Annotated in this window: 90 protein-coding genes (1 of these 90 cut by a window edge); 55 read left to right on the top strand and 35 right to left on the bottom strand. The window is 45.7% G+C overall.

Features of this window, described 5'->3' with window-relative positions; all coding sequences use genetic code 11:
- Window positions 1-62, bottom strand: partial view of an NAD-dependent protein deacetylase gene (locus ACP7FG_RS07340; RefSeq protein ID WP_439225981.1) — the beginning only. Its footprint begins 754 nt before the window's first position; only the first 62 of its 816 coding nucleotides appear in the window; the start codon lies at window positions 60-62; the stop codon falls past the left edge of the window.
- 152 nt (window positions 63-214) lie between these two features.
- On the opposite strand from ACP7FG_RS07340, the gene ACP7FG_RS07345 reads away from it, so the two are divergent.
- The gene (locus tag ACP7FG_RS07345) at window positions 215-841 is read left to right on the top strand and encodes an OmpA family protein (RefSeq protein ID WP_054487254.1); all 627 of its coding nucleotides are present in this window, start codon (window positions 215-217) and stop codon (window positions 839-841) included.
- A 16-nt stretch (window positions 842-857) separates the two neighbouring features.
- Here ACP7FG_RS07345 and ACP7FG_RS07350 read toward each other — a convergent pair whose 3' ends face one another.
- The 7 genes from ACP7FG_RS07350 to ACP7FG_RS07380 form a co-directional block, all read right to left on the bottom strand.
- Window positions 858-1,445 (bottom strand): DUF938 domain-containing protein, encoded by a 588-nt coding sequence (locus ACP7FG_RS07350; protein ID WP_439225982.1) that lies wholly within the window; start codon window positions 1,443-1,445, stop codon window positions 858-860.
- A 59-nt stretch (window positions 1,446-1,504) separates the two neighbouring features.
- A complete protein-coding gene (locus ACP7FG_RS07355) occupies window positions 1,505-3,013 on the bottom strand; it encodes a PH domain-containing protein (RefSeq protein ID WP_439225983.1) in 1,509 nt (502 codons plus the stop codon).
- A complete protein-coding gene (locus ACP7FG_RS07360; protein WP_439225984.1) occupies window positions 3,006-3,548 on the bottom strand; it encodes a PH domain-containing protein in 543 nt (180 codons plus the stop codon). Before ACP7FG_RS07360 ends, ACP7FG_RS07355 begins: the two co-directional genes overlap by 8 nt.
- Window positions 3,549-3,677: 129 nt before the next feature.
- Window positions 3,678-4,085, bottom strand: coding sequence for a BON domain-containing protein (locus ACP7FG_RS07365; protein WP_439225985.1), 408 nt, complete (start codon window positions 4,083-4,085; stop codon window positions 3,678-3,680).
- Between the two features lie 72 nt (window positions 4,086-4,157).
- Window positions 4,158-4,451 carry a hypothetical protein gene (locus ACP7FG_RS07370; RefSeq protein ID WP_439225986.1) on the bottom strand — a complete coding sequence of 98 codons (294 nt, stop codon included), beginning with the start codon at window positions 4,449-4,451 and terminating at the stop codon, window positions 4,158-4,160.
- A gap of 10 nt (window positions 4,452-4,461) precedes the next feature.
- Window positions 4,462-4,833 carry a phage holin family protein gene (locus ACP7FG_RS07375; RefSeq protein ID WP_199494717.1) on the bottom strand — a complete coding sequence of 124 codons (372 nt, stop codon included), beginning with the start codon at window positions 4,831-4,833 and terminating at the stop codon, window positions 4,462-4,464.
- Window positions 4,820-5,077: a DUF883 family protein gene (locus ACP7FG_RS07380; protein WP_439225987.1), complete on the bottom strand. Its 258-nt coding sequence runs from the start codon at window positions 5,075-5,077 to the stop codon at window positions 4,820-4,822. Before ACP7FG_RS07380 ends, ACP7FG_RS07375 begins: the two co-directional genes overlap by 14 nt.
- 233 nt (window positions 5,078-5,310) lie before the next feature.
- On the opposite strand from ACP7FG_RS07380, the gene ACP7FG_RS07385 reads away from it, so the two are divergent.
- Window positions 5,311-5,454, top strand: coding sequence for a DUF3149 domain-containing protein (locus tag ACP7FG_RS07385; protein ID WP_439225988.1), 144 nt, complete (start codon window positions 5,311-5,313; stop codon window positions 5,452-5,454).
- 15 nt (window positions 5,455-5,469) lie between these two features.
- Window positions 5,470-5,784, top strand: a complete 315-nt coding sequence (locus ACP7FG_RS07390) for an antibiotic biosynthesis monooxygenase family protein (RefSeq protein ID WP_439225989.1) — start codon at window positions 5,470-5,472, stop codon at window positions 5,782-5,784.
- Here ACP7FG_RS07390 and ACP7FG_RS07395 read toward each other — a convergent pair.
- Window positions 5,781-6,776 carry a branched-chain amino acid aminotransferase gene (locus ACP7FG_RS07395; protein ID WP_054487269.1) on the bottom strand — a complete coding sequence of 332 codons (996 nt, stop codon included), beginning with the start codon at window positions 6,774-6,776 and terminating at the stop codon, window positions 5,781-5,783. The two genes, ACP7FG_RS07390 and ACP7FG_RS07395, sit on opposite strands and share 4 nt — an antisense overlap.
- Before the next feature lie 137 nt (window positions 6,777-6,913).
- Here ACP7FG_RS07395 and ACP7FG_RS07400 point away from each other — a divergent pair, with 137 nt between their 5' ends.
- The 3 genes from ACP7FG_RS07400 (at window position 6,914) to arfB (ending at window position 9,020) form a co-directional block, all read left to right on the top strand.
- Window positions 6,914-8,296: a serine hydrolase domain-containing protein gene (locus ACP7FG_RS07400; RefSeq protein WP_054487271.1), complete on the top strand. Its 1,383-nt coding sequence runs from the start codon at window positions 6,914-6,916 to the stop codon at window positions 8,294-8,296.
- Between the two features lie 69 nt (window positions 8,297-8,365).
- Entirely contained in the window at window positions 8,366-8,608 is a 243-nt protein-coding gene (locus ACP7FG_RS07405; RefSeq protein ID WP_439225990.1) for a hypothetical protein, read from the top strand.
- Window position 8,609: 1 nt separating this feature from the next.
- Window positions 8,610-9,020, top strand: a complete 411-nt coding sequence (arfB, locus tag ACP7FG_RS07410; RefSeq protein WP_439225991.1) for an alternative ribosome rescue aminoacyl-tRNA hydrolase ArfB — start codon at window positions 8,610-8,612, stop codon at window positions 9,018-9,020.
- Window positions 9,021-9,191: 171 nt separating this feature from the next.
- Here the strand turns inward: arfB and ACP7FG_RS07415 are convergent, their stop codons facing one another.
- Window positions 9,192-9,611, bottom strand: a complete 420-nt coding sequence (locus tag ACP7FG_RS07415) for a hypothetical protein (protein WP_439225992.1) — start codon at window positions 9,609-9,611, stop codon at window positions 9,192-9,194.
- Between the two features lie 135 nt (window positions 9,612-9,746).
- On the opposite strand from ACP7FG_RS07415, the gene ACP7FG_RS07420 reads away from it, so the two are divergent.
- The gene (locus ACP7FG_RS07420) at window positions 9,747-10,406 is read left to right on the top strand and encodes a flavin reductase family protein (RefSeq protein WP_439225993.1); all 660 of its coding nucleotides are present in this window, start codon (window positions 9,747-9,749) and stop codon (window positions 10,404-10,406) included.
- Here the strand turns inward: ACP7FG_RS07420 and ACP7FG_RS07425 are convergent.
- Window positions 10,393-11,577: an MFS transporter gene (locus ACP7FG_RS07425; protein WP_439225994.1), complete on the bottom strand. Its 1,185-nt coding sequence runs from the start codon at window positions 11,575-11,577 to the stop codon at window positions 10,393-10,395. The genes ACP7FG_RS07420 and ACP7FG_RS07425 overlap by 14 nt on opposite strands.
- Before the next feature lie 134 nt (window positions 11,578-11,711).
- On the opposite strand from ACP7FG_RS07425, the gene ACP7FG_RS07430 reads away from it, so the two are divergent.
- Window positions 11,712-12,026 (top strand): YebG family protein, encoded by a 315-nt coding sequence (locus tag ACP7FG_RS07430; RefSeq protein WP_054487283.1) that lies wholly within the window; start codon window positions 11,712-11,714, stop codon window positions 12,024-12,026.
- Between the two features lie 66 nt (window positions 12,027-12,092).
- Window positions 12,093-13,004 carry a M14 family metallopeptidase gene (locus ACP7FG_RS07435; protein WP_439225995.1) on the top strand — a complete coding sequence of 304 codons (912 nt, stop codon included), beginning with the start codon at window positions 12,093-12,095 and terminating at the stop codon, window positions 13,002-13,004.
- A 42-nt stretch (window positions 13,005-13,046) separates the two neighbouring features.
- On the opposite strand, the gene ACP7FG_RS07440 is transcribed toward ACP7FG_RS07435, so the two are convergent.
- Entirely contained in the window at window positions 13,047-14,297 is a 1,251-nt protein-coding gene (locus ACP7FG_RS07440; RefSeq protein WP_439225996.1) for a DEAD/DEAH box helicase, read from the bottom strand.
- 185 nt (window positions 14,298-14,482) lie between these two features.
- On the opposite strand from ACP7FG_RS07440, the gene ACP7FG_RS07445 reads away from it, so the two are divergent.
- The 4 genes from ACP7FG_RS07445 (at window position 14,483) to ACP7FG_RS07460 (ending at window position 18,024) form a co-directional block, all read left to right on the top strand.
- Window positions 14,483-15,970, top strand: coding sequence for a methyl-accepting chemotaxis protein (locus ACP7FG_RS07445; protein ID WP_439225997.1), 1,488 nt, complete (start codon window positions 14,483-14,485; stop codon window positions 15,968-15,970).
- Window positions 15,963-16,511: a DUF6436 domain-containing protein gene (locus ACP7FG_RS07450; protein ID WP_439225998.1), complete on the top strand. Its 549-nt coding sequence runs from the start codon at window positions 15,963-15,965 to the stop codon at window positions 16,509-16,511. The genes ACP7FG_RS07445 and ACP7FG_RS07450 overlap by 8 nt, the downstream gene beginning before the upstream one ends.
- Before the next feature lie 25 nt (window positions 16,512-16,536).
- The gene (locus ACP7FG_RS07455) at window positions 16,537-17,439 is read left to right on the top strand and encodes a GGDEF domain-containing protein (RefSeq protein ID WP_439225999.1); all 903 of its coding nucleotides are present in this window, start codon (window positions 16,537-16,539) and stop codon (window positions 17,437-17,439) included.
- Between the two features lie 78 nt (window positions 17,440-17,517).
- Entirely contained in the window at window positions 17,518-18,024 is a 507-nt protein-coding gene (locus ACP7FG_RS07460) for a DUF2937 family protein (RefSeq protein ID WP_439226000.1), read from the top strand.
- Here the strand turns inward: ACP7FG_RS07460 and ACP7FG_RS07465 are convergent.
- Window positions 17,975-19,654 carry an isovaleryl-CoA dehydrogenase gene (locus ACP7FG_RS07465; protein ID WP_439226001.1) on the bottom strand — a complete coding sequence of 560 codons (1,680 nt, stop codon included), beginning with the start codon at window positions 19,652-19,654 and terminating at the stop codon, window positions 17,975-17,977. The two genes, ACP7FG_RS07460 and ACP7FG_RS07465, sit on opposite strands and share 50 nt — an antisense overlap.
- Before the next feature lie 130 nt (window positions 19,655-19,784).
- Between ACP7FG_RS07465 and ACP7FG_RS07470 the strand changes: the two genes are divergently transcribed.
- From ACP7FG_RS07470 to ACP7FG_RS07480, 3 genes are read left to right on the top strand one after another with little or no spacing between them, the layout of a single operon-like run.
- Window positions 19,785-21,194, top strand: a complete 1,410-nt coding sequence (locus ACP7FG_RS07470) for a diguanylate cyclase (RefSeq protein ID WP_439226002.1) — start codon at window positions 19,785-19,787, stop codon at window positions 21,192-21,194.
- A complete protein-coding gene (locus ACP7FG_RS07475) occupies window positions 21,194-22,552 on the top strand; it encodes an MBL fold metallo-hydrolase RNA specificity domain-containing protein (RefSeq protein ID WP_271331494.1) in 1,359 nt (452 codons plus the stop codon). The genes ACP7FG_RS07470 and ACP7FG_RS07475 overlap by 1 nt, the downstream gene beginning before the upstream one ends.
- Window positions 22,553-22,605: 53 nt before the next feature.
- Window positions 22,606-23,124, top strand: a complete 519-nt coding sequence (locus tag ACP7FG_RS07480) for a porin family protein (RefSeq protein ID WP_199494709.1) — start codon at window positions 22,606-22,608, stop codon at window positions 23,122-23,124.
- Between the two features lie 42 nt (window positions 23,125-23,166).
- On the opposite strand, the gene ACP7FG_RS07485 is transcribed toward ACP7FG_RS07480, so the two are convergent.
- Window positions 23,167-23,865: a nucleoside-binding protein gene (locus ACP7FG_RS07485; protein WP_199494708.1), complete on the bottom strand. Its 699-nt coding sequence runs from the start codon at window positions 23,863-23,865 to the stop codon at window positions 23,167-23,169.
- A 170-nt stretch (window positions 23,866-24,035) separates the two neighbouring features.
- Between ACP7FG_RS07485 and ACP7FG_RS07490 the strand changes: the two genes are divergently transcribed.
- Together ACP7FG_RS07490 and ACP7FG_RS07495 are read left to right on the top strand one after the other, a co-directional pair.
- Window positions 24,036-25,625: an EAL domain-containing protein gene (locus tag ACP7FG_RS07490; RefSeq protein ID WP_439226003.1), complete on the top strand. Its 1,590-nt coding sequence runs from the start codon at window positions 24,036-24,038 to the stop codon at window positions 25,623-25,625.
- A gap of 46 nt (window positions 25,626-25,671) precedes the next feature.
- Window positions 25,672-26,367 (top strand): 2OG-Fe(II) oxygenase, encoded by a 696-nt coding sequence (locus tag ACP7FG_RS07495; protein ID WP_417442405.1) that lies wholly within the window; start codon window positions 25,672-25,674, stop codon window positions 26,365-26,367.
- 37 nt (window positions 26,368-26,404) lie between these two features.
- Here ACP7FG_RS07495 and ACP7FG_RS07500 read toward each other — a convergent pair whose 3' ends face one another.
- Window positions 26,405-29,179 carry a M16 family metallopeptidase gene (locus tag ACP7FG_RS07500; protein WP_439226004.1) on the bottom strand — a complete coding sequence of 925 codons (2,775 nt, stop codon included), beginning with the start codon at window positions 29,177-29,179 and terminating at the stop codon, window positions 26,405-26,407.
- A gap of 214 nt (window positions 29,180-29,393) precedes the next feature.
- Here ACP7FG_RS07500 and udk point away from each other — a divergent pair, with 214 nt between their 5' ends.
- Window positions 29,394-30,026: a uridine kinase gene (udk, locus tag ACP7FG_RS07505; protein WP_054487310.1), complete on the top strand. Its 633-nt coding sequence runs from the start codon at window positions 29,394-29,396 to the stop codon at window positions 30,024-30,026.
- Window positions 30,027-30,039: 13 nt separating this feature from the next.
- Window positions 30,040-31,248, top strand: a complete 1,209-nt coding sequence (locus ACP7FG_RS07510; protein ID WP_054487312.1) for a NupC/NupG family nucleoside CNT transporter — start codon at window positions 30,040-30,042, stop codon at window positions 31,246-31,248.
- A 19-nt stretch (window positions 31,249-31,267) separates the two neighbouring features.
- On the opposite strand, the gene tesB is transcribed toward ACP7FG_RS07510, so the two are convergent.
- Complete coding sequence (tesB, locus tag ACP7FG_RS07515; RefSeq protein WP_054487313.1) at window positions 31,268-32,128, bottom strand: acyl-CoA thioesterase II; 861 nt, start codon at window positions 32,126-32,128, stop codon at window positions 31,268-31,270.
- A gap of 259 nt (window positions 32,129-32,387) precedes the next feature.
- Between tesB and acnA the strand changes: the two genes are divergently transcribed.
- Window positions 32,388-35,057, top strand: a complete 2,670-nt coding sequence (acnA, locus tag ACP7FG_RS07520) for an aconitate hydratase AcnA (protein WP_439226005.1) — start codon at window positions 32,388-32,390, stop codon at window positions 35,055-35,057.
- A 44-nt stretch (window positions 35,058-35,101) separates the two neighbouring features.
- Here acnA and ACP7FG_RS07525 read toward each other — a convergent pair whose 3' ends face one another.
- Both ACP7FG_RS07525 and folK read right to left on the bottom strand, forming a co-directional pair.
- On the bottom strand, window positions 35,102-35,809 hold the full coding sequence (locus ACP7FG_RS07525) for an SDR family NAD(P)-dependent oxidoreductase (protein ID WP_439226006.1): 708 nt from the start codon (window positions 35,807-35,809) through the stop codon (window positions 35,102-35,104).
- A complete protein-coding gene (gene folK, locus ACP7FG_RS07530; protein WP_224797554.1) occupies window positions 35,806-36,234 on the bottom strand; it encodes a 2-amino-4-hydroxy-6-hydroxymethyldihydropteridine diphosphokinase in 429 nt (142 codons plus the stop codon). Before folK ends, ACP7FG_RS07525 begins: the two co-directional genes overlap by 4 nt.
- A gap of 88 nt (window positions 36,235-36,322) precedes the next feature.
- Here folK and ACP7FG_RS07535 point away from each other — a divergent pair, with 88 nt between their 5' ends.
- The 5 genes from ACP7FG_RS07535 to asnB are packed head-to-tail and all read left to right on the top strand — an operon-like array spanning window position 36,323 to window position 41,458.
- Entirely contained in the window at window positions 36,323-36,814 is a 492-nt protein-coding gene (locus tag ACP7FG_RS07535) for a hypothetical protein (RefSeq protein WP_054487319.1), read from the top strand.
- Window positions 36,807-38,240 carry a sodium:solute symporter family protein gene (locus tag ACP7FG_RS07540; protein ID WP_054487321.1) on the top strand — a complete coding sequence of 478 codons (1,434 nt, stop codon included), beginning with the start codon at window positions 36,807-36,809 and terminating at the stop codon, window positions 38,238-38,240. The genes ACP7FG_RS07535 and ACP7FG_RS07540 overlap by 8 nt, the downstream gene beginning before the upstream one ends.
- Entirely contained in the window at window positions 38,230-38,352 is a 123-nt protein-coding gene (locus ACP7FG_RS07545) for a hypothetical protein (protein ID WP_263621029.1), read from the top strand. Before ACP7FG_RS07540 ends, ACP7FG_RS07545 begins: the two co-directional genes overlap by 11 nt.
- Before the next feature lie 4 nt (window positions 38,353-38,356).
- Window positions 38,357-39,424, top strand: a complete 1,068-nt coding sequence (locus tag ACP7FG_RS07550) for an aspartate/ornithine carbamoyltransferase family protein (protein WP_439226007.1) — start codon at window positions 38,357-38,359, stop codon at window positions 39,422-39,424.
- A gap of 18 nt (window positions 39,425-39,442) precedes the next feature.
- Window positions 39,443-41,458 carry an asparagine synthase (glutamine-hydrolyzing) gene (gene asnB, locus ACP7FG_RS07555; RefSeq protein ID WP_439226008.1) on the top strand — a complete coding sequence of 672 codons (2,016 nt, stop codon included), beginning with the start codon at window positions 39,443-39,445 and terminating at the stop codon, window positions 41,456-41,458.
- Window positions 41,459-41,468: 10 nt separating this feature from the next.
- Here asnB and msrB read toward each other — a convergent pair whose 3' ends face one another.
- Window positions 41,469-42,587, bottom strand: coding sequence for a peptide-methionine (R)-S-oxide reductase MsrB (msrB, locus tag ACP7FG_RS07560; RefSeq protein WP_439226009.1), 1,119 nt, complete (start codon window positions 42,585-42,587; stop codon window positions 41,469-41,471).
- 45 nt (window positions 42,588-42,632) lie between these two features.
- On the opposite strand from msrB, the gene ACP7FG_RS07565 reads away from it, so the two are divergent.
- Window positions 42,633-43,685 (top strand): hypothetical protein, encoded by a 1,053-nt coding sequence (locus ACP7FG_RS07565; RefSeq protein WP_439226010.1) that lies wholly within the window; start codon window positions 42,633-42,635, stop codon window positions 43,683-43,685.
- On the opposite strand, the gene ACP7FG_RS07570 is transcribed toward ACP7FG_RS07565, so the two are convergent.
- Genes ACP7FG_RS07570 through ACP7FG_RS07590 form a run of 5 tightly spaced genes read right to left on the bottom strand, consistent with a single transcriptional unit; the run spans window position 43,589 to window position 51,129 of the window.
- Window positions 43,589-45,358: an ExeM/NucH family extracellular endonuclease gene (locus ACP7FG_RS07570; protein ID WP_439226011.1), complete on the bottom strand. Its 1,770-nt coding sequence runs from the start codon at window positions 45,356-45,358 to the stop codon at window positions 43,589-43,591. The two genes, ACP7FG_RS07565 and ACP7FG_RS07570, sit on opposite strands and share 97 nt — an antisense overlap.
- 1 nt (window position 45,359) lies before the next feature.
- Window positions 45,360-45,839, bottom strand: coding sequence for a MarR family winged helix-turn-helix transcriptional regulator (locus ACP7FG_RS07575; RefSeq protein WP_054487334.1), 480 nt, complete (start codon window positions 45,837-45,839; stop codon window positions 45,360-45,362).
- Between the two features lie 17 nt (window positions 45,840-45,856).
- Window positions 45,857-46,954: a CsiV family protein gene (locus ACP7FG_RS07580; RefSeq protein WP_439226012.1), complete on the bottom strand. Its 1,098-nt coding sequence runs from the start codon at window positions 46,952-46,954 to the stop codon at window positions 45,857-45,859.
- A 15-nt stretch (window positions 46,955-46,969) separates the two neighbouring features.
- The gene (mfd, locus tag ACP7FG_RS07585) at window positions 46,970-50,452 is read right to left on the bottom strand and encodes a transcription-repair coupling factor (RefSeq protein ID WP_222236830.1); all 3,483 of its coding nucleotides are present in this window, start codon (window positions 50,450-50,452) and stop codon (window positions 46,970-46,972) included.
- Window positions 50,453-50,499: 47 nt separating this feature from the next.
- Complete coding sequence (locus ACP7FG_RS07590; protein WP_439226013.1) at window positions 50,500-51,129, bottom strand: PilZ domain-containing protein; 630 nt, start codon at window positions 51,127-51,129, stop codon at window positions 50,500-50,502.
- An 85-nt stretch (window positions 51,130-51,214) separates the two neighbouring features.
- Here ACP7FG_RS07590 and ACP7FG_RS07595 point away from each other — a divergent pair, with 85 nt between their 5' ends.
- Genes ACP7FG_RS07595 through ACP7FG_RS07605 form a run of 3 tightly spaced genes read left to right on the top strand, consistent with a single transcriptional unit; the run spans window position 51,215 to window position 54,358 of the window.
- Window positions 51,215-52,444: a lipoprotein-releasing ABC transporter permease subunit gene (locus ACP7FG_RS07595; RefSeq protein WP_439226014.1), complete on the top strand. Its 1,230-nt coding sequence runs from the start codon at window positions 51,215-51,217 to the stop codon at window positions 52,442-52,444.
- Window positions 52,437-53,123 (top strand): lipoprotein-releasing ABC transporter ATP-binding protein LolD, encoded by a 687-nt coding sequence (lolD, locus tag ACP7FG_RS07600; protein ID WP_199496445.1) that lies wholly within the window; start codon window positions 52,437-52,439, stop codon window positions 53,121-53,123. The genes ACP7FG_RS07595 and lolD overlap by 8 nt, the downstream gene beginning before the upstream one ends.
- The gene (locus ACP7FG_RS07605; RefSeq protein WP_439226015.1) at window positions 53,123-54,358 is read left to right on the top strand and encodes a lipoprotein-releasing ABC transporter permease subunit; all 1,236 of its coding nucleotides are present in this window, start codon (window positions 53,123-53,125) and stop codon (window positions 54,356-54,358) included. The genes lolD and ACP7FG_RS07605 overlap by 1 nt, the downstream gene beginning before the upstream one ends.
- 2 nt (window positions 54,359-54,360) lie before the next feature.
- Here ACP7FG_RS07605 and ACP7FG_RS07610 read toward each other — a convergent pair whose 3' ends face one another.
- On the bottom strand, window positions 54,361-54,867 hold the full coding sequence (locus ACP7FG_RS07610) for a DUF2062 domain-containing protein (RefSeq protein ID WP_054487350.1): 507 nt from the start codon (window positions 54,865-54,867) through the stop codon (window positions 54,361-54,363).
- Between the two features lie 50 nt (window positions 54,868-54,917).
- Between ACP7FG_RS07610 and ACP7FG_RS07615 the strand changes: the two genes are divergently transcribed.
- From ACP7FG_RS07615 to kdsB, 5 genes are read left to right on the top strand one after another with little or no spacing between them, the layout of a single operon-like run.
- On the top strand, window positions 54,918-57,215 hold the full coding sequence (locus ACP7FG_RS07615) for a DNA internalization-related competence protein ComEC/Rec2 (RefSeq protein WP_439226016.1): 2,298 nt from the start codon (window positions 54,918-54,920) through the stop codon (window positions 57,213-57,215).
- 35 nt (window positions 57,216-57,250) lie between these two features.
- Window positions 57,251-58,999, top strand: coding sequence for a lipid A export permease/ATP-binding protein MsbA (gene msbA / locus ACP7FG_RS07620; protein WP_439226017.1), 1,749 nt, complete (start codon window positions 57,251-57,253; stop codon window positions 58,997-58,999).
- The gene (gene lpxK, locus ACP7FG_RS07625; protein ID WP_439226018.1) at window positions 58,999-59,985 is read left to right on the top strand and encodes a tetraacyldisaccharide 4'-kinase; all 987 of its coding nucleotides are present in this window, start codon (window positions 58,999-59,001) and stop codon (window positions 59,983-59,985) included. The genes msbA and lpxK overlap by 1 nt, the downstream gene beginning before the upstream one ends.
- Window positions 59,975-60,172 carry a Trm112 family protein gene (locus ACP7FG_RS07630; RefSeq protein WP_054487358.1) on the top strand — a complete coding sequence of 66 codons (198 nt, stop codon included), beginning with the start codon at window positions 59,975-59,977 and terminating at the stop codon, window positions 60,170-60,172. The genes lpxK and ACP7FG_RS07630 overlap by 11 nt, the downstream gene beginning before the upstream one ends.
- A complete protein-coding gene (kdsB, locus tag ACP7FG_RS07635; protein WP_054487360.1) occupies window positions 60,169-60,930 on the top strand; it encodes a 3-deoxy-manno-octulosonate cytidylyltransferase in 762 nt (253 codons plus the stop codon). Before ACP7FG_RS07630 ends, kdsB begins: the two co-directional genes overlap by 4 nt.
- Here kdsB and ACP7FG_RS07640 read toward each other — a convergent pair.
- Entirely contained in the window at window positions 60,927-62,273 is a 1,347-nt protein-coding gene (locus ACP7FG_RS07640) for a KamA family radical SAM protein (protein ID WP_054487361.1), read from the bottom strand. The two genes, kdsB and ACP7FG_RS07640, sit on opposite strands and share 4 nt — an antisense overlap.
- A 213-nt stretch (window positions 62,274-62,486) precedes the next feature.
- Window positions 62,487-63,767, bottom strand: a complete 1,281-nt coding sequence (gene gltA / locus ACP7FG_RS07645) for a citrate synthase (protein ID WP_054487363.1) — start codon at window positions 63,765-63,767, stop codon at window positions 62,487-62,489.
- 325 nt (window positions 63,768-64,092) lie between these two features.
- On the opposite strand from gltA, the gene sdhC reads away from it, so the two are divergent.
- From sdhC to sucD, 8 genes are all read left to right on the top strand, one after another.
- Window positions 64,093-64,467: a succinate dehydrogenase, cytochrome b556 subunit gene (sdhC, locus tag ACP7FG_RS07650; protein ID WP_054487366.1), complete on the top strand. Its 375-nt coding sequence runs from the start codon at window positions 64,093-64,095 to the stop codon at window positions 64,465-64,467.
- A complete protein-coding gene (sdhD, locus tag ACP7FG_RS07655) occupies window positions 64,461-64,808 on the top strand; it encodes a succinate dehydrogenase, hydrophobic membrane anchor protein (protein ID WP_054487368.1) in 348 nt (115 codons plus the stop codon). Before sdhC ends, sdhD begins: the two co-directional genes overlap by 7 nt.
- Window positions 64,809-66,575, top strand: coding sequence for a succinate dehydrogenase flavoprotein subunit (sdhA, locus tag ACP7FG_RS07660; protein ID WP_054487370.1), 1,767 nt, complete (start codon window positions 64,809-64,811; stop codon window positions 66,573-66,575). It abuts the gene before it with no gap.
- 15 nt (window positions 66,576-66,590) lie between these two features.
- Window positions 66,591-67,304, top strand: coding sequence for a succinate dehydrogenase iron-sulfur subunit (locus ACP7FG_RS07665; protein ID WP_222236837.1), 714 nt, complete (start codon window positions 66,591-66,593; stop codon window positions 67,302-67,304).
- A 110-nt stretch (window positions 67,305-67,414) separates the two neighbouring features.
- The gene (locus ACP7FG_RS07670) at window positions 67,415-70,222 is read left to right on the top strand and encodes a 2-oxoglutarate dehydrogenase E1 component (protein ID WP_054487374.1); all 2,808 of its coding nucleotides are present in this window, start codon (window positions 67,415-67,417) and stop codon (window positions 70,220-70,222) included.
- A gap of 13 nt (window positions 70,223-70,235) precedes the next feature.
- Window positions 70,236-71,819, top strand: a complete 1,584-nt coding sequence (gene odhB / locus ACP7FG_RS07675) for a 2-oxoglutarate dehydrogenase complex dihydrolipoyllysine-residue succinyltransferase (protein ID WP_273022650.1) — start codon at window positions 70,236-70,238, stop codon at window positions 71,817-71,819.
- A gap of 136 nt (window positions 71,820-71,955) precedes the next feature.
- On the top strand, window positions 71,956-73,122 hold the full coding sequence (gene sucC, locus ACP7FG_RS07680; RefSeq protein ID WP_054487379.1) for an ADP-forming succinate--CoA ligase subunit beta: 1,167 nt from the start codon (window positions 71,956-71,958) through the stop codon (window positions 73,120-73,122).
- The gene (sucD, locus tag ACP7FG_RS07685) at window positions 73,122-73,994 is read left to right on the top strand and encodes a succinate--CoA ligase subunit alpha (RefSeq protein ID WP_054487381.1); all 873 of its coding nucleotides are present in this window, start codon (window positions 73,122-73,124) and stop codon (window positions 73,992-73,994) included. The genes sucC and sucD overlap by 1 nt, the downstream gene beginning before the upstream one ends.
- Window positions 73,995-74,007: 13 nt before the next feature.
- On the opposite strand, the gene ACP7FG_RS07690 is transcribed toward sucD, so the two are convergent.
- Entirely contained in the window at window positions 74,008-74,241 is a 234-nt protein-coding gene (locus ACP7FG_RS07690) for a hypothetical protein (RefSeq protein ID WP_439226019.1), read from the bottom strand.
- A gap of 65 nt (window positions 74,242-74,306) precedes the next feature.
- On the opposite strand from ACP7FG_RS07690, the gene dps reads away from it, so the two are divergent.
- Window positions 74,307-74,828: a DNA starvation/stationary phase protection protein Dps gene (dps, locus tag ACP7FG_RS07695; RefSeq protein WP_054487382.1), complete on the top strand. Its 522-nt coding sequence runs from the start codon at window positions 74,307-74,309 to the stop codon at window positions 74,826-74,828.
- Here the strand turns inward: dps and ACP7FG_RS07700 are convergent.
- The 3 genes from ACP7FG_RS07700 to ACP7FG_RS07710 form a co-directional block, all read right to left on the bottom strand.
- Complete coding sequence (locus tag ACP7FG_RS07700; RefSeq protein ID WP_439226020.1) at window positions 74,825-76,234, bottom strand: methyl-accepting chemotaxis protein; 1,410 nt, start codon at window positions 76,232-76,234, stop codon at window positions 74,825-74,827. The genes dps and ACP7FG_RS07700 overlap by 4 nt on opposite strands.
- Window positions 76,235-76,418: 184 nt before the next feature.
- Window positions 76,419-78,002: a methyl-accepting chemotaxis protein gene (locus ACP7FG_RS07705; protein ID WP_439226021.1), complete on the bottom strand. Its 1,584-nt coding sequence runs from the start codon at window positions 78,000-78,002 to the stop codon at window positions 76,419-76,421.
- A 379-nt stretch (window positions 78,003-78,381) separates the two neighbouring features.
- The gene (locus ACP7FG_RS07710) at window positions 78,382-78,558 is read right to left on the bottom strand and encodes a DUF6435 family protein (RefSeq protein WP_273024050.1); all 177 of its coding nucleotides are present in this window, start codon (window positions 78,556-78,558) and stop codon (window positions 78,382-78,384) included.
- A 263-nt stretch (window positions 78,559-78,821) separates the two neighbouring features.
- Between ACP7FG_RS07710 and ACP7FG_RS07715 the strand changes: the two genes are divergently transcribed.
- The 3 genes from ACP7FG_RS07715 (at window position 78,822) to ACP7FG_RS07725 (ending at window position 81,690) form a co-directional block, all read left to right on the top strand.
- Window positions 78,822-79,382 (top strand): helix-turn-helix domain-containing protein, encoded by a 561-nt coding sequence (locus ACP7FG_RS07715; RefSeq protein ID WP_054488499.1) that lies wholly within the window; start codon window positions 78,822-78,824, stop codon window positions 79,380-79,382.
- 48 nt (window positions 79,383-79,430) lie between these two features.
- Window positions 79,431-80,561 carry a serine hydrolase domain-containing protein gene (locus tag ACP7FG_RS07720; RefSeq protein ID WP_439226022.1) on the top strand — a complete coding sequence of 377 codons (1,131 nt, stop codon included), beginning with the start codon at window positions 79,431-79,433 and terminating at the stop codon, window positions 80,559-80,561.
- A gap of 226 nt (window positions 80,562-80,787) precedes the next feature.
- Entirely contained in the window at window positions 80,788-81,690 is a 903-nt protein-coding gene (locus tag ACP7FG_RS07725) for a hypothetical protein (RefSeq protein ID WP_439226023.1), read from the top strand.
- 11 nt (window positions 81,691-81,701) lie between these two features.
- Here the strand turns inward: ACP7FG_RS07725 and ACP7FG_RS07730 are convergent, their stop codons facing one another.
- The 3 genes from ACP7FG_RS07730 to ACP7FG_RS07740 form a co-directional block, all read right to left on the bottom strand.
- Window positions 81,702-82,835 carry a DEAD/DEAH box helicase gene (locus ACP7FG_RS07730; RefSeq protein WP_439226024.1) on the bottom strand — a complete coding sequence of 378 codons (1,134 nt, stop codon included), beginning with the start codon at window positions 82,833-82,835 and terminating at the stop codon, window positions 81,702-81,704.
- A 114-nt stretch (window positions 82,836-82,949) separates the two neighbouring features.
- Window positions 82,950-84,656: a putative bifunctional diguanylate cyclase/phosphodiesterase gene (locus ACP7FG_RS07735; protein ID WP_439226025.1), complete on the bottom strand. Its 1,707-nt coding sequence runs from the start codon at window positions 84,654-84,656 to the stop codon at window positions 82,950-82,952.
- Between the two features lie 88 nt (window positions 84,657-84,744).
- Window positions 84,745-85,650, bottom strand: coding sequence for a LysR family transcriptional regulator (locus tag ACP7FG_RS07740; protein WP_439226026.1), 906 nt, complete (start codon window positions 85,648-85,650; stop codon window positions 84,745-84,747).
- Window positions 85,651-85,752: 102 nt separating this feature from the next.
- Here ACP7FG_RS07740 and ACP7FG_RS07745 point away from each other — a divergent pair, with 102 nt between their 5' ends.
- From ACP7FG_RS07745 to ACP7FG_RS07775, 7 genes are all read left to right on the top strand, one after another.
- Complete coding sequence (locus ACP7FG_RS07745; protein ID WP_439226027.1) at window positions 85,753-86,613, top strand: pirin family protein; 861 nt, start codon at window positions 85,753-85,755, stop codon at window positions 86,611-86,613.
- Between the two features lie 48 nt (window positions 86,614-86,661).
- Window positions 86,662-87,288, top strand: coding sequence for an isochorismate family cysteine hydrolase YcaC (gene ycaC, locus ACP7FG_RS07750; RefSeq protein ID WP_222236850.1), 627 nt, complete (start codon window positions 86,662-86,664; stop codon window positions 87,286-87,288).
- Between the two features lie 67 nt (window positions 87,289-87,355).
- Window positions 87,356-88,267 (top strand): pirin family protein, encoded by a 912-nt coding sequence (locus ACP7FG_RS07755; protein ID WP_439226028.1) that lies wholly within the window; start codon window positions 87,356-87,358, stop codon window positions 88,265-88,267.
- Window positions 88,268-88,294: 27 nt separating this feature from the next.
- Window positions 88,295-90,169, top strand: a complete 1,875-nt coding sequence (locus ACP7FG_RS07760; RefSeq protein ID WP_439226029.1) for a cation:proton antiporter domain-containing protein — start codon at window positions 88,295-88,297, stop codon at window positions 90,167-90,169.
- Window positions 90,170-90,378: 209 nt separating this feature from the next.
- Complete coding sequence (locus ACP7FG_RS07765; RefSeq protein WP_439226030.1) at window positions 90,379-90,846, top strand: hypothetical protein; 468 nt, start codon at window positions 90,379-90,381, stop codon at window positions 90,844-90,846.
- A 79-nt stretch (window positions 90,847-90,925) separates the two neighbouring features.
- Window positions 90,926-91,642, top strand: a complete 717-nt coding sequence (locus ACP7FG_RS07770; RefSeq protein ID WP_439226031.1) for a hypothetical protein — start codon at window positions 90,926-90,928, stop codon at window positions 91,640-91,642.
- Window positions 91,632-92,228, top strand: coding sequence for a hypothetical protein (locus ACP7FG_RS07775; RefSeq protein ID WP_439226032.1), 597 nt, complete (start codon window positions 91,632-91,634; stop codon window positions 92,226-92,228). Before ACP7FG_RS07770 ends, ACP7FG_RS07775 begins: the two co-directional genes overlap by 11 nt.
- 145 nt (window positions 92,229-92,373) lie before the next feature.
- Here the strand turns inward: ACP7FG_RS07775 and ACP7FG_RS07780 are convergent, their stop codons facing one another.
- The gene (locus ACP7FG_RS07780) at window positions 92,374-92,811 is read right to left on the bottom strand and encodes a hypothetical protein (RefSeq protein ID WP_439226033.1); all 438 of its coding nucleotides are present in this window, start codon (window positions 92,809-92,811) and stop codon (window positions 92,374-92,376) included.
- Between the two features lie 775 nt (window positions 92,812-93,586).
- Here ACP7FG_RS07780 and ACP7FG_RS07785 point away from each other — a divergent pair.
- Window positions 93,587-94,288 (top strand): hypothetical protein, encoded by a 702-nt coding sequence (locus tag ACP7FG_RS07785; RefSeq protein ID WP_224798275.1) that lies wholly within the window; start codon window positions 93,587-93,589, stop codon window positions 94,286-94,288.
- Window positions 94,289-94,628 lie beyond the last annotated feature (340 nt).

The raw sequence follows: 94,628 nt of genomic DNA on the forward strand, positions 1-94,628 counted from the left end.
GCATTCCGATGCAGAAACTCCATCAGAGCTTCGCGAGCCTGGGTAGGGTCAGTTATTGTCATAGTAATGAATATCTACAGGTTACAACTTTACCCTAAAGTTACCACTGCTGAGTACCAAGGTGAAACGCTTAGTAAAGAATCCGCAAATCTTATAAGCGTCTATACTAAAGCATGCTAGTTTTCAGGCATTAACCACTTAAAGGAGTAATGGTATGAAAAAATTAGTTTTGGCTATGACAATGTCATCGTTAGCGCTTGTGGGCTGTGAAAATATGAGCAACACCCAAAAAGGTGCTTCGATAGGTGCTGTGACGGGTGCCTTGCTTGGTAAAGGAACGGGTGATCACGATAAAAGTCGCTATGTCTGGGGGGCGGCTGTTGGCGCACTGGCAGGTGGAGCTATTGGTTCTTATATGGATAAGCAGGAAGAAGAGTTCAGGGAAGAATTGGCTGACAGTGGTGTGAAAGTGATACGTGATGGCGATAACCTTCGTTTGCAGCTGCCAAGTAACATTACGTTTGCCACAGGCAGTGCGAACATTTCTCAAAGCTTCAATCCGGTACTGGACGATGTTGCCCGGGTTCTGCAAAAGTATGAGAAAACCACCATGCTGATAGAAGGCCATACCGACAGCACAGGGTCCGCAGAGTATAACCAGCAATTGTCGTTAAACCGTGCTAAAGCTGTACGCAATCACTTAGTTGGAAGTGGCGTGGACTCGCGCCGTGTGACAACAGAAGGTTACGGCGAGAGTATGCCAGTTGCGGACAACGATACAGAGAGCGGTCGTCAATTAAACCGTCGTGTTGAATTACGCATTGTCCCCAATACCAAATAGGCCTGCGCGTTAAGAGTTAACGCTGAAACTCCAGAAGTTGATTGTTTGCCGGCATAGTATGGGTGTTTTTCAAACGGAACCCATGCTGGCTGGCAAGCTTTGCAATCCATTGTTTATCACGTATTCCCATTTGGCTGTCACGAGTACGCAAAGACTGATCAAACGCACGGTTGCTGTCACTGGTGAAATGCCCGTTCTCATTAAACGGTCCATAAATACATAAAAGCTTTACTGACTTAAGCTTGTCCCCTAAGTGATTAAACAGCGCTTCGACACCCTCTTTGGGCATAATGTGACAAGTATTTGCAGTGAATAAGGCATCGAACTGTCCATCAGGTGCAGACTGAAACACATCGAACTCAACCGGCAAAGGCTGACCTGGTACCCCTTCTTTTTCAATTCGGGCTTTTACTCCCGGTAAGTAAGCCGTTTGGTCACTTGCCTGCCATTCTAAATGAGAGAGCTTTCTGGCGAAGTAGACGGCATGTTGCCCCGTACCGCTGCCAACTTCTAAAACTTTTGACGCGTTAGCAAAAGCGACTTCCAGAATCCCAAGTATTGGGTTTTTATTGTTTTCACAGGCTTGTGAGAAAGGGATTTCCATAAAATATCACCGAGTTGTCTTCTTAGTGTCGAATAATTTAAGAGAGAATTAATAGGGTTTTACATCCAGGACTTTCTCAAGGCTTCTACCTGATACAGACAGGTGTCTATGTATTTCTCTCCAGTTGCCCTTTTAATGAATGGCAGTGTCTGACCTCCGCAAGCCAGTACCAGCCTGACGGAACACAATTGAAAGCGCCTCATAAACCAGCTTTGATGCAATTGAGTTTGTTGCACTTTATGAGTTGGGAAGCATCGGTAATTGACGCCAATGAGTCCTTTCCTTATGTAGATAAACTGCTCGTCCATTGCGTAACCCCATCTTTTCCAACTGAGTATGACGAGGCCAGTGGTTAAGATAAAAAGTCCGCCAGCGGCGACTGAAAGCTCTGCCTGATCAAAGTAAATGAAAGCGGTAGCAAGAGGTATTAGTAACCAGAAGGCAATAAGCGTGTTTCTGATGGCCAGACGTTTGCTAACCGGATGGTAATTGATGGCGCTTAGTTTATTTTCGGGCCAGGCATCGCTTGCTAAATCGTTAGCTTCGCCCAGGGTGACAGAAGGCACCATGATTTTCCCACCGGATGTTCCTGCGGATTGGCGATCAAGGCTCGCTCCTAGTTGTTCAAACTTTAAGTTAACTCTTTGGAGTATGCGGTCAAGCCAATTTTGTTGGTAAACAATCATCTGGAGACGGGATAACTTCATGACAACTTCATGGCGAGTAAAAAAGCCGTTACGGCGAATATAGCGATCATTGCTCCGGGTTAACTTGAAGCCATAGAAAGTAATGACTGAACCTAAGATGGAAATTAACGCCATAAAAGCAATTACTACAAAAGCGATTGATAGAAAGAACAGCACGTATTGCCAAAAAGCATACTGGGAGGAAGCCATTAAAGCATCAACATCGACCCCGAGGTTTTCTATACCCGCAATAAACTTCTCTGAGAGGGAATTAAAGAAAGGTGCTAAAGCACCTAACACAATCCAAATTCGGTTGCTGGCAAGCCCGTGGATAACTAAGTCCTGAACTGAGCGAGAGTTTAAAAGTTGCTCTTGCTCAGCCTCAGTGTTTTCGGTTTCTGCATTAGAAGTTTGCTCTGCTTTGTGGGAGAGAATTTCCTGCTTAAGAGACTCCGCAATACCTTTCGATAACGCAATAATTTTTGCTTCGAGCTTACTTGAGCCTGCCGTATCCAACAGCATACATACGTGGTTACTAGGCCGGTAAAAAATAGGCTGTTCAAAGCGAACATTTTGAATACGTTCAAAAGGCAGGTCGATATGGTTCTTTTGAAAGACCCCAGAGTGAATTTGTACGCGCCCGTCAGTTAATCGGTATTGATAGAAGTAGAACTTTAGCAGAGCGCTTATTGCAACAAACAGCAGTAAAGCCGCCAGGCCAGAAATAATCGCTAAACCATTTTCAGAAAATTGATTATAGCCAACAAGAATAGCCGGTAATAAGTAAATAAGATTGTTACCAACGTCTTTTACGAACTGTACTGCAAAGTAAATAATGGCAACTGGTGATAGTTTTAGCCATTGGCCTTGATAGTTAGTCATTCTCAGCTATATCACTATGAGTTAATACGTAGGAACGAAGTTCACGGGCTTTTTCTTCTGGTAAACCGGGTATTGCAAAGGTATGCATGGAACCGCCAGCACTAAAAATTTCCAAGTTAGATAAACCAAAATGCCGATCAATAGGCCCATGCTTAAGTTCTACATGCTGTATACGCAGAATTGGTTGACTGACAACAGATTTAAAAATGACTCCGCTACGGTAACTGAAGTCATGCTCACGTAGAGCATAACCTTTGTTTTTATCAGCAATAATGCCGTAAGCGGAAGTCAATAAGCCGAAAATGCCAGCGGCTAACTGCAGCTGTGGTAAGTAAAGTTCAAGAGTCTTTGGGAGAACAAACCAGGGTTGCCAGTAAAGGCTCAAGAGAGCGCTAACCACAATTAACCAAAAGGTTAAGCGGCACATTAAATTGACTTTCATGTACATTGGGCTTAGCGGAGTAAACGCCTGCGAGCTTACCTTTGGAAGGTTGTCAGGTAATATTGGTTGATTGCTAAAAGTATCGTCTAGCATGGTATCGCTTTTATGATAGTTATTATGTTTTAAAATTAACAGTATTCTTCGACACGTTCTAGTTTCAAGGCAATAAAAAAGCGGCTTAAAAAGGCCGCTTTTATTCAGGGGGTTTTAAATAAACGATAATTACTGTTCTTCGCGAACCTGAATATCGTTCTCGATGTCTTTGACACCTTTTACGGTAGCAGCCAGATTTTCTGCTGTATCAATATTAGCTTCATCGTCAACAAAGCCTGATAACTGAACAATACCGTTATTTGTTTCAACATTGATGTCCATACTGCTTAGGTTGTCATCTTCAAAGATAACTGCTTTAACCTTAGTAGTGATAACAGCGTCATCAACATATTCGCCAGCGTCTTTCGCTTTTTGCTCAGTGTAGCTTTTTGCTTCTTTAGCTTTTTCTTCCGTTTCCTGCATTGCGCTTTCAGCTTTAGATTCAGCTTTTTCAGTTTCTGCTTCACTACAGCCAGAAAGCGTTAGCATTGAAAGTGCGATTAAACTTGCTGGTAGTGCCGTCTTGAAGTTTTTCATAGATAACCTCCTGTTATTGAAAATCGTTACCACAAACACTATAGCTACATATTTACGACTTTACGGTCATCTTTACAGATGTTTTGCAAAACTGGCTGCAGTCTGTACACCCGTGATAATTCTTAATATTTTTAACGCTGCTCCCGACTTTGACTTGCCCTGTTTTTTTGGTTCCATTTGTTGCGGTCTGTCTGATAGTTCCCCTATAAAGAAACCTGTACCAACGGCAAAGCAAAGAGCCGTAGGGGAGGATAATTTGTCACAGGTTGTAGAAACTACCTGACAGGAGCGAACCTTCAACGCCAGCTTGCGATTTTTAAGGTTTTGTTCCAATTGCGCAATTTGATCATCAAGGCTTGAAGTCATAAAGCCTCCATTAAAGATTGCTGCTTGTTTTAGAAAAAAGCAGATTGCGGCTGTTCTGCTTTATACGTCTTATAAGATAAAGCGCAATGGCTAAATGACACGCAGCAACAATAATAAGTGCTGTAGTCAGGGACAGAATGCCGTTACTTACAACAGCAGCTACGGCAGCGGCCACTAGCGCGCCCCAAGCTGACAAAACTAAGCAGCTGGCAATAACGGCAAACGCGACCATGCGAACGAAGCTTTCTCCAGCCCGGCGGGCTTCCATACCTGCAAGCTGGAGCTGTGCTCTAACAACGCCGCGTACTTCACTTTGCAGTGCGCGAACTTGCTGAAGCAACCCTTCGGCTTCGCTCGCTTCCGTTTGATTACGAGCGGTCACTAAATAGCCTACTTAATAGGTAGCCACTTGCTGCCGCAATTCCCAACGACTTAATGGGGTTTTCTTTAACGTAGTCCGTTGCGGTTTCTAACCACTTTTCTTGAGTCACCTTAAGATCATGACCTTTTTCACCAATGCTATCTGAAGCGTGCTTTGCAGCATCGGCAACTTTATCGATGGTGTCGTGAGCTTTATTTGCTGATTTATTTACTGCTTCTTCGGTTCTAGCTTGATTGTTACTCATAATACCCTCGTGTTTTTGTGAAAGCCTATTACTAAGCAAAGACGCTAATAGGAATATAAGCAAATTTATTTACATGGCTTTACAGAGCGAAAAAGCTCTTAGTTCTTGATATTTAGCTAAGGTAAATAAAGCCCTATAAAAAGCAGTGTTATTATTGTTTTTGATTGAGATCAACATCGTTATTCCCGAGTTTGAATAAACTGAAATTAAGAATTCAAACAAGGGAAATAACCATGAATTTATTGCAAGATTTTTTCAAAGATCCGGTAATATTTTTTTCTTTTAGCGGCTTGGCTATTGTTATTGGGATGTGTGCTTTTTATGCTGTTTTCTTCTATATAAAGATGATTAAGTCAGAGAAAAAGCGTAAACAATAAGCTTAAAGGAGATATATGAAATATATTTTTCAAGTTCGTATTAAGGAAGGTCATACGGCAGAAGAATATGCAGACGCTTGGGTTCGGGCTAGTGAGATTATTCAGCAGGCCCCGGGCGCCCGAGGCACAGAGTTACATCGCAAAATTGGTGATGATAAAACGCTAATTGCAATAGCGTCGTGGGACAGTAAGGAGCAGCGAGACGCTATGGAAGGTCAGCATAACCAAAAGGTTGCTGAGATTATTCGTAGCGCCGCGCCGTTTTGTGAAATAACACCATTAGGCGAGTTTGAAGATCCTGAATGGGTTGTTGTGCCAGCTAAAAATTAGATTTGCGTTAACCAACCATGTTTGTCTTCAGCTTTACCCCATTGAATGTCGTTCAGCGCTTTGCGCAGCTTCAGTGTCGTCTTTCCTGGGCTTGCATCGCCGACCGGAATTTCTTTTCCTTTATGAATTAAAGTTCCAACAGGCGCCAGTACCGCTGCTGTTCCGGATAGAGCAGCTTCGCTTTCCGGTTTGGCCGCACGTTCAAGTAATTCATCGACGCTCAACTCGCGCTCCGAAACCGTCATGCCCATATCGCGGGCAATAGTCAGAATGGAGTCTCGGGTGACACCGTGTAAGAAACTGCTGTCCAGTGCCTTGGTGATAATTTCGTTGCCGTCAATTAATAAGAAATTAGCTGCTCCGGTTTCCTGTACGTCGCCATTGGGGCAAAACAGAACCTGATCGGCGTTTACAGAAGCACGTGCTTGCAAAATTGGCTGCAATGCACTGGCGTAGTTACCGCCACTTTTCACCATTCCCATATGGGCAGCGCAACGCGAACCATCTTCTTCAAGCAGTAAACGCAGGGTCTGGTCGCCGCTGGCAAAATAGTCACCAACAGGTGAAAGGAGCACATAGAGCATGGATGAGCTGGTCGGGGAGGCCGCTTTACCAATGGCTGCTTCGGTGCCTATATGAGTAGGGCGTATATACATTGAGCCAGGCGGTTTGGGCACGTCGTTGTGAAAATGTTTAACCACATCGGTAATCATTTTCTGCAGGAAGCTTGCATCAAAAGCCGGTAAGGAAAGCAACTGGCTGCTTTGTTGCATACGCTCTATGTTGCGGTCCATTCTAAAGAGGTTTATTGAACCATTTTCATGGCGAAACGCTTTTAACCCCTCAAAACAGGTGCTCGCATAGTGCAGAACATGAGCACCGGGGTGTAATTGTATGCTGTCAGAGGAGACTAGCTCAGGCGAACTCCAGTTTGAGTTTTCGAAAGTTGCCAAAGTCATTTGCGGCATAAATACAGTGCCAAAAGCTGCCATAAAGTTATCCTGCTTGGGTAAATAGTTGCGCCGTAATATACCATAATTTTTAACATTTGGATGACTCTGCCGGTTTGCTTCTTGTTAGGCATGCTCGTACATTGAAGTATCTATACGTAGAAACAGGTGAGCAATTAATGAATAAGACACTAAAAATAACTTTAGCTAGTGGGTTATTGGCCACAGCGGTGACACAGGCAGAGGAAACAGACACGACATTAAGTGCCTATGCTGCCGGGTATACCGCAGGCTTTACTTGCAGTGCGATCTTTAATGGCGATAAGTCCATGGAGCAAATTCGAGAGCATGAGTTAAGTGGCATTTATTCGTTAATTGCTGATCGCGTGGCACAAATGGAGCCCAGAGTTGATAAACAAAACCACTGGGTACGAGTGCCGTATGATAACGGTAACCGCGAGCGGATATCTGTCTGGCGACCGAAGCTCGGTTGTGTCGATTTGCCGGTTGGCGCAAGTGTTGATGACGTAAAATTTGTTGCTGATCCTTTCAGTGGTCATAAGAAGGCCGGAAAAGACAACGGCCAGCCCTGGAAGCAAAAGGCTGAGGTTAATTCAGTCAGTAGTAATGCTCAATTAGAGTCAGTTCTGCAACAGGCATTTACCAAAAAGTACGGCTCTGGGGCTCGCACTTCTGCTGTTTTAATTGCGACGCCTGATGAAATTATTGCAGAACGTTATATCGAGGGTTTTACACCTGAAACCGCGCAGCGCACCTGGTCAGTTGCAAAAAGTATTGGTGCCAGTGTTATCGGAGCGGCAGTTCAGCAAGACAAGATAAAGCCAGATGAAGCTGCCGGTATTTCAAATTGGTCGCACCCGCTTGATCCCCGCCGGCATATTACACTGGAAAACTTATTGCATATGGCATCTGGTCTGGACAGCAATAAAGCGGGCAACCGCACCGACCGCGTTTATATGGGGGGAGGGTTAGTCAGTGATACTGCCACTGAAACCGCACTTGAAGTGGCTCCGGGCAGTCGCTGGAAGTACGCGAATAATGACACTATGTTGGCTTTAAGAGCCCTGCATGAGCGCTTTGACAGCACAGAAGAGTATCTGAAGTTTCCGTATAAGGCACTGCTGGAAAAAGTAGGAATGAATCATACCTTTGCCGAAACCGACTGGCGTGGCGATTTTATTTTATCGTCGCAGGTGTGGACCACGTCTCGTGATTTAGCTCGTCTGGGTGTTTTGCATTTGCAACAGGGTCAATGGCAGGGCGAGCAAATTTTACCCGAAGGCTGGCTTGAGTATATCAGTATGCCGGCACCGGCTCAGCCGCCGGAGAACTCTCCTGGATACGGAGCGCAATGGTGGCTTTATAACGAACGTTTCCCTGAATTACCCGATGACACTATTGCGGCGCGAGGAAACCGGGGACAATTTTTGGTGGTTATTCCGTCAGAGAATTTAGTGGTTGTTCGTCGTGGCTATGATATTGCGGGAGAGCCGGGGTTTAACGAGCATGACTTTGTACGAGATGTACTGAAAGCGTTATAAAAATTCCTTCGAGGGAAGCTGAATAATGATAGACTGCTTCCCCCAGCCCGACGGACAGAGAGCTTACTTATGAGCGAAGAACAGCAAGTCATTCAAAGCAAAAATACGCAAAATTACAGTGTTGACGGTAAAACCGTAGAAATCGATATTTATCGCACTGAAGACAGTGGCTGGATTTTGGAGATTGTCGATGAGAATAACAACTCGACTCTTTGGGAAGATGAATTTGAAAAGGAAGATGATGCCCTGGTAGAAGCGTTGGACGCTTTAAAAGAGGAAGGCATTGATAACTTCATAGAACCCGCAAAGTAAAATGATCAGAGTTTCACAGCGCGTTGAATTTGCAGAGCACGAAATAGAGTGGCAGTTCATCCGTTCTAGTGGTGCGGGGGGCCAGAACGTCAATAAAGTCGCTACTGCGGCTCAACTCATTTTTGATATTCAGGCCTCTTCGTTACCGGACTTCTACAAGCAGCGCTTGCTAAAAAAGTCAGACCATCGTATTACCCAAAGTGGCAAGGTCATAATTAAGTGTCAGGAAACACGGAGCCAAGCCCGTAACCGAGAGCTGGCGCTGGAGCTGTTGATTGAATTAATTCGCAGCGTTGCACAGGTTCAAAAAAAACGTATTCCCACAAAGCCCAGCCGCTCTGCCAAAGAGAGGCGCTTGACGAGTAAAAAGCAGCAAGGTTATAAAAAAGCGCTTCGGAAAAAAGAGTTTTAGTTTCCAAATTTTTGTAGCGAACCTGAGCAATTTATTCGGGCACACTCAAGTATGAGCTGCTTGAGCTCGCATTGACTGCAGTAATCGCAGCAACGGATGTCGCTGGCGACTAATTTTTTTTCCAGTAATAATTTCTTAAGTTGTTCTTTACTCACTGAAACTTGTAAGCGATTAGGTTTGTTCCTGTGCATAGCCGTGCTCCTCAAGTTGCTGTAAACAGTGCCCAAGACAACGAGAATGCTGACAGCCAGTAATAAGCAATTGATGACAGTAGTGGCAAAGGTCAGCTAATGATTTTGAGTTGGTGTTATTTAACCATTGGATGAGTTGTTTGGTACTGTCCTGTTGAAATTCGTATGCTGGCAGTTGCTGATGACGTCGAATATAAGTCGCTATTAATAAAATGGAGCTTGTTGTGTAGCTTTGAACTGCGTTAGCGGCAAGTACTGGCTCGTTAAATACCTGTTTTGCTGACTCGCGTGCCCGCTTAAGGTAAGCAGCCGCAGACTCATAGTCTTTGCTGTTGAGGAGTGAACTTGCAGTCTTTAACTGTTCCTGACTATTAAAATAGTTTTTATAGGTGTTTGTCATTTTGCATCCTTTGCTCGGCTTTAATTAAACAAGCTAACGCAAATGATAATAGTTCGCAATAAGTTATTTGTAAACGATCGTAATCAAAAAATAATGCGTATAAGCAACTTACAAAACAATAAACCTGGAGCTTCAATGAAAACTTACAAGCAGCAAGATCTAGCAAACATGGACGATACAGAGAGAGCGCGTTTTGTTAATTGTTTGTCCGGGTTTAAAAGTGCGAATGTGGTAGGTACCCGTGACAGGCATCAACAGAATAACTTAGCAATGATAAGCTCCGTCGTGCACTTAGGGAGTAACCCTCCGTTGCTTGGCTTTGTCATGCGCCCCAAATCGGCAACCCGGCACACCTGGGAAAATATTGAAGAGAGTGGTGTTTACACCATTAATCAGGTGAGTGAAGAGTTTTTCCGGAAAGCTCACCAGACATCAGCACGGTACGACCGGGAAGTTTCAGAGTTTGAAGCCTGTGGTCTTACACCAGAATTTGAAGACGGTTTTCATGCCCCACATGTTGCTGAAAGTGCCTTGCGAATTGGCATGCAACTGGTGGAGGTTATCCCTATACAGCATAACGACACGGCATTAATCGTAGGTGAAATTCGGTGGGTCGAAGTTAAGGAAAAGGCGGTGAAAAGTGACGGCTATATTGATATTGAATCTTTAGGGACCATGGCCATTTCGGGTCTGGATGGTTATCACAGTACTCAACGGGCGGCGCGTTTATCTTATGCCAAGCCCGATAAGAAACTAGAAGAACTGGATATCGAGGGGCGCTCTAAAGACTCATAATGTCAGGTACTTTACGGCTGTGCTTCTTGGTTATCCAAAACAGCAGTAAACCGACAATAGACAGTGCACAGCCGACCCAGCCTGTGCCTTGCCAACTGAGAGGGGAAATAATGGCCAGCCCGCCCAGCCAGGCCCCTAAGGCATTTGCGGCGTTGAAAGCTGAATGGTTCAATGACGCCGCCAGAGTCTGTGCTTCACCTGCAACGTCCATCAAACGTACCTGAAGCGCCGGAACCAGAGCCGCCGCGCTACCCAGTAATAACACCATTGGCATGACGGTCCAGAGGCTTTGCAATGTTAACGGGAAAATCGCCAGTACAATTGCTGACCACAACAAAGAGCCACCAATAGTCAGTTTCAAATTGCGGTCGGCCGCCCAGCCTCCGACTAAGCTACCTGCCAAAGAGCCTATTCCGTATATTAATAAAGCAACAGGGATCCAGTGCGGAGCAAGACCTGTGGCGTTTATTAGGGTTGGGGCTATATAACTTAATACCGCAAACATACCGCCGAAACCTATGGCGCCTATGGCTAGCGTAAGCCAGACTTGAGGGTTCTGCAGAGCCTTCATTTCACCCCTTGCCGAGGTTCTTTTCTCATTAGGGTGTTTTGGCACTACAAATAAAATCATGACCAGGGCTAGAAGTCCTAAAGCGCCGACTGTATGGTAAACCGTGCGCCAGTCGATAAGTTGCCCAAGCCAGGTTGCTAAGGGGTTACCGACTAAAATTGCTACAGTCAGCCCCATCATTACCATGGTTACAGCCATACCTCGTTGATTTTTACGAACCATGTCGGCGGCGACAAGACATGCAATACCAAAATAGGCACCATGAGGTAAACCGGTTAGGAACCGCAAAACCTGAAGCAAGGGGTAGCTTTCTGCTGATGCACTGGCAAAGTTACCGAGCGCGAAAGCAAGCAACAGCACCAGCAACATGGGTTTGCGCGGAAAACCCGCGAATAAAATAGTAATGAGCGGTGCGCCGATAACCACACCCAGCGCATAAAGGCTGATCAGATGGCCGGTTTGTCGGGTGTCAGTGTTGAAGTCAGCAGCAACGTCAGGTAGCAATCCCATAATGACGAACTCACCAATGCCAATAGCAAAACTGCCAACTGCCATGGCAAAAATGGCCAGTTGAACCTGTGCTTTAGAGAACTGAGTCATGGATCAGGTTTGCTTCCTGTATTAGTTGAATCGGTTAGGATTGCGCAGTTTATCGAATGCAGCAGCTATTGCAATCTCTATGACTTTACTGTACAAATAAACAGTATATTTACACATCAGCAAAGGACCATACCATGGCTGTAGTAACCCAGTATGTAGTTATTCGCGACGGAGCCGAGAAAATGACATTCACTTCAAAAGCAGAAGCCGATGCGCACGATAAAATTTTGGATATGGCTGAGGCCCTGAATCCTCTTATTAAAGACAGCGAGCTTTTCACTGATGAACAGCAGCTTGAGGATATGGCACTGTTTTTGGCGAAAGAACGAGAAAATGTTCTCATAGCTTTAGGTGCTAAAAAGCCAAAGAAACCAAAAACCGAGAAAGTATCTGCGGAAAAAGTTGAGTCATCAAAATCAAACGATAAAGCGTCGTCGAAAGCGGCTTAGTGGGCACGATACGAGTTAAATATTTTGATACTATAGTGACCTGGTTTTAATGAATAGGATCGAACTATGACGCAAGAAACGATTTACCATATAGGAACACCGGGTACCCCTTGGGGCGTTGAAGAAAAAGCGCAATGGTTAGCTGAGCAAAGCAAAAAGCGTTCTTACTTTGATGATGTTGTCAGCAAAATAGAAACTTTTAAAGCGAACTTCGACGTAGAGCAATATGGTGAACTTGCGTACGAAAGCGATACTTATCCTTTGTTTGTGGTCAGAACTAAACACTGGGATGCGGGCAAACCAACGGTTTTAGTGACTGGTGGTGTGCATGGTTATGAAACTAGTGGTGTTCATGGAGCACTGCGGTTTATAGAGGCTAAAGCCAATGAGTATCAAACAGACTTTAATGTGGTGGTTGCACCCTGTTTGAGCCCATGGGGCTATGAAACCATTAACCGTTGGAATCCTGCGGCTATTGATCCTAACCGCTCGTTTGTAGCCGATTCGCCTGCCGGTGAATGTGCAAACATTATGAATTACATTGCTGGCTTAGGTGTGGATATTCTGGCTCACATTGATCTGCACGAAACAACCGATACCGATAACAGCGAGTTTCGTCCCGCAAAGGCGGCAATGGACGGAAAGGTGAACACCAACTGGAATATTCCTGACGGCTTCTATTTAGTTGGAAACTCTGAAAAGCCTTACCCTGACTTTCAAAAGGCGGTACTGGATTCGGTAGAAAAAGTTACGCACATTGCCGATGCTGACGAAGAGAATAAGCTAATAGGTGAAGATATTGCCCAGCGTGGTCTTATTTTATTGCCAACAGCAAAAATGGGCTTATGTATTAGCTTTAGTAAGGCTGAGTATGCTACTACAACAGAGGTTTATCCGGACAGCCCGAAAGCAACCCCGGAGCAATGTATAGAAGCTCAGGTTGCTGCGGTCACCGGAGGCCTGGACTTTTTAAAGTAAAGCCCAAACCCCGTTACTTGGCCGGTAAACCTGGTTAGTAAATTAACGTCGTGTGTCTGGCCGCTTTTGGCGAGGTGCACGGCGTGAGTTTTGAGGCCTTCCGGTTCGTGGCTTTTGAATGGGTTCCGGCTTTATATTCGGGTCTGGCTCAAAGCCTGGAATCAGTTCTTTTGGTATTTCATTTTTAGTCAGCTTTTCTATGTCACGTAGCAATTTATGCTCGTCCACACAGACCAGTGACGCTGCTTCACCTTCACTTCCGGCACGGCCTGTACGGCCAATACGGTGCACGTAGTCTTCAGCTACCTGAGGTAGTTCAAAATTAATCACGTGCGGCAGTTCGTCAATATCAATACCACGTGCAGCAATATCGGTTGCAACTAATACTCGTAATTTTCCGGCTTTAAATTGCGCTAATGCTTTGGTTCTGGCGCCCTGGCTTTTATTGCCGTGAATAGCCATTGCAGGCAGACCATCATCCGTTAACTGTGTTGCGAGTCGGTTAGCCCCGTGCTTAGTTCGTGTAAACACAAGAACCTGCCGCCAGTTACGACTTCCTATCAGGTAACTGATTAGCTCTCTTTTACGCTTCTTATCAACAGGGTAAACGCGCTGCTGAATGGTATCTGCTGCCGCATTTTGCCTGGCAACTTCAACTAACTTTGGCTGTTGCATAAACTGTTGAGCCAGAGCTTTTATTTCACTTGAAAAGGTTGCAGAAAACAGCAGCGTCTGGCGTTTTTCCGGAATGAGTTTCATGACTTTTTTAATGTCATGAATAAAGCCCATGTCCAGCATCCGGTCAGCTTCATCCAGAATCAATACATCAATTTTACTTAAATCTACCGTTCCCTGACGACTGTGATCCAACAAACGACCTGGCGTGGCGACAAGAATGTCGACACCGCGTCGCAATGCGTTAATTTGTGGGTTAATACCTACACCACCAAAAATCACTAAAGACTTAAGGCCGGTATATTTAGCGTAGGTGTTGAGGTTGTCTTCAACTTGTGCCGCCAACTCTCTGGTTGGTGTCAAAATTAACGCCTTAATAACAGGCTTACCGTCGGTTTTTGTTTGCGACAATTTGTGCAACAAAGGAAGCGTAAAACCTGCTGTTTTGCCGGTACCTGTTTGCGCAGCTGCTAACAAGTCGTGGCCGGCCATGACTGTCGGAATGGCTTGCTGTTGAATTGGAGTAGGGGTGGTATAACCGCATTCAGTAACGGCGCGTAGTATATTGTCGCTCAATCCCAATGACTGGAATGAGGTTTGGTTTTGTTCTGTGGACATGAAGCTCCGGGAGTTATAATAGTCGACACCACACTTATGTGGCTTTTTAGCATTGTATCACAGACGGCAGTAAACCTTTATTTAGAAACAGGCGTATTAAGGTAACTTTTTCTTGCTTTGATGAAAAAGTGAGCGCATTATTCGCGCCGCTTTACCCTGAGTTTAGGGTGTTTAGAGGAATTTTTATGTTGTACCGCCCCTGGGTCGACTCCGCTAACCGAGTTTTCACTGGTGTTCTGCTTGCTCAGTTACTGATCACCTTTGTTATTGCTTTTCTTACTGGCGACTGGTTTGTTCCTGTCGTCTTGTCATTACTTATTGTTTCTTTACCTTTGCTTCTTATTAGAGCCTCAGGCCAAAGTAAACTGACAAGGCATGTTATAGCCGCCGCGATTCAATTAATTACGGCGGTTCATATCGATCAGACCATGGGTCTGGTTGAAATGCACTTTGAAATTTTTGTGGTAATGGCATTTCTTATTTATTACCGGGACTGGATGATTGTGGTAACCAGTGTCGGGGTGGTTGCCGTACATCACATTTTATTTTTTGTACTGCAGTCCAACGGTGCCGACGTTTATATCTTTGCTGAGGGTTACGTGACCTTAGGTATTCTCGCTATTCATGCAGGCTTTGCTGTAGCTGAGGGGGCAGTACTTTGTGTTATAGCCAAACAAAGCGATACCGAAGCGGTTAGTGCACAGACATTACGTAACAGCATTGCCGATATCGTTAAGCAGTCGGATAAATTAAATCTGATGGTCGATGTCAGCGGTACAACAGATGAAGTTACTGCTTTTAAAAACTTACTGAATCAATTCCGGAAGAATATTCAAAGTACTCGCAGTTTATCCCGACGGGTTCAGGATGTGTCGGGTGCGTTGTCTAAGGAGAGCGAAGAGCTTATCAAGAGCCGGCAGAACAGCTCGCAAGAGGTTGACAGTATAGCCAGCGCAATTGAGGAAATGGCCGTTACTATTAGCAGTATTTCAGAGCAAGCTAATTTAGCTAAAATGTCGGCGGAAGAGTCAATTGACCGCTCGGAGAATGCGGCAAATGTCGCTGAAACTGCAGCTGGTTCTATAAGCTCCTTAAAAGCCAATGTTCTTGCCACCAACGACAAGTTGAAAACCCTGGACAAGCAGTGCCATCAAATATCCGATGTTATCGGAGCCATTAACGATATTACCAAGCAAACCAACTTACTGGCTCTGAATGCGGCTATTGAGGCCGCCCGAGCGGGTGAAGAAGGTCGTGGTTTTGCCGTGGTAGCTGACGAAGTAAGGTCATTAGCCTCCACTACAGGAAAAAATGCTGAACAAATTAGCCAAATTAGTCAGAATATACTCACTGAAGTTGCTGAAGCGGTGAGCTCAATGGATGCTTGTGTTCAGCAAATTGATGAAGCGGTAACCTATTCAGAGGAGTCAGGCACTTCAATGAAAACCGTTGCTCAACGTATTAATGATGTGGCTCAAAAGGTTATTTCAGTCGCAGCTGCTACCGAAGAGCAGAGAAAAGCTAGTGAAGATATCTCTCGCTCAGCGCAGACAATGAGAGAGTTGTCTGAAACAGAAACACAATTGTTGCTGAACGGGCAGGAAAACGCCACATCACTAAAAACAGTTTCGACTCAACTGGACTCAGAAGTAGGGCGCTTTATTGTTGACTAAGCTATCAGGAGAAGCCCGAACTCGTTGGCTTATTGTGACCATTTTTGCCTGGTTTGCATTAGTTCTCTGGGGCTTGAGTTACTTACTGGAACAGCGTTTGGTCTGGTTTGATGAAAAGAGTCAATTACTTGAGTTGGGCAATAATGGCGAATTAGCTCAATCTTTGGTTACTGAACTGGTAAATAAAGGGTTTTCAGTAAGCGGAAGCGTTTTCCATATTAGCTCAGAAAGTTGTAACTGTAATTGGCGCAGTGCCGGACATACCAGTAGCGTAAAGCGGCAAGTAGCGGAGTCAGGTGGCAGAAACTACAACATTGATATAGATCAATTCAGTGAACTAAAAAGGTTCGTTCCTGCAACACCAGCCATTATTATGTTTAATGAGTCATCAGAATTAATTTACCTTGGGCCTTACGCCGATGGTGCATTTTGTACAGCTGAAAGTAGTTTTGTGGAAGCATTAATTCCTTTAGTTTCAATGGAAAAGAAGGCTCCCGAATGGATTAATACCGTTGCAAAAGGATGCTATTGCAGCGTTTAAATATGGTCAAAGAGCGGAGCCAGTAATGGAAGTAAGACAAACCTTTATAGAGTTTCTGGAAGTGATTCCGGACGGGGCTATTGTTATTAATCGAAAGGGCTTAATTATTGCTGTTAATCAGGCCGCAGCATCCATGTTCCGTTATTCCTCGTCTTCTATGCTGGAGCTGCACCTTAACCAGTTACTTCCCGAAGAGGTTCGTGAAAGGCATGATCAGCATTTAGCGACGTTTTTCAAACACCCGGGGCGACGCTCTATGGGAAACGGGTTAATCTTTTCAGCCATTCGAAGAGACGGTTCAACTTTTCATGTTGATATCATGCTTAATCAGCTCGAATTGGAAGGTGAGCTGTATGGTATTGCCATAGTACGCGACTACACTTTGCAAAAGAAAGCTGAAGATAAAATTCGTCTGGAACTGGAATTTGAAAAGCGTCAGGCGCTGACTGACCACTTAACCGGCATTATGAATCGAAGAGCTTTTACCGCACAATTACAGGATGAAATTGAGCAACTGACAGAACATGGAACGCCCTTCGCGGTTAGCTTTATCGATTTGGATGACTTTAAAGACGTTAATGATGAGCACGGGCATCATTTTGGTGATGAGGTTCTGCAGAAAATTGCTCAACTGATTCGATTGCACAGTCGCCATACCGACTATGTTGCTCGCATTGGCGGCGACGAGTTTGCGACCATACACCCAATGATTTCTGCTAATGATGCACAGCAGATGATGCAGCGAATGCGCAGTGAATTAGTTAGTGGTATTGACCATGCTAAACTTCCGGTAACTTTGTCGATTGGCTTGTGCCAGTGTGATAAACCTTCAGAGCATTACACCATAGAAGATATTATGGCGAGGGCAGACAAGGCTATGTACCAGGCAAAGAAAGAGGGTAAAAATGCGGTCGTGCTTACCAATTAACTGTAATAAAACGTAATTAAGTTTGATTGTTACTCAAGGTCTACTCTAAAGTGGTTTCAGGACTTTTAAGGAGAGGCCATGGGAATCTTCACATCCTATCTACGAATGGTTTTACTGATTATCGGTGTATTGGCGGGAATACAGTTGCCCGGCTTTGTCGATCAGTATGGAAAAAGCTTACAGGCACATTTAATTGAGTCTGAACGCAGCCTTAATGAATTTCGCGACGAGGCTGAAAAGTTTTTTGACGGTAGCATTGAAGAACTTATCGCCCATTATCAAGCCAGCGACGACAGAGTTTTTCAGGAAGGTGGTCAGAGTATCAGTGCAATTTATCAACGCTACCAACAGCTGAATAAAGCTCATAAAAATTTCAATCAAAATGCATGGAATGCCTACCAACAGGCGTTTTTTACACCTGTGGAAGATATTCAGCAAGAGGTTAGAAGCGACTTTTCTTACACCGTAAGACTGAACCCCGGTGCTATTTTGTTTGGCCTGGTTTCGGGGTTAATACTGGCGGTATTTGGTGAACTTATTGTTCGACTGCTGGCGAGGCCTTTTCGACAATCGCAGCGCAGTTAAGCCCGCTGGGTAGTGTGCCGTAATTAAACCCGCCATTAACATCAAGCCGACCCGCGCAAAAGGCGTCCGCCATTTCCGGGGTTGCATGTTGAACCAGTAACGCCGCCTGGAGGCCAACGGCCATAGAATCAGCAATGGTGCGTGCTCGATATTGTAGGGCTTGGCTGTTACTAAACTCCTCTTTTAGCTTGATCATAAACTGGTCTAGTCTTTTGTCAGCGCCTTTTGCACGTTGCAATTCTGCGAAATAAGCATCCAGGACCTCAGGCTGTTTCTCTATGGCTCTTAGAATATCAAGACACTGAACATTACCACTGCCTTCCCAAATAGCGTTGACGGGTGACTCACGGAAAAGTCTTGGCATAATGTGGTTTTCCATAACGCCACTCCCACCAATGACCTCCATTGCTTCATAGGCATGATTAGGCGTTCGCTTACAAATCCAGTACTTGCCAACAGGCGTAGCAATGCGTGATAACAGTTTTTCATGCTCGTTGTCCTGGTTATCCATTGCTCGAGCCACTCGCATCATGTAAGTCATGGCAGCTTCGCTTTCAAGTGTCAGATCAGCTAATAAGTTCTGCATCAGTGGCTGCTCGCTAAGCCTGGCACCAAAAGCTTCTCTGTTACTTGCGTGATGAATCGCCTGAGCCGTTGCCTGACGCATACCCGATGATGAGCCAATCATGCAGTCATAACGTGTGGTTGCGACCATCTCGATGATGGTTCGAACGCCTCGGCCTTCTTCACCGACCATCCAGCCCAAAGCACCGCGAAGCTCCGTTTCACTTGAAGCGTTCGCTGCATTGCCCATTTTCTGTTTCAATTGCTGAAGTTGGATAGGGTTTTTTGAGCCATCAGGGCGCCATCTTGGAACTAAAAAGCAGGACAGGCCACTACGAGTTTGTGCCAGCACTAAAAACGCGTCACACATGGGAGCGGAGACAAACCACTTATGACCAACCAGTTCGTATACCTGGCCGGAGCCTTCTGTTGTCAACGGATAAGCCCGTGTAGTGTTACGCCGTACGTCTGACCCTCCTTGTTTTTCCGTCATTGCCATACCAATAGTCACGGCATTTTTTTCTGTATGAGGAATGTTTCTCGGGTCGTATTGACGGGCGGTAATTTTTGGGGCCCACTCTTCGAATAGGCCAGGCTGATGCCTCAGTGCCGGAATTGCGGCAAAGGTCATGGTAATAGGACAGCCGTGTGAAGCTTCTACCTGCGTGTGAAGGTAATATTTAGCCGCGCGAGCGACATGGGCTCCTGGTTTCGGGTCACTCCATGGGCTGGCATGAAGCCCGTGCTCAATTGCTGTTGTCATTAATTGATGATAACTGGGGTGGAAGTCCACCTGATCAATGCGATGTCCGTAGCGGTCATGGGTACGTAATTCGGGTTGGTACTTGTTAGCCTGGAAACCAAGTTCAATGCTTTCTTTTTTACCTGCCAGTTCGCCAAAAGCAATAAGGTCGGAGTAAACCCAACTGGCACCTTCGCGCTCTACAGCTTGCTGCAGAGCTTTATCGGCCAGATAAAGGTTATAATTTTCTAATGGTTTAGGCTGGTTTTCTACTTCATGGGTGCTAGCCATAAACTGTTCGGCTTGTGGGTAGTGCTCTGTCATTTCTTACTCCTTGTTACTTCTGAGTGAAGCAGGATAAATTTTATTCGTCAATAGATAGACTAATGGTTGCCTTTTGAACGTTTTTTGATAACAGTAAGGTCAACAATTAACAACAAATGCAGTAGTTGCTTTGCTTCAAACTATTATTAGAAGTCTGATACTCGTCGTTGTCTGGATACTCCTTTGGCGTATTGCGGCAGTGATGGAATATGGACCACATGCGAGTATCTGGTTTCCCCCTGCGGGACTGACATTTGCCGCATTCCTGGTTATGAGCTGGCGGGCCTTTCCGGTCATTCTTATTGCCGGAGTTGTCACTACCTTCTGGGTTTCGGAGTTATACGGAGACGGTACTCCGGCTAAAGAGTTGCTAACTACGGGCGTTCTTTTTGGTTTTGCTCACACCTTACCTTATTTCTTAGGCGCCTGGCTGTTGCGATCAAAGCTTACTCGACTGGGCAGTTATGGGCTTGCCAGCACCATAATGACGTTTCTTGGTGTTGCTGCGCTTTCATCATTTTGCGCCGCCTGGTTGGGCACCGAAGTCATGATTTCAGGTAAGCTGCTGGAAGCCGACGCTATTTGGTATACCTGGCTGCCCTGGTGGATAGGAGATATGAGCGGGGTTATTGTTCTTTCACCGATTTTTATTGCTCTGATGAGTTGGCGTTATCCGCAACTGGAACATTGGCTTGGAGGGCTTAGCTTTACGGTAAAAACCGGTAACCAGAGCTCTTTTCTTTGGAAACTGCTGCTTATTCTGGCTTTGTTGAGTTTAAGCCTCATATTGACGGCAACCGCAAACAAAGATGAAGCGGCTTTCTCAATATTCTTCCTGATTCTCCCTTTACTGTGGGTTTCGTATACGGAGTCGCCTTTAAATACGGCCATATCATTAGCATTATTCAGCACTATTACGGCATTTTCTGTCGGCATCTTAGGGTTGATGGACTACGCTATTGTGTATCAGTTTGCCGTTACAATAATTGCGGCAAGCGCCTGGTTTGGATTAACGGTCCCGACACTCATGGCGCATAACGAGTTACTGACCCGGCAGGTTTCTGAGGATGGATTAACGAAAACAGCTTCGCGTGAACATTTTATGCAGAGTGCTGATGCTTTAATGAATTTGGGTAAGCGTCAAAATAAACCACTTTCGTTGATCATGTTCGATGTGGATGAATTTAAAAAGATTAATGATAGTTATGGGCATGTCGCCGGTGATTGCGCTCTTGTGCAGGTGACAAATATCGTTACTTCGGTGCTGAGAAGCAGTGACTTGCTCGGACGTTTTGGTGGTGACGAGTTTATGATTTTACTGCCGGAAAGTTCACTGCAATTTGCGGAAGAAACAGCTGAAAGGCTGCGAATGGAAATAAGCAGGGCGAGATTAGAGGGTACTAATCATGCCTTTTCTTGTAGCTTTGGAGTGGCTGAAGTCGTGCCGGATGAGCATATTATGGCAACTATCGACCGCGCTGATAAAGCGCTGTTAGTAGCCAAAAAGCGTGGGAAAAACTGTATAGCCAGGGAGAACTGATGCGTATTGTATTTTTAGGTGGAGCGGAAACCGTCACCGGGTCAAAATATTTGGTGGAAACAGATTCCACCCGAATTCTTATCGACTGTGGGCTTTTTCAGGGCTACAAATGGCTACGTAGACGTAACTGGCAGCCCCTGCCTATGGGGATAAACCAAGTGGATGGTGTGGTTCTAACGCACGCACATCTTGACCACTCTGGCTTTGTTCCTGTGCTGTATAAAGCGGGTTTTAGGGGCCCGGTCTTTGCCCATCATGCAACATCGGGACTCTGCGATATTCTACTCGCCGACAGCGGACGCATTCAGGAAGAAGATGCGAAGTATCTGGGAAAACACAAGTTAAGTCGACACGAAAAGCCCGAACCCTTATACGATGAAGCTACAGCAAAGTCAGCTATGAAGCTATTTCAGGGCGTTGAGTTTCATCAGCAGTTTGAAATAGGGGATATTAAGGTCACTTTGCAGCCGGCGGGTCATATTCTGGGCGCTTCAAGCGTTATTATAGAAGCAGAAGGCAAAAAAGTTGGGTTTTCAGGAGATGTCGGGCGGCCACAAGATATCATGATGTACCCGCCGGAACCTTTACCTGATTTAGATCTGCTATTGCTTGAGTCCACCTACGGCGATCGGCTGCACAAGGAAACTGAAGATGCAGAAGAGCAACTCGCTGCCGTGGTAAAAGAAACGTCTGAGGCTGGTGGTGTTTTACTAATTCCAAGCTTTTCTGTCGGCAGGGCGCAATTGTTGCAGTACTTATTAGTCAAGCTTATGGAAGAAGGCCGAATACCCAGACAACCCATCTATTTAGACTCTCCTATGGCAATTAATGTGTCAGGTCTTTATCAACGCTTTCATCAGCTGCATCGTTTGTCTGACTCTGATTGTGCCAGAACCTTTGGTACCGTTGAATATACGCGCTCAGTTGACGAGTCTAAGGCTATTGCCTCTCAGTCCGGACCGCATATTATTATTGCCGGAAGTGGTATGGCGACAGGTGGGCGTATTCTTCATCACTTTAAGCGCTGGCTAGGTGATCATCGCGCAACGGTTCTGTTTAGTGGCCACCAGGCAGGAGGAACGCGTGGGGCTAAAATGCTGCAGGGGGTTGAATCGATAAAGCTGCATGGCCAGTGGCTACCGGTCAAAGCCCGAATACGTTCGTTAGAAGGGTTGTCTGGACATGCCGATTACCAAGAGATTTTGGATTGGCTAGCGCAGTCTGAATTAAAGCCCAATACGCCGATACAATTAGTGCATGGTGAACTCGATGCTCTTGAGGCTTTTCGCGACTGCTTAATGCAACGCACATCTTATGATGTTGAAGTGGCTGATTATCAGGGGGTATATCACCTTTAGCCGGTTCTGTTAAAATACCTGTAACGGAAAAATTGTTTTTATAAGGAAATCCAATGGTGTTTTTTCGAGCGGCTTTATTAGGTAGTGCCTTTTTATTCTTTAGTGCGTTGAGTCAGGCGCAGGACAGTGGTTATTACGGAGCTGCATCTTTAGCTCAACTGAATGTTGATACGGAACTGGAAGGTACTCCTTCATTTACTCCGCATGTGGTCAACCTGATGTTGGGCTACCGCTATAGCAATAGCCTTTCTGCCGAAGCTCGTTATGGCTTTGGAGTACACAGCAGTAGTGATAGGGGCGTCAAGTTTGAGACCGATTATATAACCAGTCTATTAGCGAAGCCGCGCTTGTATTTGTCGCCAGAAGTTGCGTTATACGTGACCGGTGGCTTTTCCCGTGGGAAGTTTATGGTAGCTGGTGAAGATACAACGTTAAACAGCGTGAGCTACGGGGGCGGAATTCAATATGACCGGAACCCAAGAACCACTTATTTTATCGACTGGATAAAGCTGATTGATAAAGACGAATACGAGATTAATACTTTAAATATTGGTGTGACTTATCGTTTTTGAAGTGGACGTGAAAAAAAGGGGCTGTGATAGCCCCTTTTTTTGTTAGAAGTGCCATTTAACCAAAAGGTTAGGGTTTTTCTCTGTCACTCCGTCAATATAGAACTTATTACGCCAGTAAACATACTCAATACCCACGTAAAGAGGTGCCGATAATTCAAAGTAAGGGGCAATGTTCCACTTTAATTGAGAAGTGAAGTTAAGGTTCGCCGGGCCAACGTTGCTGATACCTGAAGCGTAATCAATGAAACCGTCAAACATCCACTGTGTTTCACCAATAGAGAAAGGTAAGCCCCAGCTGGCAGTCAACTGATAGTTATTTGGCAAGCCATCGTTATTTCTTTTATAAGCATCAAGCTCAAAGAACTGGAAACCGGGAACATCAAATGCGGCACCAATACCGTATAAGTAATTGGTAAAGCCGTCACCGACCTCAGCCGTTGTGGTGAAGCTAATATTTTTTACCGGGTTATCGTCAAACTCAAGCAGGTAGAATTCAGGTGAAAACTCGATATAGGTTTCGGTATCGCCGTTATCCGATTCCAGTCTGTCAGCAAAACTGAATATTTTGCCCCAACTATATCCGCCAACGTACTCCAGGGTGAGTACGTGACGATCGGGATCGCCGACTTCGTAATCGCTTCCGTTGAGATAGGTAAGGCTGGTGTCAGACCAATAACGTTCGGCGTTCACAGCAAAAGGAAATGAGCTGCACAATAGAAGTACTAATATCAGTTTTTTCATCGGGTATAACCTAAAAAGCAGTTAGCTGAGTTAAATTTGAGCGGATTATACGGGACTGGGTGAGTAAGGTTAAGTAAATATCTTGGGTTACGGACTGTTATTATCTCGGTAAATTCGGTACATTACAAAAAGCTAACATTTCTTTTGCGACTTAGGCCGAGCAAGCATGCATGCGTGACCAATTTTTGTTAAAGCAGTACATTAATACGCTTGAATCTGCAGCTTTGTGTGCGCGACTGTCGCCAAACGGCAACATTCGCTGGATGAGCTCTTCTCTCCATAAATTATTAGACATTCATTATCTGAAGCAAACCACGTCTTTTTCTGCCTTCCTGCATCAAGACAACCGTAACGATATAATGGATGCGATAAAACAAGCGACAGACAGTGGTGAGGCCTGGAATGGTTCACTTTGCCTGAATAGTAACAGTCGCAGCAATTGGTGTCGGTGTATGGCTATCCCTCTGTACGGAACCGATGGTCACTTAACCGAACTGGTTTTACTGTTTCAGGATATTTCGCGTGAAATGTACCTTGACGAGCTATTGCATGAAGCCCGGTTTGATCAGGTTACCGGGCTTGCGACACGAGTTGATTTATTGAATGACCTTAAACGTGTTGGCACACAATGTCTTGCCGTTATGGATATTCGTAAGTTTAGAAGCTATGCCGACTATTACGGTTTAGAGTTTGGTGACGAATTACTGCGCCAGTTTAGCCACTGGGCATCTGAGACTTTAAAAAGTAAACACATAAAAATTTATCGACTGTATAGCGACAAGTTTGCGCTTATCCCGGATTTTAGAATGATCCCTAATTTGTTCGAGGATCACCTGCTCAGTTTCTATCAGTCATTGCTATCAAAGAAGTTCGTGATTGGCAGTAGCGACATTGCGTTGGATGTTGCTATTGGCATGGGCGTTGGCCGTGGTAAGCAATTGCAATTGGCAGAAAGTGCGTTATCAAAAGCAAAAGTTATTTACTCGGGTTACAAAATTGAAGTGGTTTATGAAAAAGAATTTATGCATGAGAATAAAGTGAACTGGATACCGAAGATTCAGTCCGCTTTGACGGATCATCGCTTTGTGAACTATTACCAGCCCATTAAGAGCACAAAAGAAGGGCAGCCGAATTATTACGAAGCGCTGGTGCGGCTAAGAGACGATAACCACGATTTAGCCCCCGGACTGTTTCTCGATAAAGCAAAAGCAACACGTTACTACTGTGAAATTACGCGCTCTGTCATTGAGCAGGCGGTTCTTACCTCAGAACAATACCAGGTTGCCATTTCCGTAAATTTATCAATAGAAGACATTCTGAATGAAGAAACCGTAAGCTTCATCCATTATGTGCTTGCTGAGCATAAGAAAGCTCAGCTTATTTTCGAAATTACGGAAACTGAATCAACTGAGGACTTCACGAAAATCCAGTCCTTTGCGAAAGATGTTCGACGATTAGGCGGCCAAATTGCAATTGATGACTTTGGCGTTGGTTACTCTAATTTTTCGCGGCTGATACGCCTGCGTCCGGATTATTTAAAAATTGACGGCAGTATTGTTCAGAATGTATTACATGACCCGACAAGTGCCAGTATTCTCAATGGCCTAATTAGTATTTGTAAAGAGTTACGTATTCCTATTGTGGCTGAGTTTGTGGAGAACGAAGACGTGAATACCTACCTCTGCGACCAACAGATTGAATATCTGCAGGGATACTACATTGGCAAGCCATCCCCGGAAGTGAACCGCGTATTAAATTAAGCCTTTTTGATTTTTAAAACACATAAGGTCAGGAAAAGTCACTGCTATGAATGATTTCATTGAAACTTATGATAATGCTCTTTCGAGCGAGTTGTGCCAGCAACTCATCGATGTTTTTGAACAGTCCCCTCACACCTTTGATGGCCGAACGGGTGGTGGGGTGGATACCACGAAGAAGGTCAGTACCGATTTATCGCTCAATGCCCACCCGGAGTACCAGGAATTATTGCTGAAAATTCAGCAGACAACAGCACGTCACGCGTTGGAGTACTTTAAGAAGTACCGATTTGCTTTAATTGGGCCTGTGGCACTGACACTGCAACACCCGAAAACAAAACAACCTGTTGCTTTAACTAATGATAACTTTGATGAAGTTGCAAAAGGCAACGAAATGGCAATTATGCAAAAGCTGTTTCGGGTTGGCGCAATACAAATGCAGCGTTATAGAAAAGGCAAAGGCAATTACAATTACTGGCATTGTGAAGCTTATCCGCAAAAAGGATCTACTGAACCATTGCACAGAGCTTTATTGTTTATGTATTACCTGAATGACGTGGAAGATGGCGGAGAAACGGACTTTTATTATCAGGACCGTTCGTTACACCCTAAAGCGGGTCAAATGGTGATAGCACCTGCGTATTTTACTCATACTCACAGAGGAAGAACGCCGGTTTCTAACGATAAATATATTCTTACCAGTTGGATTCTGCACAGTCGTGCAGAGCAATTATTTGGCGCATAAAAAATCCCCCAGCCGGGAAGGCTGGGGGCGAACATCATTATTTAATGTCTTCTTCACTTAGGATAGTCACTTCCCCAAGGTTAAGTTCACGAATCTTATCTTCAATTTCAGCTAAGTCGCCAACAATAACCCAGGTCATAGCGTCAGGTTCTAGAACCTTATCGGCATTTTCATGAATATCGTTAAGGGTAATAGCGTTGATGCGCTGTCCATAAGCTTCCAGGTATTCAACGTCTTTGCCTTTATTGAAAGTACTGACCAAACCGCTAAGCAGGCTGCCCTTCGTTTCGTACGCGCCAGGTAGTTTAGCTGTTTTATTAGCTTTCACCTTGGCAAGTTCGTCTTCTGTAGCAGGCTTATCGCCTTCGTATTGAGTAAACTCTTTTACGATTTCCTCAACAGACTCTTTGGTTTTGTCCGTTTGCACTGGTGCCAAAGCCACTAACAAGCCCGGACCTTCGTTGTCCAGCCAAATTGAGCGAGCACCGTAAGACCAGCCTTTATCTTCACGTAAATTCATGTTCAGACGGCTGGTAAAACTACCACCAAGTATGGTGTTCATAACATCGATAGTGTCAGCGTTATCAACCTGACCAGAAGGTGCCAGCTGTCCGGCTATAATTAAAGACTGTGGGTTCCCTGGTTTATCAATAAGGAAAACACGGCTGGTTTCAGAGGCCATTGAAGCATCAAGCGATTTTTTAGGCGTGTCAGAAGCCGGAGCCTGCCAACTGGAAAACTGCTCTTCTAATAAAGACTGAGCTTGCTCAACGGTTGTATCACCAACGATAACCAACTTTGCGTTGTCGGGACGTAACCAGGTTTGCGCATGCTCGACCAAGTCTTTACGAGTTAAAGACTTGATAGACTCAACCGTACCTGAACCAGTTAACGGCTGACTATAAGCGTGACCTTCACCGAACATCAAGCCCGGAAGAACACGTAGAGCCTGAGTTTGAGGGCGTGCTTCTTCCTTGCGAATGCCTTCTATCCAGTTTGAACGTTTGCGTTCAATTTCTTCTTCAGAGAAAGCTGGGTTTTGCAGAACGTCATTCATTAACGCCAGGCTTTCAGCGAAGTTAACGCTGAGTGTGTCCATGCTAATACGTGAACTATCGAGACTGGCCGAGGCAGTTAAGTTGGTTCCTAAAGACTCTAAGCGCTTATTTAATTCTAGTGCACTCAGGTTTTCAGTACCTTCTTTTAGCATCGACATGGTGTAACTTGCTGTACCGAGTTTACCGCCAACATCTGAGGCATAACCACTGTCAAAAACCAGACTCATTTCAATAGTTGGTGTATCGCTGCGCTGTGCCAGATAAACTTCTAAACCATTGGACAAAGTAAATTGTTCAACTTCTGGCAACTCTAATTGCGGTAGGTCGCCGACATTAGGTAATTGTGAACGGTCTGCATCGGTCTCTTGCGCAGTGTAGTTAGGTTGTGGAACGACATTAAGAACGAAGTCGCCATGACTTAACCACTGTTCTGCAGCGTTTTGCAGGTCGTTGGTTGAAGCTTGTTTAGTCCACTCCATTTCTTTTTCGTAAAAGCCCGGGTCATTATGATAGACCCTGCCAGAGGCGAGTATGTCGGACTTGCCACCGAAGCCACCGACTTTTTCAGCGCGACGAACAAAGTCTGCCGTAGTGCTGAACTTAGTGCGTTGCAATTCTGCTGCTGTCGGGCCTTCTTGTATCAGGCGAGCAAGTTCTTCATCGATAATTTTTTCAATTTGTTCAAGTTCAACACCAGACTTGGCGTCGGCCGTGATCATAAATTGACCGGCCAGTTTGCGACCGTACTGGAAGGCTCCTACAGAACTGGCAATTTGCTCGTTGTAAACTAAACGTTCATAAAGTCGTGAGTTTTTACCGTTAGCTAAAATATCGGCCAGAAGGTTGAGGTACTCAGAGTCAGCAGTTCCCATTTGTGCGGTATTCCACACTTTATAAACTCGAGGAGCCGGAACGCGATCCTCCATGGTTGCACGTTTTTGTTCGTCGCGCTTAGCAACCCAGGCTTCATGCTTCTTCAATGGCTTGCCAGGTCCGATATCGGCAAAGTATTTAGTGACTTTCTCCTTTGCGGTTTCCACATCAATATCGCCTGCCAATACCAATACTGCATTAGCTGCGCCGTAGTAATCTTCAAACCACTGGTGTACGTCGTCCAGAGAAGCTGCGTTTAAGTCTTCCATTGAGCCAATAACAGACCATGAGTATGGGTGACCTTCAGGGAAGGTTTGCTCGGCGATATAGCTCCAGGCTTTACCATAGGGCTGAGCTTCACCTTGACGTTTTTCGTTTTGTACAACGCCACGCTGCTCATCGAGTTTCTCTTGAGTTACTGCTCCCAACAGGTGACCCATACGGTCAGATTCCATCCAAAGTGCCATATCAAGTGCTGGCGTAGGGACATTCTCAAAGTAGTTAGTACGGTCATTGTTAGTGGTGCCGTTCATTTCGGTAGCACCTGCGCGCTCAAAAGGACCGAAGTATTCGTCATCGTAGTTTTCGGTACCATTGAACATCAAGTGCTCAAATAAGTGAGCGAAACCGGTTTGTCCGGCTTTTTCATCTTTAGAGCCAACGGCGTACCAAACGTTTACCGCAACAATAGGGGCTTTGCGATCTTCGTGAATAACGACAGTTAAGCCGTTATTTAAAGTAAATGTCTCGTAGTTGACCTTTACTTCGGGAAACTGTGATTGGCTAACAGCCTGTTGGTTATTAGCTGATTGGGTTGACTGACAGCCTCCGAGAAGGGCTGTGGCTACCGCAACAGCGGTAATTGTTTTCATCATTTTCATTGTAGTTCCTGAATTATTTTTTATTAAGCGCCATTACTATACGAGAGTCATCACTAATATGCCTGCTTATGTTCAGGCTAAATTGTAACGAAATTAAACATATGGAAACTTGTGCTCAGATATTGTGAGAATAAAGGTAGCAGTCAAGTCTTTTAATTACGCAGACAATCAAGGATAATTGCGCGCGGTTTGCAGCAAATAGAAACGGAAGCTTGTGAGTAAAATAACAGTGATAGCTATAGCTGGCGCTTCAGCGTCAGGAAAGAGCCTGTTTGCCTCAACGGTGTATCAGGAGTTGGTGGCTGAGTTAGGAACTGACGGTATTGCTATTCTGGCCGAAGATGCTTACTACCGTGATCAGAGTCATATGACCATGGAACAGCGTGTTTTAACCAACTATGACCAGCCTGCCGCTTTCGAACACGATTTGCTGATGCAACATTTGCGGCAGTTAAAAGCCGGCGAAGCCGTTGAGATGCCGCAGTACAGCCACACTACTCATACCCGGTTGGAAGAATCAATACGAGTTGCGCCCGCAAAAGTTGTGATGGTTGAAGGTATTTTGCTGTTAACTGATGAGAAGTTACGCGAGCAGTTTGATATTTCGGTATTTATGGATACGCCGTTGGATATTTGTTTGCTGCGTCGTATCAAACGCGATATTGAAGAACGTGGGCGCACTTTGCAGTCGGTTACTGAGCAATATGAGCAGTATGTTCGTCCCGCATTCTTTGACTTTATATTCCCGTCTAAGCAGTTTGCTGATCTCGTTGTCACTCGCGGTGGTCAAAACGAAATCGCCATTGATATTATAAAAACAAAAATACGTCAGTTGCTGGCGGAATAAAATTGGTTCTTTTATGAATAGTATTCTCGGCGTTGCCGTCATATTTATCGTTGCATACTTGGTTTCAACGAACCGTAAAGCTATCCGCTGGCGTACCGTTTTAGGTGCTTTTGGCATTCAGGTTCTGTTGGCCGGCTTTGTTCTCTACGTACCTATTGGACGGGAACTTTTGTTCAGTTTCGCGCAAGGTGTTTCTGCCGTTATTGGTTATACCAAAGCGGGTATCGATTTCTTGTTTGGTAATCTTGCGTCCGAAGAGTTTGGTTTCGTATTCGCTATTCAGGTTCTTTCAGTCATTGTTTTCTTCTCCTCTCTCATTTCAGTTCTGTATTACCTGGGCATTATGAAGTGGGTAATTCGTATCTTAGGTGGTGGCTTGCAAAAGCTGCTTGGTACCAGTCGACCTGAATCGATGTCAGCTGCCGCTAATATTTTTGTGGGGCAAACCGAAGCACCTATGATGGTAAGACCATTTATAGGCACTATGACGCGCTCAGAGCTATTCGCGGTCATGGTTGGTGGTATGGCGTCGGTGTCTGGTTCGGTTTTAGCCGGTTATGCCGGTGTTGGCGTTGAGTTGAAGTACCTGATTGCAGCAAGTTTTATGGCAGCTCCGGGCGGTTTCCTCATGGCAAAAATGATGATCCCCGAATGTGAAAAACCACGTAACGACCTGGAAGAAGTGGAAGTAGAAGATAATTCAGCGAACGTTATTGATGCCGCAGCGCAGGGCGCGTCCAGCGGCCTGCAACTGGCTATGAACGTGGGTGCTATGTTGCTGGCCTTTGTTGCACTTATTGCATTGGTTAACGGTATCTTTGGCTGGGTTGGCGGTTGGTTTGGTTATTCTGAACTGACCTTACAGCAAATTTTCGGGTATGTATTTCAGCCGGTTGCCTATGTACTAGGCGTTAGCTGGGACGAAGCGAACCTGGCGGGAAGCTTTATTGGCCAGAAGCTGGTGATAAACGAATTTGTTGCCTACCTGGACTTCGTTAATTATAAGGACCAGTTAAGTCAGAACTCTCAGGTGATTATTACCTTTGTCCTGTGTGGTTTTGCGAACTTTTCATCCATTGCCATTTTACTGGGTGGGTTAGGTGGTATGGCGCCCAGCCGACGCCATGATATTGCTCGCTTAGGCATGCGTGCCTTATTGGCAGCGACTTTGGCAAACATGATGAGTGCCGCCATCGCCGGCTTCTTTGTTTCGTTGACCTAAACCCAAGGCGGGGCCGTATTTAACCGCGGTCCCGCATGACTCCTTCCTGAATCGTCGACGCAACTAACACACCATCTCGCGTGAAAATTTGCCCACGAACTAAACCGCGTTGACCGCTGGCCGAAGGGCTGTCTATTGCGTAGAGCAGCCAGTCATCCATGCGGAAATCGCGGTGGAACCACATGGCATGATCAACCGTAGCGACCTGCATGTTGGGTTGAGCAAAGCTGACGCCATGAGGCTGCAAGGCTGTTGGCAAGAAGTTAAAGTCTGACGCATAAGCCAATAAGTATTTATGAACGCGTTGATCATCCGGCATATTGCCGTTTGCTCTGAACCAGACGTAGCGGCGCGGCTCATCTTTTTCCGGCTTAAACGGGTTGTAAGGAGTAACAAACCGCATTTCTATGGGTTTGTCGCAAATGAACTTTTTGCGAAGTGGCGCCGGTATCAGTTCTTCATGCTCGCGATAAATATCCAAATCTGAAACTAGACCTTCAGGGCCGGGCACTTCAGGCATAGTGTCCTGATGCTCATAGCCATTTTCCTGCTGCTGGAAAGATGCAGTCATGTAAAAAATTGGCTTACCGTACTGTATGGCTTTGACTCTGCGGGCTGAAAAGCTTTTACCGTCGCGTATGGTTTCCACGTCGTAGACAATCGGCTTTTTCGCATCACCCGGACGTAAAAAATAGCTGTGAAAGGAATGGCAGACGCGCTCTTGCGGTAATGTTTCTTTAGCCGCCGACAAAGCTTGTCCAATAACCTGTCCACCAAAGACAGCGCCAAAGCCTAAATCCTGACTCTGTCCACGATAAAGACCATCCTCAATGCCTTCGAGGGTCAGTAAGTTGAGTAAATCGTCGAGTACCTGACTCATCCATTATGTCCTTATTGATTTCGGTAAGACTAACGTTCTGTTGATCTTAAACGCTTTTTAAAGACTATGTAATATAAACACAATTTATAATAAAAATAGTTGCTTAACTGAGTACTTAACCATCAGTTAATTGGCACAAATCTTTGATTTATGTTTTCATCAAAGCACAATTTCAATGGCTGAAACGGTTCAGTTTGTCTATATTTAAAAGACCGTTGAGCTAAAAACTACGCTTTTGGAAGCGAATGGGAGAGTATCTATGTCAGGCAAAGACAGTCTGAAAACCTTAAGTTCGTTAGACGTTAAAGGAAAAACCTTTCATTACTATAGCCTGCCTAAAGCAGAGGAAGCCTTAGGAGACATTTCAAAGCTTCCGGCTTCAATGAAAGTGTTGCTTGAAAACCTATTACGAAATGAAGATGGCGAAACCGTCACAAAAGACGATTTACAAGCCATGGTTGACTGGTCGAAAAAGAAAAAAATCGACCGTGAAATTCAATACCGCCCGGCGCGGGTTTTAATGCAGGATTTTACCGGTGTTCCGGGCATTGTCGATTTAGCGGCAATGCGCGACGCCGTAGCCAAAGCAGGGCATGACCCTGAAGTCATCAACCCGTTGTCACCGGTCGATTTGGTGATTGACCACTCGGTCATGGTCGACAAATACGCGACGGAACAAGCCTTTAAGGAAAACGTCCGCTTTGAAATGGAACGTAACAAAGAACGTTACGAGTTCCTGAAGTGGGGGCAGGGTGCCTTTGAAAACTTTCGTGTGGTACCACCGGGGACAGGCATCTGTCACCAGGTAAACCTTGAGTATTTAGGTAAGAGTGTCTGGACAAAAGAAGAAGACGGTAAAACTTTCGCCTACCCCGATACCTTGGTTGGTACCGACTCACACACCACTATGATTAACGGTATTGGCGTTTTAGGCTGGGGTGTTGGCGGTATCGAAGCCGAAGCTGCTATGTTGGGTCAGCCGGTTTCTATGTTGATACCAGAAGTTGTTGGCTTCCGTATGACGGGCGCGCTGAAAGAAGGTGTTACCGCGACGGATTTAGTCTTAACCGTAACTCAAATGCTGCGTGAAAAAGGCGTAGTAGGTAAGTTTGTTGAGTTTTACGGTCCTGGTCTGGACAACTTGCCGTTAGCTGATCGCGCAACCATTTCAAATATGTCGCCGGAATATGGTGCAACCTGTGGTTTCTTCCCGGTCGATGATGAAACCCTGCGCTATTTCCGTCTGTCAGGTCGTGATGAAGAAACTATTGAGCTGGTCGAGAAATACTCTAAAGCTCAGGGTTTGTGGCGTGACAATGATAACGAACCTGAGTACACCGATACGCTGGAATTAGACTTAAGCACCGTAACGGCTTCTCTGGCCGGCCCGAAACGCCCGCAGGATCGGGTGAATATGGAGCAGCTTGGCAGTAACTTTGACCTGATACTGGAAACTAACGGTAAGTCAGGCGAGAAAGACAAAGAAGTAAAAGTTAAAGGTAAGGATTATTCCTTATCGCACGGTGATGTTGTCATCGCTGCTATAACCTCTTGTACCAATACGTCAAACCCAAGCGTCATGATGGCAGCAGGCTTACTAGCTAAGAAAGCAGTGGAAAAAGGGTTGGTTCGTAAGCCATGGGTGAAATCGTCATTGGCTCCGGGTTCTAAAGTCGTTACTGATTATTTCGCAAAAGCTGGTTTAGACGAGTACCTTGATAAGCTTGGTTTTAACCTGGTGGGTTACGGTTGTACCACTTGTATTGGTAACTCGGGCCCGCTGGACGATGAAATAACGGAAGCCATTAACGAAGGCGACTTGACTGTGTCTTCGGTATTGTCAGGGAACCGTAACTTTGAAGGCCGTGTTCACCCTGAAGTTAAAGCGAACTGGCTGGCTTCACCACCGCTAGTGGTTGCCTATGCTTTGTCGGGTACAACGCGCACTGACTTGAGTAAAGATCCTCTGGGGAAAGACTCAGACGGCAATGACGTATTTTTGAAGGACATTTGGCCAAGTAGCGCAGAAATAGCTGAAGCGGTGAAAATGGTTGATAACGAGATGTTCGGCAAAGAATATGGCGAAGTCTTTGAAGGTGACGAAGAGTGGCAGTCAATTAGTGTTGCAGAAGGCAATACCTATAACTGGCAGGACGATTCTACCTACGTTAAGAATCCTCCGTTCTTCGAAGGTATTGATAAGCCTCTGCAAGCACCGAGCGACATTAAGGACGCTAATGTTCTGGCCGTGTTCGCTGATTCAATTACTACGGACCATATTTCACCGGCGGGCTCAATCAAACCGGATTCACCGGCAGGTAAGTATCTGCAGGAAAATGGTGTAGAAATTAAAGACTTTAACTCCTATGGTTCGCGTCGTGGTAACCATGAAGTGATGATGCGCGGTACGTTTGCCAATATTCGCATTAAAAACCAAATGCTGGATGATGTCGAAGGTGGTTACACCAAGTACATTCCTACTGGCGAGCAAATGGCCATTTACGATGCCGCCATGAAGTATATGGAAAACGACACGCCGCTGGTTGTATTAGCTGGTAAAGAGTACGGTACAGGCTCAAGCCGCGACTGGGCAGCGAAAGGTACAACGCTGTTAGGGGTTAAAGCGGTACTGGCTGAAAGCTACGAGCGTATCCACCGCTCTAACCTGGTAGGTATGGGGGTTCTGCCGCTGCAATTTGCTGAAGGCGAAGGTGTTAAAGAACATAAGTTGACCGGCGAAGAGCAGATATCGATTTTAGGCCTTGATGATAACCTCAAGCCTGGACAAATGCTGAAAGTTGTTGCTAAACGCAAAGACGGAAGCGAAGTCGAGTTTGAGGTTAAGTGCCGTATCGATACAGGTAATGAAATGAGCTACTACAAAAGTGGTGGTATCTTACATTACGTATTGCGCGGAATGCTTAAATAAGCGTCGCTATACTGAACTGAAACCCGGCCGTTGTGCCGGGTTTTTTATATCATTAAGCCACGGCCGCCGTCGACTTTAATGGACTCGCCGGTAATAAATGGGTTGTCGCGTAAAAAGCGAACGGTTTCTATCATTGGTTCTAAACCACCCTCAACTCGTAACGGTGTTTCATCCAAAACTTGCATACGATGCTCTTTATCATGTTCCGGTAAAAAGAGAATGGGCCCCGGCTGAATTGCGTTGACTCTTACCGATGGGGCTAAGGTTTTAGCGAATGACTGAGTCATATTGGCCAGTCCGGCTTTAGCTGCGCAATAAGCAATGTAATCGGTGGAGGGGCGATCAGCGTATATGTCCGTTATATTGATGACGAGTCCGTTTTCCGACTGACTTAGCTGCTGCTGAAGGCCGCTAATAAGAATGTAAGGGGCTATCCCGTGTACCTGAAACACGGCAGCAAGCGCTTTATTGTCGTTATCAACGGTTTCATTATCGAAAAAACAGGATGCATTATTGACCAAAAGCTCAATCGAATCAGTGGCGTTACTGATTGTTTTTATCATGCCCTGAATACTTTCTATATCGGTAAAGTCTGCCTGCACCGCTGTGGCACCGAGCGACTCTAACTCGCTTATACCGTCGTGTGAACTGTTGTAGTGAGCAAACAGTTGATAGCCTTCAGCCAGCAGCGCCTTTGATAGCTCAAAACCAAAGCGGCGGCCTGCACCTGTAACGAGTGCTGTCTTTTTCATGAGGCAATTCCTAAATCCGTTAATAATGAGGTTAAGTAATCAGGTACTTTGGGGTTATCACTTACCTTTCCCAGAATATCGATATCAATTGTGCGGTCTTTAAAGCTTCTTTGTGGATCAGAACGGTCACGTCCCAACGCCTCTTCAATGCGATTAAACTCTTGTTTAAGTTGCTCCGCGCTCATCGATGTTTGAATAATGAATAGGGCATTCAAAAAATCTCTTTTGGTATTCATATTCACCGGACGCGTAGGAATATTTCGTGAAAAGCTTATATTGCCGGATAAAGCTTCAAGAGCAGCTCTGGCTTTAGGGAAGTGACTCTGTGGTTCTATATTGGAACCTAAACTGCATAAATATTTTTGCATTGACTCATTGACCGCTAAACGTAAATAAGATGTTGAGATAACTACGGCTTTAAACATCAAATAGATGACTGCTTCAAACAGTTGAAATTGCGAAGTTCTGCTGATAGCCTGAAATTTCAACTGATATTGGTGAGCAGAAGTCTTAATGACGATACAGAAAAACTGCTTTAACTATCGCTATATATTGTTGGTTTTATGTTTTTTAAGCGTATTGCCAACCACCACGCTTGCAAGCCCCCTGAAGCTAAGCGGGCCTGACTCTGTCGTCAAAGAAGGCTATTTTACCGTTTCTGTTAGTACGACTGCTGCAGCCGAGCTTAACAGAGTTACCATTGAAGTTGCCAGTGATTCAGAGTTCTCGGAAAATACTAAACAATTTCCTGCATTAGGCGACTTTAAAGACATTTCATTAACCGGCTTTAGCAATGGCTCCTACTACTTGCGGGCAAGAGCAGAAGACGCTAAAAACCAGACTTATCTCAGTAACACCATTGAAATTACAGTAAAGCATTACCCACTTTGGCAGGCTTTAACGCTATTCTTTATTGGTCTCGTTATTTTTATCACCTTAGTAGCAACTTTGCTGTTGCTGCATCGCCAATGGATACATTCTAAACACCATAAGCATCATGACTGAGTTCGCACTAGAGACGAGTACGGGTATTACAATTATCATCCTGTTCGGGGTGTTTTGGGTTGCCTTTGGTTATTGGCTAGGACGCAAAAACCGTAGCCATGAAGACTTTGCTTTAGCGGGGCGTAATGTTGGCTTCGCATTTGCGGCGGCAACCGCTATGGCCACATGGGTCACCAGCAACACCACGCTGGTAGCGCCACAACTGACCTATCAGTTTGGGATTTGGGGAATGATAGGTTATTCCTTTGCAGCCCTGGGACTTATTCTCTTCGCTCCAATGGCCAAGCGAATTAAAGAGTTGCTGCCTAATGGCTACACCTCCGGCGACTTTGTACGCCTGCGCTATGGCAACCTGGCCTGGCTTGTTTTTATTATTATTTCGGTGGTGTATGCGTTCGGTTGGTTAATCAGTCTGGGCATGGCAGGTGGCATTTTACTGGAATCGCTGAGCGGTCTTGATTACCACATTGGCATGACAACCATACTGACCATTTGTGTCGGTTATACTTTATTTGGCGGTATGCGGGCTGTAATAGCTACAGACTTTATCCAGGCCTTGATTATTATTGTTGGCGTCAGTTTTATCGCTTATTGGCTGATTGATAACGTCGGGCTGTCTAGCATCCACAGCAATTTAACGGCTGAACACCCACAGTTGCTGGACCTGCTATTTCCTGCAGCCGTCATGTTTCTGTTCAATAATATTTTCTTTGGACTTGGTGAAATTTTTCACTCCAATGTCTGGTGGTCGCGTGCGCTTTCTTTCAAAAAGAACGTTGCCTACAAAGCCTACTTAACAGGGGGGCTACTGTGGTTGCCCATTCCTATTGTAACGGGCTTTATTGCTCTTGCGGCTCCTCAGCTTGGAATATTTCCGCCAAGCCCGGATATGATAGGACCGACCGTTGCAGCAGCCGTACTCGGAAAAGCCGGGGCTATTGTTGTCTTTATCATCATTTTTTCCGCACTGGCGTCCAGTCTCGACTCCTTACTTGCAGCGACATCAGACCTGGTGACACAAGATATTTTCCATAAGCGGCTTAAGCCAAAGGCAAGTGACAAAACCTTAATGCGCTTTAACCGCAGCTGCATCCTGGGCTTGGGCATTCTGACCTGGTTGCTGTGTTTGCCGCGTATTGCTACGTTAGGTGCTTTACTTAATTTCGCCGGTGCTTTTGTCGCCAGTACTATCTGGCCAATACTGCTTGGGCTTTATCAACGCAGATTAACAGGCGGTTATGCAGCAGCGGCTATGGCATTTGGCACTCTATTTGGCATGCTGGGCTATTTCGCTATCGGATTTTATGTAGCGGCACTAACGTCTTGCGCGGTATCCGGGCTGATCTGTTTAGTCGGTATTATCCGTAGCGATAAAAAGTTTGACTGGAACCAGTTAGATGAAGGGGAACAAGTTCATGCTGATTAGTGAAGTCGCTTTTGAATGGATGATTTCTCTGGCACTGGTTATGACCTGTGCGGCCCCGGTTTTGTTACTGGGTCTTTTTATTAAAGATTTTATTTCTAAAACCATATGGTAATTGTATGACTATAAAGGATGTCTCCTTTGAAAGAGACCGCCCCGATGTGTGTGGCGATGCTCACCCAAAGGCGTTATTGAAAGCAATTCAGGAAGATGGTGATTACCTGCTGAAACTATCAAATCAGCATGTGGTATCTGCTGACCAGTTTTCGCAGCTGGGTATGTTGCAGTTGTTTCGACTTGCCGCTAAATACGAGGCTAACCCGCGTCGATTCAGTACATCACTGCAGGGAAAGATTTTAATTAGTGCCTTTTATGAACCCAGCACCCGCACACGGTTATCCTTTGAAAGTGCCTGGCATCGATTGGGCGGCGACATTATGTCCATTACTGATCGTTCCACGACAGGTATCGCTAAAGGTGAGTGCTTGTCTGATGTTGCTGAAATGTTCAACAACTACGGTGACTGTGTTGTCTTGCGTGACAACAACGAAACCTCATTAGAAGAGATGATCGACTCGCTGCGCATCCCCATTATTAACGCGGGCAATGGCTCAGACGAGCATCCGACTCAAGCATTAGCCGATATGTACGCACTGTTTAAGTGGCGTCCCGACCTGGTGACTGATGAAGCCGATAAAGCTCCGATAAAAATTGGCATTATTGGGGTGCCGGATAAAATGAGAACGGTTCGCAGCTTTATAAAATGCCTGGTGAAGTTTCCTAAAGCCATTGATGAAATTGTCATTATTCATGACGAGGAATCGTCTACTCAGTTGTTTGGAGAAGAGCAAAGAGAGCAGATTGAGCAGGCCGGAATTAGAATTCGTACCACTCGGGATTTAGAGCAGGTATTACCAGAACTCGATGTGGTTTATATCAACGCCATTTCGTGGGAAGGTGATACCTTTAGTACTTACGGTAGTGAGTTTCACTTAACGACGCAGTCACCGCTAAAAGACAGCGCCATTATTTTACACCCATTAGCACGCGGTCAGGAATTATCGACCGATCTCGACTCCACCCCCCATAACTGGTATTTCAGCCAGGCCCGGGGAGCGGTGTTTTTACGTATGGCGCTTTTGACCTGTATGGTGCAGCGAGCTGAGCGCGTCATTGATGTCGTCTGATACGAGGAAAAGCAAAGAATGTGCGGAATTGCTGGCGTTTTTCATCATCAAACGGAAAGAGCGATTGAACCCCAAACTCTGGTGAATATGGCGGCGATAATGCATCATCGCGGTCCTGATGGGTTTGGTTACGAAGTACAACAAGATTATGGCGTGGGATTCAGTCACGCCCGCTTATCTATTATTGACCTGGACGAAAAAAGAGGTCGTCAGCCGTTTTTGTCAGCCGACAAACGACTGATGCTGACTCACAACGGTGAGTTTTACGATTTTAAACGCATTCGTGCGGACTTAACCGCTCGTGGCGCACGCTTTAACAGTAAAAGTGACTCTGAGATTGTCCTGCATTTGTTTGAGCGTTACGGTCTGGAAGACACGCTAAAAGAGCTTCGGGGAGAGTTTGCTTTTGGTTTGTTTGATGCCGAAGACGAAAGCCTTTATTTAGTACGTGACCGTTTTGGAATTAAGCCTCTGTACTGGACAGAAACAGAACATGGGGTTGTGTTTGGATCTGAGCTGAAAGTGTTATTTTCTCACCCGGATGTTAAGCGGGAGTTTTCAGCCGAAGGTTTATACCACCAGTTAATTCAGGTCATGGTGCCGGGTTCTACGGCTTTTGAAGGTATTAATCAGGTTCAGCCCGGTTATGTGGTTAAGCTACAACGAAAAAACGGCACGGTGGTTGCGACCGAGCATAAGTACTGGGATGTCGACTTTCCGCCTGAAGAAAGCTATCCGGGCGCCGATGTCGATGAAGAATCTTATATAGAAGGTGTTCGTGCTAAATTACTGGAAGCTGTTCAGCATCGTATGACAGCTGACGTACCTGTCGGGTGCTATCTGTCCGGAGGTATTGATTCATGCGCAATTCTTGGTCTGGCATCGGCATCAACTCAAACTTCAGTAAAAGCTTTTACCATTGGGTTTGACTCTGATGACTATGATGAAACACCAATAGCACAAGAAATGGCGGAGGCGACACAGGCCGACCACCATATTATGCGGCTGAAAGCCGATGACCTGTATGACCATTTCGTGAAAACGCTATGGCACACCGAACGCACCATTTACAACACCCTGGGTGTTGCTAAGTACCTTATGAGTAAAGAGGTGCATGAGTCCGGTTATAAGGTGGTGATGACAGGCGAAGGGTCGGATGAACTCTTTGCCGGTTACCCGGCGTTCCGTAAAGATATGTTTTTGCATGGCTTAGATCACTTGCCAGAAGTTGAGCGGGTTGAATGGCAGGAGCTGCTGGAAAAAAATAATAAGCTCTTTAAAGGCGCTATGTTGGCCCGCGAAGAGTTTGTCAGCGACGCTTTTAACCAGAAAATGGGCTTTACTCCGAGCTGTGTACAGCCGTGGCTGTCTTGTTCTTCGGTAGCATTGCCGCTCATGTCAGAGAGTAAACGCCAACAAGTTGAGGGCTATGATCCCAGCACGGCGATTGCTGATACGTTGGACAAGAACATGCTCGATGGCCGTCACCCGCTCGACAGAGCCCAGTATGTATGGATAAAAACCATGCTGGAAGGGCAAATACTGACCTGGGGTGGTGACCGCGTTGACATGGCTAACTCAATGGAGGCGCGCCCCGCATTTTTGGATCACCATTTAGCGGAATACGCATTCACGGTTCCACCGCATTTACGTATTAAAGGCAATAAAGAAAAGTATGTGTTGCGTGAGGCGATGAAAGGGCTGCTTCCGGAAACGCTATATAAGCGAGAGAAGTTTGCTTTTATGGCACCTCCGGCGCATACGGATCCGGAAAAGTGGAAAGCGGTAGAGAAGCTGGCTGAGCAATTTCTGAGTGAAGATGCGGTTAAGTCAGCTGGTTTGCTCGATTACAGCGAAGTGGTTAAGACCTTTGAGCGACACCAGGATGAAAACGTTCCGAATGAAGAGCGTGTGCAGCTTGATGCGGTCATAAATCATATGTTGGGTGTTCAGGTACTGCACCACCACTTTGTGGCCACTGACGTACCTAAACAAGCAGAACAGCGAGCCAGAGAACTCGGCTGGACTGCCTAATTTTCAGCTTTTAATCTCCGGTGACTGCAGGAATGTAGTCACCGTAACCTTCTTCTTCCATATCTTCTAAAGGAATAAAGCGCAGTGCCGCAGAATTCATGCAGTATCTCAGTCCAGTTGGCTGAGGGCCATCTGTAAATACATGACCAATGTGAGAGTCTGCCTTACGACTGCGAATTTCAGTACGCGTGTAAAACCAACTATTGTCTTCTTTTTCAACAACGGCGTTCGGTGTTATTGGTTTTGTGAAACTTGGCCAGCCAGTGCCCGATTCATATTTATCCGCTGAAGAGAAAAGCGGTTCACCACTGACAACATCAACATAAATGCCTTGTTGCTCATTATCCCAATAAGGGTTATCAAAAGCAGGTTCGGTGGCGTCCTCCTGCGTAACCGCGTATTGAATGTCCGTTAAACGCTCTTTTAATTCCTTGTCACTGGGTTTAGTGTAACTTTGCTCGGTATTTTCATGCTCGCCGGTTGGGTTGTCGTTGGTGAACTGTTGGTAGTCAACGTCAGAGGTGTCTCCCCAGTGTTTTTCTACAAAGTCGTAGCGTCCCGAGTTATAGGTGTAAATACGATAACGAACAGGGTTCTTGTCGTAGTAATTTTGGTGATACTCTTCTGCCGGATAAAAACTTTTCAGCGGTGTTATTTCTATAACGACCGGCTCAGAAAAAGGACCGTTTTCATCGAGCCACTCACGAGACTGCATGGCGATGCGTTTTTGCTCGTCATTATGATAGAAGATAGCGGGGCGGTATTGCTTACCACGATCAACGAACTGTCCCTGGTTATCCGTAGGGTCACTTATGTGCCAGAGTTTCTGCAGTAAAGCAGCGTAACTGATAATATCCGGGTTATAGTAGATTTGTGCTGCTTCGGTGTGACCTGTTTGCCCTCCGGCAACTTGCTGATAAGTTGGGTTAGCTTCATCACCGCCACTGTATCCGGATACAACTTCACGAACACCGGGCATTTTTTCGAAAGCCTCTTCGACACACCAAAAACAGCCACCGGCAAAAGTCGCGATTTTTTCATTTTTTTGCTTTGTTGGCTCATTATTCTGTGCCATGCTGAAACAAGATAGTAACAAACCGGTAATAACAATTATTAGTCGAAATGACATTGTATTCTCCAACTTCAGACGGTATGTAGTTATAGACTATTCAACATGAAAAAGATTACTTGGTTCGTTTTTATTTTTAGCCTTAGCTGTCAATCTGTCGTTGCTGTTCAGCAGTCAGATGAAGAAGATGAGAGCATGTGGCTGGATCAATTTCGCAGCGGCCTGGGCTCATCTGTCGACGCTACAGCACGCTGGTTTGACGGATTATTTGGTGATGAAAGTATAGGTCGGTACGAACGTTCGTACGGGCGACTTTCGGTGGCACCTCAGTGGGACCAGTATGACGGCTTTGAAGTGAAGTCACGTTTTAGAGCGCGTGTGGCATTGCCTAAGCTAAAGGAAAACTTTTCGGCCTTTATTGGACGAGTGGACGAGAACGAATTTCTGGATGATGATTCCGCAGGCAGGCCCTCTGTTATTCGCTCACCGCAGTCTGATGAGGAGTGGCTGGTGGGTCTGGGCTTTGACCCTGAAATTAACGAGGCTCATAGGATGTCATACAGCATTGGTATTCGCGGGGGATTACGCTTTGATACCTACGCCCGGGCGCGTTATATGACGGGTTTTGTTTTTTCTGATAACCAACAGGTTCGTGCTCAGTCTTCCGCCTTCTGGAGGGATAGCGACGGTTTCGGCGTTGCACAACGGGTCGATTACGAAGCCACGTTAACCGATACCTGGCTTGTTCGCTGGGCCTCGATAGGAACCTTTGCCGAAGAAACTCATGGACTGCGCTGGAGCAGCACGGCACGTCTGTACCACCTTTATGGTGAGGATAAAGCCTGGGCAACTGAAACCTGGATAGAGGGCAATACGGATCATGCTGTGCCTATTCAGGATTATGGCGTACGTTTTCTAAATCGCCAGCGCTACTTGCGTGAATGGTTTTTTGCCGAAGCCTGGGTTGGCTACCACTGGCCTCGCAGCGAAGTTACAGATCAACGTAGTGGCCAGTGGTTAGTCGGTATTGAGTTTGAAGTTCATTTTGGAACCGATAACGCTTACATGCCCGATCCGGAAAAGCGTAAATCAAGCACCAGCGGATCATGGTCTGAAGAACGGAAGGGGCCGTCAGAAAAGTACGTCTCATCACGATAGTCGTAAACCCATGGCTCATCTGCGTTAAAGGGTAAGTGGTAAACTCCCTTAACCTTACTTTCCAGCGAATTGGCTACAAAGATATGATCCAGAGAACCCGCCTGACTGTCATATACATAAGAATAGTCCGTAGCATTCGAAGGGTTATAGAAGTTATTTTCACTAAAATAGCGAATAGGGTCTTCATGGTAATAAGCGTTGAAGTCGCCTAATAACACCGGGTTTGCTAATGACTCTTCAGAAATCCATGCCAGCAGCTGCTGGGATGATTTAAGACGTAACTCATTCCAACAGGCCTGGCCATCGTTCTTATTGCTATTAGGACTGTCAGAGTCTTCCGGACAGCTGCCTTTCGACTTAAAGTGATTAACGACGACGCTGAATTCGCTATCTGTGTTTCTATCAATAAAACGCTGTGCTAGTGGTGGTCTGCTGCCCCATGAAAATGGGCCCTGGCGAGTGAGGAGTGCGTGTGAACTCGGCTTAACCCGTTTGGGTTGATAAATAATACCAACGGTAATTTGATCCGTACCAATTTTTTCAGCCCGGGGCTCAGCAACTTCGTACTCTTTGCCGGAAGCTTTTTCCAGTGCTTCGACCAGCTGGAATATAGCACTACGCTCACCAAAGCCATCGTTCTCGAGTTCCATCAAACCGACAATGTCAGCATCAAGAGCGGTTAATGAGGCAACAATTTTTTGCAACTGACGTTTCATTTGCTCCGTATTGTCTGCACCTCTTGGTGTGGGGAAGCCCTGGCCTGAACCATTTCCGTTAAAGAAGTTGAGAACGTTAAAGCTTGCAATTCGCACAGAATCATTGGCTTTTTCAGGTAACTGAGGCTGTTTGGATGAACTCTCTAACGTTAAATCTTCAGTTGGCTGAACTCTATACGCATTATTGAACTGACTGATGATACCGCTAAAACTGGCTATAGTGGCTCCTGAACGTAAGCTGTTTTGTTTGCCGTGCCAAAGGTTTGAAAAAGGTAAAGGGCTGGGTTCAACGACATTGCTGTTATCGTCCACCTGAAGTCGATTCAATTGGTTTTCTTCAGTTTGACGTTTAGCGTCCTGGCCCGGCATAACGATTTGTGTTGGTGTCCATAAACGACCAGAAGACACGTCAAAATAGCCATGGCGTGGATAGTTATAATGCCCTGATATTGTTAACTCATTAGCTGAGGAGGCAGATAGCTTTATCGGCATACCTTCTAAAGCTTCTAACTCAGCCAGCGATTGAACCGGCAGTTTTAAGTCGGTTATGTCCGGGAGCGACTCGGCGTCACCACAAGTTGTTATGCTCGATATGTCAACCAAAGACGTTAACTGCGAGCGCTCGGTGACCTTACCGGTTAGCTGCACTTGCTCACCGATATCGACACTGGAATGATGCTTTTCTGTAACGGCAAATAAGCCTTCTGAGGTAGCAGGGTTATCATCCATATCTTCAGCAAAGCTGTGTATGAAAAAGCCGCTAAGCTCTTCATCAGTTTGCCAACTAGCCGTTACAATGCCGCGCACGGTGACTTGTTGGTCAATTAGACTGGACTGTTCGTTTTCCCCTTGAATTTGGGCTATAGGGGTAACTTCATTTTCATTGTCACAAATATCAGCAACCGCTGCGCCCGAGAAAAAGAGAACCGGTAGCAGAGTAAATAGTTGTTTATTCATTTTAATTATCCAGTTTGTGATAGCTTCCAACTTCGAGCACGGGCGCTGCGTCCAGACGTTCTGCGTCCATCATATTGGCAATTCTTTGCATCGATGAAAGCAATAGCGATTGCTCCCACTCGTCCAATGCCTGAAATTTCTCAATAAAATCTTCCTGAAGGGGCTGAGGTGCTTTCTCTAGTAGATTTAAGCCCTGTTCAGTAAGGTACAGAGAAACCCGGCGTTTATCCTGTTCACTTCGGTGTCTGTGGATGAGGTTACGGTGTTCCAAACGTTCGATAACATTCGAAACAGTAGCGGGACTTAAATTGATATTCTGCGCAACTTTACTGGCCGTAATGCCATTTGCGGCATTAATTTCACGTAAAATGAGCAGCTGAGGTCCTGTTAATCCGGAATATTTGTTGAGTTGTTTAGAATATAAGTCGATTGCACGAATGACTTTCCTAAGTGCCAGTAGTAACTCTTCATACTTTTCCATAGTTTCCCCGAAACCAACTAGTACCGTGGAGCTGACAGGTCAGTACGGCGAATTTGAACCACAACACCCAGCTTAGGGTGATCAAAGTAATGTGTCTCGTGACTGATAACCCGTCTTAACTGTGAGAAATAGAAACTACGCAGATACGGTGTTTGTTCGTTTGCGTTGTTTAAGGCCAGCGATGCCTGCGTTTCGATGTCGTTGGCGAGTTGTTTTATTTTGTCTTTTTCACGCAGATTAAATTCGCCATCAATATGCAGGTAATTACCAACCAGGAAAATATCGATGAGTCCATCGAACTCCCAAGCCAGGCTGGGGTGGCCTGCTGCTATTAAAGGAGGACGTACCGGTGTTCTTTCGTTTAACGGATTAAAAGGTTCTGAGCCTTGCTCTATAGCCGACAAAAGGTACTCAATATTATCCATCCGCTGTTTCTGGCTGGCGTTTGATAATGGCGTAGTAAGTTCTTCTTGCTCTCTTGGAAAGCCATTGTAGAAAAACGTTTCGCTGTAGTTTTTGCCGCCATAGAGTCGAAACTTACGACTTTCGCCACGTTTAAAAACGGGTTGGCGCCAGGCCAGGTGAAGTAACGGTTTACCTTGACCTTTGCGCTCCAACTCTTCACTAACAGGTGTTAGCTCTAAAACGTCTTTTGGCATTAAAAAAGGTTGTGAAGCTGTCTGAATGTCACCACCAGGGCCGTCAATGACAACCTCAGTATTACTGAGCTCTGACAACGCATGAACTGGGGCAAAAGGGTTTCCGGTAATGGGTATCCATTGGTCTTCGTTTTCATATTGGCAAGCAATATCAATTTGCCATTGATTATCTGAAAGTGGCTCGCAAACCGGCAAGGCGCTGCGTAGGCGGCGGTTCTGTAGACTATGATAATTGGTCAGCAAATCCCGGCTTTGATTAACGGCTATTGGTTGTATGGTCAAAGGAAAAGTCTCACCGGACTGGTCGGTGATGGTCTGTTTAAAGACCAGAACTTCAACTTCAAACCAGCGCCAGTAGTCTTTATCAGACTGAGCTACCGCATCAACAGACACCAATGTCATTAGTGCTGTTGTTAAACCCAGTACCGATTTTAATCCACGATGCACCAGCGCCATTTATTCACTCCTGTGTTACGCCGCCTGAGATTGTTCTGCAAATTCTTCTAACAGAGACTCTACCAGTTTTAACCGACTTTGAGTATCTTCCAGTGACTGACTTAAACGTAAACGGTTCGGGCCATCCAGTTTGTAGTAATTGGGCGCTTTTTGAATCAACCCTATAATAATTTCCGGGTTAATTTTTGTATCGTCGGCAAACTCAATAATGCCGCCCTGATTACCAATATCAATTTTACGGATACCCAAATGCTCGGCATTATTACGCAGTTGTGTTTGGCGCATCAAGTTCTTGGCTGCGTCTGGGAGTAACCCAAAACGGTCAATTAATTCCACCTGCAAATCATCCAGTTCTTTACTGGTTTCACAGTTGGCTATTCGTTTGTACAAGCTTAATCGGTTATTAACGTCTGGTATGTAAGCTTCAGGTAAAAGCGCCGGAAGTTTTAAGTCAATCTCAGCACGTTCGTGCAGCAATTGCGCAAGCGCGGGTTCTTTACCTTCTTTTAAGGCTTTAACCGCTTGCTCCAGCATGTCCATGTATAAAGTAAAACCAATGCTTTCAATTTGACCGCTTTGATCGTCTCCAAGTAGCTCACCGGCACCACGAATTTCTAAGTCGTGAGTTGCGAGCATAAAGCCGGCACCCAGGTCTTCCAACTGAGAAATGGCTTCGAGGCGCTTGTGTGCGTCTTTGGTCATGCGTTTGGGGTGTGGCGTCAATAAGTACGCATAAGCCTGATGATGGGAACGTCCGACGCGGCCTCGCAGCTGGTGCATCTGCGCCAGACCCAGGTGATCAGCCCTGTCCATAATAATGGTGTTGGCGCTGGGTATATCGATACCGGTCTCAATAATGGTGGTACAAACCAGCACATTAAAGCGCTGATGATAGAAGTCCGACATGATGCGTTCCAGGTCACGCTCACGCATTTGCCCGTGAGCAACCACAACACGCGCTTCCGGAACCAGGGTTTCAATATCGGCCGCGGTTTTTTCAATAGTGTCGACATTATTGTGTAAGAAATAAACCTGACCACCGCGCAGAATCTCACGTAATATGGCTTCCCGAACCGTTGGCTCGTCGTATTCGCGGACAAAGGTTTTTACTGCCAGTCGCTTCGCTGGTGGCGTGGCTATAATTGACAGGTCTCGAATGTTGTTCATGGCCATATTCAGGGTACGTGGAATAGGCGTAGCTGTTAGCGTCAGAATATCTACGTCAGCGCGCAGGCGTTTAATCGTGTCTTTTTGTCTTACACCAAAGCGGTGTTCTTCGTCGACAATGAGCAGACCTAAGTCATGACACTTAACATTGTCTTGCAGTAACTTGTGCGTACCAATAACAATATCGACTTTGCCATTAGATAAATCTTCAAGAATGCCTTTTGACTGCTTGGCGGTTTTAAAGCGTGAGAGCACTTCAACCCGAATGGCCTGATCAGCAAAACGATCACTGAAGTTTTCATAATGTTGCTGGGCCAGCAGGGTGGTTGGAACCAGCACCATCACTTGTTTACCTTCATTAACGGCAATAAAGGCCGCGCGCATGGCCACTTCGGTTTTACCAAAGCCCACGTCGCCGCAAACCAGCCTGTCCATTGCCCGTGGCTGTTGCATATCCTGTTTCACAGCATCAATTGCGGCCTGCTGGTCAATGGTTTCTTCAAACGGAAAGCCGGCGGCAAAACGTTGGTAGTCTTCTTCGTTAATATTAAATGCATAGCCGGGCTTAGCTTCGCGGCGGGCGTAAATGTCGAGCAGTTCTGCCGCAACGTCTCGCACTTTTTCTGCAGCACGTTTTTTGGCTTTTTCCCAACTGTCATTACCCAGTTTGTTTAAAGGAGCATGGCTTTCTTCACCGCCACTGTAACGGCTTAAAACGTTCAGGTTTGCTACCGGAACATAAAGTTTGGCGCCACCTGCGTACTCAATGGTGACAAATTCCGTGGTGACATTACCGGCATCGAGAGTCGTCAACCCCTGATAGCGGCCAACACCGTGGTCCAGGTGAACAACCGGCTGGCCAGCCTGCAGTTCTGCTAAGTTGCGAATGAGTGTATCGGCGCTGACAGTGGCTTTTTGCTGACGTCGGCGGCTTTGTACCACGCGGTTACCAAACAGTTCAGTTTCGGTAATAAACCAGAGTTTGGCATCGGGTAAATAAAACGAGTTAATAATGGGGCTGATAATTAAGCCGACTTGTTTGGTCGGACACTCTTCAAGACCTGAGCAAAGCGTAACCGGAAAACCGAGCTTGCTGACAATTTCACGCAGAGCTTCACGACGGCCTGCGCTCTCAGCGGAAAGCAGAACCTTGTCGTTATTTGCTAACGCCTGTTCTAATTTGGTTTTCAGTTTCGCAAAAGGCTGTTTTTGCTGATGATCTGCAGCTATTTCTGTAACGGCTTCTGTAAGAAACGGTGTCGGCCCGGGTTGTGCCATTTCTGCCGGTACGTTGGCTCGCACTCGACGGTACTGCTTGAAACCGGCATGAATATTATCGACGGGAAGAAACAGTTCATTAGGGTGTAACAATGGCCGTAACGGATCAAACTGGCGTTGATCGTAGCGATGATTAATATCCTGCCAGAGGCGCTCCAGGCTCGCCTGAATATTGCCGAAGGTAACCAGTACGGTGTCGTCCGGAAGATAATCAAATAAGCTTGCTGTTTCTTCAAAAAATAGCGGAAGATAGTATTCAATCCCGCCGGGTAACTGACCCTTACTGACTTGCTGATAGACCGATTCGCGTTCAGTACTTGCTTCAAAGTGTTCGCGGTAGTTTGCGCGGAAGCGTTCAATTGCCGTTTTGGTTAACGGGAACTCGTGCGCGGGCAGTAAATTAATGCCTTCTATAGGGTCTTTCGATAGCTGAGTTTCCGGGTCAAAAGGCCTGATACTATCAACTTCGTCATCGAAAAAATCGAGCCGGTATGGGGTCTGGCTGCCCATAGGATAAAGGTCCAAGATTGACCCCCGGGCGCTGAATTCACCATGTTCCATAACCTGGTTTACGTGGCGGTAACCTGCATTTTCCAATTGCTGCCGCAGCTTCAAGCTGTCGAGTTGCTGGCCTTTCTCAATTTGTAGTGCTTGACCCTGAACAAAAGACGTTGGTGCAATGCGGTGGAGCAAGGTATTAATACTGACAATCAGTGCGCCACGCTTAGCTTCCGGAAGGCGTGCTAACACACGCAAACGATCAGATATAATGTCCTGATGCGGAGAGAAGCTGTCGTAAGGAAGCGTTTCCCAGTCAGGGAAAAGCGTTATGTCGTCATGATACTCGGTGTGTTCACCGGCAAAATATTTAATTTCCTGTTCTAATCGGTAGGCCTGGTTAGCATCTGCAGTAACAATTAGTACCCGCCCTGGAGTCGCATCAATTAGCTTAGCAATGGCCAGTGCAGGGGCACTGCCGTGCAGTTCCTGCCAGGTGAGATCTTTATTTGCTGCCGGTGGGAAAGGGGGTCTTAATACAGATGCCTTAGTCATGACTACTCAAATGGTTTGGAAAAACGTCGGTATTATACCGAAATCAATCAGGATTTGGATGACAAGGAGTCGCTTTCTTTTTGCTCCCTGCGCTGTTTTGAACGTTCTTTAAGCTGGCGGCTTTGGGCATGAAGGCTGGCACGAATCAAGAGTTCCTGATCTTCCTCCCGAATTTGAGCAAAGCTAAGAGTGCAAAGGTAAGTATCACCATTTTCTTCAGGCTCTGACTTTTCAGCTCTCAGGTAGCAGTAAATTGCCAGAGCTTCTTCTTTGAAGAACAATTTGGCCTGGAACGTCTGGTCTTCTGTTAATGGCGAGTCATTGACAATACGAATGCCGCCGCCGCCATATTCAACACCCTCAAACCGGTACTCGGGGTCATTCTCATTGCGGAGCATATAACCGAGTAATATGTTCATACGCTTGTGCTGCTGCTCCAGAAAAGCCACCAGCGCGCTGCCTGACGACTGTTCAACTTTAATGCTTTGTAGTTGTTGCTGATCACTTTCAGCCATACTGGACGCAATAGTAAACAGCTCCGGGATCTCGGCAATAAACGCGTCTTCGTCCGGTATGTTGTCGGCCGAGTCCAGCGCAATTAAATTGACCGGGAAGTGATCTCTTACCGTGAAGAAATCTCCTATTGGCGATGTCATTGATGTCTGCGATTGCGTCATTGTTTCGGCTTTTAGTTGTCAGGCTCAATACAACTCATTATCCTTGCTCGTTATGAATTAGCAACCATCAAATAATTGAGGGTATATGTTTCAGCCGGTTGTGCTGTTTATTGGCCTGCGTTACAGCCGGGCAAGGCAGGGCTCTGCTTTTACGGCATTTATTAACCGCTTTGCTTTTGCAGGTATTGCGCTGGGCGTAATGGCGCTAGTGGTTGTTATGTCGGTTATGAATGGCTTTGAAGGACAGTTGAAAAGCCGTATTTTAGGTGCCGTGCCGCAGGTCACTGTAACGGATCCGGACAGTAGCACGCAGCTAAGCAACTGGCAGGAGGTTCAACAACAACTGCCTGAACTGGCGACAATAAAGGGTTCTGTCCCTTTTGTACAAACGCAGGGCATACTGCAAATATCGGATAAAATGTCCGTTGCCAACATACAGGGCGTCTACCCGGACAAGGGCGCATTGCCGCCTTCACTTACCGAGAAGATGGTTGCCGGCAACTGGGAAAGTCTGGAATCGGGAAGCTACCACTTGGTTATTGGTCAGCGGCTGGCACAAAAACAAGGTATCGCCCCGGGGGACACTGTCAGAGTGATTGCCGCGCAGGGTGGCGTTTATACCCCCTTTGGACTGGTACCTTCGCAACGTCGCTTTGTCGTCAGTGGTTTATTCGCTATGGGCTCCGAAGTTGATGAGTCGGTTGTGTTCGCTCACGGTGACGACCTGGCGCGATTAATCCGTCTTCCCGAAGGCAAAGTGACCGGCCTGCAGCTGTTTCTAAATGATGCCTTTGATGCCCCACAAGTTGCTCAAACCCTGCGTAACCAGACCAAGTTAAGTGTTGATGACTGGCGCCAAAGCTATGGGCAGCTGTTTGAGGCTGTTGGCATGGAAAAACGCATGATGTGGCTAATGCTGGCCTTGATCATTGCCGTGGCTGCATTTAACACATTGTCTGCTCTGGTTATGGTGATAAATGATAAGCGCCATGACATTGCCATACTGCAAACACTGGGTTTATCTAACGGCCGTATTCGCACCGTGTTCTTACTTCAGGGGCTTTATAACGGCGTTCTTGGGTCTTTGTTAGGTATTATTTTAGGACTTCTTTTGAGTTGGTATTTAAATGACATTCTGGATTTATTCGGGGCTCATATAGTTTCAGGCACTGAGGAAGGCTTACCTATTACCATCAACCTTTTCCAGGTTACTGCTACGGCTGTTGCTGCAATTCTGTTAACTCTGGTGGCAACATTATACCCGGCTTCACAGGCAGCTCATGTTCAACCATCGGAGGCATTACGCTATGACTGACGCGCTGTTGCGTTGCTCAAAACTGAGTAAATCGTATCAGGACGGTAATAATGAAGTGACCGTTTTAAAAGATATAGACTTTAGCCTTCAGGCTGGCGAGATGGTGGCTGTAGTCGGAACCTCCGGCTCGGGGAAAAGTACTTTGCTGCACTTGTTGGGGGGCTTGGATAAAGCTTCCGGCGGACAATTGTTTTATAAAACTGATGAAATGACGCACTGGAAAGCCGACAAACTGGCGCAGTGGCGTAATCAGAACCTTGGGTTTGTGTATCAATTCCACCATTTGTTGCCCGAGTTTTCGGCACTGGAAAATGTCGCAATGCCGCAAATGATAGCGGGTAAAAGTCCGGCCGAGGCAAAGCGGCAGGCAAAGCAATTGCTGACCAGAGTAGGTTTAGAGCATAGACTATCTCATCGGCCTGCGCAGTTGTCGGGGGGAGAACGTCAGCGGGTTGCTATTGCCCGGGCTTTCGTGAATAAACCTCAAATTGTGCTTGCTGACGAGCCTACCGGTAATCTCGATGGCGAGGCCGCAGAGAGTATTTATCAATTAATGTTGGAGTTGAATAAAGAAACCAACACGGCTTTTATTGTGGTAACCCATGATTTGCATCTGGCAGAGCAACTGCAGCGCGTAGAAGTCTTGAAGAACGGTGTTTTGCATAAGGAAGAAGACTAATGCGGCTTGCCTGGTTAATTGCCCGTCGCTTTCGTCAGGGAACATCCAAACAAGGCTTCTTGTCGTTTATATCGGCGTCATCAACTATTGGTATTGCTCTTGGGTGTGCAGTATTAATTGCCGCACTGTCAATGATGAATGGTTTCAACCAGGTGTTACAGAATAAGCTCTTAGCGGTTGTACCTCAGATTGAATACAGTGCCGTTGAAGGGGCTTTGGATAACTGGGAGCTCGTGGCAGAAATTGCTGAACGGAACCCTCAGGTTGTTGCTACCGCACCGGGTGTCAATGCCACGGTAATGGTACAAACCCAGTCGACATTTCATGGCATTCAGGTTCGGGGCGTTTCGGCAGAGCATGAACAAAAAGTTTCTTCTTTATCGGACTACGTCAGTAAGGAAGACTGGCAGCGCTGGCAGCAAAAGGGCGGCTTGCTATTAGGTGCCGGGTTAGCGGAAAAACTGGATCTAGAAGTAGGCGACTCAGTTTCGTTGTTAACCCCCGAAAAATCGGAACGAGGTTTTCGCTCTCCCGAGCGTGTCAGGCTGCAAGTGACGGGGCTTTTTCAGTTTGGTGGGCAAATTGATTACCACAACGCTTACGTTTCACTCGATACAGCGATAAATGAGCTGGATTTTGCCCGCGATGTCAGTTCTGTCCGATTGCGGGTAAAAGATGTGTTTTCTGCGCCGGCTGTGGCCAGACAAGTGGGTAATGAACTGCCTGAACTGGTGTACCTTGACGACTGGACGCGAAGTCACGGGCACTTGTATCGCGATATTGAACTTGTGCGCTGGGTGGTCTATCTCGTTCTCATTCTGGTTATGGCGGTTGCCTGTTTTAACATTGTATCGACGTTAATTATGACGGTCGCCAAAAAACGCAGCCAAATCGCAATGCTGAAAACCTTGGGTATGAAAGATAAAACCTTATTGCAGTCTTTTGTTCTGCAGGGGGTTATGAACGGGTTGTATGGCGTTGTTATCGGATGTTTTTGCGGAATACTGCTGGCCCAATTTTTACCCAATATTATGCTGGCGCTGGAAACCTGGTTTAATTTTGATGTGCTTTCCAGTGATATCTACTTTGTCGGTGAAGTGCCTTCTGAATGGATTTGGTCGGATGTTTTTCTGGTGGCGGGGGTAGCACTACTAATGAGCTTGCTTGCGACTCTTTATCCGGCCTGGAGAGCAGTGAAAGTTGAACCGGCTAAAGCTTTACACCAAAGCATTTAATTTTAAGGGTTACGGCGGCGCCAGGCTTTGACCACAGACTGGCGCCACAGCAGACGAATACCAATGTAACCAATAAAGCTGGATAACGTTCCTAAAACCAAACAGCCAAGCAAGAAAGCCGGACCTATGGTTGAAATACTGTGCATTAACCACTCCCAACTGGCTTCAAAAGCAAAGGGCTGTGGTGGTTCTGCTAACAGAGCATTTCCTACCAGGTAGCAAAGGTAAAACATGGGGGGCATGGTAATAGGGTTGGAGACCCATACCAGACCAACTGAGAGTGGCAGGTTTACGCGAAAGGGAATTGCTGATGCTGCCGCTAATAACATTTGAAAAGGAACAGGTATAAAAGCGCAGAACAAGCCTACCGCAAAGGCTCCTGACGCCGAGCGTCTGTTCAGGTGCCACAAGTTTGCGTCATGCAAAAGGCTGCCAAATAAGCGGATCGCTTTTGACTCGCGCACTTTTTGGTGATCAGGCATTAAGCGTTTAATGAAGCGTCTGGCCATAATGTGACGTTTATTACCTATCCTGTTACTGCCCCAAGGAAGGAGCAACGATGGATCGCTGGTTACTCGTGTTTTCAGGCGGAATTTTGTTCGCCTTTACTCACTCTGACATTAAATTCTGGCTGATTGTTTCAACTATCGCATTACTATTTTTGGCGATAGCTTACACCCGCATGGGGGCCGGCCCGAAAAAAGCAAAACGGCGATCGATCGCACGACTACTGATGGCGTTATTTTGCGGTATTTTATGGGCTAATGCCAACCTTTATTGGCAAAATATACGGGCAATACCGGCGTCTTTTCTCAATTCCGACGTTAAGCTCAATATCGAGGTGGATGAAATATCCCGGAGTTACCCTTACCACGTGCGGATAACGGGCAGGGTTAAAACGCTGTCAGACAACGCGTTGCCTATTTGGAAGCAATCCAGAGTCCGGTTGAACTGGTACCGGGCGAATCTTAAACAAGCCCCTAAAGCAGGAGAAACCTGGCAGCTGGTTGCGCGCTTAAAGGAAGCGACAGACTATCGTAACCATGGGAGCTTTCGGTATCGACAATATTTGCTGCGCAATAACATACACGCAATAGGAAGTATTAAAGAGGGCGTTAAGCTTGATTCTGATATCAGTCTTCGGCAAAAAGTCTTTGATTGGATACAGGAGTCTGATCTGAACGAACCCGGCATACTGGCTGCCTTAACTATTGGTGAACGCAGCTTACTGAGCCGAAAAACCCGGGAAAGTTGGCAAAAAACCGGTTTGGCTCACAGCCTGGCTATATCGGGTTTACATTTGGGGATGGTTGCCGCTTCCGCTGTATTCTTTTTTCGCCTCTGCTTTCGCTTTCTCCCTGTTGGCCTGAAAACCAGAGAACTCATTAACAGCCGTTTCTGGTCGCTAGTTTTGGCGGCTTTTGTTGTAACAGGTTATGCCGCCCTGGCCGGTTTTCCCGTGTCGACAGTAAGAGCGCTGGCCATGTTTTTGGTCGTTCTTTTGCACCTGACGCTAAGCCTGAAATTAAGACCACTAAGTTTACTGTTACGAGTTACTGTTGCGGTACTTGTGGTTGATGTTTTTGCTTTGCAGGATCCGGGCTTTTGGCTTTCGATTACAGCGGTTGCGGCATTGTTCCTGGCAAGCTGGCGTTGGCAAAAAGCCCGCGGAAAACTCTCTGCTATTAAGAGCCTTTGGTCCGTGCAGTGGTTGTTACTGGTGGTTATGGCACCTTTGTCGTTTTTGCTATTTGGCGGGTTTTCGCTGCTGGCACCGTTAGTTAACTTGCTGATATTACCGGTTATAAGCTTTTGGTTGTTGCCATTGGCGTTAGCCGGAACGGTTGCCGTACTTTTGGATTTAAGTTTCGCTTCAACACTTTGGCAATTAGCAGAGCTTCCGATTGTATATTTGAATCCGTTTATCGGTTTTTTAGCGAAGCAGCCAGTAACCTGGTTGCAATTAGATGTCTGGCCTGTAAGCCGTGAGGCAAGGTTCGGTGGTTTGTTTGCGTTAATCCTCGTGCTGCTGGTGCCGCTTAAGAACGCCTGGCAACGCACAGTGCTGCTTTTATGTTTGCCTCTTTCTGTTTCGGTGCTCCTAAATCAAAGAGACGGGAAATTGCGCCTTCACGTTCTGGATGTGGGGCAAAGCCAGGCTATAGTGCTGGAGCGAAATGGCAGAGCCATACTGGTCGATACAGGTATTGAATTTAATTCTGGTTTTAGTGTGGCCGAGTCGGTGATTGAACCGTTTTTAAATTACCATGGACTTGTTCCGGAGCTTGCGTTTATCAGCCACGGAGACAGCGACCACAACGGCGGGCGTGATTTCTTATCAAGACGCTATCCCAATTTGCAGTGGCAGGGGGAAGGCAGCAATAAACCGTGTTTAGCGGGGGATACGGGGCACTGGAATGACTTACAATGGAGAGTGCTATGGCCTTCGAGGGAATATCAAGGTTCAACCGCATTAAGTAAAAATAATCGTTCTTGTGTTTTACTGGTTCAATTCCGGGGTTTTACCGTGCTTTTGCCCGGGGACATTGAAATGCCTGCCGAGAAAATGCTGTTAGAGCGGTTGCAAAGCCCTGCTGAAATAGAGTCCGATGTCATGGTAGTTCCGCACCACGGCAGTAAAACGTCCACCAGTTGGCCATTATTGCAGGCCGTAGATGCGGATATCTACTTGATAAGCTATGGTCGGCATCGTGGGTACCGTTTTCCCCACCGATATACTCTGGAAAGACTTGCGCGAAAGAATAGCCCCTGGCTTGGGACGATGAAGAGTGGACAATTAACCATTGTGAGTGACGGCAGTACATGGAGTTTGGAGTTACCCTTTGAAAACAGGTAGAATACCAAAAGTGTTAATGACTTAATTGAGACTACATGGATTCTCAGATTAAAAAAAAGACGACCTTCAAGCGCTTGTTAGGTTACATCAAACCTTATAAAGCGGCCTTTACTCTTGCTATTATCTGCATGATTGGCTATTCGGCCATTGATACCTTATTTTTGTCCCAAATAGAAACTTTAATTGATGACGGTTTAACTGAGCAAGACTCTAAAATATTGCTCTACGGTGCGCTTTTTGTTCCTTTTGTTTTTATCCTTAGAGGGTTACTAAACGTAGCTTCCAGTTACTTTCTGCATTGGGTTGGTTTTAAAGTTGTCACTAAAATGCGTCAGCAGTTATTCGACCATATGATGAAGCTGCCTGTCAGCTTTCATGACCAGCACTCAACCGGTGACTTAATCTCCAAAATAACTTATGACACTCAGCAAGTAGCCGAAGCCAGTAGCCGCGCGCTACTGGTTTTGATTAAGGAAGGTGCGTTTGTTATTGGCTTGCTTGGGTTGATGTTTTATCAAAGTTGGCAGCTGTCGTTAGTATTTTTGGTTGTAGGTCCTTTAATTGCTAAAGTTGTTGGGGTCGTGTCCAAGCGCTTCAGAAAAGTCAGTAGTCGTATCCAAACGGCTATGGGCAATGTTACAACAACCGCTGAACAGATGATTAATGGCCACAAAGTGGTCGTAATGCATCAAGGACAAAAAGGTGAGTCTGCACGTTTTTCCGAGATCAATAATATTACCCGCAACCAGAATATGAAGCTGGTAAATACCCGGGCCATTAGTACTTCGGTTATTCAGTTTATTGCTTCTTTAAGTCTTTCCATGGTTTTGGTTATTGCCAGTTTTCCGGAGATGCTGGGAGAGCTCTCAGCCGGTGCGTTTACTACTTTGCTGACAGCCATGATTATGTTGCTGCGCCCATTAAAGCAGCTAACGAACGTGAACAGTGATTTCCAACGAGGTATAGCCGCGGCTACCAGTGTGTTTGATATTCTTGATGAGCCCATTGAAATTGATAAAGGGTCTCGAGTTATTGATCGTGCGGCCGGGGATATTGTTTTTGAAGATGTGACTTTTGCTTATCAAAAAGATGATGAGCCAGCACTTCAGCAAATTAATTTTAGCGTAAAACAAGGCAAAACCCTTGCATTGGTGGGTCGCTCGGGCAGTGGTAAATCGACGATTTCAAACCTGCTGACCCGGTTTTATGATGTAGAGCAGGGTCGCATTTTGCTCGACGGCTACAACATTAACGACTATAAACTGAAATGTCTGCGTCGCCAGTTTGCTCTGGTTTCACAAAACGTGACGCTGTTTAATGACACTATCGCCAATAATATTGCTTATGGTGCAGCGAAAGAGTTGTCACGGGAGCAAATCACTAAAGCAGCAGAGCAGGCTTACGTTACCGAGTTTACTGATAACATGCCGAAAGGGCTGGACACCATGGTCGGCGAAAACGGAGTGATGTTATCCGGAGGGCAGCGGCAACGTATTGCTATTGCTCGAGCATTACTGCAGGACGCTCCTATCCTGATTCTGGACGAAGCTACATCGGCGCTGGACACGGAGTCTGAACGTCATATTCAGGATGCTTTAGGCACCTTGCGTCAAAACCGGACCGCCATTGTTATTGCTCACCGCTTGTCGACCATTGAAAATGCGGACGAAATTATCGTAATGGATAACGGCGAGATTGTTGAGCGAGGTACCCATCAGCAGTTACTGGATCATGAAGGCGCGTATTATCAATTGCATAACTTGCAGTTTAGCGGAGGCGCCTAGTGTGGCTACAAAAGCAGTGGTATAAAGCCAACCTGCATCCTCTTTTAATTTTGCTGGCACCGCTGTCATTGCTGTTTTGGCTACTGACCAACCTGCGCCGCAGTTTTTACCATTTAGGCCTGATGAAACGCTATAAAGCAGAAGTGCCTGTTATCGTTGTCGGTAATATCAGCGTTGGCGGTACAGGGAAAACGCCAATGGTGGTTGCTCTATGCCAATGGCTGAAAGATGAGGGTTGGACGCCGGGCATTATTAGCCGTGGTTATGGTGCAAAAGGTCCATTTCCTCATTCGATTGCAGAAAATGATAATGCCGCAGATGTTGGCGATGAACCTTTGCTTATGCGCCGGAGAACCGATTGTCCGGTAGTGATCGCACCTAAACGAGCCGAGGCCGCGCAGCTCCTGTCCGAACAACATCCCGAAGTCGATGTCATTATTAGTGATGATGGTTTACAGCACTATGCATTAAAACGCGATATTGAGCTGATTATGATTGACGGTGAAAGAGGCACAGGAAATGGCTGGTTGCTGCCGGCAGGTCCTTTACGTGAAGGACCATGGCGTTTAAAAGGTGCGGACTGGGTTATTTCTAATTACGGTCGTCATGCTTTTGCGCGTCATGTAGTGGATGTTACACCAGGCCACTGGTATCGGGTTGATAACGATGAAAAAGTTGAGCTAGAAACGGATAGTAGTTTTAATGCAGTTGCCGGTATTGGTTACCCCCAGCGATTTTTTAACTCTTTGTCTGAGCAAGGGGTACAAGTTGAGAAAAGTCAGGCATTTGCTGATCATCATGTTTTTAGCGAAGAAGACTTTTCTCAATTAAACGGTAAGCCTATATTGATGACAGAGAAAGACGCCGGAAAGTGTCAGTCATTCGCGCAACCGGACTGGTATTATCAAACAATAGAAGCACAACTGCCCGAGATAATGAAAACTAACTTACTGGCAGAGCTGGAAAGGAAGAAAAATGCCCATTGATAAAAATACATTAGCGATTTTAGCTTGCCCTAAGTGCAAAGGTAAGCTGACTTACTATGCCGAAAAAAATGAACTGGTCTGTCGGGGCGAGCGACTGGCTTATCCTATTGATGAAAACATTCCGGTTTTATTAGCCGATAAAGCCCGCGAATTGTCTGCAGAAGAGTTAGAGAAGGTTCCTTCATGAGTTTTACCGTTGTTATTCCCGCACGTTATGGCTCCAGCCGACTGCCTGGTAAACCTCTGGCTGACATTGGTGGTAAACCAATGATTCAGCATGTGGTTGAAAGGGCTGAAGCCAGTGGCGCTGCGGAGGTGATTGTCGCAACTGATGACCTTAGGGTAAAAGAGGGCGTTGAGAAATTTGGCGGCCGAGTCATGATGACTTCAACGGAACATTCATCGGGTACTGAGCGCCTGGCTGAGGTTATTGAACAGTTGGCGCTTGCGGAAAACGAAGTGGTGGTTAATGTGCAGGGCGACGAGCCTTTCATTCCGCCTGAGATTATTCGGCAGGTTGCGGATAACTTAGCCAACCAACGGCAGGCGCCTATGGCGACTTTAGCCGTTCCTATTACCGACGCTGAAGATATTTTTAACCCGAATACAGTAAAAGTGGTTACCGATGCGGCCGGATACGCACTGTACTTTAGTCGTGCGGCTATTCCATGGGACAGAGAGCACTTTTCTGCAGAGCGGGATACCAATGTCATTGCCGATCATTACCACCGACACATTGGTATTTATGCCTATCGGGCAGGTTTTGTCAGACGTTATATTGAGTGGCAGGCTAGCCCTATAGAGCAGCTTGAATCCCTAGAACAGTTGCGAGTGCTTTGGCACGGGGAGCGTATTCACGTGGCCGAAGCTATTCTCGCGCCGGCTGCTGGTATTGATACAGAAGAAGACCTGCAGCGGGCACGAGAACGGGCAGTCGATGGTTAATCCATCGCTGCCATTTTTGAGTATTCGTCTTCGAAAAAGAACTTTTCTTCTCCAAAAGCCGGCTTTAATTGATGTAACCAGGTTGCATCCGGGTCGTACTTAGCAAAGAAGGGGCGTTGAACCCAGTCCGGGTTGCGTCCCTGAATAAAGCGTAAAGCAAAAACTTTTTCGCCTGCAATTTCGGTCACACCCTGAACTTCCACTTTGCCCGGGCCTGCACTCATTGAAGGGCCGCGAACCGTGCGAGCAATGCCGGATACCTGCTGGTAAGCCTTTTGGAAAATCTCCCAGGTGCGTTCCAGTGGCACTTCAAAGTAACGTTTGGCACCAGTATCCCGCTCCACAAACATATAGTAAGGGATCATACCTAACTGTACTTGTTTCTCCCACATAGAAGCCCAGACATCGGGGTCATCGTTAATGTGTTTAAGCAGTGGAGCCTGGCAGCGTATTTGTGCACCGGTAGCGCGCAGGCGACGAATAGCTTCCTGACAGACTTCCGTGCGCAGTTCATTAGGGTGGTTTAAATGCGCCATAATGGATACGTGTTTGCCGCCGGCAACTAAACGCTCTAATAGACGCAGCATGTCGTCTGCGTCCGGGTCAGTAATGAAGCGGTAAGGCCAGAAGGTCAGCGACTTAGTGCCAATACGTATGGTCTTAATGTGCTCAAACTCTGGTTTAAGTAAGTCTTCCAGGTAGTGAGCCAGCTTACGTGTGCGCATAACCATAGGGTCGCCACCGGTGACCAGTAGGTCGGTCACTTCTTTGTGCTGAGCTAAGTAGCGATGTAATTGATCGGCATCATTAGAGTTAAAGCGTGTTGCTTTACCCACGAATTGTGCCCAGCGGAAGCAAAAGGTGCAGTAAGAATGGCAATACTGCCCCTGAGCCGGGAAAAATAAAACCGTTTCACGGTATTTATGCTGCATGCCAGGCAAAGGTTCACCGTCAACATGAGGGACGTTCATTTGCATTTGGCCAGCAGGGTGAGGGTTCATTTCATCACGTAGCTGAGTTGCTAAGTCAAACACTTCGTTAGTCGTGTGTTTACCTGACATCAAATCCGCCATGCGCTGATAGGCAGACGGCTCCAGCATATCCTTTTGTGGAAATGTTAGTTGAAACAGCGGGTCATTGGGTACATTTTCCCAGTCAATGAGTTCATTAAACACATACTCGTTAACTCTGAACGGCAGGACATTAGCAACGACTTTCATTTCAAAGCGCATGTCAGCAGGAACTTTTTTAAGCGCCTCAATTTTATCTAACTGGCGATGCTGATATACCTTGAACTTACGTGGCGTAATGATGGGTTGTTGTACATTGACTACTTGCTGCATAAGCCTCTCTGTAATTATCTGCAACCTGCTAAAAGCACGTTGAAAATGAATTTGTCTGTCAGCTCTTGGGCGACCAACGAAATGCGACGTAGTATAAAGAAATTGGGGGTAAGTTGCACGTTCTGTAAGGGATAAAAAGCGATGTACACGAACTAATTAGCGATAGACATAAAAAAAGCGCTCATGAGAGCGCTTTTTTAAAACATGACGATTTTACTTTTTGATTGGTGTAAATTCGCGTTTTGTATAACCGGTATACAATTGACGTGGACGACCAATTTTTTGGTTCGCTTCGCCCATCATTTCGTGCCAGTGAGAAACCCAGCCAACAGTACGTGACAGCGCAAAGATAACAGTGAACATGTTGGTCGGAATACCAATAGCTTTCAGCACGATACCTGAGTAGAAATCAACGTTCGGGAACAATTTCTTCTCAATGAAGTAATCGTCTTCCAGAGCGATACGCTCAAGTTCCATTGCAACGTCCAATAATGGATCGTCACGGTTAAGTTCTTTCAATACTTCGTGGCATGACTCACGCATAACGGTAGCGCGAGGGTCAGTGTTTTTGTAGACACGGTGACCAAAGCCCATCAGACGGAACGGATCGTTCTTGTCTTTTGCTTTCTCGATGTATTTTGGAATGTTCTCTACTGAGCCAATTTCAGCCAGCATGCGCAGACACGCTTCGTTTGCACCACCGTGTGCAGGTCCCCATAAAGAAGCAACACCAGCCGCAATACAGGCGTAAGGGTTTGCACCCGAAGAACCGGCAAGACGAACGGTTGAAGTTGATGCGTTTTGCTCGTGGTCGGCATGCAAAGTAAAGATGCGATCCATTGCACGGGCAACTGCAGGGCTAATTTTATAATCTTCAGCTGGTACAGAGAACATCATGTTTAAGAAGTTTTCTGCATAACCTAAGTCGTTACGTGGGTAAACGAAAGGTTGGCCAATGCTGAATTTGTAGGCCATTGCTGCAATGGTTGGAATCTTAGCAATTAGGCGATAAGCGCTACGTAAACGCTGGTTTTCATCGTGAATGTCTAAATCATCATGATAGAAAGATGATAAAGCACCTGTTACTGCGCATAGCATCGCCATTGGGTGTGCGTCACGACGGAAACCATTAAAGAAGTTATGGATTCCCTGGTGCACCATAGTGTGTTTAGTAATGGTGTCTTTAAATTCGGTGTACTGTTTTTCGTCCGGCGCTTCGCCGTGTAACAGCATATAGCAAACTTCTAGATAGTCTGCTTTTGTTGCGAGCTCACCAATTGGGTAGCCGCGGTGCAGTAAAACTCCGTTCTCACCATCGATGTAGGTGATAGCCGACTCGCAAGAGCCTGTAGCCAGGAACCCAGGGTCAAAGGTGAAGTAACCATGTTTGCCCAAAGTTCGGACGTCAACTACATCCTTGCCTGCCGCTGGTGAAAGTACCGGCAACTCAATGGATTGGCCGTCAATCTGTAAAGTGGCTTTACGATCAGCCATAAGGAATTCTCCTCACTGTCTACTTTGAAAAAGTGCGCTAATTTAACTCGATCATGCCCTTAAATGTCAATTTTAATCGGGGAACATGAACCAATTATAGTCAAACATACGTAATAAACATGACGAAAAGATTACTCAGATTGAACAATTATTGAGTTACGTTAGACTTTAGTAGTAAGCCGTAATAACTGAGCGTCCAAATCTGAGTTTCTCGTTGTAATTAATGGTTTGGCTCGATATACTTTGCGCCGTATTGGTGGCATGTATCTGTGTCGCGCAAACGAAAATTGCATTTCTTTTGTGCTTTATTAAAAGGCAATCTATCGTGAAAAAAGAAAGACCTGTTAATTTAGACTTATCAACTATCAAGTTTCCTGCCGCTGCCAAAGCATCCATACTGCACCGTATTTCGGGTGTTGTTATGCTGTTCTCTCTGGCATTTTTAATTTGGGCTTTTGCTGTGTCACTTAGTGGCCCTGAAGGCTTTGCTCAAATCGAGAGTATCATGACCAGCTTTATTGCGAAGTTTATTGGCTGGGGTATTTTGACAGCGCTAGGATTTCACTTAATCATCGGTCTGCGTCACTTAGTGATGGATATGGGCTACTGGGAAGAACTCGATTCGGGAAGAATCAGTGCAAATATTTCAATTGCTCTTTCTGTCATTCTTTCCGTATTAGTAGGAGTTTGGCTATGGTAACAGCAGCAGCAACGTTTGGTCGTAGCGGTTCTCATGACTTTATCTTGTTGAGAGCCAGCGCGATCGTTATGGTTCTTTACACACTGTTCATGGCTGGCTTTTTCCTTTCTACACCAGACGTGACGTATGAAGTCTGGAGTGGCTTGTTTGCCAGTATCTGGATGAAGGTTTTTACTATGCTCGCACTGTCCGCTGTGTTGATTCACGGTTGGATTGGCATTTGGCAGGTATCAACAGACTACGTAAAAGCGGCTGGTCTCAGAGCTTTTATCCAATTAGTTTTCAGCGTTGGTCTTATCGCTGTTTGGCTCACTGGCTTATTCGTACTGTGGGGTGTTTAAGTGAACGTTAAAACTTTAGAATATGATGCAGTGGTGATCGGTGCTGGCGGTGCTGGTATGCGAGCAGCATTGCAAATTTCCCAAGAGGGAATGAGCTGTGCGTTGATGTCCAAAGTGTTTCCAACGCGCTCTCACACAGTTTCTGCACAAGGTGGTATTACCGTTGCTTTAGGTAATGCGCATGAAGATGACTGGCAATGGCACATGTTCGATACCGTAAAAGGTTCGGACTACATTGGTGACCAGGACGCTATTGAATACATGTGTAAAGCAGGTCCGGAAGCAATTCTTGAACTGGAAAATATGGGCTTGCCATTTTCACGTTTTGAAAACGGAAAAGTTTATCAACGTCCGTTCGGTGGCCAGTCAAAAGAATTTGGTGGCGAGCAGGCAGCTCGTACGGCCGCAGCCGCTGACCGTACTGGTCACGCACTTCTGCACTTGCTTTACCAGCAAAACGTTAAGAACAAAACGACCGTTTTCTCTGAGTGGTACGCACTAGACTTAGTGAAAAACCAGGACGGCGCAGTGACGGGTGTTACTACGCTGAATATTGAAACTGGTGAAGTCTATTATGTGAAAGCTAAATCTGTTGTTCTTGCGACCGGCGGTGCTGGTCGAATTTATGCCTCAACAACAAATGCGCACATTAACACCGGTGATGGTGTTGGTATGGCGCTACGTGCCGGCGTTCCAGTGCAGGATATGGAAATGTGGCAGTTCCACCCAACTGGTATTGCTGGTTCAGGCTGTCTGGTAACTGAAGGTTGCCGTGGCGAGGGTGGTTACCTGTTGAATAAAGACGGCGAACGCTTCATGGAGCGTTACGCTCCAAACGCCAAAGACCTTGCTTCACGTGACGTTGTTGCTCGTTCAATGATGACAGAAATTCGTGAAGGCCGTGGTTGTGAAGGCCCTTGGGGACCTCACCTGAAACTGAAATTGGATCACTTGGGTAAAGAGACTCTGGAAAGTCGTCTTCCGGGCGTTTGTGACTTGTCACGTACCTTCGCTCACGTTGACCCGGTAAAAGAACCAATTCCTGTTATACCAACCTGTCACTACATGATGGGCGGTATCCCGACAGACGTTAACGGTCAGGCTCTGACAGTTGACGAAAAGGGTGAAACCAAGCCTGTACCTGGTTTATTTGCTTGTGGTGAAATCGCTTGTGTATCTGTTCACGGTGCTAACCGCTTAGGTGGTAACTCATTGCTTGACCTTGTTGTTTTCGGTCGTGCGACTGGCATGCACTTAGGTGAAACATTAGCGGCGAACAGCGAAGCACGTGAATCGTCAGCGTCTGACGTTGATGAGGCAATGGCTCGTTTCAACCGTTGGGAAAATACGCAGAAAGGCGAAGACCCAGTACAAATTAAGAAAGACCTACAGAACTGTATGCAGATGAACTTCTCGGTATTCCGTGAAGGTGAAGCAATGGCTGATGGTCTTAAAGAGTTGAAAGAAATTCGTGAGCGCCTTAAGCACGCACGCTTAGACGACACGTCTAAAGAGTTTAATACTCAGCGTGTTGAATGTATGGAACTTGATAACTTAATGGAAACTGCTTTCTCTACTGCAGTTGCCGCAAACTTCCGTACAGAAAGCCGTGGAGCTCACAGTCGCGCAGACTATCCAGATCGTGATGACGAGAAATGGTTGGTTCACACTGTGTTCCGGCCAGAAACTGAAGATATGGTGACTCGTCAGGTTAATATGGCACCGAAACTGCGCGAAGCTTTCCCTCCGAAAGCTCGTACGTACTAATAGAGGGGTTCAACGATGAAAACATTGAATATTTCGATTTATCGTTACAACCCGGATGTTGATGACGCGCCGTACATGAAAGATTACACCCTAGAGGTGGAAGAAAATCAGGACATGATGGTGCTGGACTTGCTGATCAAACTGAAAGAGCAAGATCCATCGTTGGCGTTCCGGCGGTCATGCCGTGAAGGCGTTTGTGGTTCAGATGGTCTGAATATGAACGGCAAAAACGGCTTGGCTTGTATTACTCCAACTTCTGCATTGAAAGGCAGCAAGATTGTGATTCGTCCGTTGCCTGGGCTACCGGTTATTCGTGACTTAATTGTTGATATGAGCCAGTTCTATCAACAGTACGAGAAGATTAAACCGTACCTGATTAACGATGATAAAACGCCGCCGGCGCGTGAGCGTCTGCAGTCACCAGAAGAGCGTGCTAAACTTGACGGACTGTACGAGTGCATCTTATGTGCATGTTGTTCGTCATCATGCCCGTCGTTCTGGTGGAACCCGGATAAATTTGTTGGTCCGGCAGGGTTGTTACACGCTTATCGTTTCTTAATCGATAGTCGTGACACAGCAACGGACGAGCGTTTAGACGAGTTGGACGATGCATTTAGTGTGTTCCGTTGCCACGGAATTATGAATTGCGTCAACGTTTGTCCTAAAGGGTTGAACCCAACTAAGGCTATTGGACACATTAAATCGATGCTTTTGAACCGCGCAGTTTAAGTTGTTAAATTGTCGCGTCAATTTGAACGGTTGATGTTGTGGATAGCCATCCCACAAGGATGGCTATTTTTTTATAAAAACGGTTTATCTATTCAGGTGAAGGAAACGCAATGCAAGATGGTGTAATGCGTGAATGGTTAGAAACATCGCATCTAGCCGGTGGTAACGTTGCCTACATTGAACAAATGTTTGAGGCGTATCTGGATGATCCGACGGCAGTCAGTGATGAATGGCGTCAAATGTTCGATGCGTTGCCGAAAGAGAATCACATTGTTGATACCAAACTCAGCGAAGTGAGAGAGCAGTTCCGAGAAGCAGCAAAGAATAAGCTCAAGCAGTCTCAAACCGGCAGCACGACCGCCGCCGATCAGAAGCAAGTCAAGGTTTTACAACTTATCAATGCTTACCGATTCCGCGGTCATCAGCATGCCAATCTTGATCCTCTTGGTTTATGGAAACAGGAAACCGTTCCAGACCTTTCATTAAACTTCCACGATTTAAGCAAAGACGACTTAGAGCGCGAGTTTAATGTAGGCTCTTTAGCCGTTGGCAAAGACACAATGAAGCTGAGTGACATTCACGAAGCTTTAGAAAATATTTATTGTGGCTCTATTGGTGCCGAGTACATGCACATTGTTTCAACCGAAGAAAAACGCTGGATTCAGCAACGGTTGGAAGGTGTTCTTGGTCAGCCTAAATTTAAAAAAGAGCAACAAACCAAAATCTTAAAAGAGCTTATAGCAGCAGACGGGCTGGAAAAGTATCTGGGGTCTAAATTCCCTGGCGCTAAACGCTTCTCGTTAGAGGGCGGAGACAGTCTGGTTCCGTTGTTAAAAGAACTTATTTCACGCTCGGGTGAGCAAGGCGCCAAAGAAGTGGTCATTGGCATGGCTCACCGCGGTCGTCTGAACGTATTAGTGAATGTTCTGGGTAAGAAACCTCAGGACCTATTTGACGAGTTTGCCGGCAAGCATGACAGCACTAAAGGCTCAGGTGATGTTAAATATCACATGGGTTTTTCATCTGACTATGCAACACCGGGCGGCGATGTTCACTTAGCATTAGCTTTTAACCCATCGCATCTGGAAATTGTTAATCCGGTTGTTATGGGCTCGGTTCGCGCACGTATGGACCGCCTGCAAGATCCAGAAGGCAAAAAAGTACTGCCAATTACCATTCACGGTGACGCCGCCGTTGCTGGCCAGGGCGTAGTACAAGAAACCTTTAATATGTCGCAAACACGGGCTTATCGTGTTGGCGGATCAATCCGCATTGTTGTGAATAACCAGGTTGGTTTCACGACCGCAAAACAGGAAGATGCGCGTTCTACTCAATACTGTACTGACATTGCAAAAATGGTACAGGCGCCAATTTTCCACGTTAATGCCGATGACCCTGAAGCTGTCGTTTTTGTGACTCAACTGGCCCTGGATTATCGAAACGCCTTCCAGAGAGATGTCGTTATCGACTTGGTTTGTTATCGCCGTCACGGGCACAATGAAGCTGACGAGCCGAGTGCAACCCAGCCTTTAATGTACGCTAAGGTGAAAAAGCAGCCGGTTGCTCGTGAGATTTATGGCAAACAATTAATTAAAAACTCGATAGTTGATGAAGACACTGCCAAACAGTGGATGTCTGACTATCGTGACGCATTAGATAAAGGCGAAGTTGTCGTTGATGAACACCGCCCTATGCGTCAACACTCCGTTGACTGGTCACCGTATATTGGAAATGACTGGGATGTTGAGTATGACTACAAAGTCTCGATTAAAAAGCTGAAAGATCTGGGTCAGAAAATTACGACATACCCGGAAGAACATAAGCTGAACTCCCGCGTTGCAAAGGTTTATCAGGAACGTCTGAAAATGGCGAAAGGCGAAAAGTCTATGGACTGGGGTTTTGCAGAAACCTTAGCCTATGCCACCCTGGTAAACGACGGTACTCATATTCGTCTGACCGGGCAGGACAGTGGGCGTGGTACGTTCTTCCACCGTCATGCGGTGCTGCATAATCAGGAAGACGCTTCAACTTATATGCCTCTGAATAATCTGGGATCAGAGCAGGGCCAGATTGAAATTTATGATTCAGTGCTGTCAGAAGCCGCGGTTGTTGCCTTTGAATATGGTTATGCCACAGCGGAACCAAAAGCATTGGTCATGTGGGAAGCTCAGTTCGGAGACTTCGTAAACGGTGCTCAGGTTGTTATTGATCAGTTCCTAAGCTCTGGCGAACAGAAGTGGGGCCGTTTGTGTGGTTTGACATTATTGTTACCGCACGGTTACGAAGGTCAGGGGCCAGAACACAGTTCGGCGCGGCTAGAGCGTTTCTTGCAGCTTTCAGCTGATCACAACTGGTCTGTGTGTGTGCCAACGACACCGGCACAGGTTTTCCATATGATTCGTCGTCAGCACTTACGTCCTGTTCGCAGACCGTTAGTTGTGATGACACCGAAGTCATTATTACGTCATCCGTTAGCCGTTTCAGAAATGGACGATTTAGCGGATGTCGGGTTCCAGAACGCGATTGCGGAAATTGACGACCTGAATCCGAAAAAGGTAAAACGCGTGGTATTTTGCTCCGGTAAAGTCTACTACGATTTACTGAAAGAACGTCGCGAACGCGAACAAGAAGATGTTGCCCTTATTCGTATTGAACAGCTTTACCCGTTCCCTGCGGAAGAAGTGGCAGAAATTATGAAAGATTATCAGCACGTTAAAGATTTTGTCTGGTGTCAGGAAGAGCCTCAGAACCAAGGCGCATGGTATAGCAGCCAGCACCACTTCTGGGCCGCAATTCCGAAAGGAGCTCAGTTGTCTTATCGTGGTCGTAGTGCGTCAGCCGCACCAGCGGTCGGATACATATCAGAGCACAACAAGCAGCAGCAAAAACTTGTTGACGAAGCGCTAACCATTAAATAGGTGAAGATGAACCATGGCGATTGATATAAAAGTTCCTCAATTACCCGAGTCTGTTGCAGATGCAACCATTGCAACATGGCACGTAAAACCTGGCGATAAAGTGTCTCGCGACCAGAATCTGGTTGACATCGAAACCGACAAGGTTGTGCTTGAAGTCACTGCAGAAGCGGACGGTGTGCTAGGTGAGATTACTGCCGAAGAAGGCACAACGGTAAACGCTGAAGAAGTCATCGGTAAAATTGAAGAGGGCGATGGCGAATCAGCTTCTGAAGATAAATCAGAAGATAAAGATTCAGGCGACAAAAAAGAAAAGTCAGAAAAGAAAGAATCTGATTCTTCAGACGACAAAGGCTCAGACAAGAAAGGCTCCGGCGAGAAGATGGAAGTTAAAGTTCCTCAATTACCAGAGTCTGTCTCTGATGCGACAATTTCTACCTGGCACGTTAAAGCTGGTGATGCGGTAAAACGTGACCAGAACCTGGTTGATATTGAAACCGATAAAGTAGTTTTGGAAGTTGTAGCTCCGGCGGACGGCGTTTTGGCTGAAATTAAGCACGACGAAGGCGACACTGTTGGCGCTGACGATGTCATCGGCATTGTTGAAGCAGGCGGTTCTGCCGGTGGCAGTTCAAGTAAGTCTGACGATAGTAAATCTGAGTCTTCCTCAGAAAGTAAAGACGAGAGCAAAGACGACGGTGGTGACAATGAAGTAGCTGGTCCTGCGGTTCGTCGTTTGTTAGGTGAGCACGGTCTTAAGCCAAGTGACGTTAAAGGCACAGGCAAAGGCGGTCGCGTCACTAAAGAAGACGTTGAAAAACACGTGAAAGGTCAGTCTTCGTCTAAATCATCTGACAGTGGCAGCAAGCAACAGTCTTCACAGCCTGCAGTTTCAGGTGACCGAGACCAGAAGCGCGTACCAATGACACGTCTGCGTAAACGTATCGCAGAACGTCTGTTGCAAGCGAAGAACGACACGGCCATGTTGACCACGTTTAACGAAATCAACATGAAGCCTATTATGGACTTGCGTAAGAAATACAAAGACGTGTTTGAAGAAACGCACGGCACGCGTCTTGGCTTTATGGGCTTTTATGTCAAAGCTGTAACAGAAGCATTGAAACGCTTCCCAGACGTGAACGCATCCATTGATGGCGACGATATTGTTTACCACAACTTCTTCGACATCAGTATTGCTGTATCGACACCTCGTGGTCTGGTAACGCCAGTTCTGCGTGATACTGACCGCCTAAGCATTGCGGACATGGAAAACGGTATTCGTGACCTGGCCATTAAAGGTCGTGACGGTAAGTTGACTATGGACGAAATGCAGGGTGGTAACTTCACCATCACTAACGGTGGCGTATTTGGTTCGCTGTTATCGACACCAATCTTGAACCCACCACAAAGCGCTATTCTGGGTATGCACAAAATCCAGGAGCGTGCCATGGTGGTGGACGGTAAGATTGAAATCTTACCGATGATGTACTTAGCTCTCTCTTATGACCATCGAATCATTGATGGTAAACAATCGGTAGGTTTCCTGGTTACCGTGAAAGAGTTATTGGAAGATCCTCAACGTCTTATCCTGGATATCTAAAGACGCTGAGAACCAGCCGCAACGCTAATTGAGCTTGCGGCTGTTAATTATGCGCCGATCACGTTAAAATTCGGCGCGGTATTCGGGTAGGCAGCACTTCGCTGCTTAAGTTGTTTCAACGAATCGGAAGAGCATCATGAATTTGCATGAGTATCAGGGTAAGCAACTCTTTAAAGAGTTTGGTTTACCAGTATCTGAAGGTTTTGCTTGCGACACTGCTGATGAAGCGGTAGAAGCGGCAAAACGTATTGGTGGCGACATTTGGGTCGTCAAATGTCAGGTTCACGCTGGTGGCCGCGGTAAAGCGGGCGGCGTGAAATTAGTGAAAAGTTTAGACGATGTTCGCGCATTTGCTGAGCAGTGGTTAGGTAAAAACTTAGTAACTTTCCAAACCGACGAAAAAGGTCAGCCGGTTGCTAAGATTTTAGTTGAAAGCTGCACTGATATCGCAGACGAGCTTTACTTAGGTGCAGTTGTTGACCGTGCTTCACGCAAAATCGTGTTCATGGCATCGACCGAAGGCGGCGTAGAAATCGAAACCGTTGCTGAAGAAACACCGGAAAAAATCCTGAAAGCTGAAATTGACCCAACGGTCGGCGCGCAGCCATACCAAGGTCGTGAATTAGGCTTTAAACTGGGTCTGACTCCAGACCAGGTTAAGCAATTTACTAAGGTCTTCTTAGGCTTGGCTAAAATGTTCGAACAGTACGACTTAGCCCTGTTAGAAATTAACCCATTGGTTATCACTGACGAAGGCAACGTTCACTGTCTTGATGCGAAAGTCGGCATCGACAGCAACGCATTGTACCGTCAGCCTAAAATCCGTGAAATGCACGATCCGTCACAAGACGATGCGCGTGAAGCGGAAGCAGCTAAATGGGAACTGAACTACGTAGCGTTAGACGGCAACATCGGTTGTATGGTTAACGGCGCAGGCTTGGCGATGGGTACGATGGACATCGTTAAACTGAGCGGCGGCGAGCCAGCTAACTTCCTTGACGTAGGCGGCGGCGCGACAAAAGAGCGTGTTTCTGAAGCGTTCAAAATTATCCTGTCTGACAGCTCAGTTAAAGCCGTATTTGTTAATATCTTCGGCGGTATCGTACGTTGCGATATGATTGCTGAAGGTATCATCGGTGCTGTTGAAGAAGTGGGCGTTAAAGTACCAGTGGTTGTTCGTCTTGAAGGTAACAACGCTGAACTGGGTACCCAGAAATTGAACGAAAGTGGCCTGAACATTATCGCTGCAGAGAGCTTATCTGATGCTGCCGATAAAGTGGTTGCTGCGGCAGGAGGTCAATAATGAGCATTTTGATCGATAAAAACACCAAAGTAATCTGTCAGGGTTTCACTGGCGGTCAGGGTACTTTCCACTCTGAGCAAGCAATTGCTTACGGTACGCAAATGGTTGGCGGTGTAACACCTGGTAAAGGTGGTCAAGAGCACTTAGGCCTGCCTGTATTCAACACAGTAAAAGAAGCAGTAGAAGCAACTGGCGCAACTGCATCAGTTATCTACGTACCAGCACCTTTCTGTAAAGACTCAATCATCGAAGCAGCAGACGCTGGTATCGAACTGATTGTTTGTATTACTGAAGGTATTCCTACACTGGATATGCTTTACGTAAAAGAATACCTGACGCACAAAGGCGTGCGTATGATTGGTCCAAACTGCCCGGGTGTTATCACTCCGGACGAGTGCAAAATCGGTATCATGCCTGGCCACATCCACAAGAAAGGTAAAGTGGGTATCGTGTCACGTTCAGGTACATTGACGTACGAAGCGGTTAAGCAGACTACTGACGCAGGCTTTGGTCAGTCTAGCTGTGTTGGTATCGGTGGCGACCCTATCCCGGGTTCTAACTTCATTGATATTCTGGAGCTGTTCGAAAAAGATCCAGAAACCGAAGCTATCGTAATGATTGGTGAAATCGGTGGTACAGCAGAAGAAGAAGCGGCAGAGTACATTAAAAACAATGTATCTAAGCCGGTTGTTTCTTACATTGCTGGTGTTACTGCTCCTCCGGGCAAACGTATGGGCCACGCTGGTGCCATCATTGCCGGCGGTAAAGGTACTGCTGACGAGAAATTCGCTGCACTTGAAGCAGCAGGCGTTAAAACTGTACGCAGCCTGGCCGAAATTGGCAAAGCTGTTGCAGAGAAAACTGGCTGGTAATAACCCGCCAACGCTAAAACAAAACCCGGCCTTCGCGCCGGGTTTTTTGTGTCTGCTTTATAAGGAAGAAAGGCGGAATAAGACAAGAACCGGTTGGTTGTTGTAGTTTTGCTATGTCAGGGACGCTACGAGCACTTCCGTGTGGGCTTGACGAAGGCCATCCATGGCCTTCGACACCCTGACATAGCAAAACTACAACACCAGACACCAGCCCTTGTCTTACTCCGCCTTTACCGCGCTCAGCCACAAAGCGATCTTCCTGGAAATTTTATGCGTAAGCTTAGTTGATACGTTAATAAATCAGGAGGCAATATGAGTAGCAATAATGCAAGCCAAGTTGCAGACTTTACAGCACCGGGAATGAACAGTGAGTCGGCGGATAAGGTCATAGCAATTCTTGATGATCGCTTAGTCGCATTGCTTGACCTGCAATTAACACTAAAACATGTGCATTGGAACGTTGTAGGACCAAATTTTATTGGTGTGCATGAGATGTTAGACCCTCAGGTCGACGCCGTACGTGAAATGACCGATACCATAGCAGAGCGAATTGCTACTTTAGGTGGAGTTCCAGTAGGTACGCCTAAAGCGATTGCAGAGCGTCGCAGATGGGAAGACTACTCTTTAGGTAAAGGGTTAGTGGCAGAGCATTTAGTTGCTCTGGATAAGGTTTATAATGGCGTTAACGGTGACCACCGCGAAGCGATGGAAACATTAGCTGAGCTCGACCCGGTATCAGAAGACATGTTAACCGGGCAATTAGCAGAGCTCGAGCAGTTTCAGTGGTTCGTTCGGGCGCATATTGAATCGTCCTCTGGCGAATTGAAAAGCTAGTCTTCTTCAAAGGCTTCAACCAGCGAACGAAACTCACGTAAGCGGGTTTTAATCGCTTTAACTTCACCTTCTGTATCACGGGTGAGTTTGTTTGCGCTACGCACGTTGTCGTTGATGGATATCATGCTGTCTTTTACTTCTGAAACAGCACTTGTATGTTCTTCTGCGGCAACGGCTATTTGCGTCATACGATCATTAATTCCCGTTACGGCTTCAGTGACTTCGTAAACCTGTTGTTCTGATTTTCGGCCCAACTCTCCACATTCCTCTGCCAGATCGCGTTGCTCAAACATTTTATTACGCCACGTACTCATTGACTGGGTCATGCGGTTTACGGTCTCTTCTATTTGATCAACGGCCTGTTGTGTTTTTTGGGAAAGGGCACGAACTTCATCGGCAACTACGGAGAAGCCGCGACCATGTTCGCCGGCTCTGGCACTTTCAATAGCGGCATTCAAAGCCAATAGATTCGTTTGTTCAGCTATTGCGTCAATTTTTTCGCTGACTTCTTTCACTGAGTCAGCATTACGAGACAGCTCTTCTGTTTGTCTGGCGCTTTCGCTAACAACACTTACCAGCTTAGTAATTTTCTTGCTGCTATCGGCAATAAAATCAGCTGCGTTCTGAGTTTGCTTGCTAACGTCACTGCAGGCACTGGAGGAATCATTTGCGTTGCGCGCAATTTCATCAACGGTTTGCCCCATCTGCTCCATAGAAGTAGCAATTTGCTCAATGTCTTGCACCGTTTGTTCGGTAGCATCCGCTGTCTTTGATGCATTTTCGGCGGTTGAATTGACCGATTCCGCCAACACGTCATTACCTTCACTTAGACGAGCGGTAAGAGCAAGTAATGATGAGTCGCGCAAGGCAAGCTCATACATCGCTCTTCCCATTGGAGAAGAACTACCGAATATCTCGTGTTGAGTTTTGGCAGTAGAACCATCCGCATCGGCTAAGGCTTTTGTCCACCTACGTGTGTTCTTCCAGTTACGAAATGGACGAGTTAGCCATTGAAACCAATGAGTTCGCCTTCTATAAACATTTTTAGCTGCTGAAGCGTATTCACTGTCTGCCTGGTGCATTAACCATTGACTACCTGTGACTTTGCCACGGCGGAATATTCCGCGAACAATAACATCAAACCAAACAGTGCCTCGCTCGGGAACATTAAAAGGGACAATGCCTCGCCAGGGGACTTCGCGTTTTAATGAGGTATTGACCTCTTTAATCACTTTATCGGGTAGAGCGTTACTGTCGACAAGTTCAGTTAAAGGTTTTTTCAGTAACTCGTCTTTGTCTTTTTTCATCAGACCCTGAATATTTTCTGGGCAGTGCGATACTTGCTGATATTCATTAAGGCTAAAAACGAATAATGTATCTGCGCCCCAGCTAAAGCTTCTGTTCATGATAAAAGTCTCTACTGTTGCGAAAATTCTTCTCTTTCTAATAGTTAAAGTAGAAGTTGTGTGGTGTTTTTCAAATATTAAACTGCAGTTAGAAAGTAATTAGAATTCGGTAGAGTTTTTTTTGGGGGGAGTTAAATTCAAAGTTATGACACCGGGAGTAGTCCCAGTGTCATACATAGGAGCCTTAGTAATTGGCTTGCTGAGTATCCCAGAATTGATTGGTTAACTGATCGAGTCGCCTTGTAATATTGACAGTTTTGTCAGTTACATCGCTACTTAGCTTAGCTGCGTCCAGGTTCTGCTCAGAGCTTGTCTTAATGCTTGTCACGCTTTCACCGATACTCTGCGCAACTTTACTCTGTTCATCAACGGCCTGTGCTATCTGGTCGCTCATGTGGGAAATGGTGTTGATCACCTTCAGAATTTCCTCTAAATGGGAGGCTGTTTCCTTGCTTTTGCTGACACTGTCCTCCGCCATTAGTTCGCCCGCTTCCATGACACTCACTGCATTTTTGACACCATTTTGCAGTGTTTCAATTACTTGTCTTATTTCTTTGGTGGAATTTTGCGTTCGATTAGCTAATGATCTTACTTCGTCAGCAACAACAGCAAAGCCACGCCCATACTCACCAGCTCTGGCAGCCTCAATAGCCGCATTTAAGGCTAATAAGTTTGTCTGATCGGCAATACCCAAAATAACATCAAGAATTTTTTCAATATCGATGCTACTTTTTGAAACTTCATTAATGACGCGTGAGGCGTTATTAATCTGTGCCTTTAATTCGGATATTGCAGCGGCATTTGCGTCGACGACATCTTTGCCGGTTTTCACTGTCGTTAGTCCGCGAATTGATGCAGTCGATGTTTCTTTGGCACTGTCGGCCACGCTACCAATGCTCATTGACATTTGATCAACAGCAGTAGCAACATGCTCAGTCTGTTCAAACTGCTGCATAGTCCAAGTTTCAGATTGATTCACCGCCGCACTCAAGTTTGTGGCGTTGTCGTTTAGCGCTTCTGACATATCATTTATTCGGCCAATTAGGGCCGCATTTTCGGACTCTAGCTTTTTTATAGTCAACAAAATTGAACCGACCTCATCAGAGCGGCCGGTATAGACATAGCGAGCGACTTTATCGTCGGTTATCTTTTTAACTTGCTTAAGTGCTGCTCTCAGGGGGGCTAACCATATCAGAGTGAAAAATGCACTTATGAGCGAGGCAATAATACAAGCGACTAGAAGCGCTATACCGGAGCCGTGTAATAGGTAAGTTACAATAGGTATTAACGTTGGCAGTGCAATACTCGCCAATAACTTAGTTGTTAAAGAGGTGGAGGTTTTAACACCGCGGGGTGTTTGACCCTTATTAATGAGTGCATAGACTTTTTTGGCTCGCTCGATATGTTGAGGTTGGGCCTTACGGCGAACAGATTGGTACTCTTCAACCTGACCATTTTTCTTTATAGGTGTAGCGTAAGCATCAACCCAATAGTGATCTCCGTTTTTACAACGGTTTTTGACAATACCCATCCATGATTTTTCTGCTTTAAGATCAGCCCAAAACATTTTAAAAACGGGTGAAGGCATGTCGGGATGTCTGACAATATGGTGGTTCTTGCCAATAAGCTCTTCTTTTGAGAAGCCGCTAATATCTATAAAATCCTGGTTTATGTAAGTAATCTGACCTTTAAGATTAGTCGTCGAAAGAATATTAGACCGGTTCGAGAATTCAAGTTCTACACCAGTAATAGGAAGGTTCGTCTTCATGTGTACCTTGTGAAGTGCTAAGACTCAAAAAACTGAAATATAATCTGAATCGCAATTAAGTTGAGTGTAGATTCAATTCTATTTTTAGCGTTATTTTAAGGTTATTAACACTTACAATTCGGCTATATATAATTGATTTATATCAACTATTTAACTTCGGTTTCAGAAACTCTTTATCCTGCTCTTATTGAGCGTGTCACATTACGAGCCGGTGAGAAATTTGGTTCACAGGGAATAAAATATTTATGTCAAAATGTATGGTTGTTGAATTTGGAATTAAGGAAGCTGACGAGCAATGAAGACAAGGGGGATTTAGGTTATTGCTAAAAGTGCGGTAGGCTAAAAGCGGGTTGCCAGTTAGCAACCCACCACTGCAAGCTTATTTATTCTGACTTTCCAGTGCCTGAATTTTATTCCAAAGCTCGTCTGCTTGCTGACTGATATGGGAGCTATCGCGAATGTTCCCGTTACGCTGCATCTCCATCGCTTTTTCTTGCAGTTGCTTTAGGTCTTTGCGCATTTTCTTCGTAGGGTCTGACTTAAAAAGTCCAAACATTAATGATTGCCTCAAATTACTAAGTGTATTTAGCAATACGGCAAGTCAGGGTTAAAAGTTCTGCATGTAAAGCATAAGAATAATATGATGTTTTTAAGCTAAATTTTTTCTTTGGAGTTACTGTCGGTATATTGTTGCTTAAGTGTACTTTTTGAGCGATCAAAGCGAATGACAGGAACATGACATGGCAATGTCGTAACAATGTCCGGTGCTTTTAGATAATGTTTTATCCGAACTATCGGGCAACAGAGCTGAATACAACAATGAAAAATACCAAATTCGCAGAGCGGTTAACTTACCAGCGCAAGTTAAAAGGACTCTCGCAGGAACAGCTTGCTGAGAGCACCAGGGTAACCGTACGTACCATTCAACGCTTGGAAAAAGGTGAGGTCACACCCCACTTAAGAACAGTAAAGCTACTAGCGGCGGCACTCGAGTTAGATGTTGACGATTTGCTTGAACTGGATGACCCTCGCAACGAGAATATTCAAACAAAGTGGCTGCTATTAATGCACTCATCGCCATTTATTGGTTTTGTGGTGCCATTTCTCAATATCTTGTGCCCGCTGTTTATTTGGATCCATAAGCGTGAAGATAACCCCTTGTATGACGCTCATGGCCGTGCGGTTATTAACTTTCAAATAACCATGATGCTCATTTACGCACTTGCTTTTGTTGCACTACTTAGCGTCGAAGGGTTTGGCTTTTTATTCTTTATTGCCGTGATCCCTTATACCGCCTTAGTTATGTTGGCTAACGTTATCGCTGTGATAAAAGCACGAAGGTATTTTTACCCCAGTATTCCTTTCCTTGGCAAAAAATAGCTGGTAGCAAAGCTCTCCATTTAAAAACGATTTAATAAAGGAACAATCATGAAAGCAATAATTTATTATTTGCTGCTGGCTACGCTTGTCTGTTTTTCAGCAAGTGAAGCGGTAGCACAGTCCAAAGTTACTGATGAAAAAATTCAGGAATTTCAGTCTTATCTGAGTGACTTTCGTAAAGAGAACAAAATTCCAAGTTTGTCCGTTGCGGTGGTAAAAGACCGTGAAATTATTCTGCTTGAGAGCATTGGCTTTCAAGATCACGACGCCGAAGAATCAACGACGGAAGACACATCGTACCTTGCTGCTTCTATCACAAAAACGTTCACGGGTGCGACGTTACTGGCCATGGAGGCTGACGGGCACATTGATCTCGATGCGGACTTTACGACTTTAAGTGACTGGGGCAGACGCTGCCACTGGCTGACAACAAGCGGCACTATCTTTGGTGGAGGCACTCTGGATAACGGCTATCAAGTACCCACGGTAGAATGTGACCAAGTGATAACTCTGCGTCATGTCCTTCAACATCAGGTACAGGGTGAGCCAGGCACAAGCTTCTTCTACAACCCCATTGTGTTTGGCCGTTTATCTAACTGGGTTGAGGAAAACACGAATAAAAGTTGGCGCTACTGGATGAAAAAATACGTTATTGAAGCCGGAGATTTAGAGGGTATAGCCGCTGGTTGGCGAGACCCGGCTGCCAGTGAGGTACTGACTCATATTGCACCGCCTTTTCGCCATGCGCCTGAACAGTCTGATGGGCTTGCAAATTCAGTATTACCAAACACTGAACTTAACGCAAGCTCAGGCATTATCGCCAGCGCAAAAGCACTTGCTCATTATTCTATAGCCCTGGGTGAAGAAAAAATTCTCCCTGAATCTTTGAGACAGAAAATGTGGACGCCGGCAAAGGATAAAGAGGGTAACCCAATGCCTTATGCCTATGGCTGGTTTGTCCAGAATTGGAAAGGGCATAAGCTAGTTTGGCATGGTGGCTGGTGGCCGGATGCGTATGCCGGACTCCTACTAAAGGCACCTGATGATGGACTAACCTTAGTGGCGCTCGGAAACACCGACGGACTGCGACACGAGGTTAATAGTCTGACTAGCGCACAAATAGAAAGGAACCCACTGGCGTTAAAGTTTTTAGAGCTATTTGTTGAACAGTCGCAGTAATGAGTGCGTGTTACTCTATATTAAAAACTTAGCAAGAGCTGGGACTTGATGTCACCGTTGAAGCCGTTATAGCAGGCATAATGGCTTCATTGAGCTTTAAATTGTCGGACATGGTTTATGTTTCTCAGTTAAATCGAATAGCTGAAATTAAAGCAAAAAAGGCTTACAAAAAGAAAACTTAATGCTAGGTTAGTGATTACAATATAACCAAGAGGAATGGATTCTGATGAAAAAAGCTATTGTTTTCATACTACTATTGGCGTGCCCGGTTCTTGTTGTTGCTGCTGAACCAAGCTGGCAACCCTTTATTTTGGAAAAGGGTTTAATCAAATTTAAAGTTTATGTTGAAGGTGTTGAAGGCTATGCAATTGTTGATACTGGAAGGGAAAGAAGTTCAGTTAATAAGGCCTTTATAGAGGACAAAAAATTAAGCACTGACGTATTAAACTATGTGAAAGTATCGGGCATTTTTGGAGACAAGCGAAGACCTCGTTATAAAGATGTCGATATAGAAATTAATGGTGTTACCTATCAACAAAACCTCTATGAAGTGAGTTTTGGCCCACCTAGAAATGCTGTGATGCTCGGCGCAGACTTTTTAAAGAATGTTGTTGTTGATATTGACTATCGCAACCAAAGAATCCGCTTTTTTTCCAATCGCGATGAAATTGACCTTGTGAGTAACGTTCCATTCACTAAGCAACGTGAGACAGGCTACCCTATTATTCTAGTCAATTTAAACGATGAAGATGAGCGTTGGGTTATTCTGGATACTGCTCATAGTGGCGGTGTACTTTTGGAAAAAAGAGTTGCGACACAAAATAACTGGTTCGAGCGCTTTAGTTCTAGTTCCTCGTTAGTGATGGGAGTCAACAGTATGGGTTACCACAATGTTATTGACTTACCAAAGATAAAGCTGGGCCCGTATGAAGTTGAAAAAGTCCAGGTAGCTGTCCCTGAGATTAATCGACTGTTTCGTATTACCAGTCAGTACGAGCAAGAGCATTCCAGAATTCGAGGGCGTCGAGTGGAAGGCCTCATAGGTTATGAGGCACTGAAACACTTTAGACTGTTATTGGATTATCGTTCTGGCAGTATCGAGCTGTCACAGGCTCAAGCTTCCGAATAAATTCTGATTTTTTAGATGTTCCCGTGGCCAGGCGGTTTACTTTGTTCAATCGGCTGGCCTATAAGCTCCTCAATGGCTTTCAGCGCGGGGGAGTCCTCGTCCGTAACCAGAGAAATAGCATGGCCAGTTTGACCGGCACGACCGGTTCGGCCAATGCGGTGGACGTAGTCTTCCGCAACATGAGGGAGGTCGTAATTGATCACGTACGGCAGCTTTTCAATATCGATGCCACGCGCGACGATATCGGTTGCGATAAGCACTTGCACCTTGCCACTTTTAAAGTCAGCCAACGCTTTAGTACGGGCGCCCTGACTTTTAGCGCTGTGAATAGCCGCTGCCGAGAAGCCGGCTTTATCCAGTTGTTTAACTAATCGATTAGCCCCTTGCTTGGTGCGTGAAAACACAAGGACTTGGGGTAAGTCGAGGCTTTTCAGCAGTTTTAATAACAGCCCCAGTTTTTGGCTTTTTTGTACTTCATACACTGTTTGCTTAATAGGCTCGGCTGTTGCGTTGGGCGGTGCCACGGCAATTTCTACCGGGCTTTTAAGCAAGCCTTTAGCCAACTCACGAATGTCATTGGAAAACGTCGCTGAGAACAGAAGCGTTTGGCGCTTAGGTGGCAGTAACTTAATAATTTTCTTAATGTCGTTAATAAAGCCCATGTCGAGCATGCGGTCGGCCTCATCCAGCACCAGCACTTCTAACTTGGGGAAACGAACCGCGTTTTGTTTGTATAAATCCAGCAAGCGGCCTGGGGTTGCCACCAGAATATCCGCGCCTTTACGAAGCTTCATCATTTGTGGGTTAATTTTCACACCACCAAACGCCACCGCGTAATTCAATGGCAAACCGGCGCTTAAGTTCGCAACACTTTCACCCACCTGAGCTGCTAATTCGCGAGTTGGCGTTAAAATAAGCACACGCGCTGTGTTTGCCTTGGCACGTTCGTTACTTTTCAGAAGCTCTAAAATAGGCACCGTAAAGCCTGCCGTTTTGCCTGTACCCGTTTGCGCTGCTGCCATGACGTCTTTCCCTGCAAGCACCAAAGGAATAGCCTGTGCCTGAATGGGCGTAGGTTGGCTATAACCCTGACGTGAAAGGGCGGTAAGCATTTCCGTGGAAAGTCCGAGATCAGAAAAAGTCATGTATTAATGTGCAATTTAATGGGGATTAGAGCGTGTATTCTACCCCAGAGAGGCGGACGCCGCATTTCATTTAAGGGGGTGTTGAATCTACTTTCAAGCAAATTACGTTGTTCGTCACTTGTTCGGTAGGTAGGGTTCAACGTCAGTCTGTGGTTTGCCAAACAAGTAACCCTGGAAAAACTGACACCCCATAGTTTGCAGGCGTTTGAATTGCTCGTTTGTTTCAACGCCCTCTGCGATAATGGCCAAGTTCATGCTACGACCCAGACTAATAATGGTTTCGGTTAACAAGGCACCCTTGCTGTATTCATCTAAATCGCTGACAAATGCGCGGTCGACTTTAAGTTCGTCGAGAGGCAACCGTGTGAGGTAGGCTAAAGACGCATAGCCGGTGCCAAAGTCATCTAAGGAAATAGACACACCTAACTGGCGCAAGCTTTTCATTTGTTGAACAATAAAGTCTATATCGTCAGCTATTAGGCTTTCTGTTAGTTCAAAACATAAGTTATTAGGGTTTGCTCCTGTGCGCTCAAGAATGTTCTGTACGCGTTCGACAAAGTCACCGCGACGAAATTGAACGGAACTCACATTGACTGAAATTTTTAGGTGTTTGCAGTCGTTATATGCCTGCCATTGCAAAAGCATTTCACAGCTTTTTTCCAGAACCCAGTCACCAATACCGATAATACTGCCAGTAGCTTCAGCAATAGTAATAAAATCATTAGGGGAGATAGTCCCTAAACTAGGGTGCTGCCAGCGAAGTAGGGCTTCAAAGCCAATAACTTGCCGGTGTGTATTCACCTGTGGCTGAAAGGCTAAAGCAAGCTCTTTATTTTCAACAGCATGATTAAGTGCCTGAGAGAGTTGTAAGCGCTCTTTGACGGCCGACTCCATTTCCTGATCAAAGAAACGAATAGTGTTGGTATTAGAGCCTTTCGCCATTTTAAGTGCTATATCTGCCTGGCGGATTAACTCATCACTGGGTAAGTTGCTTGGGCAATGAAATAAAGTGATGCCAACACAAGCGCTGAGCTGATGAATATCATTTTCGAGCATTAGAGGTGTTTCTATCTCTTCAATGACTTGAGTTGCCAGTTGCTCTGCTTCTGTTGCAGCGGCATCGAACGACGGTGCAGTGCATGGCAATAAAAGAACAAACTCATCTTTACCAAGACGGGCGAGATCATCGTGAGAGGAGCTAAACCGTTGTAATGACTTCGCACAGTGCACTAGAACTCGGTCGCCACTGCTGTAACCAAGGCTCTCATTGATACTATGAAAGTTATCAATATCGATAATGAGCAATGCGGCAACTGAACGTTCGCTTTTAATACCTCGTACCATACTAGCAATGCGCTCTAACATTAGGCGTCGGTTGGGTAAGTCTGTGAGAGGATCATAATATGAGAGGCGCTGCACTTCGGCTTCAGCCATTTCTAACGCGCGCATATCGGCGTCCATACAAAACATAATGGGCTCGTCATTCGCCAGGGCCACAACGGTATGGCTTGAGTACACGGGAACTATACTGCCGTCTTTATGTTTAAGGTTAAGTCGAGCCGGGGGAATGCCTTGTCGGTGCTCGAACATCCAGGCAACCGCCTGTTCGACTTCATTACGCATATCATTAGGAATAATTAAGTCATAGATACTTCCGCCCAGCGCTTCGCTAGGTGAATAACCGTAGATTTTTTCTGAGGCACCATTCCAGTAGACCACCGTGCCGTCGGCACTGTAGCCTTGAATAGACATTGCTTGTGTGTCATCAAACAACTTGTGGAACCGTGCTTCGCTAATTTGCTTGTCGCGGTTTTTTGTCATGGAAGTTAGCCGTTAGTTGAAATGAGAGTTAACGAGTTAACCTAAGTACAAGTGTAGAATACAATTGATAAAACCGTTAACTATGTGCTTACTCTTCATCAAAAGAGCGGTATCTGTCTGCGAGAAAATCTATTAATGTTCTGACCGCAGGCAGCAAGCCTCTTCTTGACGGGAAAACTACATGAATAATTTCGGGCGGCGCTTTCCAATCCGGGAAAAGTTCTATCAATGAGCCGTCATTAATTTGATTGGCGACCACTAACTTTGGCACTTGCACAACGCCAACACCCGCCAGAGCCGAATCCCGCAATGCGACCATATCGGTTGTGATAAACCTTGGTTTAAAGGGGACTTCAAACGACTGTCCGTCCGGGGAAGTCCATGACCAGGTAAAATGTTTTTGAGGCGTACCTAACCCCAGACTCGGCCAGTCAGCGATTTCACATAAATGCTTCGGTGTTCCGAACTTACTAACTAAATCTGGACTCGCCACGATACACAAAGTGCGCTCTGATAAAACTTTCATAACCAAGTCACTGTCTTCTAACGGCGGAGGACGAACGCGGATGGCGACATCAACACCTTCGGCAATCACATCCACTCTACGGTTAGAAGCTTCAAGCTGAATATCAACCTCCGGATAAAGGTTCATAAACTCCGCCAACATACAGCCTATATGGGCATTAAGCAGAGCAATTGGACAGGTGAGTTTAATTACCCCTCTTGGCTCAGAGCGCAACGAGTCTATAGCCTCTTGCGCAGACTCGGCTTCTACCAACATAGCGCGGCAGTGCTGCAAGTACTTTTGACCCACCTCGGTTAAATGAAAGCTTCGGGTTGAGCGGTAAATCAGTTTTGCATTGAGGTTATCTTCAAGCTTAGCAATGCGGCGGCTAAGCTTTGATTTTGGAATACCTAATGCCCGTCCGGCGGGCGCAAAGCCACCAGAATCTACCACTTTTACAAAGTAATACAGGTCGTTTAAATCTTGCATTTTACTGTTCTATTTTTAGGACAACCTTTCTTATTTTTGCACTCTACACATTCAGCGTATCACTTATATGATTTAAAGAAAGTTATTTTCGGAGAAACGCTCATGAAAAAAGTTAAAGCTATCGTAAGACCAGCGGCCCCACATTGGGTGGGTAATGGGTTCCCCGTGCAAACCATTTTTTCTTATGACCGTTTTGCTGAGGCGTTGAGTCCTTTTTTGCTGTTGGATTACGCGAAGTCAACTGAGTTTCCGGGAGATGGTGTGAAACGAGGTGTTGGTGAGCATCCTCATCGCGGCTTTGAAACCGTTACGATTGTCTACGAAGGGGAGCTAGCTCATAAAGACTCTTCTGGTGAAGGTGGCATTATTCGCGCGGGCGACGTGCAGTGGATGACAGCCGGCGCCGGAATATTGCATGAAGAGTTTCATTCTACTCGCTTCAGTCAACAAGGTGGGCCACTTCAAATGGTTCAGCTGTGGGTAAATCTCCCTCGGCAACACAAAATGATGCAGCCTCGTTATCAGGCGATCGAAAAGGCTGACATTCCAGTCGTTTTGCTACCCGACGATGTTGGAACCTTGCGTGTCATAGCCGGAAATTATGAAGGCACTGCAGGGTCAGCTGAAACCGTATCTCCTCTCAATGTTTTTGATGTCCAGTTAAAACCCGGAGGTCAAATGCGTCTAGACATACCAGAGGGGTGGAACAACGCAGTTATCGTGCTGGACGGATCTGTTCGAGTGAACGGCTCCGCCTCGCTGAAACCTTCAACGATGGCTTTGCTTGAGCGCGAAGGAGGGGAAGTTGTTCTTCATGCTGAACATCAGAGTCAAATTCTTATTCTTTCCGGGGAACCGATAGATGAGCCGGTAGTTGGTCACGGCCCATTTGTCATGAACTCGGCTCAAGAAATATCACAAGCTTTTGCCGACTATTCACAAGGTCGTTTCGCAAGCGAGTGATATGAAACCGGGTGTAATAACCCACAACACAACATTTGGAGAAATATTATGAGCTTTAAATACAACCGTTTAAATAAAGACGATGCAGCCGTGCTGCTTGTTGATCATCAGGCAGGTTTACTGTCATTGGTTCGTGACATCGATCCTGACAAATTTAAAAATAATGTTCTGGCACTGGGTGACTTGGCAAAATATTTCAACTTACCGACTATTTTGACCACAAGCTTTGAAACCGGCCCTAATGGCCCACTGGTCCCGGAGTTAAAAGACATGTTTCCGGATGCGCCTTATATTGCTCGTCCGGGTCAAATTAATGCCTGGGATAACGAAGACTTCGTAAAGGCTGTGAAGGCAACCGGTAAGAAACAGTTGATTGTTGCCGGTGTTGTTACGGAAGTGTGTGTGTCCTTCCCCGTTTTATCAGCATTAGAAGAAGGTTTTGAGGTGTTCGTTATTACGGATGCATCAGGTACGTTCAACCCGCTAACTCGCGATGCTGCCTGGGACCGCATGTCCCAAGCCGGCGCTCAGTTAATGACATGGTTTGGTACTGCTTGTGAACTGCATCGCGACTGGAGAAATGACATTGAGGGCTTGGGCGAGCTATTCTCAAATCATATTCCAGACTATCGTAACCTCATTACCAGTTACTCAACATTGACACAGGACAAGTAATTGTCGTTTATTGAAAGATAGTAGCCGGAGAAGTCCGCTTCTCCGGTTTTTAAGCAGGAGAGCAACTATGAGTAACTTAGCGAAGTCTTTGGAAAGTGAATGCCAGATTGTATCTGGCTGTGGCGCATTAAAAAGAATCATCAGCCCGAAATCACGTGACCTAGGTGGTTTTTCAGTTAAACGCATACTCCCTTCGAAAGAAGTGAAATCTGTCGGCCCGTGGGTGTTTTTTGACCATATGGGACCTGCTACTTTCGATGCTGGTGACGGTATTAACGTCAGACCCCATCCGCATATAGGCCTGGCCACGGTAACCTATTTATTTGAAGGCGAGATTCAGCATAAGGATTCCCTCGGAACAGACGCTACTGTGCTCCCGGGCGATATTAACCTCATGGTGGCCGGTCATGGCATTGTTCATTCTGAGCGGCAGACACGAGAAATGACGCAGCAGGCCCACAAGGTTCATGGTTTGCAACTGTGGTTAGCGTTACCAAAAGCGTATGAGGATTGTGAGCCAAGTTTCCATCACTACGACAGAGATATTCTTCCAACCGTTGATCTACACGGTGGACGAGCAAAAGTACTCATTGGAAATGCTTTTGGTTGCAGCTCTCCTGTAAAAACCTTCTCAGAAACACTTTATGCCGAAGTGAATCTTAATGAGGGTGAAAGCATTCAATTACCCCACATTGAGGAGCTTGCTCTTTATATTCTATCGGGCAACCTCAAGATAGGCAGTTTCAATATGGCAGACCATCATATGGCTGTTTTCAATGAAGAGCAGGGAATAACGGTTACAGCTCAATCCAATACTCGGCTCGCTCTTATTGGCGGCGGCGCACTGGGCTCTCGCTTTATAGAATGGAATTTTGTTGCAACCGACAAGCAGCTAATAGAGAACGCCAAAAAGCGCTGGCAACAACAAGAATTCCCAAAAGTACCGGGCGATTCCGAAGATTATATTCCACTGCCTTAAACAGATAACCTAACAAGGGCGAGAAAAATGACAGACATTTTGGTAATAGCCACTCTTTTTTTGATTGCCGGCGTCATTACCGTGCCAATTGCCAGCAGACTGGGACTTGGCTCCGTACTTGGCTACTTATTAGCGGGCGTTGCTATCAGTCCGCTACTTGCGGCTCTTCATGTCGACGTTGAATCGATACAACACGTTGCCGAATTCGGTGTCGTTATGATGTTGTTTATTGTCGGGCTGGAGCTTGAGCCTAAAGCATTATGGTCAATGCGGAAACAACTTATCGGCCTTGGCGGTGGGCAGGTGCTATTAACATCGGCCATTCTTACAGGAATAGGCATTCTGCTCGGTTTTAGCTGGCAGTTATCATTGGTCTGTGGCTTGATCTTGTCGCTTTCGTCTACGGCTATTGTACTGCAAACACTGTCAGAAAAAGGCCTGATGAAGTCGGATGGCGGTAAAGCCTCATTTTCGGTCCTGTTAACGCAGGATATTGTGGTTATTCCAATGCTTGCCATCATTCCGTTGTTAGTTGCGCCAGAAATGCTCACCTCCGGTAATAATGTGGCCTCTGAAAGCACTAGTGGGCACGGCCAAGCACTGAGCCTGGTCGCAGGCCTATCCAGTTGGCAGAGTGGCGTTGTGATGCTCATTGCAGTTGCCGCGGTGGTATTAGGGGGCATCTATTTATCGAAACCGATTTTTCGTTTTGTTGCATCCGCACATTTACGAGAGCTGCTCACGGCTACGGCACTGCTTTTTGTCTTTGCCATTGCGGCTCTGATGTCACTGGTAGAGCTCTCTCCGGCACTGGGTACGTTTCTCGCCGGAGTGGTGTTAGCCAACTCACCTTATAAGCACGAACTGGAGAGCAATATTGAGCCATTCAAAGGGCTTTTGCTGGGGCTTTTCTTTATTACCGTCGGTGCCAGCATTAACTTTTCGCTCTTGGCTGATAGCTTTCAGACAGTGCTTTTGATGACACTGGGTCTAATGCTCGTAAAAGCGGCCGTTGTTTTTACCTTAGGTAAGCTATTTAAAGTAAAAGGCGCTGAAAACTGGCTGATGGCGTTGGGGCTCGCTCAAGCTGGGGAGTTTGGTTTTGTTCTATTAGCATTTTCCGTTGCTCGCGGCGTACTGCCTCCACCAATAGCTGATTCGCTGCTTTTAGTCGTGACGCTTTCAATGGCGTTATCTCCCTTGTTGTTTATTGTTCAACAGAAACTTATTGCGCCTCGATATATCGCTGGCAACGATGAAGAGCCACAACCGAGCTTACCCAACGACAAAAAAATTATTATTGCAGGCTCCGGCCGTGTCGGTGGTCTGGTGGATCGTATTCTAAGGGTAGGGGGCTTTGAAACCACCGTTATTGATTACAACTACAAACAACTGGAGAGCATGTCAAAGCTTGGTTTTAAATACTTCTATGGTGATGCCACACGACCCGATTTATTGCATGCAGCAGGCATTGAAGAAGCTTCGTTATTAATTGTTGCTTTGGACGAAGAAGATCAAATTACCAAGCTAGTGCGTTATGCTCGTGACAACTACCCGCATATTCATGTCACCGCCCGAGCTGTGCATCGGCACCATGTGTATGACCTCTACTATTATGGCTGCCGGGATATTATTCGTGAAACTTACGATAGCTCACTCCGCATTGGACGCTCCGCATTAGAAGTTCTGGGTATTGAAAAAGGCGCAGCAACGGACATTGTTAATCTGTTTGACCAATATGATAAGCAACTCATGCGCTCAATGGCGGACGTATACAAAGTGGGTATGCCATTTGATGAAAACCCTGAATACCTTAGAGAAGTAAAAAGTCGCATCGAGCAGCTTTCGCCGGAGCTAGAGCGAAAAGTCGACTCTTTGTTAAAGGAGAAGAGAGTTCAGTGACTTCCTAATGGCGCAAACTGGGATGAATTGGGCTCTTTAAAAACTTTTAATCGCTTCTGCTGTTCGTTCAAAGCGGGTACGTGTCTAGTGTTATTGACGAAAATGCTCAGAGCCTTATTCACTCCACTCGCTCGGTGCACGTGTCCATTTAACTATTGGCAATTCACTTTGAACTGTCTTAATCTAAGAGCTCTTTTTTGGGGTTTAATATGAATAAAATAGATTTTACTCATCTCTATGATGAGATCAGTCGTTTTCCAAAATTGCCTGGATCAATTGATGAGTTGTCAATGAAAGCTTTTGAGAGTGTATACGGCTCTGAAGAAGCTGCAAATGCGAAAGAGATAATTTACGTTTTCCTTAGTCACAAGCCCATTCCTCGATTAATTGGTAAGAGCAACATTCTGTATATAGGTCAAACGAAATCTAGTTTTAAAACTAGACGGTTAAAAGACGCCAAGCTTCATGTTTCCTCAAAAGCCAATAGCCTAAAGTATGCAGCAATAATTAAGAATTACGGACCAATTACAGTTAGAGTTTGCGACTATAGAAAATATGGCAATACACATAAAGAAGCTGAGGGGCAGCTTTTATGGTGGTATTTCCAAAACCACTGCGAATATCCGCCTATCAACTATACGCAGACCAAGATCCGAAAAGACGTAGTCGAAGCATAAAAGCGTTCTAGTTTGACTGTAGGTGCACTCACACATACTGGAAGCTGACTTTAAACCATTGGCCTTTGAGGAAAAATAAATGATGGACGAGTTTGTTGAAAAGGGATTTACTAATTTACGCGAGCTCTACGAGAACTCTATGAGTGTTTTCCGCCCCTGTAAGCCGGGAGGTGAAGTGTTAGAGCAAAACTTAGTAACGGCATTTCTAATGGGGTGCTTAAAAAATAACCCTGATATTCGCTGGGGGGTTGAAATACCTTTTGCGAGTGCAGATAAAGAGGTCGAATTTTCCAGCATCTTTACTCATAATCAAACATCTGATCTTATAGAAAATGATGTTTTGAAAAAAAACTGGAAAAATCATATTGACGCTTTTATCTATGTAAATGGAACACTGTATTTAATAGAAGCTAAGCGTGATTATCCGGCGGCAAGTTTTTTGGAAAAAATAAAAGCAGACTACGAACGAATACAGTCGCCAGAGTTAGCTATTAGCTTTCGTTTGATGATGAATAGAACCGACGTATATAGCGAATCTTTTGGAGAGATAAAGCAGGTAAAGGGCATTTTACTTGCAGACACCTGGCGTCCAACGAACCTTAACCTTTGGAATGAGGCTTATTACAAACCCAAAGGGAGAAAGCAGGCTTACGATTTGTCCTGGCTTGAATCAATGGAAAGACGCTTTCACTGCTTGGGTTTTAAATCTCAAACAGCAAGTGAGTCATATTCTTTATTAATAGCCCAAACCAGTGACTTGGAAAGCAGTAGGAAAATTATTAACAATGAACTTTGATTTATATTTCGACTTCATCGAGCCCATGTACGGAGAGAAAAAGGAACTATTAGAATCGGTAACAATTCTAATAAAAAAACTACAGGCAAAAAAAGTTAAATTTTGCTTTGCGGGCGACTTACCTTTTTCACTTCATTGTGTCCGGCAAATGACAACGGACTTTGATATCTTTATCCTCGAGCCACACTGGAGCCTATTGAAAGAGAGCCTAACTCGTCAGAAACTAGAGACTGAGGTTAGTAAAAACGAAGATGTCATAACTTTTACCTATAAAGAAGATCCCTCGATATCTTTCACGCTGAACTTACTAAAACTTTCAGCCGCTCAGTGGAAAGAGCTGAATGTAGAGTATACGCTTAGTGCTTTTAAGATAAGTAGCCTACCTGTTATTACTGAGGGTAGCTTGATACCTATGGTCAAAATCCTTAAAAGCAAAAGGAAATTTTCTAGTTCTGAAGATAGCTTTTTTAAAGCAAGGTTAGAGCAAGCGAAGGAAAAACGAGAGACAGGAGAAGTTGGCTCCGGTTACATGATGTCTTGGGGAGAGCTTCAGGCCCTCAAGAAAAAAAAGTTTCAAGAGCGTTAGAATATTTGCTTGAATCAGAGTGGAGCTATTAATGGCTGTTTTTCCGGCTTTTCAATTATGATGGACTAAAAGAGCTAAACAGTCTGATTATTTTACTACTGGTTCTCTTGACTCTGTTTCTATGCTTTTTAGAATCAGAATTCTATCAAGCCTGACTTCCAAATAGCTCTGAGAAATTATCCTTAAAAGCTTCTAGGTCGGGATTATATAGGGTTATTTCACCATCAATAAATGAGTGGGTGCTTGATCTTGCGACAACCACTAATCCTTTATTAATATATCTCTCTAGCTGTGCTTCGAAGTTATCAAAATGATCAATTTCTCTATCTGTAAAAAATAAGTTTATTTGAAAATTTTCAAAGATATTAAAAACTTCTGCTTTTACATGAAGTTCTATGCTAGAAGTCTTGGTAGGAAGGGCAACTATATTATCCTTTATGTTTCCTCCTCCTAACTTACCCGCGCAATCATAGCTATGAGAGTTTAAAATTCGACACGGGAACTGGCATGTGTGGCTTTGACTATAGGCTTCGAAATACCTATCAATACTACCTATGCAGGGAAGATTTGTTTTATTAAACATACTATTTCTCAATTGTTCATCACTGTGAATTTCTTTAATTGCAGTTGGTATTAGTAGCCTGGGAAGTCCACCCAACCCGACTTAAACTCATAAACATATACTTTAATAGCTTTATGCAAGGTGTTAGTTACCTTACCTTGATAACTAGGTTCGAGACGTACTCTGATGTTATTGACCTTTATAATGTAATCGCCAATTTCCGTGTTCTCCTCTTCAGAGTTTTGGACAAAAGTAGCAGCTGCGGGGAACGCCAACAGAGCGACGATTAGGATTAAAAGTTTATTTTTAAGCATTTCGTACCCCAATCGAGTCTATTGACCGAGTAAGACACAAAACTTTAGGCAAGTCAAAACCACAGCATCTAACGATAATAAGTTTTTTCTTCAGATTTTGGCGCAGGTAGTCAATGTCCGCTAAGAGCGAGCAGCGGCCTTCTGACTTTCAGCCTGCTCCAACCAGTGGCTAGCCGTCCCGTTATTAGTAAGTGTGGGTGTCGCTAACTATGCACGGCACATTCACTTCGGCAATAACGCGCGTTTTGTTGTTGTGCTGTGTATTTAAGTCGTTTATTGTCAATTACATAACAAAAAAATAAAGGTTGGATATTGTGCGTTCGGTAGAGTGTAACTGAGTATGCTCAAATTGCCTTTGCTAACTCGGAACCTTTCAAGTCAGGAATACCAACTTGATCAGTAAGTTAAGAACAGAAAACTATTAATTGGACGAGTTTCTAAATGCGCACGCACAATATACAAATGTCAAAAAGAGGTAGTTCATGGAAGACGAAGGGTTCTGGTGTCCTAACTTAATCGATCAATGGCGTAACTTCCTTTCGCGAGGTGTCCCAGACGATGGTGCTCTTCGCCACAGGCGCGCATTCATAAGTAATCTGGGTTATAGCCTTCAGCACCTTCAGTTCCTCGACTATCAAATTCGCGAAGTGAATCTTCACGCAACTGTATACACCCATACGCTCAAGTCTTTCGTCATCGCAGGCATGGGTATTATTGAGGCGGTGTCTTGGTACTTGCTCAAGCGAAAAGGATGGAATCGCAAGCATGATTGGGAGCATATTGCTGAGCTACAGTCTCAGCCGTATCGAGATGGGGACGATGAGCTCAGAGTTGTGAACAGGATCGAGAAAAAGCTCAACGAACCAACTGAAGTCGAGATGTCCCTTCAGTGGATGATTCGGCGAGTCGAGAAGAAAAGGCTCTTGGGTATGGATGGCCAGGTTTACAGGGACTTGAACTACCTGCGTGGACTTAGGAATAAAGTTCACCTGCATGTGGTGCAACATGACTCTGACACAGACTGGAACGCTTTCAGTAACAACGAACTGAAGCTTATGAAAAAAGCTCTTTTTGGAGTATTTACATCTGAAATTTTTGACCCAACAGATCAACACAGAGAGTGGCTGGACTTTCTCAGAGTCGAGGAATCAACGGAAGAATTGGTTGAGGATATTCCGTTTTAACAAGTCGCGTCACTCGGACGGCCCTGTCGGGCCGCCGGTGCGCTTAGCGTTATACTTCTAAGGAACACGGATGCCAAATTGGCTATTAGATAGATTGTTTGATGGTGGAGACCAAGCTGAACCGAGGTTTGCTTTTCAAGGAACCGTTAATTGGATGAGAGCGCTAGCAGAGGTGGTTAACTCTGGAGCGTGCGATGATGACGAGCTTGATTCTTTATATCGAAGAGTCGCTAGAAGACAAATCAATCAAGAAGCGGATACTTTGAATCGCCACTGATTTGCTAGACACCTCATAGCCATAGATAATGGCATAAAAGAGGTGCTTATGAGTAACAACCGA

It is taken from the genome of Idiomarina sp. ST10R2A5 (genome assembly GCF_051842325.1).
Taxonomy (GTDB): Bacteria; Pseudomonadota; Gammaproteobacteria; order Enterobacterales; family Alteromonadaceae; genus Idiomarina; species Idiomarina abyssalis.

Bases quoted from the DNA above. Each gene is read 5' to 3' on its own strand.
- ACP7FG_RS07345 (WP_054487254.1), top strand. From the start codon at position 215: ATGAAAAAATTAGTTTTGGCTATGACAATGTCATCGTTAGCGCTTGTG.
- ACP7FG_RS07350 (WP_439225982.1), bottom strand. From the start codon at position 1,445: ATGGAAATCCCTTTCTCACAAGCCTGTGAAAACAATAAAAACCCAATA.
- ACP7FG_RS07355 (WP_439225983.1), bottom strand. From the start codon at position 3,013: ATGACTAACTATCAAGGCCAATGGCTAAAACTATCACCAGTTGCCATT.
- ACP7FG_RS07360 (WP_439225984.1), bottom strand. From the start codon at position 3,548: ATGCTAGACGATACTTTTAGCAATCAACCAATATTACCTGACAACCTT.
- ACP7FG_RS07365 (WP_439225985.1), bottom strand. From the start codon at position 4,085: ATGAAAAACTTCAAGACGGCACTACCAGCAAGTTTAATCGCACTTTCA.
- ACP7FG_RS07370 (WP_439225986.1), bottom strand. From the start codon at position 4,451: ATGACTTCAAGCCTTGATGATCAAATTGCGCAATTGGAACAAAACCTT.
- ACP7FG_RS07380 (WP_439225987.1), bottom strand. From the start codon at position 5,077: ATGAGTAACAATCAAGCTAGAACCGAAGAAGCAGTAAATAAATCAGCA.
- ACP7FG_RS07385 (WP_439225988.1), top strand. From the start codon at position 5,311: ATGAATTTATTGCAAGATTTTTTCAAAGATCCGGTAATATTTTTTTCT.
- ACP7FG_RS07390 (WP_439225989.1), top strand. From the start codon at position 5,470: ATGAAATATATTTTTCAAGTTCGTATTAAGGAAGGTCATACGGCAGAA.
- ACP7FG_RS07395 (WP_054487269.1), bottom strand. From the start codon at position 6,776: ATGGCAGCTTTTGGCACTGTATTTATGCCGCAAATGACTTTGGCAACT.
- ACP7FG_RS07400 (WP_054487271.1), top strand. From the start codon at position 6,914: ATGAATAAGACACTAAAAATAACTTTAGCTAGTGGGTTATTGGCCACA.
- ACP7FG_RS07405 (WP_439225990.1), top strand. From the start codon at position 8,366: ATGAGCGAAGAACAGCAAGTCATTCAAAGCAAAAATACGCAAAATTAC.
- arfB (WP_439225991.1), top strand. From the start codon at position 8,610: ATGATCAGAGTTTCACAGCGCGTTGAATTTGCAGAGCACGAAATAGAG.
- ACP7FG_RS07415 (WP_439225992.1), bottom strand. From the start codon at position 9,611: ATGACAAACACCTATAAAAACTATTTTAATAGTCAGGAACAGTTAAAG.
- ACP7FG_RS07420 (WP_439225993.1), top strand. From the start codon at position 9,747: ATGAAAACTTACAAGCAGCAAGATCTAGCAAACATGGACGATACAGAG.
- ACP7FG_RS07425 (WP_439225994.1), bottom strand. From the start codon at position 11,577: ATGACTCAGTTCTCTAAAGCACAGGTTCAACTGGCCATTTTTGCCATG.
- ACP7FG_RS07430 (WP_054487283.1), top strand. From the start codon at position 11,712: ATGGCTGTAGTAACCCAGTATGTAGTTATTCGCGACGGAGCCGAGAAA.
- ACP7FG_RS07435 (WP_439225995.1), top strand. From the start codon at position 12,093: ATGACGCAAGAAACGATTTACCATATAGGAACACCGGGTACCCCTTGG.
- ACP7FG_RS07440 (WP_439225996.1), bottom strand. From the start codon at position 14,297: ATGTCCACAGAACAAAACCAAACCTCATTCCAGTCATTGGGATTGAGC.
- ACP7FG_RS07445 (WP_439225997.1), top strand. From the start codon at position 14,483: ATGTTGTACCGCCCCTGGGTCGACTCCGCTAACCGAGTTTTCACTGGT.
- ACP7FG_RS07455 (WP_439225999.1), top strand. From the start codon at position 16,537: ATGGAAGTAAGACAAACCTTTATAGAGTTTCTGGAAGTGATTCCGGAC.
- ACP7FG_RS07460 (WP_439226000.1), top strand. From the start codon at position 17,518: ATGGGAATCTTCACATCCTATCTACGAATGGTTTTACTGATTATCGGT.
- ACP7FG_RS07465 (WP_439226001.1), bottom strand. From the start codon at position 19,654: ATGACAGAGCACTACCCACAAGCCGAACAGTTTATGGCTAGCACCCAT.
- ACP7FG_RS07475 (WP_271331494.1), top strand. From the start codon at position 21,194: ATGCGTATTGTATTTTTAGGTGGAGCGGAAACCGTCACCGGGTCAAAA.
- ACP7FG_RS07480 (WP_199494709.1), top strand. From the start codon at position 22,606: ATGGTGTTTTTTCGAGCGGCTTTATTAGGTAGTGCCTTTTTATTCTTT.
- ACP7FG_RS07485 (WP_199494708.1), bottom strand. From the start codon at position 23,865: ATGAAAAAACTGATATTAGTACTTCTATTGTGCAGCTCATTTCCTTTT.
- ACP7FG_RS07490 (WP_439226003.1), top strand. From the start codon at position 24,036: ATGCGTGACCAATTTTTGTTAAAGCAGTACATTAATACGCTTGAATCT.
- ACP7FG_RS07495 (WP_417442405.1), top strand. From the start codon at position 25,672: ATGAATGATTTCATTGAAACTTATGATAATGCTCTTTCGAGCGAGTTG.
- ACP7FG_RS07500 (WP_439226004.1), bottom strand. From the start codon at position 29,179: ATGAAAATGATGAAAACAATTACCGCTGTTGCGGTAGCCACAGCCCTT.
- ACP7FG_RS07510 (WP_054487312.1), top strand. From the start codon at position 30,040: ATGAATAGTATTCTCGGCGTTGCCGTCATATTTATCGTTGCATACTTG.
- tesB (WP_054487313.1), bottom strand. From the start codon at position 32,128: ATGAGTCAGGTACTCGACGATTTACTCAACTTACTGACCCTCGAAGGC.
- acnA (WP_439226005.1), top strand. From the start codon at position 32,388: ATGTCAGGCAAAGACAGTCTGAAAACCTTAAGTTCGTTAGACGTTAAA.
- ACP7FG_RS07525 (WP_439226006.1), bottom strand. From the start codon at position 35,809: ATGAAAAAGACAGCACTCGTTACAGGTGCAGGCCGCCGCTTTGGTTTT.
- folK (WP_224797554.1), bottom strand. From the start codon at position 36,234: ATGTTTAAAGCCGTAGTTATCTCAACATCTTATTTACGTTTAGCGGTC.
- ACP7FG_RS07535 (WP_054487319.1), top strand. From the start codon at position 36,323: ATGACGATACAGAAAAACTGCTTTAACTATCGCTATATATTGTTGGTT.
- ACP7FG_RS07540 (WP_054487321.1), top strand. From the start codon at position 36,807: ATGACTGAGTTCGCACTAGAGACGAGTACGGGTATTACAATTATCATC.
- ACP7FG_RS07545 (WP_263621029.1), top strand. From the start codon at position 38,230: ATGCTGATTAGTGAAGTCGCTTTTGAATGGATGATTTCTCTGGCACTG.
- ACP7FG_RS07550 (WP_439226007.1), top strand. From the start codon at position 38,357: ATGACTATAAAGGATGTCTCCTTTGAAAGAGACCGCCCCGATGTGTGT.
- asnB (WP_439226008.1), top strand. From the start codon at position 39,443: ATGTGCGGAATTGCTGGCGTTTTTCATCATCAAACGGAAAGAGCGATT.
- msrB (WP_439226009.1), bottom strand. From the start codon at position 42,587: ATGTCATTTCGACTAATAATTGTTATTACCGGTTTGTTACTATCTTGT.
- ACP7FG_RS07565 (WP_439226010.1), top strand. From the start codon at position 42,633: ATGAAAAAGATTACTTGGTTCGTTTTTATTTTTAGCCTTAGCTGTCAA.
- ACP7FG_RS07570 (WP_439226011.1), bottom strand. From the start codon at position 45,358: ATGAATAAACAACTATTTACTCTGCTACCGGTTCTCTTTTTCTCGGGC.
- ACP7FG_RS07575 (WP_054487334.1), bottom strand. From the start codon at position 45,839: ATGGAAAAGTATGAAGAGTTACTACTGGCACTTAGGAAAGTCATTCGT.
- ACP7FG_RS07580 (WP_439226012.1), bottom strand. From the start codon at position 46,954: ATGGCGCTGGTGCATCGTGGATTAAAATCGGTACTGGGTTTAACAACA.
- mfd (WP_222236830.1), bottom strand. From the start codon at position 50,452: ATGACTAAGGCATCTGTATTAAGACCCCCTTTCCCACCGGCAGCAAAT.
- ACP7FG_RS07590 (WP_439226013.1), bottom strand. From the start codon at position 51,129: ATGACGCAATCGCAGACATCAATGACATCGCCAATAGGAGATTTCTTC.
- ACP7FG_RS07595 (WP_439226014.1), top strand. From the start codon at position 51,215: ATGTTTCAGCCGGTTGTGCTGTTTATTGGCCTGCGTTACAGCCGGGCA.
- lolD (WP_199496445.1), top strand. From the start codon at position 52,437: ATGACTGACGCGCTGTTGCGTTGCTCAAAACTGAGTAAATCGTATCAG.
- ACP7FG_RS07605 (WP_439226015.1), top strand. From the start codon at position 53,123: ATGCGGCTTGCCTGGTTAATTGCCCGTCGCTTTCGTCAGGGAACATCC.
- ACP7FG_RS07610 (WP_054487350.1), bottom strand. From the start codon at position 54,867: ATGGCCAGACGCTTCATTAAACGCTTAATGCCTGATCACCAAAAAGTG.
- ACP7FG_RS07615 (WP_439226016.1), top strand. From the start codon at position 54,918: ATGGATCGCTGGTTACTCGTGTTTTCAGGCGGAATTTTGTTCGCCTTT.
- msbA (WP_439226017.1), top strand. From the start codon at position 57,251: ATGGATTCTCAGATTAAAAAAAAGACGACCTTCAAGCGCTTGTTAGGT.
- ACP7FG_RS07630 (WP_054487358.1), top strand. From the start codon at position 59,975: ATGCCCATTGATAAAAATACATTAGCGATTTTAGCTTGCCCTAAGTGC.
- kdsB (WP_054487360.1), top strand. From the start codon at position 60,169: ATGAGTTTTACCGTTGTTATTCCCGCACGTTATGGCTCCAGCCGACTG.
- ACP7FG_RS07640 (WP_054487361.1), bottom strand. From the start codon at position 62,273: ATGCAGCAAGTAGTCAATGTACAACAACCCATCATTACGCCACGTAAG.
- gltA (WP_054487363.1), bottom strand. From the start codon at position 63,767: ATGGCTGATCGTAAAGCCACTTTACAGATTGACGGCCAATCCATTGAG.
- sdhD (WP_054487368.1), top strand. From the start codon at position 64,461: ATGGTAACAGCAGCAGCAACGTTTGGTCGTAGCGGTTCTCATGACTTT.
- ACP7FG_RS07665 (WP_222236837.1), top strand. From the start codon at position 66,591: ATGAAAACATTGAATATTTCGATTTATCGTTACAACCCGGATGTTGAT.
- ACP7FG_RS07670 (WP_054487374.1), top strand. From the start codon at position 67,415: ATGCAAGATGGTGTAATGCGTGAATGGTTAGAAACATCGCATCTAGCC.
- odhB (WP_273022650.1), top strand. From the start codon at position 70,236: ATGGCGATTGATATAAAAGTTCCTCAATTACCCGAGTCTGTTGCAGAT.
- sucC (WP_054487379.1), top strand. From the start codon at position 71,956: ATGAATTTGCATGAGTATCAGGGTAAGCAACTCTTTAAAGAGTTTGGT.
- sucD (WP_054487381.1), top strand. From the start codon at position 73,122: ATGAGCATTTTGATCGATAAAAACACCAAAGTAATCTGTCAGGGTTTC.
- dps (WP_054487382.1), top strand. From the start codon at position 74,307: ATGAGTAGCAATAATGCAAGCCAAGTTGCAGACTTTACAGCACCGGGA.
- ACP7FG_RS07700 (WP_439226020.1), bottom strand. From the start codon at position 76,234: ATGAACAGAAGCTTTAGCTGGGGCGCAGATACATTATTCGTTTTTAGC.
- ACP7FG_RS07705 (WP_439226021.1), bottom strand. From the start codon at position 78,002: ATGAAGACGAACCTTCCTATTACTGGTGTAGAACTTGAATTCTCGAAC.
- ACP7FG_RS07710 (WP_273024050.1), bottom strand. From the start codon at position 78,558: ATGTTTGGACTTTTTAAGTCAGACCCTACGAAGAAAATGCGCAAAGAC.
- ACP7FG_RS07715 (WP_054488499.1), top strand. From the start codon at position 78,822: ATGAAAAATACCAAATTCGCAGAGCGGTTAACTTACCAGCGCAAGTTA.
- ACP7FG_RS07720 (WP_439226022.1), top strand. From the start codon at position 79,431: ATGAAAGCAATAATTTATTATTTGCTGCTGGCTACGCTTGTCTGTTTT.
- ACP7FG_RS07725 (WP_439226023.1), top strand. From the start codon at position 80,788: ATGAAAAAAGCTATTGTTTTCATACTACTATTGGCGTGCCCGGTTCTT.
- ACP7FG_RS07730 (WP_439226024.1), bottom strand. From the start codon at position 82,835: ATGACTTTTTCTGATCTCGGACTTTCCACGGAAATGCTTACCGCCCTT.
- ACP7FG_RS07735 (WP_439226025.1), bottom strand. From the start codon at position 84,656: ATGACAAAAAACCGCGACAAGCAAATTAGCGAAGCACGGTTCCACAAG.
- ACP7FG_RS07740 (WP_439226026.1), bottom strand. From the start codon at position 85,650: ATGCAAGATTTAAACGACCTGTATTACTTTGTAAAAGTGGTAGATTCT.
- ACP7FG_RS07745 (WP_439226027.1), top strand. From the start codon at position 85,753: ATGAAAAAAGTTAAAGCTATCGTAAGACCAGCGGCCCCACATTGGGTG.
- ycaC (WP_222236850.1), top strand. From the start codon at position 86,662: ATGAGCTTTAAATACAACCGTTTAAATAAAGACGATGCAGCCGTGCTG.
- ACP7FG_RS07755 (WP_439226028.1), top strand. From the start codon at position 87,356: ATGAGTAACTTAGCGAAGTCTTTGGAAAGTGAATGCCAGATTGTATCT.
- ACP7FG_RS07760 (WP_439226029.1), top strand. From the start codon at position 88,295: ATGACAGACATTTTGGTAATAGCCACTCTTTTTTTGATTGCCGGCGTC.
- ACP7FG_RS07765 (WP_439226030.1), top strand. From the start codon at position 90,379: ATGAATAAAATAGATTTTACTCATCTCTATGATGAGATCAGTCGTTTT.
- ACP7FG_RS07770 (WP_439226031.1), top strand. From the start codon at position 90,926: ATGATGGACGAGTTTGTTGAAAAGGGATTTACTAATTTACGCGAGCTC.
- ACP7FG_RS07775 (WP_439226032.1), top strand. From the start codon at position 91,632: ATGAACTTTGATTTATATTTCGACTTCATCGAGCCCATGTACGGAGAG.
- ACP7FG_RS07780 (WP_439226033.1), bottom strand. From the start codon at position 92,811: ATGTTTAATAAAACAAATCTTCCCTGCATAGGTAGTATTGATAGGTAT.
- ACP7FG_RS07785 (WP_224798275.1), top strand. From the start codon at position 93,587: ATGGAAGACGAAGGGTTCTGGTGTCCTAACTTAATCGATCAATGGCGT.